Raw genomic sequence first — 110,177 nt, 5'->3', positions numbered from 1 at the left:
TGAGTCCAGTAAATTACCGAAAACATGCCAGCCAATTAGCTGCATAAAAACTCTAACTTTAAGGGGTCACTACCGGAAAGTGCCCGAATGCTGTTTGATGTTAGGTTGATTTTACGAATTATTCTCTGTAGGGGTCCATTTACAATCAATTATCAGAATGGTTTTCATTTAACCTGAGTAGCCTCAATATTATATAAACGATTGGAATAGCGAGTAAAATCGCGTATAGTCCATTCAGTCCATTTGGCTCACCAAACATCATGTAAAGCAGTTGATCCAAACTTGGTATGCCAAGCCACCTTAAAACTCCCGACAACAAAAATACCCATGTACAGATTCCTAGAATAAATATTGCTTGTTTACTCATTTGATTCCCCCGATTTCTAATTTTTTTTTATGCTTTTATTTATCTTATTATATCCTGAGAAATCCAAAATAGTAAGATACTCCTATAATTTACTCCTTCAGACATTCAAAATTTGTTGATTCGTTACAAATTACAACATTCTGCTAAACTTAGCCAGCCTTTTCATATTCTTAATAAAATGTTAACTCTACTGTATTTGTGGAAGTTAAAATTTATCCTTAGGAATCCAATTAGTATCTTTCCAATAGATGAGCAATTTTTCATTTTCCACAGAGACATTTCTTTGAACCCACAACTGTCAAAACTTTCCCCTGACACGGTGCTGCAATCTCTTTAAGCCTGTTTGTCATGTAACAGAATATATAGTGACTTATAGTATTTCTATGCGGCCAACCAAAGATGTTCTATGAAAAATTATAAAAACCCCGAATAATGCACTTAATGAAAAGTGACATTATTCAGGGTTCAGATACGAGTAGTTGCATACTACTCACTCAATAACCGATTAGAAGACGAAATTAACGGTTATTATTGTTGTTATTGCTACGATTGTTGTTGTTATTGTTGTTGCGGTTGTTATTGTTGTTGCGGTCAAAGTTTAAATCTTCAGCAAACTCCTCACGGTTGTTGCGGTTGTTTGCATCGTTGTTTTGACGATTATTACGTTCGTTATTGTTGTTTCGTGCCATGATCATCTCACCTCCACAATAAATATATTGTGAAGATAGTGGCTTTTTCATTCGCCTAAATTTCTTAGTAGAAAATCGAATAAATGGAAATTTTCATGACGTATCAATTCTACTCTAAAAAGAAATGATGTAATGACCAACAGTAATTTTTTGCGTCTTTATTAGATATGCAATTTAGCGCGTGTACTGGCTTACTCTCCAACCATTCCGTCCTTATCCGCATCATGCATATAGGGATATAACCAATGATCGCTCGTTATTGGCATTTTGTAACCTGCCGCTTTTGCTTCTTTAATCGTCACCTGACCATTACCGTTTGTATCAACAGTGGAAATTTCACCGGTTGTTGTGTTTGACTTAGTTGAACCGTAAGACTCGCTGCCTGTTAAACCAAGTGATGCATTTACTTCATCAGGGTTCACATTGTCAAATGCATCAACGATTTCTTTCCCCATTAAAGTATAGGTATACTGATAACTTGAAGGAATCTGCGTTTCGGTATTTGGATAGGAGATAATTGCTACAAAATTAGAAGCTCCACCTGCCTTACGGATTGCATCCTCCAAATAAGCTTGATCACCATGTCGGTTGAGCGTACTATTTTGAGGAGTAATATTATATGCATTCGATACCCCTCCGAGAGAGTCAGCAATGATATGCCCTTCATCTAATACGTCACTTTCGACACCAGGGACTTTTGCCTCATCCGCATAGTATCTGCCAGAAGACAATACTGGTTCGGTACGGTCATCTTGCAGAATAATTTTGTCGGCAATGACACGTACCAATTGTCCGTATTCATTTGTAAATGCCCAATATTCACGATCTCCGTAACCAATGTTGACGACGACATTAGGTTCACGGTTACCAGACAAATCACCACCATCTACTTCAATAAGTTTGTATCCTTGGAACAATTCGTTATTTTGTTGGGTTGGTGTTTCCTCTATTTGCGGTTCTTCAACAACACTAGTGATTGTTTCTTCTTTTTCACTATTTTTATTTTCTTCCGTTGTGCTTGCTTCTTGTGAATCTCGTTCTATACCAGTTTGAGATTCATCTTCCATTTCTGTACAACCAATCATAAAGATGGCTGTTAAAAGTAAGATTAAATAATTCATTTTCTTTTTCATTTAGGACTCTCCTATATTAGTTTCACACTGTTCATTCAAAAATCTAGGAAAGTCTACATAGAATAACATGGTTAACCTATTTTTAATCGTATACTCCAATACTAAATTTTTTTCACGAATCAACTTGTATTCATTTCTTATTTTAACATAGAAACTTCTATAGCCCAATCACGGTTTAGCGCTATCCAACAATATGTGGCTATTACTAAAAAAGCCCCAATTCCACTCATGTATTATAAGATTGTTTTTGGAATCAGGGCATTTTACTGAATATAAGTATCTGCATAGTATTCTAACACTGTACATATAATCAATTGATCAATGACAATTAAAATAATTTTACGGGGGTACTAACTTATCGAAGCGATAGCTATCATCCCATTACTACTTATGATGATTATTTATCTAGCTATTATGGGTTTTACGATCTGGTTTGCCATTAGCCTTATTAAAGCTCAGAATGAACGAAATACGGTACTTAAAGAGATTTCAAACAAACTCAAAAGTATAGAGTTCAGTAAAAAAGAAGTGTGAGACTCTTCTTTTTTACTGAACAGTTGAGTCGATTATGCACTAAGCACAGCTTTATATGATGTGACACATTTCTGAAAAAAGAAAGGCGTCCGGTAGTTGAATTGCTTCTGAGTTGTATTTTTCGATCAAAATATGCTGAGTACATAGTTATGAAATGCATGCAGTATGATGACTGTCCATAATGAGCCCGTTTTCTTAAAAATAAATCCAAAAAACTATGCCCACAAGAAAAACATAAATATGAGAACCAACCGGAGGAAATGTACCGTTATATATCCAAATTGGATAATGTATGACTAAAAATAAAAATGACGTAAGCACATTCGCCTTCCAAAAAGTCCATTTTTTTTCTGAACTCCTGTAAAATGAACCCTCTAAATACAATTTCCTCAGCTAGGCTATGATTACAGTATTTAGATAGTCATCGAAGGATAATGAGAAATGTAGCGAAACACCATCAAAGAAATAAGCCTCCATAATTAATCCCGCTCCTAAGAGCAGCGACAGAAGAATGCCCCAAAGTACTCCGGACATCACATTGACGTTCATTTTTAGATAACTCATTGGATCTGCCTTTAAATGAATTTTTACATAAATCCATACCGGAACAATCCATATGACACTTTTAACCAAGCTCTCCAGCAGGGGCGACAGAATTTCTCCAAAAGCATATATGTATTCAATTAACCACAATTCTTTGATGGACCACGCGAAGTAAAAAAAGACTAGATAGCCCACCATCACACTGCCATCATCTTTTTTCACTTTATATGCAAGACTCAAGTATCCTCACCTCTTTTTATATTTATGTTAAGTGGGTTTTAAGTTGAACAACGACTTTGAATAAGTACATTACTGGATATCCCTCTATCAATTTCCATTCACTCGACACCACTTTCTAGAATGGCAAACGTACCATTTTCACAATTGATTTCTGCCATTGCGCCATATGGCAGTATAAATTTGGGTTCAGTATGACCGAAATTCAAGTTATAAAGAATCGGCAAATCCTCCAAATCATTTTCCTTCATTACTGTTCGAATTATTTCTTTATAATCATCATAAAATTTTTCATCTTGTGGCTTTCCGAAAATAATACCATTTGTTTTATGCAGAATTCCTTGTGCCGCGTAATTTCGCAACCAATATTTCATAAGATTTGGTTGTGGTTTTTCTTCGGAAGTCTCAAAGAAAAGTATGCTGTTCTCCCAATATTTTTCCTCAGGCCAAACTTCTGTTCCTTTAGCAAACTCCAATACTTCAATACAACCACCTATCAAATGCCCTTTTGCTGTCCCTGAACCTTGGATTACTTCGTAACCAAAGTTTTTTTGGGTTATTCGGCGACGGTTTTTATTCTCTTCTATCCATTCCAACCGTTCACTCGTCCAATGATTAGCCGGTTGAATTTCTCCAATAACTTCATTTGAGAAAAGCGTTCGATTTACCATCTCAATCGTATATGGATCCATTGCTACATTTTCGGCAAAATCAGTCAAAATTGCCGGACCATAAAATGAAGTAATGCCTGCTTTATGGCAAAATAAATGCGAAATCGTCACATCGGAGTATCCCATAAATATTTTAGGATTTTTACGTATTATTTCAAAATCGATATAAGGAAGTAAGCGAATACTGTCTTCTCCACCAATATTTGCAATGATCCCCTTGATACGCTCATCTTTGAATGCCGTCATTAAATCTTCAGCACGGGCCTGTGGATTGTTATAAAGATAGTCCCCACCTTTCAAACTATTCGGCATTGGTATAACCTGTAGTCCAAACACTTCCTCTAAACGTTTTACCCCTTGTTCATATCGCCATCTGAGTGCTGGTTCACCTGCTCCGCCCCAGGAAGGACTTACTGTTGCTATGCGGTCTCCCGGCTTCAATTTTGTTGGCTTAATTAACACATTAATTCCCCCCAATTTTATATGGATTCAAAAATCATCTGCTTTTCATGGATATGGTCCCGAGCGGAAATAAACTATATCCTTTGATTGCACTTTAAAAATAATAAGCAAAATAGTTGATTCAGAGTTATCTATAATTAGATTTTCATGACCATACGCACGGTTTTTAATGTATGTCCATCGAATAGATCATCAAACTCTTCAACTATTTTGAATCCTTTTGCTTCATAAAAGGCCTTCCCGATATGATTCTCTTTTTCAACGTTTATATAAATCTCCTTGATTCCCTCTAAATCAATGATAGCTTGTTGCAATAAAGCGGTGCCAATCCCCAGACCTTGGAGTTGTGGATAAAGATAAATCGCCGCCAATTCAACTTTCCCACCGTCTCTTATTGGAGAATAATTTGCAAAACCGACAACTTTCCCTTCTACTTCAGCAACATAAAGAAAAGAACGTTCTAGGCGTCGTTTCATATTTTCATCACTATAAGCAGTTTTTAAAAAGTTATTTTGCACCTCTACGGGAATTATGCCTTTATAGGTTGCATACCATGTGGTTTTCGCTATATCCTGGACTTGTTTTATGTCTTCGTCTTGCATCGGGCGAATGTTCATTTCCATATAAAGCCCCCTAAATATTTTCATATAAACTGATTGTTTCTCTCTCTACAACTTTGCTCATATCATCCCGTTTGATTAGGTTCCAGTCTCACATAATTTTGTAAAATGTATATTTTATAGTTTTCTTAATAATACAAATATTTTTTTATCATTTCAATTATCGTAAGGGAAATATTTACAGTATCTTCTTTATTTAAATACTCTCATATAATAAGTTGTATCCTGTCTTACGCTGGAAATAGTATACCCAGATAAGAAAAAAGCAAGCTGACTTTTAAAGCAGCTTGCTTTTTCGCAAGTAGAAAGTTTATCTTATAGAGGATATCAACAAAAGCATTATGTACGATTCCTGTAAGATGCCAATATTTTATTTTCCCTCTGGATTATTGCACAACCTCTATAGATAAACCATCTTTTCGCTTCTAGTTTCACACATAGTGTTGGTGAAGGAATGCTATTCCGTTTTTTTCGAAAACATCTTTAGATTAAGCGGATGAATCATTTGATTTTCTAGCATTTCACGATTCTTTTCTATTATTTCTTTATTTTTAGCTATTGTTTCTTTTATATCTAAATGGATTTCATTTTCGTTCGTTTTAGGATTATTATTTAAGTTTGTATCTACTTGAGGTACTGTTGTCTTATTCTTATCCATATTAATTTATCCCTCCTGTATGCCTTACTCTTGTATAATCGTTCGAATACGATATATATGATAAAATTAGGTAGCAATCTTTCATAATTAATAATAGATTTTTATACCGTTCTTATCACAGAAGTTAAAGAAACATGGTTACCTTGTTTCCAATTTATTTATAGATAAAAAGACTATCTCATATGAGATGAATACCTCTAATCATTTTTCAGGGAAAGCGCTGACTTTTAATGAGTATAAAAACACCCTGTTAGTATAAGCTGCTGTATCCATTTAAACTCTTATTACAGAAGTGCTCACAGTTCTTTGTTATAATAGTCTACTCTGCAAATCCTCTGAGAGCTTAAAGACCATGACGCGTTCCCCGGTAACTGTACTTATATCTGTATAAAAACTCAGCACTTCCAACCCCGTCAAGTTTGTGATGGCTTCTTTCAATTCATCTATCCCTGATTCCACCAAGGTATTTCGCATTTCTTTTATGGATAATAGACCCTCTTTATCTTTGCATACTGAATATTCAGCTGGTGTCAAGATCCCTCTCAACACTACCACCACCATATCTCGTAAGATATCTGATTTTACCGACACGGAACCGCGTCCTAAGTAATTTTTCTCCCAATGAGTTAACACCTTACTGATTTCGGCTTCAAGAACACCTTTTGTTTTTTCCATGTACTTCACTTTCCTCTCATTACACATTTAGTGCAATACATTTATTACTTTAAAATGTTGCTAACGTCTGTATCCTCTAGCTATTAACTATAAGCTAAAAACATATCTCTTCCAATATGGCACAAGTCTCGATTTTTGAACAGAGAAATAGCTTACGTCTTCTACCACTGTCCATGAATCCAATAAGTCCACAAGCACCCAAGTATCTGGGTGCGAAGAAGATTAAGTTGCAGCAAACGTTTGATCTGCCCTGTTTTGGCATTAATGGCTATCAACAATCCTATTTGGTCGTCATAGGCCGTTTAAGCAGATCGCAAAGAGGGTAAAACATTCTAGCATACCTTTAAATGTAGAGGTGGTTTAGGAAAATAGATGCCATCGAAATTTGTATCAAACTAGTAATCTCGAATATACGAATAACTCAGTTAGTATAATCTAATTTCCTACCACAGAAATAAATGTGTACAAGAAGCAAGGAATTATATCTAAATTTTCATTCTGGACACTATTTTGTGAACCTCCTTTCTATCAGTTAATGGCGCATTTATTTGTAAAAGATAAAAAACCGACAATTAAAAAGATAATGGTTTTAATACAAACCATTAAACTTTGATAATTGTCGGTTTACTTTTAACTAACCTAATCTAGGTTTTTTAAATAGTCTACCTAATATTTACAATTGTTAATCAAATGTCCATTTTACTCTTTGTCCAATAATCAATACTCTAAATATTGATAATCAAACTAAAGGTAATAGGATCATATAGATCTCTCTATTTATATATTAGATTTTATTATTAATATAACACTCTGTCAAGAGATAACAAACTTTATTTATTCTTCTCCTATCACGATTATACTGCTTGAAACAATGATTCCCACATTTTTTCCATTTTTACTCCGTAAGTCTACTTTCAATTTCAGCTTCTGAACCCATTCTTACTCGGCAATCCTACATAATTAAGGAAGAAACTGTATTAGATAAACTTTTGTCTATGGAATAAAAGCATTCATTGTACTGAAAAGTATTCTTGTATAAGGGTGGGTAAGTTGTTCATCTTCCCAATTAGCCAGGTATTCCACAATTTCACCTTGGTACATTACCGCTACAAAATCACACAATTCTTTTGTGAATTCCAGGTCGTGTGTAATAAATAGATAAGTTAGACCATCCTGCCTTTGAACCATTTTCAAAACTTCTATTATACCCTTTTTTGATTCGCCATCCAGACTAGCAATCGATTCATCAAAAATGATTAGTTCAGGTTTAACAGCCAATGCTTTTGCAATACATAAACGCTGCTTTTGCCCACCACTTAATTGATTAGAATAATGCTCCAGAAATGAAGCATCCAAACCAACCAAATGCAACAGTTTCATGCATTGTTCTTGCCAATTCTTTTCATCTGGGAAAAAATTCCGAATGGGCTCTGCAAGTATTTCTTTAACTTTCATATTAGGATGCAAAGATGATGAAGAATCTTGCAATACCAATTGGATATTTTTAAAGAATGAATAATCGCTCACTTTTTTTGAATGGATGTTTTGACCTTTCCATAAAATCAGACCTGAAGTAAGTTTTTCCGTTCGCATAATTAATTTGGCTATGGTACTTTTTCCGCTGCCACTCTCACCTACCAGTGCAACGCTCTCTCCTTTTGAAATTGCAAGGCTGACATTGTGAACAGCCACTTTTTTCTTGGTCTTTCCCCTTCTTAGCTTTAGAGGATATTCTTTCGTAACTTGCTTTAATTCTATCAAAGTCATAAAATTACCCCGCCAACCTCTATATGGACGACTCGATCTGCATATTTTTTCAAACTGCCTTCATCATGCGAAATGAGAAGTATCGTCATCCCTAAATTATTTTTCATTTTTTTTAATAACTCCAGCACTTTATCACGATTCACTGCATCAAGGGCTGTTGTCGGTTCATCGGCAATTAATACTCTCGGCTGCAAACTCAGCATCATTGCTAATAATACTCGTTGCCTCATTCCCCCGCTTAACTCGAATGGGTAGGATTGAAAAATTTGATCAGGTTCATTGAAGCCTACTTCATTTAGTAGATGCAGTAGAAAATGTTCCACTTTTCTATTTGAACCAAGCTTTCTATGGCGAACTGTTTCCAACATCTGTTTCTTAACTAACCTAATGGGATCCAAGCTGTTTAAAGAATGTTGTAGCATCAGCGCAATGTGATCTCTTCTTAATTTTTCAAACTGTTTCTCGTTAAAGTGAACAATATTTTTACCTTCAAATAGTATCTGCCCATTTGTCACACTTAACTCTTTATCAAGCAATCCAACAATTGCTTGTGATACAATGCTTTTTCCTGCACCACTTTTTCCAGTCATCGCAACCATTTCACCCGGGTATAACTCAAATGACACATCTTGCAAAATGGTTTTTTGCTGTTGGCGGTGCCTATATGAAACTTCTATATGATGAACCTTCAATAATGGGCTTTTTTCCAGCATATTATATCTCCCTGCCTACAGCTGACTCATATTTCTCAAGTTTTTCACTTACTAACTGGCAAGCTGAAACAAACAATACAATCGCAAGTCCCGGGAAAATCATGACGTACGGTGAAATTTGAAAGTAATCTTTTGCATCGTTTAACATTGCACCCCATTCCGGTGTTGGCGGCTGGGATCCTAAACCCAAAAAAGATAGACCGGCAATATTTAATACAATTTTACCTAAATCTAGGGCACTGTAAATGAGAATGGGCATAGCTATCTGAGGAAGTACATAACGGATCAATATACGATAATGCGAGTTTCCAGCCATTCTTGCAGAGAATATGTAATCTTCCTGGCATATTTTCACGACCAAACTCCGAATAAAGCGAACACTGTTGGCCCAACGAACCACTACAATCGCGAAAATCATATTGATTAAACCAGGGCCTAATAATCCTACAATCCCAATCGTCAATACAATATCCGGAATTGCTAATGTACTATCGATAATCCTCCTCATCATATGATCTGAACGCCCCCGAATATAGCCTGATAGTAATGCGATTGGAATACTAATCAACAACGTGAGAAACATAATGATAAAAGCCGACGTCGCACTGATCCGGATTCCATGGATTATACGGGATAGGATACAACGGCCGAGATGATCTGTTCCAAACGGATAAGTCCAACTTGGAGAGTGTAATCTAGCGGCCAAATTAACAGCTAATGGATCATGAGGCGCAATCCAAGGTGCAAAAAGTCCCAATAAGAAAATACTGAACAGGATACCCATGCCTATAAGTAAGCTTAAATTTACTTGCTTCAATTTCAGCAGCATTCTTTACACACCTCCTATTCAGCATTTAATCGAGGATCAATTAAGATAGAAATACCATCCACCAACATATGGATTACTAGGAATAAAAGTGAAGCAAAAATGACGTACCCTTGAATGACAGGATAATCGCGCATATTAATGGATTCAATTACGTATTGCCCTAATCCCGGCCAAGAAAAAATGGTTTCTACTATAATGCTGCCGCCCAGCATAAATGCAAAGCTTGTACCCGTCATCGTTACAATGGGCAGCAAAGCATGCTTCAGTAGTTGAAATACAAATATTCTATTCTTCGAAATCCCCCTCGCTTTAGAGGCCTTCACAAATGGTTGCTGCAGCATATCCAGCAAATTTGCACGTAATACTCGTGCATGGATCGCCCCTAAGCCTAATCCAAGAGTTGACGCGGGCAATATTACGTTTTTCCAATTCTCCCTTCCCATGGAAGGCAACCATCCAAGAGTAACAGAGCACACATAGATTGATAAGAAACCTAGCCAAAAAGTGGGTATTGCCGAACCTAGAAGCGCTAATACACGTCCTATTTTATCCAATGTTCTATTTTGATAGATAACTGAAGAGATACCTAAAAACAATGTGATTGCCAACATAATGGCAAGCCCTGCAATTGCTAACTCCAATGTAGCTGGCAGTCTGGCTATTAGCTCGTTTATAACAGGCTTTTGGGAAACGAAAGACGTCCCCCAATTTCCTGAAAAAATTTGCTTTATCCATTCAATGTATTGTCCTCCAACGGAATTGGTCAAGCCAAGTTCACTACGCAACGCATCGATTGATTCATCGGAAACAGGAACATTATTGGCTTTCAACATAATTGTTGCGGGATCTCCGGGTGAAATTCTAACCAGGAAAAACGTTATCGTCGCAACAAAAAAAACAACAAGAAACAGTTGCAGGAGCCGTTCTAATACGAATTTACCCATAGTGTTCAATAAGTTCTATTAATATTTGCATTATTATAATAGTATTCGATTGGCAGTGCCTTGAAGCCTTCCAATTCCTTGTTTACAGCAAAAACAGTGTCTGGGTATACAACATAGGAATGAGGAACTGCTTTTTCAATTTCCTCTTGAATTTGAATGGCTAATTCCGTGCTTTTCTCTGTATCTGTTATCTGATGCAACTCATTAATCATTGAATCCACCTTTTGAGAAGCAAAATGGTTCATATTTGAGGAGCTGTTTGATTTATAGAAAATCTCCAAGAAAAAATACGGACTACCGGTATGAGCTGTCAGCATACTGTACATCGCTAAATCCCATTCTTCATTTACGAGTGCATCGTCAATATTTTCCACCTGGCGAATATTTACTTTCATCCCCTGTTCAAGCAATTTGCTTTGTATAACCTCAGCCATCACAGTCAACTCAGGGCGTTGGGGGAATGTTAAGAAAGTGGCTTCAAAGACAGTTCCATCCTTTTCCCACATGGCATCGGTGTTTTTTCTCCACCCATCTTGCTGCATTAATTGTTCAATAGATAGCTCTTCTTGTTCTTTATTTACTTGTCCAAAAGGTACCACCGGTGAAAATGGGCCAACTGCTGAAGTCCCTTTGCCCTTCATAACAGAGTCAACAATTTCTTGACGTGGAATCAATGCGTCCACAGCTTTTCTTACAGCTAATTGCTTAAATAGTGGGGATTCCATATTGTACATGACCATATGTGTTCGCAATGACTTAGCAGTTAAAACATCAAATCGATCACCCTTTTCCAATACTTCGATATTGTCCACCGAGATATCTGTTGCACCATCTACATCCCCGGACTGTAAAGCCATCAAACGGGTAATGCCGTCTGGAATAAACTTAATCGTAACTTCATCTAGTTTTGTTTTTTCTCCCCAATAGCCTTCGTATTGTTTTACAATGAGCGATTCATCTAGGTTAAATTCTTTTATGGCATAAGCACCTGTGAACGCTGGATAGCTAACTTCATTGTCCAGGGATTCCACATCCACGATGATCGTTCCTGGATTTGCTAAATTTGAAATCAATGCCGCATTAATTTCCGTTGTTTCAATTTTCAGCTCATTTTCAGATACAACTTCCATTGCTCTAATTTTCAGTAAGTTCTTTGTCCCTTGGTTCTTGTCAATGGCACGCTGTAAAGAATTCATTACGGCAGCTGCATCAAGCGCTTTGCCGTTATGAAAGGTGACATTTTCCTGGAGCTGGAATAACCAAGTTGTATCATTTACTTGCTTCCATGATTTCGCCAGCCACGGGCCCGGTGTTAAGTCTTCATTTAATTTAATCAATGTTTCCGCAGTTCCTGACCGCATAATTTCCCAGCTATCCCCACTATGAGGATCTAAACCAGATGGACTCCAAGGAAACGCTAGAGTCGCTGTTTTTGCACTTGTATCTTTATTTTCTGAGTTAGATTGTCCATCTTTATTCGTGGAGCACCCAACTAATGCAATGATGCATAATGCCATGCAAAACCAGTTAATCAAATGTTTGTACGATTTCTTCATTTCTTCTCCTCCTAAGGTAATCGTTTGAAGCAAAACGGTACAGTAAAACTCCAATATAAAAAGCACTTCCGACAACTTATGAGGTCAGAGGTGCCTTGGTAGGATAGAAAGAAATGTTTAAAAAGCGACAAAATATCACCAGCAAACTAACCACCTCCCTATCTCCCGTAGGTCTCTTTAGTGATGTTTAAATAGGCAGGTCTCCTGACTTATCTTCTTCATAAACTACGCCTTCCCGCTTTGGTAAAAAACAGTGGCATCATGCAGGTTACTCTGAATTACAGTGGCGGGAACCGTGTTGGATTTACACCAAGCTTCCCTTTTAAGCTATAATAAAATATATATAGCACCTATTTAAAAAATTCTGAAGTTGAGTTTATACTACCATAAAATACAACCATTATGTCTATTTATTTACTAATTTTGTATTTTAAATTTTCATTAATAATGACGTGTACTAGCTATTTCTTACTTATACGAACCTCCTTCTTTTGTTTGATAATATCCTTAAATAAAAAAAGTATATTTCAAGGGAAGCGTAGGATTACAATTCAATTAAATCTTTATTCATTAATTTCGAATACCAATATATCGAATAATTTTTCATCAGTATAAAGCAACATTGCCCATTCTCCCGGTTTTGGGATGCTGACGTTTGAAGGTATGTGTGCATCCGCTCCATTATTTTCTCCTCCAAGATGTATCGACCAACCTGTTGTAAGGATTTGATGGATACTCCCCGTTTCTTTGTGGAGACCAACAACCGTTAGTTCCACTTCTCCCAGAGTTTCAATCCCCCACAAATGCCACATCCACTTTTGATTGTTGTTTAAGCTTGGCATATCTGCACCAATCACACCCGATTTATTTTCATTACCCATCATATTACCATTGAACATCGATGCTTTTTTACTCCAGTCAACGTCTTCAAAATCACTCTCTTCGACAAAACTAGGTATATCGTCAGGTAGAACCAACTTTTTTTCATCTGCTTCATTTTTGGAACAACCAACAACCATAAAAAGCATGCAAACTAAAATTATACATACTGTTTTCAGCTTCAAACTATACCCCATAACGTATATTTTTAGTAATTTTACCACTTACAACTTTATTTTCGTTTTAAAAAGTGTGATTTTTAAAAACTATTATTCTTTAAAAATGATCCATTTTGTATTAACTTTAAATATACAAGTCCAAACCACCTTATTTCAAATAATTACCCGGAAAAGGCAAGTTATCTGGGGGGATTTTTTAAGTATTTATATTATCCCCTTTTTTCTATATGAGAAAAATATAAGGACCAACCCCCAAATTGCACAAATACTATACATAAATGAATAGGACGAGGCATCGGCAATTGGTCCCATCAGTACACTGCCAAGTGATACACCCAAGTCAGCCATTGCAATAAATAACCCTAATAAAACATTGCGATTATCTTCCTCCAATACAAAGCTAAGATAGGTAGTTAGTGTAGGGTAAATTAGTGCTTGTGCAACCCCCATTAAAATAGCACCAAAGTAGAAAAACGTGAATCCAGCTACACTAGCATAACTAACAGAATAGGAGGCAATAGTCAAAATCAACATGGCAGACACTATAAATCCATTATGCCATTTGCCGTCGGATGGAATTCGCTTCATGAAGGTTAATCGTGTTAAGACAACAACAGCTGCTTGAAGCATAAGATAAATTCCTGCACTTCCATTGTCGATTTGTTTTGCATAAAGAGGAATAAATGTTGTAATTGCCCCAAATATAACGGAAGAAACCAACATTAGGATGCTGCACCTAAAAAGAATAGGGTTTTTGACTAGTTGGTGAAAGGACCAAAAGATGTTGGTACTTTGAGGTGCTTTTTTAGAGTAAGCAACTTTTGCAGATTCTATTTTTGTACTGTACCCGACTACCCCCGTAAGAATTGCAATTGTTACCATGACTATAGTAAATAGGTTCATTCCATGTTGCCAAACACCCAACGCTAAAAGTGGACCAATGATTCCAGGTATATAAGAAAATAACGAATATAATGATATTCCTTGTGATCTCTCTTCTTCAGGAAGAGCATCAATGATACCGATTTGCAAGGCCATTGAAAAGAACGCTGTTGATATCCCTTGCATCATTCGAGCAAAAAAGAAGCCACTTAGACCAGTAATCGAATATAAAATTAAAGCTATTCCATTTATTATGAGAATAATATGCAGCACTTTCATGGGGCCGTACTTATGTATAATATGTCCTGCCCATGGGCGGAAAAACATTGTTGTAAATAGGTAAGCCCCCATAATCAAGCCTATCATTGCATTTGTAGCCCCAAGTTCCTCACCTTGTAGAGGGATAATCACATTTAGTATCGAGTTAGCGCTAAAATAAAGAAGCACTAGTATATATAAACGAATAAACGTCCAGGATAATGCTCCTTTCAAGATATATTCTCCTTTCATTACTAGCGGCTCTTATTTATTCAATTAGAATAGAATAAGATTTTTGAGTAATTTTTTTGCATATGGGGATTCTACTAGATGTAAATCTTTTGTAGGAATCGTTTCTTGAACTCGACCGTCCTTAAAAATAAGTAGTCGATCACAAATATAAGTCGCTGCTTGAATATCGTGCGTAATAAATATATATCCCATCTTATAACTATTTTTTAATTCTTTAAGTAAATCCAGAATTTGCAACTGAATAGACACATCAAGTGAGCTGATCGCCTCATCGAACAATATATAGGAAGGTTCTGTTGAAATTGCTCTTGCGATGCATACTCTCTGGGCTTCCCCCCCTGATAATTCATGAGGATATTTATGCTTATAGGATGGGGATAAACCAACTTGTATAAGCAGCTTATCAATTATAACTGCCAAGTTTTCTTCAATGTTGATTGCTCTTAAAGGTTCAAGGATAGCGTCTTCGACAGTAAAAAATGGATTAATGGAAGAACGATAATCTTGAAAGACGACGCTTATCTTGCTCTTACGGTTTTTCCTTTTAAAAATACTTTCACCATTAATCATGATTGAACCCCTTTCTGGGCGTTCAATACCGATTAATAATCTTCCAAGAGTTGATTTGCCACTACCACTTTCACCTATAATTCCAAGACATTCTCCCTGACTACACTCAAAACTTACATCTTCCAATATTTTTCGCGAGCTGCTTTTAAAAAATCCATTGTTGTTATACGACTTATCGACATGATCAACTTTTAACAAGATTAGATCGCTCCATTAATTTAATAAAATTGTCACTTATTGTGCTTCTTGTTTTAATTAAATATTTTGTATAATCATGTGCAGGGTTTGCAAAAACAGATGGTGTGTCACCCTTCTCTAAAACTTTCCCTTCTTTCATGACTAGTACCTCATCGGCTATATTCCGCACAACCCCTAAATCGTGTGAAACGAGTATGATTGCGCAATTCATATTTAAACGAATTTTACGAAGTTGTTCCATTACTTCACATTGTGAAATCGTATCCAAGGCTGTAGTAGGTTCATCGGCAATAATGATATCGGGCTCCAATGCGAGCGCAAGTGCGATCATAATACGTTGCAGCATCCCACCGGAAAGTTGGTGAGGATATTTGTTCATGATTTCTTTTGCGTTTTTCAAATTCACACTTTCCATCGCCTGAATCATTTTTCGTTCACTTCTTTTCTTTTCCCAATTAAGATGCGTTTTTAGTGTTTCAAATAAATGAACCTTGATTTTGCAAGATGGATCAAAAGCAGTCATGCCATTTTGAAGAATCATGCAAAAGTTTTTCCCTCTTTTCTTTCGCATCTGCTTCTCGGAAAGAATTTGTAATCGCTCGTTTCTGAAATGAATTTCACCATCTTGACATAGAGATTTTTTATTTAGCTGGGCAAGAGCTCGACAAGTAACGGATTTGCCACTACCACTCTCTCCTACAATTGCAAGGCACTTCCCTTCTTCCAATGTGAATGAAGTATTGTGTACGATGACACGCTTTGTATGTGCATCCCATACTCTTAAGTTATTTACTTCCAGCAAAGCCATACCTTCAGCCACTCCTTTAACAATTATTCTATAATTTTACTCGGTTGCCTAAGCTCTGGATTCAATGCTACTTGTAATGAATCGGATAAAAAGTTGAATCCTATCACGACGCTGATAATTGCAACACCAGGAGCAATCATCAGCTCAGGTCTGGTGAACATCACTTCTCTCGCTTCACTGAGCATCATTCCCCACTCAGCATTAGGTGCTTTTATACCTAATCCTAAAAACGATAGACCTGAAATTTGTAAAATCATAGAACTCATTGAACTGCTTGCAACAACGGCGATATCTGAAAAAGTCAAAGGCAGGATGTGTCTCAGAATGATGCTTCGATGGGACAAACCAATAGTCCGTGCGTATTTCACATACTCCATTTCAATATACTGCAAAACGGATGTCCTAATAATTCGGGCAAACCATGCCCATTTCATTAAAACAAAAGCGAATAAAATATTTTCCAAACCAACACCCAATATCCCGACAATTGCAATGGTAATAACATACACAGGGAACGAAAGCATGACATCACAAATTCTCATGATGATTGAATCGACAATTCCTCTGTAATATCCTGCTATAAAGCCCATTACAGTGCCTATACAAACCGATATGATTAAGGCAAGGAAAATCCATAAAACACTTGCGCGAATACCATAAAGGATTCGCGAAAGCACGTCTCTGCCTAAATGATCGTTTCCTAATAAATGTTCCCAAGACGGGGATGCATACCGCAATGGCATATTGATCGCTAAAGGATCATGAGGTGCAATAATTGGTGCAAATACACCCATCAACATGACCAATACAAGGAATAAAAGAGACGTAATTCCAAGTTTATCCCTAACAAGATTTCTTATTAATCTCATTAACTATCATTCCTTATCCGAGGATTTAACATAGCATTTAAAATATCCGATATCATATTAAAAATTACGAACGCAACCGCCACGATTAAAACGTAGGCTTGAATAATCGGAAAGTCCCGATTTAATATAGCTCCTATACTCAAACTGCCGAGACCAGGCCATGCAAAGACATTTTCAATCACCACTGTACCACCTAGAATTAGAGGGATGGCCATGCAGAATATTGAAACAGCTACTTGGAGAGAATTCCTCAAAATATGCCATGTAATTGTATATTCAGATAAACCAGATGCCCGACCATACAGAACATAATCTTCATTCAAGTTATTGATCATCGCACTTCGTATATTTCGGAAATAGATCCCGATATACCCTAGAGATGTGACTAAGACAGGTAAAATATAACTTTCCACACCTTCCATCCCGCTTGTTGGCAATAAATCTAGCTTGACGGAAAACAAATAAATACAAACAGCACCAAGCAAGTAGGATGGAGTGGCTGTAAACACAAACAGTATCGTGCGCATCCACCGGTCTACCATTTTTCTTTCATTCACTGCACAAATAACACCGATTAGGACAGAAAAAATAATGATGACAATCGTAGATGCAACAGTCAGCTTGAATGTGTTGATAAAAGCCGGACCAACCAAGTTCCATACCGGTTCATTTTTGACATATGAATTGCCGAAGTCTAGTTGCAAACTCGAAATGAGCCAATGAAAATATTGAATGATAAACGGCTTATCCAAACCTAGCTCTTCATTTGTTCGTTCTATTAACTCATCAGTAATCAAAGGAACTTCCTGAGCACGTAAAATGACCTCAGCTGGTTCGACTGGGGAAAAGCTAATTAATAGAAAGGTTAAAAAAGATACCGCCAGTAACAGTGGCAAGGTAATCAGTATCCTTCGTGCTATATAGGCTCCCATTAAATTCTCCTTCCTGCCTAACTAACGGGCCCTTAGTAAGACTAGTAGTTAGGCAAAATCAGTTTGCTATTCAAAATACATCTTTTCGAATGGTAGTTCATATTGTGTTTGCTTAAATGAAATGCCTTTTAAATTTTTGGGTGCCACTACTGTCACATTGCCATTTGTAATCGGAATAAAAATGGCTTCATCATGAACCGTTTTTAAAATATCTTCGTACAAAAGTTTGCGCTTTTCTTCATCGATGGTTGTTAAAGTCTCCTCTATTTTTTTATAAAATTGCTCTGCATCAGGAATTCCTTTTGTAGCGTGTAGATAGGACGCCTCTGAAGTAAAGGCTGCTACCGTGCTTTGTGGATCATAGGCCAATCCCCAAGTTTGATTGAATAATAAATCATAATCACCTGTTGCTCTTCTATTTGCAATTGAAGTTGATTCCTCACCGTTTAGTTCCAGATTTATCCCAACTTCCTTTAATGATCCTTGAATGAATTCTGCTTGAGCCTTTTGTGAAGGTGAATTACTGTCATAATAAAGTTTCATTTCCAGTTTTTTGCCGCCCTTTTCTCTAACTGAATCTTGGCTGCTAATGGTCCATCCCGCATTTTCCAAAATTTCTTTCGCCCTGGCAATATCATAGTTTCTCTCTTTAAGAGAAACATCTGCATAGTTAACATTTATTGAGAAAAGTGAGTTTGCTACTGTTTCAGCGCCTTCAAATATATCCCGACTTATTGTTTCTCGATCTATTGCATACCAAATTGCCTCGCGGACATTTTTTTCACTGGCAGGGCTCTCACTTTTGCCACTATTTGCAACAATCATCTTAGTGTTCATTTGTTTGCTCCTAGTCAGTTGATAATCCCCTGCTTGTACGAGTTGGTTAATTCCTTCAATATTGATGCTGTCCGCACCACGATCATCAGTGAATGCAAAATTGACTTCACCTTTTTGCATTGCCAATAATGTTGTTTCCCCGGCTGGAAGTACTTTAGCTGTAATTTTTTTTATTTTAGGAACACCAGCCCAGTAATCTTCGTTCGCTTCAAAAACGGCATATTGATCGACTTTATGTTCTGTTAATTTAAAAGGTCCTGTGCCATGGAATCCGTTGACGCCATCTTTTGTTTCGCCATTTTTGAAATCATTCGGTGAAAGAAAAACATAGGGGCGTGTCATTGACAATTCAACTAACGTTGGATAATACACTTCAAAAAGAGTTAATTTAACTGTATATTCATCTACCTCCTCTATACTTTTGATCTTATCGGATAACTTAATCCAAGCATGCTTTTCTTTATTGTTTTGGACAGCTTCAAAGTTTTGTTTTACTGCTTTTGCATTGAAATGTTCGCCATCATGAAAAGTAACATCTTTTCTTAAATGGAATGTATATTCCGTCCCGTCCTCCGAAATTTCCCAGGATTCTGCGAGCAATGGCTTGATCCCCTCCTCCGTATTTTCAACTAAAGATTCATAGACCATCCCTTGAGCCGACATCGAACCCGGGTACAGATGCGGATTCATGTCATTAATATCCTTTACTGTGGCATACACTAATTCATCGGTATTTTTATTGTCTTCTACTTTTGTCGATGTACAGCCTGCCAGAATTGTTATGGCCGCTAACATAAAAAACATTGTTTTCAGTTTTATAAACAAAATTCTCTCCCCTTATCTCAATTCTCATTGGTTATTTTTTTCGTGAAATGATTACTACGATTCAAATCTATTTTAAATAGTAATCATTACGATTTACGAACACAATTATTAATATAACAGATATACAGTTTATGTCAATACAGTAATTAATAAGAAATCGGTATAATTATTTACTGCTGTCTGAGTATAATTAAATGCCATGGCAGAACTGCTTTTCTTTCAGGTTGAAATGATATGTATGAAGTTATTAAGAGGATATTTTCGAAGGGTGTGACAAGCAAATTTGTTTCCCTATGCACGCATACTGAATAGCGCGCAGCAATTTTTTTCAGTTCCTAAAAGAAGTTTTGTTTTGTGAAGAAGCATTAATAGAGCTTCATTCTGTACCTTCAACCGTTCTATTGGGACATATACTCGTCCCCTGTCGCTATGGGGTCACATTCACATCTCTATCGTGACAAATCATGAACTCCCTTTCTTTCTTCTGTCCAATTAACCGTTTTATTGGGACAATATACCCGTCTCCCGTCGCCATGGTGTCACATTCCCATCTCTATCGTGACAAATCATGAACTCCCTTTCTTTCTTCTGTCCAATTAACCGTTCTATTAAGACAAAACACTCGAGCTCCGTCCTCCTTGTGTCACATTCACATCTCTATCGTGACATATCATGAGCTTCCATTCTTCCTTCTGTCCAATTAACCATTTTATTGGGACAATATACTCGTCCCCCGTCGCCATGGTGTCACATTCAACTCTCTATCGTGACAAATCATGAACTCCCATTCTCCCTTCTGTCCCATAAACCGTTCTATTAAGACAAAACACTCGAGCTCCGTCCTCCTTGTGTCACATTCACATCTCTATCGTGACAAATCATGAACTTTCATTCTTTCTTTTGTCCCATTAACCATTCTATTGGGACAATATACTCCTCCCCCGTCGCCATGGCGTCACATTCAACTCTCTATCGTGACAAATCATGAGCTTCCATTCTTCCTTCTGTCCCATTAACCATTCTATTGGGACAAAACACTCGATCCCCGCCGCTATTGAGTCACATTCACATCTCTATCGTGACAAATCATGAGCTCCCATTCTTCCTTCTGGCCCATTAACCATTCTATTGGGACAAAACACTCGTCCCCCGTCGCCATGATGTCACATTCAATTCAGACTATGGATAAAATATTATGTTATAATAAACCTAAAATTGGAAGGGGAGGATAAATTTGAGTAGCGAAGCCTTTACTGGTTCTGATGTGTTAGTTACATTGATAATGTTTTCTTTGATCATTCTTGTATTTTTCTTTGTCTTTGTTATAGTTAGCAGGCGGCTTACTAAGCAAAAGCCCTCGAACAAACATCAAAATATCGAGCAAAAGCTTGATAGAATAATTGAATTACTTGAACAGGGTAAGAAATAGTGATTTTTATCCTGTTTACTTCATTACTTGGCTGCATAATCTAGTATTCAATTAAAAATTAGAGCTTCAATAAAAAAAAGACACAATTCTTTTACAAGAATCGCGCCTCGATTTTTTGATTACCAAACTTTTACTTACCTTTCTAAAGCACCCTCTACACTTACTAACTAGCCTGCTCACCCTTTTATTGAATCCAAGAAAAATATTTACCATGACCATCAACTTCATTTATAATCTTTATTTTCTCAGTACTGGATTGCGTTATATAATCGATATGCAAATGCCGATCATACATATTGTTGTATACATGATAGATAGGATGCTGTTCACTGATGTTATGAATCATTGTTAATAGTTTGATTTTCAAAGATTCATCAAATTGATTGGCCACATGTGTGTGGAAAATTACCGTTTGAGTACCGTTATCAATATTTTGTAAGAAAGACGGGATAACTTGTAAGAAGTCTCCTGCGTATAGTTTTTTGGGAATATTCTTATTGAGTGTGCGCACCTTTCTTAATAACTCTTTACGACTTTTTTGTTCAGGCCAAATAAGTGCCTGCATCCATTCGTAGTCTTCTTCTTCATTGAGGTCTACTATGTTCAAATCTACACCAACCCGCTCACTTACTTGAAAAGGTCTAATAGCGGTCAAAGGCTCGCCATTGTTTTCAGCATGCACCACCACATCACTTTTGAAGTTACCGAACTGTAGAACTTGATTAGTTTCTTTAATCTCATATTGATAGTTGTCTAAATTTAATAATAATCCCGCACTTGTTCCAATTTCAATTAATGTTAAAGGTTTTCCGGTTTTATATGCTATTTCACTCATAATCGGATATAAATACGAGCTACGATTCAATTCATTTGTTTGGACAAGTTTTGTAAGGAAACAATTGATTAATGCTTCCTCATTAAGACGAACAAATTCTTTCAAACATTTAAAACTTTCTTCTAGATAGTTCTCTGACTGGTCAAATATGGAGTAATAGGTTTTTAGAGGATGGTTTTGTTTTAATGCCAAATATTGGACACTTGCGAAAAACATATTGGGCTTAGGTTGAGAATCTGGAATAAACTGAATCAATGTAAGCAATTCTCTATCTTCTGAAATTTTCTTGCTCCAATAGGCATAAAGCGGGATACTTTTTTGTGCCTCAACTTCGCTGAATCGAATAAAAATCTTTGCTAATCTTTCCATCGAATACACCGCTTTAACTATAAAAATATTATGTGAAGGTTTGTTCCAATATTTTAAGTGGCTATATCACCAATAAATCAATGATGAACATATTACTAAAAAACTAGATAACTATATACATTGTATAATTCCATAAAAAATATCTGCGAACTGATTTCGGAAATTACTTGAACCGATTTTTACGGAATTCGATCCCATTCTAATAAACCTGCGAGTTAATTGAATATTAAATAACGAGGATTATTGTTGGTTATCCCTCTATTTTTTTTCTATCTCCTTCTGATTTCATCGCACTCACAACCAAATAAAGCCTTCTAAAAAAGACAAAGTAGTTAAGCAATAAAAGTATCAACACTCCATAGGTCTGTTTAGGAAAACTTTGCAATATAAAATCTTTTTGTAAAGCTAGAAAAGAATGTATCATCACCAATAAAATGAAATAATAAATTACATATATCAAGTCCTTTTTCTTCTTAAACAAGAAGGAAAATAGTAATGTTGCTATCGATACAATAATAAAGATATACATAAAACTTAAAACATAGTTAGCGAATTCCAAATTCACCCTCCTAGTAGTATTGCCTTATAATAATAGAAGACTTCTTCGACTTAGCAGCGGGGAAAGGCCATCTCCACTTAAAGGATTTATGGTTGCAAGCCATATATTTTTTAAACAATCGCCATTTCAAAATAACTTTTTTTCTATAAATTTATTGGTTTATGCTAAATTTTACTTGATCATTTATGAGTTATATTTTACCATATTTTGTTATATAGTAAATCAGTTATTGTAAAAAGGCGTATTCCTTTAATGAAGAAATACGCCACGGCAATGATAAGTATTCGGTTATAAATTTTATTACAAAGGGAATCGGAATGGTAAGTAACAGACGTTGGGATTTAATCAGGTGCAAAAGCTGTTCTCCCCATTAATAACTTGTATTAAGCATGTTGTGACAATTTCCCGTTTTATCACGTAACATTTAGAAATCCCTAACTAAGCATTAATGATATAATTTCCCGCCCGATTCAGTAAACTCCTCGCTTTTTTCTTTCATGCCTTTCTCAATCGCTTCTTCCAGATCCAGTTTATTTTCTTTAGCATAATTCCGGATATCTTGGGAAATCCTCATACTGCAAAATTTCGGTCCACACATTGAACAGAAATGAGCTGTTTTTGCCCCTTCGGCAGGCAATGTTTCATCATGATATTCCAAGGCGCGTTCAGGATCCAATGATAAATTAAACTGATCCCTCCAACGGAATTCAAAACGAGCTTTTGACAAGGCATCATCTCTTTTGCGTGCTCCTGGGTGCCCTTTTGCTAGATCTGCAGCATGTGCAGCTATTTTATAAGTGATCACTCCTTCCCTTACATCATCGCGATTCGGTAAACCAAGATGTTCTTTTGGTGTTACATAACAAAGCATCGCAGTTCCATACCAGCCGATCATCGCTGCACCAATGGCGGATGTTATATGGTCATAACCAGGCGCGATGTCAGTAGTAAGGGGACCCAAAGTATAGAATGGCGCTTCTTTACATACCTCCAGTTGTTTGTCCATATTTTCCTTTATGAGGTGCATCGGTACATGTCCCGGGCCTTCAACCATAACCTGTACGTCATGCTCCCAAGCAATTTGTGTCAATTCCCCAAGTGTTTCTAATTCCGCAAATTGCGCTTCGTCATTTGCATCCGCAATGGACCCGGGACGCAATCCATCTCCTAAAGAGAAGGCAACATCATAAGTTTTCATGATCTCGCAAATTTCTTCAAAGTGAGTATATAAAAAGTTTTCTTTGTGGTGGTGAAGACACCACTGTGCCATAATTGAACCGCCACGGGATACAATGCCTGTTAAACGTTTTGCAGTTAGAGGTACATATCGTAACAACACCCCTGCATGAATGGTAAAATAATCGACACCTTGTTCAGCTTGTTCAATCAGGGTATCACGATAAATTTCCCAAGTCAGGTCTTCCGCGACTCCCTTCACTTTTTCAAGCGCTTGATAAATCGGTACGGTCCCGACAGGAACAGCGGAATTTCGAATAATCCACTCCCTTGTCGTATGGATGTTTTTACCTGTCGACAAATCCATGATCGTATCCGCACCCCACCGTGTTGCCCATGTCATTTTTTCAACCTCTTCTTCGATGGAAGAGGAAACAGCCGAATTTCCGATATTGGCATTAATTTTCACGTGGAAATGACGCCCTATTATCATTGGCTCTGATTCTGGATGATTGATATTTGATGGAATAATTGCACGTCCTCTTGCAATTTCATCGCGAATAAATTCAGGTTTCATATTTTCCCTTAATGCGACAAATTCCATTTCAGGCGTAATGATGCCTTTTCGTGCGTAATGAAGCTGTGTTACATTTCTCCCTTTTTTTGCACGCAACGGTTTATGCTTTAAACCGGGGAACCTATTATGATTGGCACGAGGATCATTTTCATCTTTGAATCCATTGTCTTCAGCTTTCATTGCTCTCCCTTCATATTCTTCAACATCCCCTCGTTCATGTATCCATGTACTTCGAAGACTCGGAAGACCTTTTGTAATATCAACCGAATAATTGGCGTCCGTATAAGGACCACTTGTATCGTAGACACGGACTGGCGGATTTTCTTCTTCACCAAAGCTGCCGGACGTCGGTGTTAGTTTTATTTCACGCATCGGCACTTTAATATCAGGTCTCGACCCTTCAACATATACTTTCTTACTACCTGAAAAACTGGACATGATGGAAATACTTTGTTCGTTTAATAAGTTGGATGACATAACGTAAATCTCTCCTTTGATTTTCATTTAACGGACGAAATCTAGAACAAACGAAGTCGATAGCATATGGAGTATATAAAAAAGCCGGTTACCTCAAAAGGGAGGACCGGCTTTTTCAATGCAGAAGTTAATCAATAAACTTGATTTTCCTAACTTCCCCACGCTAGCATTATCTAGATCGGGTCCAAAGGGTCAAGAAACCTCACTGCGTTTCCCTCTCAGCCCAACTCATTGGACTCCCCTAGTTATTTCTATTAAATTAGTTTTTCTAAAAAAGAATCAAAAAAATTAAAGATAACTATAATTTGATATTTCAACTATGAACATGATCTCTGTTAAAATTTTAAACTGTTATCGTTACCAGTTCTGTAAGGTTAAAGGGAAAGCATCATCAAATGATATTCGAAATCATCACTAAAAATGCATATTAGAATACTCTACTATTTTTTAAACATTTAACAGAATTACAAAACTTCTGTTCCCAAAAAGTAGCTTAATTCATTCACGCTAATAAAATTGAATCAACCGATTATAAATCTCCCGAGCCTTTTTCGCTTCATTTGTACCGTGAATAATCGCGCGCCCATCATTAAAGAATACGATTCGATAATCATCAATGTTACATGAAAGCAAATATCGGTTTAACACAGGATTGGTAACGTAGTTCTCCACTCTTTTTAATAAGCGAGGGAGGGAGAACGTATCCGATCTCAGCCCCGGTCGAAGCTGGACAGCATCTCTTCCGCATAACACGTCCGTTTTCAACTGGTTTTCAATTAGTAAAAAAGGATAGGTGGGCTGTTCGCCACAGGTAGGACAATTTTGTTTTCTTAGCTGAGTGACATTAATTTCCGCTTTTTCATTTTCCCAAATATCCATTGATTGAAGCATCGGGGATAGCTTTTTACCAGACAGGATTTTCAGCACATGAGTAACTTGTTGTGCCGCGATTATTTGAACGATTGGACTTATAACACCGACGCGATCGCATGTCATCCCATCCATTGGCAAATGGTCCAATAAACAATTTAAACATGGAGTATCTGTTGGAATAATTGGATAAGTAAGCCCATAACTTCCCACACATGCACCAAACAGATAAGGTATCCCATGTTTTACAGCTGCATCATTCACTACTAGACTGGTTTCAAAATTATCGGTAGCATCCACTATTACTGAATGATTTTTTATCAATTCCTCAACATTCTGTCCATTCACATCTTCTATGAAGCTATTAATGATGATATCGCTATTGATCTGCCTGAGTCGTGTTTTGGCGGCGATGGCTTTCGGCATTTGATTTCTTGCGTCTTCTTCGGTGTATAATTGCTGCCTTTGTAAATTACTTAACTCTACATAATCCCGATCGACTATAGTGACGCGACCGATTCCAGCTCTTGCCAACATTTCAGAACTTGCAGATCCAAGAGCCCCCGCACCAATGATGATGACACTAGCCTTATTTATTTCGGCTTGTGCCTCACTTCCCAGAAATAACTCATGTCTTGAATACCGCGTCGTCAAGATGGCACCATCCCACTTATAGGACTGCTAGCTACCGCATAATCTTTCTCTTCTATTCTTCCAGCTTCATACCCTAATCTCCCTGCTTTTATTGCAAGCTTCATTGCTTCAGCCATTTTAACCGGATCACTTGCTCCAGAAACCGCACTATTCAGCAACACGCCATCTGCACCTAGCTCCATTGCATATGCAGCATCTTTAGGAGAACCAATTCCAGCATCAATGATGACCGGAATCGAGGACTGTTCTATAATAAACTTTAAGTTAAGTGGATTGATGATCCCCTTGCCAGATCCTATCGGGGAGGCACCAGGCATAATGGCGTGCACTCCAAGTTCTTCAAGACGTCTTGCCAACACAACATCATCGGATGTATACGGCAACACAATAAATCCTTCTTCCAATAGCATTTCAGAAGCTTTCAACGTCTCAATTGGATCAGGTAATAGCGTGCGATTATCTCCAATCACTTCTACTTTTACCATGTCGCATAACCCCGAAGCTTTGGCGAGTTTTGCGATCCGTACAGCCTCCTCTGCGTTCTTTGCACCCGCCGTATTGGGAAGAAGCGTATGTTTGGATAAATCCAGTTGTTCCAATAAATTGGGTTGCTCGTGTGAAAAAATGTTCATTCTTCTGACGGCAAAGGTCAAAATTTCGGCTTCCGATACTTCTACTGCCTTTTTTTGGGCTTCGAATGACGGATACTTGCCGGTTCCTAATAAAAGTCTTGATTGAAACGTACGATCAGCAATTTTTAACATACTTATCCCCCTCCTACAAAATGAATAATTTCCACGACATCCCCGTGTGAGAGGCTCGTTGTTTTATAATTTTCTTTCAAAATAATAACCTTGTTGACCTCAATTATGACAATACGGTTTTCTAATTGGTAGTGGGAAAGCAATTTGTCAACGGTGTCGACTCCACTTTGAAGACTGACATCTTTCCCATTTAATGTAATTGACATTGTATCACCTACTTTATTGCAAATGGCTGATGACGGTCGATTTTGAAGGCCTCCACCCATTCGTTATTAACTTGCCTTTTAAGTATCAAATCTCGAATCATTTGCCCCGTTGCCGGTGCAAGGAGAATCCCATTCCTATAGTGTCCTGTAGCAAATAAAATCCCTTCTTCCTCTGGATGATGACCGATGAAAGGTTTCCGATCAAAAGTTTGTGGACGCAATCCAGCCCAAAATGAATCAATTTTCAAATGGGCAATATTGGGAAGCATTGTTTTTGCTTTTGCAATGATCGTTTCAATCCCATCTAGACTCACTTTTTCATTCCAATCATTTTCAATCGATGTTGCCCCAATTACTAACCTTCCGTTGCTTCTTGGCACGATATAACAATGATCATGAAAAATAGTATGTTTTAAAGTCATCTTTTCATCAATGACCGAAAGGCATTCCCCCTTAACCGGCATTAATTGACGGTCCAGCCCAAGCTGTTTAAAAAATGTCGTACTCCAAACCCCATTGGCAACCACAACATACTCAGCTTCGACTTGACCGGTTGTTGTTTCAATCAAGAAACCATTCTCTTTCTTATGAATATTGTGTACAGGGGAATATTCGTTTATCGTGGCCCCTAGTATTTGGGCACTTTTGGCAAATGCCTGGCAAACAGCCATTGGCAGAACATTCACATCTTCTTCAATATAGGCAGCTCCTAGTAGTTTGTTAGAAATATGAGGCTCCATTTCACTTAACGTCTCTTTATCAAGCCATTTTACCGTTGGTTGAGATAAGATGGACTGGAGTTCATTTCTATCTGATTCATTAAAGGCAAGCTTTAATATACCGCCTTTTCTGTATCCGATATCCAAGCCGCACAGATGATTCAATTGTTCTTTAAGCTCGGAATAGGCAAATTGACTGCTTCTTGCAAAAGGGAAAAAAGCATCGAAATCCCCGTCACATTCAGAGTGAGCCCCAAGCATGCCACCTGCTGCACTTGTTGTTTTCATCCCTATTTGGTTGCCTTCGAAAACTGCAACATTCATTTTTTCCTTCGCTAAGTAATAAGCAATGGAACAACCGATTATTCCGCCGCCAATTATCGCTACTTCAAATTTATCAATCATATTTTATCGCCTCGAAATACTGTTTTGTTGAAAAGTATGGATTTTCTGCGGAAAAGATCCCTGACATCACGGCGATGCCATCCACGTTTACTTTTTGTAATGCGTGGATTTTATTTAAAGTAATGCCACCTATTGCATAAACAGGTATCTTTAAGTGTTCTTTCATTTCAATAATCGGTTTCATGCCATTCGGCTTCTTTCTTAGTTTGCTATTTGTTTCAAAACAATGACCATATAAAACATAATCGGCACCGTCTCTCTCCGCATTCAGCGCTCCTTCAAATGAATGAACAGAGCGCCCAACCTTAATATGGGGAAAGTGTTGTTTGACCATTTTTATAGTTAGCCCTTTTTCCGGCAAATGAACAGTAGGAATATTCATTAACAAAGCAATATCCAAACGATCATTTAGAATAATTTTTTCTTTTCTTACTCCACCATCCTCCAAGTATTGAATCAAGGTGATGATTTCCTGAGCTGTTTTTGTTTTTTCACGTATTTGGACCATATCGATTTGATCTTTTATTCCGATTATTGTGAATGCCAATTCACACACTGATCGCTGGTCATCTGTTACAGCCATTAGCTTCACGCTTTTCTCTCCTTCAATCCTATTAAAAAGCTGTTGGACCACCTACTTCCAAAATCATATCGAACTCAACTTTCTTCACTATTTTTCACATAAAAAAACCACTTTCCTATATAGAAAAGTGGTTTGGCTTGAAATTTGTCCATATGGAAACAAACAAATACAAACATTCGCTACTTTCCTACGCAGGTTCTAACCTGTTCAGGTTTTGAGGGTTTAAAAAGTAACTACTTTATTCTCAGCCCTTATCAAGGGATCCCCTAGTAATCTAATCTTATATTCAGTTTATTGACTATTCTGAGTACAATTGCAATTCTAATACAATAATTGGTAGATTTCAAGTGAATTCAAATCTTTTAATCCAATTTTATTTTTCCTTGATTTTTAAGCGTTCGTAATTCGACATTCGATTCAAAAAGATTGATATAGATTATTAAAAGAGAAAGTATCTATTCTGTTGGGTAGTTCATTCGTAATCGACATAAAACATAGGGAAGATTTGTCCGATGGTTGAATGCAAAAAGGCCCCGTGTAAATTTCAAAAAAAGAAGACCCACACTCAAATGTAGGTCTTTATCCTTCGAACTTTTACTTTGTGCTAGTGAATCCACCATCGATCCTTATCACTTCCCCATTGATATATTCAGCTTTGGAGGTCAATAGGAAAGTTACTAGTTCTGCTACTTCTTCCGGTGTACCTAAACGTTTTTGCGGTATTCCGCCTGTAGCATTTTCCTTCATTTCGGGGTTGGCTTCGTAAAATGCCCTTACCATCGGTGTTTCTGTTGGACCTGGTGCAATGGCGTTGACACGCAAACCATCTTTTGCGTACTCAGCAACCATACTTCTTGTTAAACCGATGATACCATGTTTTGTAGCCGAATATGTGACGACTGAATCTTGACCAATCACACCGGCACTTGATGCGGTATTGACGATTGAACCACCGCCATTTTTCAACATCACCTCGGCTACATACCGAACACCGTATAATGCACCTAAAAGGTTGATGTCTACAATTTGGTTAATTTCATCAATCGTTGTATCTAAATAAAATTTACCGCTGCCTGAAATTCCAGCATTATTAAAGAAATAATCAATGGAACCAAAATGTTCCACTGTTTTATCGACATAACTTTTCACTTCTTCGGCTTTTGATACATCCGCTTTAATGAAGATTGCATCAACCCCTACAGCTTTTACTCTTTCGACAGTTTCATTTCCTCCCTTGTCACTTACATCCACAACCGCAATATTGATTCCTTCTTGAGCCATGCGGATGGCTGTTGCTTGCCCAAGCCCGCTGCCCCCGCCTGTAATAATCGCCACTTTACTCAAATAAATTCCTCCCAACAAGATAAAAGATGATAAGCAATCGTGAAATTTCATATTCCATTAAAAATTCACACGAACAATATATTATCAATTCCCTATATTTCCGAAAAATAAAACGTTAAAAACAATAATATTTATTATTTTTGATTGTTTTGCAACATTTAGTCACCCTTCTAATTCTGCATCCATCCCATTTTTTAAGAATGAATATGCGGGAAGGTGTGAGTATAAATACAGGTTTACAGTGACCATTCTCCTAAATCAAACTAGAGCTAATCCTTGTTCAAGGATAGCGCGATTGTTGAAAAGTGCTATTTTATTGTCCTGTAAAATTTAATTATTTTCTTTCGATAACCGCTGTTGAGCGAACATTTTGTGCCAATGATAGGCTTCTGAAACTAATAAAGAGGCCGGGACGGAAGTAAAAATTTCTTAAAATTATGGACAAATCTATATTAAGAAATTGATATTATATAAATTGATTGGAGGGGAGGGGCGACTCCTGGGGGAACAGCATGAGGTTGAGACTACAGGCTCGAGCCGTGCCGTTGGATGCTCGTCCTTCGCAACGGAAATCAATTTAGGTTACATCAAAAAAACATCATTTTCCTTCTTTCGGAAAAATGGTGTTTTCGGCTTATGTCCCAGCCTCTTTTGGTGACTGCCAATCTATTGATCTGTAAGATGTTTTATTACTGCCATTTCCTTGCCGAACCTATTACCTTCATCGATGAATCCCAAGGATCTATATAAATGATGTGCTTCGAGGTTTTCAGGATGATACCCGACAATAATTTTTGTCGCATTCGGTAATTTGGCCATTTCTGATATCATTAATTGTGTAGCAACCTTACCTATACCCTTGCCTTGGAGGTTCTTATCAACCATTATTCTATATACCCAGTAACCATCGAGCTCTTCCTGGACGGAATTGTACATCAAAAAGCCAACTACTTTTTTTCCAGCATAAATAGCGTATGGCTTTAAGCTAGGTTCGAACTTTGATTGTGCTATGGAAATGGCATTAGATTCAATAAATCCTTTTTGCTCCGTTGCAACTTCCAATAGACAACAGTCATACCAGTTATCCGCATTTAATTCCATGATTTCCACATTCTCTATAGACATATTTTTTCCCCTTTCAATATTCGGGGATACGTATAATACTTTAGTTATTCGTTGTCCCCATATGGTAATTGTTCATATAATTAAATTTTGCTATCATATTGAACGCCTCCTTTAACTACGATTACTTGAAGAGATTATCTAATATTTTAGACTTTTCAATCATACCATTTTTTCCACTTTATTACTTATCTAGTTTTTCTCAACTATCCCTCTCTTATCTGATTAAATTATCATACTAGAAAAACCAGATTGATTGCCAAGCTTTTAAAGCTTTCACGCACTCAATCTGGTTTATTTGTTCATTAGCCTGGATTTACTTATTTACCAAAGTTCTGCCACCGGCAATACCTGGGTGTGTCATTTCATAAGGATCTAATATTTTGTCCAATTGTTCTGCCGTCAAAGCACCTGACTTAATGCAAAGTTCACGGACAGATGCCCCTGTGGCAATTGCCTCTTTTGCAATTTGCGCAGCAAGTTCATAGCCAATATGCGGGTTTACAGCAGTGATGATTCCTACACTTTGTTCCACATATTCTTTCAGGTGCTCTTCATTTGCTTTAATGCCCTGTACACAGTTCTCTGTAAATACAGTAAATACATTATTCATAATCGAGATCGATTGAATTAAATTGTAGAATAAAACTGGTTCCATGACATTCAATTCAAATTGCCCTGCTTCAGATGCTTGTGAAATCGTTAAATCGTTCCCCATCACTTGGAAAGCGACTTGGTTTACTACTTCCGCCATTACCGGATTTACTTTACCAGGCATAATCGATGAACCAGGTTGACGGGCTGGTAATATGATTTCGAATAAACCGTCACGAGGTCCGGAAGCCATTAAACGTAAATCGTTGGCGATTTTTGACATATTGATCATGCAAACTTTCAGCATTGCAGATACTTCTGTATAACAATCCGTATTTTGAGTCGCATCCACTAAGTGTTCCGCGCGATTTAACGGCAATCCGCTTAGTTCACTAAGATTGCGAACTACTGCATCAATATATAAAGGGTCTGCATTTAGTCCTGTACCAACTGCCGTTGCGCCCATATTTACTTCAAATAGATGTTGAATTGAAAGTGACATACGCTCGATGTCACGAGAAATTACTCTGGCATACGCCTCAAACTCTTGTCCCAATAAAATCGGTACAGCGTCTTGAAGGTGCGTACGGCCCATTTTTATAACACCTGCAAATTCATTCGCTTTAGAAACAAATGCATTTTGCATCGTTTTAGATGACTTCAGTAATTGGCTCATTAAGCTTAAAACCGCAATATGAGTAGCAGTCGGAAAAGCATCATTTGTTGATTGCGACATATTGATATGACTATTTGGGCTAATTTTTGTATAGTTCCCTTTTTCTTCCCCCATCAGCTCAAGTGCACGGTTAGCAATCACTTCGTTTGCATTCATATTGATGGAAGTCCCCGCACCGCCTTGTATCGGATCAACAATAAATTGGTCATTCCATTTCCCAGCAATCACTTCATCACATGCCTGCAGGATGAATTCACCAATCTCTTTCTTTAGCATACCAACTTCCATATTTGCCAGGGCTGCAGCTTTTTTAACGATTCCCAAAGATTTAATAAGTTCCGGATGAATTCGGTATCCAGTGATCGGGAAGTTTTCTACCGCCCGCACAGTTTGTACACCATAGTATGCGTCCTTTGGTATTTCCTTTTCGCCTAAAAAATCTTTTTCAATACGAAGTTCTGTAATTCCCATATTACTAATCTCCAATTCTACATGTAATCAAATAAATGTAGGTTACACGTATAAGTTATTTAAGTTACGAATCTATCTCTAGATTAGCACAATATCATCTCATTTTGAGATAAAAAAAGAAAAAATTAAATTCACGTAATCATCTTAAAATTCTAATAATTGAACATCGGCAGCGACCAAAATAAAAAGAAAAGAAATCAAACAAGAATCGTTTGTTTTCTTTTCCTTTTGTATAAGATGTTTTTATAATCTATGCCTAAACTAGTTCTAATTTCTCACTTAATTATCACCATACATTTTTTGATGAAGTATCTTTAAATTACCACTTATCAACTCTTTCAAATGCCAATTATCGTTTTTAAATCCAATAGTGAAATATAGCGATTCGGCCGAAAAAATGCTTCACTTAAACTATAAATTGCGTAAACCAGGCGATATATTTGGCACCTGGAATGAATAGTAACTGTGCTAAAAGCGTTCCCATCAACCTTGATGTCACCATCATAATGGAGGCGTTTTTCAAACCAACATAGCTTCCTTTTTCGTTGATTACTTCATCGGCTAGAATCGATATTTTGGGGTCAATAAAAACGATCAGCAAAATTGTGGCGATACCGTTTATTAATCCGGATGCCATTACAGCGGTTGTACCTCGGTCCGGTACAATCAGGGCTGCGTATAATGCCGATAGAACACCAATTGTATAAATTGCCGTAATCAACATATTGATGCAAAATAATTTAATTGGTATATCACGCCAGTTCATATCCCTTATATAAGCAACTCTAGGTAGATGAATATGTTTTTTCGCCCGCATGATATAAGTAGTTGTAAACCCTTTTTTCATTAATGCGGGAATCGATCCACGTTCCTCCGCTAAATGAACGATAGCCCTTGAAAAAATCGCAATAAATGTCGGCAATAACAGTAAACCGATTATTGTGCCCAAGGTAGCTGATCCAATGAGAAATCGATACTGATTTTCTACCAATTCCAATGCATTATCTTTCGGAGCGTTATCTACCAAGCTTCCCGTAAAAGGTTGTTGCATCATGTTGGCTAACCTTGAGATCATTACCATCACATTAAATAATGAAAGTGCGGAAGCCAATAGTCTCACTCTTGCCCCAGATAAACGAACTGAATAGGCTAATGTTTCAATTGAATGGATGATCAAAGTAAATAATGCTATCATCACTAATTGTGTCGTAAAAAATTCCAAAATCCACCCTACTTTACTATTATTTTTTAAAGAAGAAGCGAGGAAACACTTGGGACTCTATAAAAACCAAGACGATTTCAAAGAAGAACTAGTTTCCATTAATTACTATTATTTTATAGCAACAGCCATGTTCCTTTATAGGATAGGATAAAATTTAGAGTTAGATATAATCTTTATTTTCGAGCCAATTGAGGATATAGTTTCATATATGAAAAGTGCATATTTCTTGAATGAATCATTTTACAACAGTTTTTTCGAATTAATGTCAATTGGTCAGTAGACGTTACATCTAGAAAGATTTTCAACAAGAACAAGGTGAAGTGTTATGAAACAAAATATAGACGATACGGAAGTGATCCTGCTTTCGGATTCACCTCGGCACTTAATACATCCGTTTTGTGATAAAAGGATCGTGTTTACAGGGGCTCTTTCCAGCATGACAAGGATGGAAGCAGCCAAGAAAGTGCGCGATTTTGGGGGAATTTTGCAAGGGGCTGTCACAAAAGATACGGACTTTTTAATTCTTGGAAATAAACGGCGCGGTATCTCTTCGAAACAATTGAAGGCAGAGCATTTGTTGAGCCTTGGCTTTAACATACAGATCATGCTGGAGGATGATTTTTTGTGGGTTTTGTCAATACCGAAAGACACTCTTCCCACATTTTAAGAACCATTTCTAAAATAACGATTGCTCGACGAGGTACGAAATTTCACATAAAAAAGCCTATTTCACTAAAATAGGCTTTTTTACATTCCAACAATACAAGCATTCTCTTTTTTTATGGATCACTAACTAGATAAAACGGTATTTGCTGGATAATTGTGAGATAACCAGAATAACCGTTAAGCCAATGATCATATTCCAGATTATCATAAAGGGTGCCACAAATATTATAGCGCTGAATAAAACCGCTGCAGATGAACTGATAAAAGTTGCTTGTCTGTCCGTAAATTTATTTCGAACGAAAAGATATAGAACTATAGGCAACGCTAAAGTAAATATTGGCACATAAATCATGACAAAAGAAACTTTCAATAAAGAAAGTGAAAGCATCGCTATAACAAAACCGATAGAGGTAGTAAGAGTTTTCCCCATTATTCCTCTACCTGAAAAATGACCGTACAGCAATATCGACATTACTGATAGAGCAGCAATTATTGCTATCATCGATACAGATTTATCACCCATGATTTGGCCTGCTATGAAAAAACAAAAGAACGCAATGCATGGCAACAACAAAATTAAAGGACTTTGCTCTTTTCTTGTATTCATTACATTAGTAATGCCTAGAAGGAATAACAAAGAAAATGGGATCGTTAAATACCCTAATTCCATATGATTAATGTGGCTTAACTCTAGATTGCCGAAAAACATCAATATAAAGGACGCCATCATTTGACCGAGCAACAACCAAATGCTCGATAGTTGGAATTTCCCAGTTAGCTTAATGGTAATAACGATTACAGCCAAACCTATTAATAGAGATACATATAACAAACTTTCCCCTCCCGCTGAATCTTATATATTGCCCTTTACTCTAAGTAACTTTTATTTTCTTGTAATAGTTTAACATAAATATCCAATTCCATTCATTAGTCTTCCTCTGAAATTTCTCAACCTAATGCAAAAAGACGCATTCCTAGTAAATGCGTCCACCATTAAGTAACTTAAATCAAAATCATTCACCCTAAGTAAAAAAGCTATATTTTACCATATACTTGCATTGGTATTAAAAACACTATCGAGGAACTAATTATTTTTTAATAAAAATTGTATTTTGAAAAATCTTCTAGCTGACCTTGACTGAAATAGCATTCTACTACCAGATTACTATTTTTATTCAGCAAGGTATAGTTGTTCGATGTAAAGTGAGTAATCCCTATCAAAATTTTCTCTATTTTCATCGGTAATTTTACCCTCATACAATGTTTTTCCATTGAGTAAATCACCGATAAAGAGCAAATGCCCATCACTAACCCGGCTCACTGCATAGAGTTTACCATTTATAAGTTGTAAAAAAGGGTGTTCTTTATCATTCGTAGTGCTTGAATAATTAAAGTTTAATGGCTCCTCCCACTGTTTGCTTTCAATATTATATCGGTTTAATTTTAAGCCATGAGCTAGAGGAACAGGAATAAATATATCTTTTCCTTCAAGAGTCATATAGTTCATATGTGGTTCTAATTCTTCAGGAAGCTTTAATTCTTCTACCTCATTTGTGGTGTTATTATAAAGAAATAGTTGGCTAGTAATACCTTTAGAGTTCCCATATCCTGAGTCATTGTCGTTTTTTTCTAAATAGAGGTAATAGTTCTCATTTTTGAAGTTATTAAAATTATTAAAAATACGAATACCAGAAACGATTCTCTCTTCAGGGTTCGATTTAGCAATGATCCTGTCACCTTCTATTTGTTTGGTATCTTCATCAAAAGTGTAGACGTGCAACTCCTCTCCCCCATGCAAGAGAAAGTTTGTTGATAATATCTTTATTTTGCCATTATCCACACGGAGGTCATTCACATTAATCCACTCAATACTTTCCAGGGCTGGCGTATTGATTTCAAATGATGAATGGTCATTCGTATCTTTATCGAGTATCTCAATTTGGAATGTTAAAGGCTCTCCTTTGATGATTTTTTTATTTTTATTTGCAATAGTTCCGTAAATCAAGCGTGATTCGTCTTCATAGTAATTACTTGGGACTAATTCTTTTCCACGCATAAAGTTTCGGTGTTCTTGTATATATTTTTGGAAGCTGCGCGGTATCGACGATAAAGGAAGAATCTCGTTTACGATAGAATCGCTCATCCTATTTGTTGAACCATCCTTTGATATGTACAATTGACGGTGAATATTCCCACTTAAGTAACTAGCTTCAATAATATGGTTTTCAATCTCTTTCTTATTTCCGCTAATTGTTTCAATGTTAAATGAAATAGCGTTTTTAGAAGCTATTGGTGCTTGAATATAGTAAGTACCGATTGTTGTGATGATGACTAAACTAATTAATAGCGTTTTCCAATACTTTTTCATTGTGTACCCTCCCATTAGACCCTGATTTTATATTTTAGCAATTGATTCGCTATCCAAATGGTACTTACTAGAACAATAATGCTTGTTACTACTACCATGCCAAAGATTTCAAGTGGATAAAAAAAGTCTGTATAAAGGGCATCCATTAACAATGGTGAAATAAAGATACCGAACGAAAGTATCACATATACAATAGCGAAGAAAATACCTATTAAACGATAACTCCTCTCTAATAAAATGGCAGTGAATAGAACAGCTACTAAGATTAGCCCTAAACCATAAATCAGTATAAAATCAGTAAATGTGTTAGGATACAGATAAGATAATATTTGCAATTTAAAAATTTCATTAAATGACAAATACGTTTGGAATTCCGTTGGTACAATACTATTAATAATTTGAATTTCGAATGCCATTAGTATTATTTGTATAGAAATCAAACCAAGGACCATGAGTAAAATTGCCGTCAATTTTGCGAAATAGATTGTAATTCTTTCGGTCGGCAACATTAATAACCTGTATATGAACGTATTTTTCCCAAACCAATCCCGATACCAAATAAAGAAAACATAAATCATCAACATCGCGATACAAAAAAAGATAGGCATCGTAAACCATACAGAATTAATATAATTTTGAAAAAGAAAAGTTCCGTATTGTTCAATATATTGACTAACTGGAATTTGCTCTTCGTAAATAACCTTATTTGAAAAAGAAACATATTCTTTTGACATAATAATTGCTCCAATTAGCTGGAAGACAATTGTCAATCCTATTAGAATAAGGTAAAATTTTAAAAATCGGCTGATTTCGAAGTTAACAAGTTTCGAATAGTTTTTCATTTAGAATACACCTCATCTACTACGGACTTCCCTTCATTCTCACGAACTTCTTCTACGTTAAATTCCTTCACTACTTTACCGTTCTCAATAAGCACTGCTTTATCAATCAAGTGTTCAATGTCATTAATTTCATGAGTGGTGATAATCACTCCACGATCTTCAATCAAATGGCTAGTGAATACTTCCGCAATTTGTTCACGGGAGAAAATATCTATTCCTGAAAATGGTTCATCCATTAGTAAGTATTCTACATCCAATGCCAAGCCTAATAGTAGATTGACTTTAGCCATATTTCCTTTCGATAAATCGGCTATCCGTTCATTAGGGTCTAGCTTAAAAAAATGCAGTAGTTCTTCACCTCTTTGTGTATTCCAATTTTTATAAAAATCTGCCATAAATTCAAAAGCATCACTAATTTTCATTTGCGGCAACATCGTGATCGTATCCGGAATAAAGGTAATTTTTTCGAAGCTTTCTTTCCTGATTTTTTCCCCATCAATCAATATTTCCCCACTATTAATTGGAGTAAGTGCCATAATAGTTTTCATGATTGTCGTTTTCCCTACTCCGTTTATTCCGATTAAACATGTAATCTCACCTTTTGCTGCAGTGAAGGAAAGATTATCTAAGACTAGTTTTTTACCATATTTCTTTTTGACATTTTTCACTTCAATCATTTTTATTCCTCCGTTTCTCGGCTGTTTGCATCATACTTTTTCTTTACTACCTCCAATACTTCAGATAAGGGGACGTTAATGGATTTTATGGAATTCAGAAATAATTCAACCGATTCAGTAATCATCTCCTCACGGACACTTTTAAGGACTGCTTTATCTTTCGTGATGCAACTTGGCATATTTCCCTCAGTAAAAATCAAACCTAGTTCCTCCATTTCCTTATATGCCCGCTGTGCGGTATTGGGATTAATCTTCAATTGATTTGCCAGTTCCCTTCTTGATGGAATTACCTGACCTGGTTCAAAATATCCCTTGGCAATTTGCTCTTTAAAATGCTGGATAACCTGCACATAAAGCGGATCGCGATTATTAAACTTTATATTCAATAGACCAACTCCCACATCCTATTTCGGTGTATTAACAAGTTAATACAGTTTGCGCATAAGACTGGATTAATTATAGAATCCTGACGAATCACTGCGCTTTTCCACTATGATTGTGTATTAAACACTTAATACACAATCTTCAAAAAAATATTGAATGTATAGCAGATATCTACGGTGTATTATACGCTTAATACAGATAATGTGTCAACCAGATTATGGCAAAAGTTAAAAAGGGTTGAAAAATGGCTAATCTCGTAAAACGTGGTCTATGAATTGATTCCCCGTAAAAAATCGTCGAAGCTGTAATAATATACAAAACCTATATTAAGATCACCCTGTTGTTTTAGAGTCTAAAAAAAGCATTAATTCAAGACCCTGAAATATGGCCAAATATAATTATCCCATTAGTGCGCCCCCACTGTTTTTACCTAATTATACAATTCACATCACGGCTTGCAGTTATTTCATTAATTTAAACGGATTCGTATTGGTCACTATCTTATTTTCTATTGACATATATAGTGTCGCCCCTAATCTTCTATTCCTAAAAGATAAAAAGCACATTCTAAAAGAATGCACCCAACGTGTAGACAAAGTCGGGTTGCAACTTTGTCTACACGTTATTTTTAGATTATTTCCTTAAATGAAGGACTACCTAGACTGTCTTTGAAAACGCTTGGCAGACAAGACGGGCAGTCGAGTGAAGAAACAAATAGAACATAACGTTCATGAGGGGACCAACGAGACAACCAACGCAAAATGAAAGTGTTGTTCAATAGTCTGAACGCATTCTAAAAAATGCGCCTCCTAACTAAGTACTCAGTTTGATAATCAGCTATGATCTATTAGACTTAGGGTTAATAAGATTCTCCTTCTGAACTTTTTTCCTGATAATAGCTTGTTTTCGATCTATCCAACACGACCAAATTCATAATAAATCCCAGTATCAAGAAAGCAAAAGAACCTATAATATATATGATTCGAATCCCAGTCAATTCAGCTAGAATCCCCACAATCAAAGTGAATAGTATGATTAGCAATGCTTCCAGCAACCCAAATATGCTTGAAAATCTTCCCATAATTTCGACAGGTACATTATTTTGATAAAACGTTAGAAAACCAGTATTGGCAAATGACAGGGCAAAGGTTAAGGTGAAAAATCCGATAGATGCTCCAATAAAATTCTGTGAGAAGGCAAAAATCAAATAGCCAATCGGTACAAAAATTGCACCAAAACCAAGAAGTAAATTTGTTCTAAAGCGACTGGCAAATAGTGCATTTGTCAACGATCCTATAATGATTCCTATCCCCGCAATGCTTACAAGAAAACCATAAGAACTTTCAGTTAAGAAAAGAATATGTGTCGCAAACGCAGCTTCCAAGGAGTCTAACGCGGTCATAAACACTATAACCCCACTGAAAAGCATATAGACCAATGCAATATGCCCCTTCGATTTACTAAACTTAACAATCTGGTACCAATCATTTCTGATCACTCCTAGGCTTACTTTTGCAGGCATCGCATCCACTCCTTCGAAATCCAGATTGGGGAGCAGAATCATGGTTAATGCCGATATACACAATGCTAGGGAATTTAATTGAATAGCTAGATGCGGCGTACCCAGGATAAACAGAAAGCCGGCAATCGAAGGGCCCAATATAAAGCCGCTGGAATTAATGAAATTTCTAAGGGCATTAAATTGTTGTCGATTTGTTTTAGGAACAAGCTTTGTCATATACGCCATAGACGCAGGCTCGAAAATTGAACCCGCCATATTGATAACAAATACCCAAAAATAAATGAACGTCAATGATTCCATAAAAGGAAGAAAAAATATTAACAATGCTCTTATTAAGTTTAAGAAAATCATCAAATTTCTTTTATTTAATCTATCGATAAAACTTCCTGACCATAAATTGGTGCATAATGTCGCAACTGGTATCAGAATATAAAGCAAAGATACAGCCAACGGGGATTCTGTCTGTTCCAGAATGATAAGGTTTAGTGCAATTAAATAAATCCAGGCACCTAGATTTGAAACACCAATTCCAAATAATAGCAAGAATGGATTCTTCCACTTCTTAAACTTCAACATCCTATTCACTCCTAAATTCACAATTTGTTAATACAAAAAAGGAATCCCACCCCCAAGTCATTTAGACTTGAGGACGAGACTCCCTGAATTTAGAAGTTCGCGGTGCCACCCCAGTTTGTTCTTATGTCGCCATAAAAACCTTTTCGAGTACTACCTAAAATCCATAGGGTATACCCTATCCCTATAACGGGAGAAACCCGGCACATCATCAATGCCACAAAGACAATATCCTATGTGCAGCTCCGAGACTTGTTTCTATATGATTGTACATCCTCCTTCGCAGCTGCCGGAGTTCTCTGAAATGCTTAAACATATATACTCTTCTCTTCATCGCTTTTAATTTATATTATTCTACTACAATTCAATCATTTTCTGAATAGAATTCATAAATATTTTTGGATGCGTTGTTAAAAAGTCATATTGCCTATGGTTTGTATTTGCGTAGGACTTCGCTACAAAATACTAGATCCCATCTTCAAATACACTTGTTTTACCGATTGTCTCCACTTGACCGTATAAACTCATTCACTTCCTTGCCCATTTCTTTATACTGCGTCCAATGTAGATAGTGATGCCCCTCAAGAGTAATAACTTTGCTGCCAGGAGAATGCGTTAACTGGGTTTCATAAAAAGTCACCTTGTTTTTGTCATTATCTGTTTTATTATTTTCTTTGGTAGTGAAGATTAAAATCGGCATATCTGCAGGGAATTTCATTTCCTCTGTTACTTCAATATTACTCTCAATTTCATTGGCCTCATTTACTATAGTTTTGTTATAGCCATTCCAAGCGGATAGACGTTTTGTCATTTTTAAATTACTTTCAGTGTATATTCCATCTTCCGCTATAGGTAAAATACTTTCAGGATTCATATAGACGGCTAATCTGGCAATTCCAGTGGGTGCCAAATAGCTCAAATATTCAGGCATGGTAGGAGCAGATTCACCATAATACTCCAATACCCCAGGCAACGTTGGGTCGATTCCTACAATTGCTTTAACTTCTTCAGGATATTTATTGGCAAAGTACATGCTATAAATTCCTGAAAGCGAATGGGGCATTAAAATAAATGGACCTTCTATGTCGGCCTTTTTTAAGGCCATTCTAATTTCTTCTACAATATTTTCTACTGTCCGTTCCTTTTTCGTAATATCGCTCCATCCATAACCAAATGGTTCAACCACTACTACCTTATTTTTTTCTGCCATTTCATTTATCAAAGGTTCATAGTCCAGTGTGGGAGCTGCAGTTCCAAGACCAGGTAATAAAACTATCGTATTTTTGCCCTCACCCTTTGTATATACATGTATTTTTTCTCCTTCCACATCTACTAATTCCCCACCCGCTTCGTACTTTTCCTGTTCATACGCAGTCAAAAACTGATTTGAAATGAATAGAACCAAAACTATTGCCAATAAAGTTAGTAAAGTATTCCTAATAATAATCCAAAATTTAAATTTCTTTTTAGTTTTCATCTCTTCACTGCTTTCCTATAGGTTTTAAATACATTGTACCGTGTGAATGAATACCGCGGTAATGATCCTTAGGATTATTTTCAGCTAGGGCTTGAGATGTACTAAACACCTTTTCTAATAAACATAAGTCTTAAATGAACAGATCAAGTTATTGCGTACATCACTTCCTTTGAAACGTTCTTCCGGATAATACACAATCTTGTTCTATAAGGTTCATTAATTTAAATTGAATTGACTTCAAGAGCAAAAACAGGCAGAATTTTAAGAGGTTCATGCCTGTACTGTCTTCATTTTCATATTCTATTTATTGATCTTGAAGAAGGTCAATTTATTTCTCATCTCATCTGTCATCTCACCCAAGCTAACAGCCGAAGCAGTGACTTCTACTATCGAAGAGGACATCTCCTTTGCTGAAACCGAAATTTCTTCTGCTGTTGCAGCTACATTCTCTGCTATTGCTCCTGTTTGATCAAGTTCATCAAGTATTAAGTCTTTTTCTTTCTGAATCATCAACGAGGATTCTTTGGTATCTTTTATTTCAGGAGAAATAATTTCAACAGCCTTAATGATTTCCTGGAAAGAGTTAATTGCCGCGTTTAACTGCTGTCTTTGTAATAAAAGTTCTTTACTCACATCTTCTGTTGATGCAACCATTTCCTTTGTATCTTGTGAAACGCCATTAATGATCATTTCTATTTTTCCGGAAGATTCTTTGCTCTTTTCTGCCAAGTTCCTTATTTCTTTTGCTACAACAGCAAAACCTTTTCCTGCTGTTCCAGCTCTTGCAGCTTCAATGGCAGCATTTAATGCCAACAAATTTGTCTGATCAGAAATTGAGTTAATGATTTCTGTCATTTCGTTAACATTTCGTATATTTACTTCAACCGATTTCACCCGCTCGATTAATTCCATAAAGCTTATGTTTAATGACTCGAAGGATTGGGTCATCCTCGTCATTTCCTCACTACTTTCATTAGCCATCTTTAGTATGGAATTAGCAGAAGAATCGACCTCATTGATGGATTGATTCATAAAATCCAAGCTCGCTCCAAATTGTGTTATTCTTCTATTTATTCTTTTTAATTTCTCATGTTGTTCTGTTGCTCCTCCAGCAACACTAGTAACAGAAGCTGCAACTTTTTCCGAAGCATCACTCATTTGCCGGGAATAAGAAGAGAGATTTTGGGCATGATCATCAATGCTCAAGGCATTTTCCTGAAAATTCTTTATTACATCTATTAAATTATTTTGCATCCTGTAAAGAGACCTTCCTATCCCACCAAGCTCGTCTCCTCTTTCCAAGTCCGATTCCTTAAATTCATTCGCTAAACCGCCATTTGCCACAACTTCAGCAATACCGCTATATTTCCTAATTGTTCTGCCAATACGGTTTGAGAAAACAACTATGGCTGTAGTGACAATGACAATTGACAAGGTGCTGGATACAACAAAAATACTTAACAATTTATTTAAACTATCATATAAATTCGATTCACTTACATTTATACCTATTTTCCAATTAGTATTAGGTATTGTGGAGAAGTAAAAGAAATACTTCTCATCATCTTTAGTAAATTCTGTTTCCCCAACTTCATTGGCTAACATAAATTCTGACGCTTTCACCAATGAGGAATTGCTATCGTCTAGTATGTTTTCCTTCGTTAAACGCTCTTCATCCACACCACCTAGAAGGATTCCATCATCTTGAACCAATATAGCTTTTCCATCGTAATCAATTATGGTATCAGTAATCAATTTTTGAATACTACTAATATCAACATCAACTGTAACAACACCCATTAAATCGCCGTTTTGATCCATAAAAGGGTAAGTGGCTGTAACCATCGAAACTTTGGTAGAAGGATCGGAATAAGCTTTCGTCCACCCTCCGTCCGGCTGAGAACCTTTTTTATACCATTCTGTATTCCATATATCTAGATTCCCTGTCGTATATGAGTTATCAATCACTATATTTTCCCCATTCTTGTAAGCAAAAGGTGCATACTTATCTTTTCCTTTGAAAGCAGATGGCTCAAACCAAATTCCCATACCAAATGTTTCATTGTACAGAGGAATATATTTTTTTAACAAAGCATTATAGTCTTCATCAGATAGCAAATCGGAATTTACTTCAATTGTTTTTGCCAAACTTTGTGCCATCCCTTTTTCCTTTTCCAATATCGTTGCAATAACTTGTGCAGTTTCTTGAAGCTTGGTATTCATTGCATAATCCAATTGGTTTGTAATAATTTGTTTTGAAAAGGTGTATCCAATGGCAGAGATAACTATCAATGCGGTGATAATGATAGGAATAAGAAACGAAATCAACGATGATGCGATACTTCTCCTACGATGCTTTAATTTCATACACTCCTCCTACGGACAATTATTATTAAAATTCCTATATAGCTATTATCTTCAATATTGATTATTTAATTAACTAATTGTTCAAAAAGGAGCTTCTATCATCATTCTTCGAACAATCTACGAATGCACATAAACGGGGGTACCCGATTTATATAAAAAATAAAGATACTATAAGCTGCAAAAACTAGCCAATAGTATCTTTCATCAGGGAATTGCAATGAAGTTCAAAACACCAAAATTATTCGGTCCGCAAATTGCACCCCGTCACAAATTGCAACCATGCGTACACCCCGGTTTTAACCGTTTCGGCAACGACCGAATCTTTGCTTGGATCCAGACAAACGAAATCAACATGCTTGACTTTTGGGTGTTTGCCGATTTCTAGCAGACTATCAAACAATTCGACCGAAGTCATACCACCCGGAGTGGAAGCCGGTACTCCAGGTGCAACTGATATATCAAGTACGTCCATATCAACTGTTACATAAATACGGTCAACTTTTGCCGTTAGTTGCTCAAGCGCACCTTGGATTGTCTTGATAAGCCCTCTCTTGCGTGCTTGCTTTAATGTCACCATTTGGATGTTGTGTTCGTTTGCATAGTCAATGAGAGGCTTTGCATTATAGTAGCCATGTAAACCGATATTGAATACATTCCCACCCTCGACAATCTGCCCATCAATTAATTGTCTGATGGGCGTGCCGTTTGCAGGCCCCAATTCATTGGGATCTCTCACATCAAGATGAGTATCGAGCTGTAAAATCCCTATCGTTTCATCTTGAAAAGCTTCTTTAATCCCCCGAACCGCACACGCAGTTGTGGAATGGTCACCGCCAATCATGCAAGTAGTTGAACTTGGAAAGTGTTTTGCTACATACGTTGTTGCCTCTTGAATCCGTCGATGTGATAAAAGAATATCTGTCGTATGCATTTCCACATCACCGGCATCTGCCACTTTATAGTGGATTAAGTCAACATCTTCATCCAGATTATATGTCGCAAAACCTTTCCACGCCCGCCGGAACTCGGACGGATAAAGGGAAGCCCCCGACACACTGATGGACGATCTCGAAATGGGCGCTCCATAAACAATCATATCGGGTGTAGATGTTATATTGTTCAGTTGTTGAACCCATTGATGAACATAAGTCGGTTGCATTTCTTCCGCAATATTCCATGTCCATTCAGGGTATTGAAGCCAATGCCCGCTCATATTAAACCACCTTTACCCCGTTTTTCCAAACCGTTTTCACATGATTGACGCCAAATAAATATTGCAATTCTTGGTAACTCTTTACATTCCATAATACGATATCTGCCTGTTTGCCGACTTCAAGTGACCCTACTTGCTCCTGCCGGTTGATTGCACAAGCCGCATTATAAGTTGCTGCGGTCAAGCTTTCAGCAGGCGTTAGACGCATCGAAATACAGGCCAAATTCATCACAAGCGGCATGGATGTTGTTGGTGAGGACCCTGGATTGCAATCCGTCGAAATCGCCACAGGCACTCCACAGTCGATCATTTTCCTGCCTGCTGCCGCTTCTTCTCGCAAATATAAGGCAGTAGCTGGAAGAAGACACGCAATTGTACCGGAGTTTGCCATCGCTTTTATACCGGCTTCGGACGCCTTTAACAAATGCTCTGCGGAAATGGCCCCAATTCTGGCGGCCAATTCAGCTCCTCCGTATGGCTCAATTTCATCTGCGTGGATTTTCGGAATCAACCCAAAACGTTTTCCCGCCTCCAAAATCCGCTCCGATTGCTCGGGTGTATAAACGCCTTTTTCACAAAACACATCATTAAATTCAGCCAGTTTTTCCTCGGCTACTACCGGTAACATTTCTCGAATCAAGTATTCGATAAATTCATCTTCACGTCCCTTATATTCAGGTGGCACGGCATGGGCACCCATAAAGGTCGGAACGATATCTATCATATGCTGCTCCTGCAGTTTTTTCATGACCCGCAATTGCTTCAGCTCTGTCTCAACATTCATGCCATAGCCGCTTTTTCCCTCAATCGTTGTGACACCATGGGCTAAAAACGAATCGAGCCGGCGTGTCGTTTGCTCAATCAGTTCCCCTTCGGTTGCTTCCCTTGTCATTCGGGTTGTCGCATGAATCCCCCCGCCGGTATTCATAATATCCATATAGGTTGCACCTTGAAGGCGCATTTCAAATTCCTGTTCACGGCTTCCCCCATAAACAACATGTGTGTGAGGGTCCACCAATCCCGGCGTGATTAGATGTCCCGCCGCATTTACAACTTCTGCTTCATGAAGCTTTCCTGAATAGAGTTTTTCCAGATCTTTCGTACTGCCTACAGCTTGTATGATCCCATCTTCAACCCACATGCTGCCGTCTTCGATGATGCCCAGATCGGACATCGCTTCTTTTGTGCGTGGACCATTGATATTTGAAGCAAGTGTTGCAAGTTGTGACGCATGCTTAATCCAGATAGGTTTTGTCATTACTGGTCATCCCCTTCATCAAGCATCGGCATCTTGATTCCTTTTTCACGTGCCGTTTTCTTGGCAAGTTCATAACCCGCATCGGCGTGACGTACGACTCCCATACCCGGGTCTGTTGTCAATACTCGCTCAAGACGTGCTGCTGCTTCTTTCGTACCATCCGCGACAATCACTACGCCTGCGTGTAATGAGTATCCCATTCCAACTCCTCCACCGTGATGCACGGAAACCCAAGTAGCACCTCCAACTGCGTTGAGCATTGCATTTAAAATTGGCCAATCTGCTACAACATCCGATCCGTCTTTCATCGCTTCTGTTTCGCGATTTGGCGAGGCTACTGAGCCAGAATCCAAATGATCGCGTCCGATTACAACAGGTGCTTTTAGCTCGCCACTAGCAACCATATCGTTGATGATTTTCCCGAATCGGGCACGCTCGCCGTAACCCAACCAGCAAATTCGGGAAGGAAGGCCTTGGAACTGTATTTTTTCTTGCGCCATACGAATCCAATTGCATAAATGTTCGTTCTCACTAAATTCCCGTAAAATTGCTTTGTCTGTTTTATAAATATCTTCAGGATCCCCCGATAATGCGACCCAACGGAATGGTCCCTTTCCTTCACAAAACTGTGGACGAATATATGCTGGAACGAATCCAGGGAAGTCGAATGCATTGGCAACCCCTTCATCTTTGGCAACTTGACGAATGTTGTTCCCATAGTCGAAAGTAATGGCTCCTTTTTCCATCATGTCAAGCATTGCTTTTACATGCGTTGCCATCGATGCTTTTGAAAACTTTACATATTGCTCTGGATTCGAGCTTCTTAGAAGTGCTGCTTCTTCCAGTGACATCCCGCTAGGAATATAACCGTTTAGCGGATCGTGGGCGGATGTTTGATCTGTTAGAACATCCGGGATGAAGTTTCTTGCAATCATTTCAGGTAGTATTTCCGATGCATTCCCCAACAACCCAATCGATAAAGCTTTGCTTTCGCTCTTTGCTTCTTCAGCCAATCGAATCGCTTCATCTAATGTATAGGCCTTTACATCTGTATAGCGAGTTTCAATGCGGCGATCTATTCTAGTTTCATCCACCTCAATTGCGATGCATACACCACCATTCATCGTTACAGCGAGCGGCTGTGCACCACCCATCCCACCCAAACCTGCCGTAACCGTGATGGTACCTGCAAGCGTATTGTTGAAATGCTGTTTTGCCAACTCGGCAAAAGTCTCATATGTTCCTTGGACGATCCCTTGAGAGCCAATATAGATCCAGCTGCCAGCAGTCATTTGACCATACATCATCAGCCCTTTTTTATCTAGCTCATGGAACGTTTCCCAATTTGCATAGGCTGGGACAATGTTGGAATTTGCAAGTAGCACACGTGGTGCATCGGTGTGTGTTCTAAAAATGGCAACAGGCTTTCCTGATTGAACAAGCAATGTTTCATCACTTTCTAGCTCTTTTATCGAGTGGACAATTTTGTCGAAAGACTCCCAGTTGCGCGCAGCCTTTCCGATTCCACCATACACCACCAAATCTTCAGGTCTTTCCGCCACATCCGGATCCAGATTATTCATTAACATACGAAGCACAGCTTCCTGTTGCCAACCTTTCGTATTGAGTTTTGACCCTCTATAACGGATCACTTTCTTGTTTGTTGTCTCTTTCATATTCATTTCCCTCCAAGTGTTTGTTTAAAGAAGCGTTTATAAAACCATCTACCTTACTAAGTTATTTAGGCATCAATGCTTCGCATCTTGAGAATTGAAAACTTCCATTCTTTAACCATTCATTCATTGCCTCGATATCTTGAGAAAACGCTCGGTCGGCGTCAATCGAGGAAACAATTTTTCTGGCACTGTCAAAAAATTCGCGTGTTGCTGAAGCCATTTTGCCTTTCCCTCGTATTTCGGCAGCCTGCAGACCACAAATGGCTTCTATCGCCAATACTCGACGAGTATTGGTAATAACTTGATAGGCATGTCTGGACCCGATCGTCCCCATACTTACATGATCTTCCTGGTTCGCTGATGATGGGATTGAATCGACACTTGCCGGGTGTGCCAAGGTTTTGTTTTCCGATACTAGCGATGCCGCAACATATTGCATAATCATTGCACCTGATTGCAGGCCGGGTTCAGGACTTAGAAACGGTGGCAAGTCATTCAGTTGCGGATTTACGAGTCGTTCGATGCGGCGTTCCGATATGTTGGCGAGTTCCGCTACGGCGATTGCCAGAAAATCCATCGCAAATGCGATCGGTTGACCGTGGAAATTACCACCGGATAGAACTTTTTCGCCGTTGTTAAAAATTAAAGGATTATCCGTTGCTGCATTCATTTCAATTTCCAATTTCTCTTTCACATAATTTAATGTCTGCCACGTGGCACCATGCACTTGAGGAATACAACGTATGGAGTAAGCATCTTGCACACGAAGTTCCCCCTGTCTTGTCGTCAAAGAACTATCGGCCAAATACTTACGTATCCGTTCTGCCACTTCCACTTGCTCTTTATAGCCACGAGCAAAATGAATATCCTCATCAAAAGCATCAATAATGCCCCGTAACCCCTCGATTGTAACGGATGCAATGAGTTCTGTTTGATGGGCCAACTTTTCTGCTTCCAAGTAAGCAATAACCCCCATTGCAGTCATCGCTTGTGTGCCATTTATCAAGGCCAAGCCTTCTTTGGCCGTTAAGGTAAGCGGGAGGATTGATTCTTTCTTTAATGCGGAAATTGCGGACATTTTTTCTCCTTTATAGAAAACTTCCCCTTCCCCAATCAGCACCAAGGCCAAATGTGACAGCGGCGCCAAGTCCCCGCTCGCACCCAGTGATCCTTGCTGGGGAATTACCGGATGAACCCCAGCATTCAATAACTCCAACAGTCTTTCAATAACTACGGGACGCACACCTGAAAAGCCCTTCAATAAAGCATTTGCCCGAAGGAGGATCATCGCGCGCGACACCACCTCCGGAAACGGCTCACCTACCCCGCATGCATGCGAACGAATCAAATTAAGCTGTAATGCTTCTACATCCTCCTTCTCTATAAGTACGTCACTAAATTTTCCGAACCCTGTTGTAATCCCGTAAACAATTCTCTCTTCAGAAACGATTTTTTCAACTGCTCTTCGGCTTTCCTGCACCTTTTTCATGCTCTCGTCGGAATAAACAACTTTTTCTCCTTCGTATAACACTTTTTTTACATCTGAAAATGTAAGTGTTTGACCGTTTAATGTAACCATCATTTGTCTCCCTTCCAGTCCTTTTGTAAAATAACCCAATAGAAAAGGGGGCTATATCAAAGAAATCACCAAAAATGATTCCTTGATATAGCCCCCTATTAACTAAAATACTATGGGCGATTCATATGTGATTAATGCCTAAACCGATTGTTTCGTGCTCAGATCCTTTAACAGGTGCACCAATTGTCCCGTATAAGGAAACAGCAACCCAATCTCCCTCATGCTCGTTTTCATATGGGTTTCCACGTAAAACGGCAAAAGATAAACCTACTGTCCTCAAGACGGATCCTATTTGCACTTGACCTCTAGTTATCCCATTCAATGCTTCGATGATCGCATGATATAGTGCATGTGATTCACGATATAAATCCGGGTTAATAACGCCAGTTTTTTTTGCCGCCGTTTCAATTGCAGCAACAACTTTATGTGCATCCATCGATCCAACTTTTCCTGTACAACTTTTCCAATTCAATTGCTTGAGCCACTCAAGATGTTCATCCGAGTCGTCAGAAAGCAAAAGCAGGATGGCGTGTTTACCAATACGGCGATCATTACTTAAAGCCATGTGAACATCTCATTTCGTTTTCTAAGTAAATATACAATTTGCTGAATAATCTAATATCTATTAACTAATTTAATTGTAAACGCTTCAAAAAACTGTGTCAACGGAAGTTTTGAAAACTTGGGAAAAATTAGAGTAGTATACGTCGAGTGGAATGCCAAATATCATTTTGAACACCCTTAGGGAGTATTTCTAGTGTTTGGGGTGCAGGGTTATTAAGAATTCAGACGAGAAAAAGCGTATCCCAAAATTTGGTGGATACGCTTATTTTTATACTATTAATCTGTCAACATTTTGCGTTGTTCGAACATTCGTTTGAACTTCTCCAATTTATTCGTATCTTGTTCCCGCATTTCACTGGTATCCGAATAAATCTTTTTCACATCCTCAATCCCCTGCATGATTGTACTCCATGTTTTTTCGAGAGTCTCCAGTTGAAGTGAGTTCCCGGTTCTTAAGTGCGCCATCGCTTTTTCTTGTAACTGAGCATTATTTGAATTACGCACAAGCACCTCACTTGTTCTTTCATCCAATGCTTGCTGCGCTTTTTCTCTCACCTGCTGTCGTTTCAATGCGACCGATTGTATTAAAGCCTGTTTGAATAATGGGAGCGTCACAATGAATGAAGCATTGATTTTCCGAACCAATTCATCATTGCCCATCTGGTTGATTTTGATCATTGGGAGACTTTGCAACGCGACATTTTCTGCCAACTGTAAATCGTAAATTCGCTGTTCGAGCATTTGTTTTGCTTGATGCAAATTTTGCAGCTTCAATTGGTCCAGTTGATTGCCGGAGTATTTGACCTTCTCTTCCCATTCGGGGATCAACTTGCGTGAAATTTCCTGAACGGCCATTTCGCCTGCCGCTATATATTTTTGGAGCTCTTCATAATAAGCTAAGTTATGTTGGAATAGTGTTTCCAGTTGGTCATTTTCCTTTAAAATATCCGCTTCAAATTTTTTTAGCGTAATGCCTACCTTTTCAACATCTGTCTGCATAGTTTCATATTTTTTATGGATCGTTTCCAAGGAATCTTTCGCCTTTTTGAAAAGCTTCTGAAAAAATGTTGGTTTTTTTTCTTGTTCAAAATCATTCAAATTAAAAACTTCCATGATTTTACCAAGGCGCAAAGTCAAGTCTTTGGCCTCCTCCATCTTCGTCCTTCTGATTGAACTTAAGAACATGTCTGAAAAATTTGAGATTTCGACTGCGGATTGGCTTCCAAATGATACGATTGAGTTAAGATTCTCAATATCAAGCTGGCGGATGATCACTTGCACTTCCGGTGCGTATTGTACTTTTTTTTTAATCTCCTCTGTTTTTTGTTGCAATTCATTCGGTAATTGAACTATATCATTTGCTATTTCCATCTTACTTCCTCCTTTTAGTTAGAAGTGATTTATCGTTTAAACAGTTTTTTGAAAAAGCTTGTTTTTGACTTAGGCAACTCTTTTGGGATTTCCAAATCAAATTGTACGGATGGTAATTGGTGGACATCAAAGTAATTGTGATTTATCCACGCCTCAATATTATTATAATTGGTTGGCGTATATATAAGTATATCGGCCCCCACCAAATTAAAAAAGCAAAGCAGAATAATGTCCGTTTCGGTAAAGTTATCAGGTTTATTATTGTATACCACGATTTTGGGAACCTTTCCCGTAAAATCAAAAGATTCAATTAATCTTAAAAATTCTTTTTCCATCGTAATGATGGTCATGAGGATTTTGACCCTTAAATCGGTAGTCATTTCCTGCATGAACATATCCGATCTGATCAGTTCGTTTATTTTGCTCACAATGAAATCCTGAACTGTTTGATTTAAATACGATAGTTTATATAAAGGGTGCTTAAACAACTTTTCCTTATCTATTAATTCCTTTTCATCCAAAATAAATGAAGTGGAGTACATTTCTTGCCTGCTGTAAGTTATCGGTGTGAAGTCGACTTTTTCTTTAAACACCGTATTGACAGTACCTTTGAGCTCAAATAATTCATTCCAATATTCATCAAGAACTGGATAAGTGCCACTTACTTTCACAAACAAATTTGGGACAAACACGGTATCATTCTCCACTTCAAATTCCGGTCTGATTTTTGCATCTTCATGCCATAGAATTTTCATTTCATCATGAGTCGTTCTTAACGTGATCGGTTTTGTTAATCCCTCTTCATACTGTCTTGTTTTGAACAATCCAACATCTTCCCCATATAAGAAGCTTTCGATTTCTTCTTTCGCTTCATATGTCACCGTTTTCTTCCTAACCCTTCTCTCTTCAGATGGGAAAGGTTCAAGTGGGAAGCTGTTTGGGTATTCCATCTTTTTGGAGAATGTGTCAGATGGATCGATTTGCGAGAACCTCTGTTCTTTAACCTTATCTGTATGAATATAAAGCACATCCATTCCAATTAAAGAAAGGAAAATCAGGAAATATACTTCATGGGCTTTAATATCCCCATAGAAGAATATTTTTGGTATATCATTTGGAATTTGACTCGATGGAAAAAGATTTGGCATAATACGCTGCAGCCAAATCAACATCTTTACAACAAATGTCTCCATTTTTGACGTATTGACAAAAGACTCGTTTTTAAGAAAAAGATCGAGAACTTGTTGTAACGCTAAATGTATGGCGCGATAAAGACTGTGGCCATAAAAGATTCTGGAGTTGAAGAATAAGGATATACCTTGCTTTCTCAAGGCGACTTTATCCTGTGTTAAGTTTGAGCCGATAAAATTTTTAAAATAGCTCATTTCATTGTTTTGCGGAGTAAGTATCGGCCCATCAAACCGCACATAACGCCCCTTTTGAGTCAACTGTTCGTTTAGTCGAAATAATTCATTTCTATATATGTTTAAATCGTTCTCTTCGTCACCCTCCACACCAAGTAAACGATAAAAATAAATAGGTATCACAGGAGTTTGCCCTTCGATGTAACCGATTCTTTTATCAACAGGAACCACGATATCCTCCAGTGGGTTCCTTGTTTCCTTCAATGACACAACATAATTTGAACGCATAAACTCACCATCTTTTAATTAAATTCAATATTTATCGATAAATTCAATTATACATCTTTTAACAGTATGTAGAGAGTGTTAATCCATATTTTCTCATTAACTTTTGTTTGCAAATCATTTTGAGGCACATCGAATAACTCGCCGTTAATGCATTTCTGTTTTTCTGCATAAAATAATAAATTTAGTTCTAAATTACATGGATTCGCAATAAGTTAGTAAAGTGGACAAACTCTGCGTTAAAAATTCCAGCATTTTTATGGAAGAATTCATACTCTCACAACACTTTTTACTATTGTTTCTTTCTCCAAAGAAATATAATAGAAATAATGGAGGTACAGTATGCTTAAAATTAAACATATTGAATTTATAAAAACTGTCTATGATGAATCACTTTCACATAATATTTTTTCAATAGCTAATATTCAATTTTCAAACTATCCCCCAGTTAACGGGGCTCTTTTGTATTGGAAAAAAAATACTTCTCGCTCGGATTTTACTCCTGAGGGTGATTTTAAATTTTTCTATGATATGTCTAATATTACATATTACGCCTCAGTAAAATTCCCTAAAAATATAAAGCTGACTAGGGATCAAAGACAGGAACTGGCTTATATTTTATTGGATGAGCGCGGATTTATTGGTACCTATAGCCTGAAAACACATTCTAGCCGAAGAAGAAAATTCAAACCTCAAAAAGGTTTGGACAGGTTAAACTTCCCTGAAGAATTTGATGTAAAATCAATTCCTTCATATGTAGGTCCGATCATCGATGAAATTGACATGAACCAAATGCTTGAAGCCAATCCCAATATGTCAAAAAAGTTTATTCATGATTATTGTTTTTGGAGATACAATCTAGTAAAACTCCACCCTACAGAGTTTGAAAAGTACTTAGATTACGTTGATTTTTCTTATATATGCTATGCATGCGACCAGTTAACTGAACAGTATTTAATTGAACATCTAGACCAAGTGGATGTTTCTTCTCTGCAGTATAATTATCCGGTTTTATCCCGATTGTCTGCATCTTTTAAAAACTATATTGTGAATGAACTACAGCGAAAAAAGTTAAAAATAAATGACCATTTTGAACAGGAAATCGATGTTTTTATAGAGGATGAAACTTATTTCAGCGAATATAGTACAATCCACTTACTGGATGAAGATGAATTGGAGCAAGAGGAAGAAAAAATGGAATACCATTTCTTCGAGTTTGAACGCGGCCAGTATAGATGGCAGGGCAGCGAACATATGATTAAAGGCATACCATCGCTGGCTAGTCAGATCTACGATGATATGGGATACAAAAAACGATCAAATAAAGAAATGGATACGTTGTTTGCCCAATATTCGAAACGACAAATCAGTTTAATTAGTGCTGTCCTGGAGCCTCATTGGCTGCACCGTTACAGGGACAAAATCGATTGGCAATCAGCCTGTCACTATAACGAACATCTAACTGAGGATTTCCTATCTGCCCACATTCAATATATTGAATTTGAAGCTTTAGGGAACAATTTATGGTGTGAACTATCAGAAGGCTTTATAAAAAAATATTTAAAGCACTTTAACCATAATCAACCTGTCCCGATTATTATTAGGCATTTAACAGAGGAACTGTATATAAATTTTAAAGATATGATCAAAGTTGATTCGGATTTGTTATTCCAATATTATGATGCTGTAGGAAATGAAGAATACGAGAGACTGCAAGAGCTTTTGAGCGAATAAAAGGGTATGAAGGAATTGCACACCCTACATACCCCTACATAAGTCAGGAACAATGCAAGATGTTCCTGACTTTTATTTCATTGATTTTTGTATTTTTAGCGTTATATCCTCTACATTCAACGGCCTACTGAAGTAATATCCCTGTACATACTCGCAGTTGTATTGTTTCAGGATTTCGATTTGCTCCTTAGTTTCCACACCCTCGGCCACTACTTTTAATTTTAGGGCTTGTGCCAAAGCGATAATAGCAGCAACCATAGCAACCCCTGATTCACCTTCAGTAATACTGACGATGAAGCTCCGATCGATTTTCAGCGTATCGACAGGAAATTGTTTTAAATAGCCCAACGAACTGTAGCCTGTTCCAAAGTCATCGATTGCCACAGTTAAGCCGAGCCTTTTTACTTCCTGAATTTTGTTGATTAGGTCCTTGTTATAATCCATCATGCTCATTTCAGTAAGTTCGATTTCCAGATGCTCCGGCCTTACTTTTGTCTCTTCGAAAATAGCGTTAAGCTTGTCCACAAAATCAGGCTCTTTAAAATGTAATGGTGAAATATTGACTGCCACTCGCAAATCATATAGAAAATGTTTTTCCCATTCTTTAATTTGGAGCGCTGTCTTTTTCAAGACCCATTCACCAATATCACTGATTAACCCACACTCTTCAGCGAATGGAATGAATTCATTTGGCGGGATTTGCCCTAATTCTTCATCATTCCATCGCAAAAGCGCTTCCATCCCAACCAGTTTACCGGTTTTCAAGTCCATTTTTGGTTGATAGTGGAGTTCTAGCAAATTTTGTTTTAAGGCATGACGTAGCTTGGTCTCAAGAACAAGTATATGATCGTTTTTACCTACCAACTTATGTTTGAAAAGCTCAAATTGATTACCCTTTCTACTTTTTGAAACATACATTGCCAACTCTGCATTCACCATTAGATTATCCAAGTTGGTGCCATGTTGAGGGAATTGGCTAATACCAACACTCACCGTTGAATAAAACTCGTGATTATTGAAAGTAAAAGGCTTTTCGAAAATCCCCATGAGTTTTGCAGCCATTTCTGGTAGTAATCTCATATCCTCAAGTAAAAATACAAATTCATCACCATTCAAACGGTAAAAGGAGCTGCCAGAAGGCTCAATAAATTGGAATCTTTTTGCCACTTCAACTAAATAGAGATCCCCGATTTTGTGGCCCAGTGCATCATTAATGTGTCTAAATCGATTAATATCTATGAGGAATACTGCAAATTCTAATTGCTTCACTTTATTTTTTTCGATCAGGAGATTTAGCCTCTGCGCCAGTAATCTACGGTTAGGCAGCCCAGTCAATCGATCATGGTTTTCGTAATGCTTAATGACCTGGGTATTTTTTTGATCGGTGATATCTGTTCGGATCGATATACACTGGTATAGTGTTCCGTTTTCATTTGAAAAAGGGACGATTGTAGTGTGCACCCAATATATTGAGCCGTCTTTAGCAAGATTGCATATTTCACCGCTCCACGGCCGGCCATTCTCGATTGTTGTCCTCATTGTATTGAAAAATTGTTCTGGATGAAGCCTGGAATTTAAAATGCTGTGATCTTTTCCTATCAACTCTGCCCTGCTATATTTCGAAATTTCGCAGAAACGATCATTTACAGCGGTTATTATGCCTTTAGAATCTGTCACCGCCAGTATAACAGCTTCAAGAATAGCCGCTTTTATATCTTTTAATTCTTCATAAGTATGCTCCATGAGTGAGGCATCTGTTGGCTGAATTTGATTAATGACCATGAAGTTCCCCCGTTTGCAAATTGACTGAAATGCCTCAATATAAATATTTTTTAGTATTATAAAAATATTATACATATAAAGCTAGCAAGTGAATAGAGTATATGTCGAATAATGTATAATTTTCATTACATTTTGTTTATACGTAATAATCCAAAAGTCCCTTTTATAATAAAAAACAACCTTCCATTTGTGAAATCATGAAAGGTTGTAATGAATTGTTAGTTTTCAGAGTCATGAACAAGAGTATCTCCCTTTTTTAGTTCCGCTTTTTCATTGAAAGCATCCAATTGTTCTTTCGATAATCTCAATAAATAAAAGGCAAAATTAATTGGCTCCAATCCGTACTGTTCACATGCTTGTTTATAGTAGTCATAACCCTCACGATAAATTAACATAGTTATCATCCTCCTTCATTGTTATATAACAGCGTATTTATATTTATACTAATGTATAACACGATATATATCTAGTCAACTATTGTCCAAAAATAGTGTTAAATCCTCTTGTCACTAAACAACTCCCTATTTTGTCTTTAATATAAAAAAACCCACGAGTTCTCGTAGGTCCAATTTCGTTTATGAAATTAAATTTTTTACTATTTTCGAGATTGTAGCCCCGTCCGCTTTTCCTGCGAGCAACGGTTTAGCAATCTTCATTGCATCCCCCATGTTCACTCCTTGGCCAATTCCTGCATCCGTCAGTATTGCAGCGATTTCTTCTTCAGATAGTTGTTTTGGCAAGAAGCCTTTTAATAATGTAAGCTTTGCTTCTTCCTTTTCAATTAAATCTTCTCGATCGGCTTGTTTGGCACCATCCAGAGATTGGTTAGTTTGTTTGATTTCGCGATTAACAATAGCTATTTCTTCTTCATTTGTAAGGGGTGCACCTTTTTCTTTTTCTGCTGTATCTAAAGCAGATTTTAAAAGTGTTAATACACCTTTCGCCAAAACATCCTTTTCCTTCATGGCTGTTTTTAATCTCTCAAAAACTGTTTCTTTTAACATATCTCATCTTCCTTTCAGTATAACCTGATTCACTTTAACTATATTGTAAATGTCCAATTTTCGCCAATTTTTAAGCAGAATGGGAAATTTCCAAGTTTTCATTCAAGAAATTACGAGTTGCTGAAATTTATCTTTGAACTTATTTATTAAACGATTTTCTCTAAAATAACGTTTCCATTCTCTATGTGGGCAATATCCTATCTGATTCATTAAATTTCAGAAAATTTAGTATTGAAATACTTTTCTAAAGAAATATAATTATCTATACATTAAAGCGTGATGTTAAGTCTTGGACATCTTAGAAAGGATTTGTTGCACAATGAAAGATTTTATTAGTAAACTATTAACCGGTATGAGTTTGGGAATTGTAGTTTGTTTAATTCCCAATGCTCTTGTCGGAGAAATATTGAAATTAGTTATTCCGTACATACCCTTTTTCGAAACGGTGCTGAATGCCTCGGTCATTGTAATGAGTTTACTGCCCGTTGTTATCGGCGTGATGGCAGGAATACAATTTAAACTAACGCCGATTCAGACGTGTTCTGTAGGATTGGCTGCCTTTATCGGGAGTGGTGTCACTACTGTAATGGAAGATGGTTCGATAACAATGGCCGGAATCGGGACCGTGATAAATATCGGCTTAACATCCGCCCTTGCGATTTTATTTGTTCAGTTTTTAGGTTCAAAATTAAAAGAATGGACACTTCTTGCAATGCCGGCGTTGACAATATTTGTCCCGGGTTTAATTGGTCTATCCATTCTTCCATATATTAAAGATAGTTCATTATTGATCGGTAATGGAATTATGTACTTAACAGATCTTCAACCAATCATAATGGGCGCGCTCATTGCCATGATTTTCTCCTTACTAATTATTTCACCAATCTCGACAATTGGTGTTGCGACCGTAATTATGCTGTCAGGGATTGGCGCGGGAGCAGCAAACCTTGGTGTGTGTGCGTCAGGTGTCGGAATGTGTATCGCAAGTTTAAGGGCCAACAACTTCGGTACCGCCCTTGCACATGTTGCATCTGCCAAAATCCAAATGCGCAACTTCCTTATGAAACCGAAAATTGCCCTGCCAATGGTCATGACAGCTGCCATACTTGGCGCCCTTGCTGGTGCATTTCAAATAGAGGGTACTCCTTATAGTGCTGGATTTGGATTGGCTGGGTTTGTCGGCCCTCTAAAGTATCTGGATATTGAAGGATGGCATTCCGGAAGCATAATCATTTCTTTAATTTTGTTCATTGTCCTTCCGATACTACTCAATCTTGTCTTTTTAAAATTGTTTGAAGCAAAGTTAAAATTGGTGAAATCGGATGACTATAAGGTAAATTATGAATAATCCATAAGACGGGGAAATAGCCCGAAAAAACCATTTTCCTAAGAAGGAAAATGGTTTTTTCTTACGTAGCCTAAATTGATATCCGTTGCGAAAGCGCACATCCAACGGCACGGCACAAGCCTGTACTCTCCTGCTCTACACACAGGGTGGGCCCTTCACGCAATCAATTTATATATTGTCAATTTCTAAAATAGACTTGCACTATTATTTCTGTACCGGTCTGAAATTTTGTAGTATCCTCTCTTGGACAAGTTATCAATAATTAAAACGGCTGACCCTTTCAAGTAAAACGCTCTTGCGTGAGTATCCGTATCGCTTATATAGTTCGGAGAGCTGTACCTCTTGGTTATTTTTCACTTCATGTTCAATGAGTGTATACCTGATTACAGTGGCGGTAATTTTAAATCCTAGTTGTTGTGACATGGATTGGAAAATTCGTTCAACCGTCTTCACCGTTATTGGAGCATTTTGCTTATTGCCAAGACCTAGCCATACAAATTCTCCTTTATTACTTAAAGGCAGCAATTCCGCTGTTTCATAACGAAATAGCTCGAGCCAGTTGTAAATAATTTGTGATAGCAGTAACTTTCTACTTTTTTTATTTTGAACGATCGTCACTTCCCTGCCTTTTATAGAAGACCACTTCAATGCTGTGATTTCTGATGGTTTCAACCCTAATTCCAGCAGCATATTCACTAGGCAAAAGTTCCTCAAAGCAATCCACCTATTTTCTGTATTCAGTGCAGTTTGATATACTTCAAACCAATAATTCGTTACCTTTTTCAATTGCTCGATCGTTAAAGTCTGGATCGGTTTGCTATCCAACCGAGTTGGCTTCAATAATCTTACCGGGATGCCGGATACAATTTTCCGTTGTTCCAGAAAAGTTAAAAGCTGAAGAAGAGATGCCCTTTTCCGGTTAATGCTTGCGGCTGATGAATACACTTCTTCCAAGTAGCTGTTATAAGTACCGACTATATTATGAAGATGATCATCAAAGGATAGATGATGATCCTGCATAAATCTTAAGAATTGTTCAGTATCAATACCGTATTGTTTGATAGTATGCCGGGATTTCCCCAAACTTTCCATATATCCTTTAAAGTGCGATGCCAGTTCTTCCATGAGTAAAAACTCCTTATTTGCCCTGCGTAATATGATTATATTTTTCGTTAGTATAGGTGCGTGCGTTCTTTATATTTATTATAAAAATAGTGTCGGATAATATGCAAGTGATTAAAACCTTAAACAGAACATAGGTTCCTATTATATCAAAGTCGACACTTATTTTCATAAAAATTGTCGGACTACTAGCAGCAACAATGATTCCTGCCCACTATATGGATTTTCAAAATTTATCGAGAGTGGAAGTTATTGTATAATGGCTATAACAAAGTAAAGGGGCTGTTCAAATGCAAGTACGCACTACAAGACTGCAGGAAGAGGATGCAAAAATTATTTATCAAGAAACCGCCGGACTCGCCATTATTACGATTCATCGACCACAGTTGAAGAATGCTTTGACGGCAAACATGTGGCACCAATTAGCTAAAATAGCACTACAAACTCTTGATAACCCCAAAAATAAAGTATTGATCCTGCGTGGATCTGGCGATAATTTCACAGCTGGTTCGGATATTAAAGAGTTCCATACAATATCTTTGGAAGAGGCTGAAGAAGCTTTTGTTCATATGGAAAAGACGATTTCAACCATTGAAAGATTACCGATTCCCGTTATTGGAGTTATTAATGGACCTGCCATGGGAGCCGGGCTCGAATTGGCGCTTGCCTGTGATATTCGGATCGGTTCAGAGAAAGCAAGAATGGGAATTCCAGTCGGCAAGCTTGGCATTACGCTTAATAATAAATTTGCTAAACGACTCGTAGATTTGATAGGTCCGTCTGCTACAAAAGATTTTGTTTTTACCGGACGAATGTATAAGGCTGATGAAGCATACAAAGCCGGATTGTTGAATTATCTTGTCGCGGAAAAAGATTTGAATAAATTTGCTTTTCGTATGGGGAAGCTTGTTGCAGGCATGTCTCCTTCCTCGTTACTAGCCGTAAAGCGTTCCGTGCAGGAATGTCTTGATTCTGCACCTGTTCTTTGGAAATCATCCGCACCTTTTGTAGATCACAACGATTTTCCTGAAGGTGTCCGAGCATTTGTCGAAAAACGCCAACCTCGCTTCAATCGCAAGTAATTAAAATAAGGCTGCCAAATCGATTTGTTTGGCAGCCTCTTTGCTAAACTATTTTTCTAAAATCCCTTTAATGTTAATTTCTATTGCCGAGGGTTCAAATTCAAAATGCCTTAAAAATTGCTCACAAATTAATTGCTGCAATCCCCACATTTTATCCATCACATTATAATTCACTGGTGAAGTGAGATAAACGGCTAAATAGAGCACTTGTCTATAATCTTTCATTACGAAGTGAATGGCGTCTATTTTTGCAATTACCTTATATTGACTTATGATATATTTAATTAAATCCACATAGACATTTTTTGAAATGTCGATGACTTGTTGATGAAAATCTGGCTGAACAATTGTCGTTTCCCCCAACTTCACCTTATTTTTCGAGAAAATATCAAAACCTCTGGAAATAAATCTCTTGAAAAAATTCTGTTCAACCTGCTTATAAGGAATCGGCATCAGATGTTTCCCTTGAGTTGTTCTGATGAATTTTGCCATTAAGATTTCTCTTGTCGATCGAATCTCCTCGATATGATGGAAATATTGAATGGGTCCTAGCTCAAGACGTTTTGCAATTTTATTCGTCATTTTATCGGAAGTTCCTATAATTAGTATCGCTTTCACATCGTACTCGATTAAGGCTTCCATAACTTGTTGTTTATGTTGTTCTTCTTGGAAAATTGCCCGGCGCACCGCTGTAATGGTGTTTTTTTCGAATTTGGCTGAAGTTCCCGCTACCTTTTGTCCCTTTATGATCAATAATCCATCATCTATAATTGCTTCGATTTGGTTTTCGTATGCAAATTGAATGGCACTCGTACTTTTACCCGTCCCACTTGGCCCACTTAGCGAATGTATTTTCATAAACTCTCTCCCAACCGTTGTTTAATACAACATCAGATTTTAATGGTGCTGCACTCTTCAATTAACTACAGGAATATGGACTTTAAATAAACAAATAATGCTCTATATTTTCTATTTATTTCATCTTTTCTGATTTAATAGCGAATTTTTATAGGCTCTATGATAAAATGTGTTTTATATTTTTATAGAGAATAAGGAGTGTTCCACCTTGAATGTGATCGCATCAAAGAAAATGTCTTTATTTGAGCCCGCTATTTTTAGCAGTTTAAAAAACTATGCCAAGCAACAAGAAGAAATGTTCGGCGTTAACTTAATTGATTTAAGTCTGGGAAGTCCTGATATCCCTCCTCACGATATGTTGCTTAAATCCATGTCCGATTTAAGTGGAAAGCCCTCTTCATATGGCTATACTTTAACCGGTTCAAATGAATTTTACACCGCTGTGGCTAGATACTACTTACGTGTAAACAAAGTTGCTTTGGATCCAGAAACTGAAATCGTCCAAACAATTGGGTCACAGGAAGGGTTAGTGCACTTACCTCTTGCGTTTTGCAATCCGGGCGATTATGTATTAACAACAAACCCAGGTTATGTTGCATATGCAGCAGGAATCACCCTGGCAGGTGCTACACCTTACTACATACCACTGGATGAGAGCAAGGGATATTTGCCGAATTTAATGGCAATTCCGGATGAAATCGCACATAAAGCAAAACTTTTGATATTAAATATGCCAGGGAATCCGGTTCCTATGTCACCTTCAATCGAATATTTTACGGAAGTAGTTGCATTTGCCAAGAAATATAATATTATTGTACTGCATGATGCGGCCTACTCCGAATTTTACTTTACAGGCGATGCACCAATCAGCTTCCTGGCTGTTCCAGAGGCAAAAGAAGTTGGGCTAGAAATCAACTCCCTATCAAAAAGCTTCAGTCTTGCTGGGGCACGGGTTGCTTACATTGCCGGTAATGCAGAAATGGTTTCCATTATTAAGCAATTGAAATCCAATTTAGACTTCGGCATCTTCAATCCAATCCAATCGACAGCAGCACTGGCATTGGATCATGCTGAAGAAATAACTGCTCCATTGCGACGTACCTTTGCCAAACGCCATTCCACGCTTATGACAGGTCTGCAGGAACTAAGGTGGGACGTGGCGCCTTCAAGTGGGGGGATGTTTGTGTGGGCGAAGTACCCGTATCAATTAGATAGTGTCTCCTTTGCCTATAAAACGATTGAACAAACAGGTGTTCTGATGGTGCCTGGAACAACCTTCGGCACGGAAGGTGAAGGGTTTGTACGTTTGGCACTTGTACAAGACAATGAACGATTAAAAGAAGCAGTACATCGTCTCAGTTCCTTATCTCTCTAATTTGATAAACGTAATTATTTTTAAGCTCGTCAAATTTATCATATACAGTAATAAAGGATGTCTCATTTATGAGACATCCTTTATTGTTGTTGACAAACGCTTTCATCCTGAGTTGGATGTCTCGTTTTTCCCCTCGTGAACCTCATGTTGTACTCGAGTCTTCACTAATGTGTCCAAACTTGTCTGCCTAGCTTTTTCAATACAGTCTGGATAATACTTCATTTTTAAGGAAATAACGTAATTAATCTGTAGACAAAGCGGAATATTCACTTTATCTACACTCTGAAAGGATGCCTCCTTTTTGAGACAACCTTTTATCTTTTGTAATTTTTAAATATCATACTTATTGTCGTTATCACGTTCAAAACGGTTGTATCGTCGTTTCACAAGGCCGAACAAATGACTGACCAATACCTTTAGCAACGCATAACCTGGTATACCTAAAATTACCCCGGCTACACCGAATAGCGACCCAAATGTAAGCAATACAAAAATAATTGTTATCGGATGGACAGAAAGGGATTTCCCCATAATATTCGGAGTAATGAACTTCCCTTCAACCAATTGTACAATCGTCCAAACGATAATTAATTGCAAAAGCATAAATGGAGAGTCAACAATGGCGATCACCAATGCTGGAGTAATGGCGATGACCGGACCTAAATAAGGAACGACACTCGTTACCATTGCCAGTATCCCTAATAAGAAGGCGTAATCCAAACCGATTATTAAAAATCCGATTGTCATCATCACACCGATGCATATCGACACTAAAATCTGCCCAAGTATGTAAGAACTTACTTGTTTATCCATTTCTTTCATCACTTGTCCCACTTCATTTCTTGCACGTGGAGGGAAGATGCGTAAAATAAATTTCGGCAATTTTTCGCCTTCTAAAAGTAAATAAAATAGAATGAAAGGCACTGTTACAAGGGAGAGTAATATACCAGTAAGTGTGGAGACAAAACCGGTAATCCCAGATGCTACAGAGGAAGCAATATTTGTGACGGTATCACGCATTGTTGTGACTAAATCTCCAGTAACGTCCGATAAGAATTTCTCATAATCAAAGTTGAATTTTGTTAGCAACTCATTGAAACTTGAGTTATTCAAAAATGTTACCGTAGTTTGGATGAACTGCATGAAGTAATTCGGAAATTCTTCCACCAGGTTTGTAAATTGATCCCGTAAAAATGGATAAACAAGCAGTGAAAGTAATGTCATGAGCGCTGCTACAATGACATAGAGGATTAAAATTACTAGGCTACGAGGAACTTTTCCCTTCCCGCTTTTATCCGCTAAACGTACAAATGGTCTTAATAAGTAGTAGCCGATAATTGCCAAAACACCTGGCAGTATGACTACTTCAAATAAAACTTGCAGAGGATAAAAGATAAAATCGACTTTGTCGAATATAAAAATAATGCATCCTGCTAATAACAATGTAATCAGTAAAAATAACAGATTTTTCCCGCCTAAAAATCGGATAAATCTTGTTTGGAAAAATGATGATTTTTCCCTTGTCAATCGTTCCTCATAACCCTTTTCTCTTTCCAAAAAACCACCTCGTCAAACTTTGAATTTATACTTGTTTTATTTTACCATGTACCATGTTTTCTTATAAAGTGCAACAACTCCCAACGGTTGGAATTTATAGAAGATAGTTTTCTACTATGATTCGAGGAAGCATTGTGCTTTTTATTCCTACTTCAGCTGTAAAAAATCATGTAAATACTGTCTATTGGCATCTACATCGATTTCGATCACTTCCCCGGCATGGCTGTATGATTGATAATCGTAACTGCCCTCGACAGGGATTGTTAATTTTTCTATTTCCACTTTTCCACCAAGTGCAAGAGACAGCACGCTTTTTATCTCCTCGGATGTAGTCAAATCCGTCGTAATGTACCCTTGTGCTGCACCGATGAATTTAGGAAGATTATCCATATTAGAAGGCGATAACAGTTCATCCTTCAGAGCATCAATCACTTTTTGCTGACGTTCGACGCGGCCAAAATCACCCTCGGCATCGTGCCTGAACCGTGCATAACCCAGAAGCTCTTGACCGTTCAACCGCTGTTGACCTTTTGAAAGCGTCACACCGATAAAGGCAGACATATCTTTCTCGACATCCATTTCAATGCCATTAGGTGCTAATATGTCTATAAGTGATTCAAAACTTTTAAAATCGATTAAAGCGTAATGGTGTATCGGAACTTCAAACATCGAATTCAATGTTTCTTTAAGCAGTTGCACGCCCCCTAAATAATAGGCGGTATTTAATTTGTAAGATTTATATCCCGGTATATCTGCATAAATGTCCCGCATAAAGGATACCAGCTTCAAATCGTTAGTATCTTGATTCCAAGATAACAGCATCATTGTATCCGATCGTGATTCCTCTTCCCCCCTACTATCCACTCCAATAATTAAGTAGTTTTTTATCTTCCCGTCTGATTTATCTGCAACAAATTCCGCCTCCGGTAATTTTGTTTTTGATGCAAGATTAAGCCCGCTCCGATATTGGAAGTAAGAGAAAATACCGATGCCGATTAGTAATAGGATAAGCAAAGTAAAAAAAAGTCTTCCTTTTCGCAATTTCCTTTTTTTGCGGCGAGTCTGTCGTTTTTCTTCCAGTGGTTGTTCTTCCATCTTTTTTCTCCCCTTTTGAAATTCAATTACCAGACGACTGGAACGATAGAAAGGTTCATTTTCCCATTATTATACTACGCATATAGACAAGTTGCTTGAAATAACCAATAAATAATTCTAATAATTTGTTTCGTCAACTATATCATGTTACAATACTATTTATTTTAAGCATTGGAGGCGTAAAAATATGGAAAAAGCAACATTTGCAGGTGGATGTTTCTGGTGTATGGTAAAACCTTTTGTTGAATGGGATGGTATACATAAAGTGACTTCCGGCTACATGGGTGGAAACGTAGAGAACCCTACATACGAGCAAGTAAAAGAAGGAAATACCGGACATTTGGAAGTTGTTCAAATTGAGTTCGATCCGATTGTATTCCCTTATGAAAAACTATTGGACATCTATTGGATGCAGATTGATCCAACGGATGATGGAGGGCAGTTCCACGACCGCGGTGAATCCTATAAAACAGCCATTTTCTATCACAATGAGGAACAGCATCATATTGCAGAAAACTCAAAACAGCAATTGGCGAACAGCGGACGCTTTAAAAAACCGATTGTGACACAAATTAGAGAAGCAAATACTTTCTATGAAGCAGAAGGTTACCATCAAGATTATTACAAAAAAGAGGAAGCTCATTATAAAGAAGACCGTGAAAAATCAGGTCGGGACGAGTTTATCGACTCGCACTGGAAATAAATTAATCCAAATCATTTCATGGGCAATAAGATAATAGTACAAAAGACGACAAATCCTTGGCTGGATTTTGTCGCCTTTTATATTTTGATGGCAATATGGGGGAAATGTCGTTATTGAATGGAGCTAAATTCTTTTATTGCCTTTAGGAATATAGTACCGTATCGTTCCAGCTTATTTTGCCCCACTCCACTAACCGAGAGGAACATTTCTTCATCAGTAGGTTTTTTATCGCACATATCTTTTAAAGTCTTATCGGAAAAGACAACAAAAGGAGGAACGCCTTCTTTTTCAGCCAACTCTTTTCGAACTGCACGCAAATGTTCGAATAAAGGATCATCCTGTTTGACGGCACTCACTTCTATTTTCGTACGGCGCAGAACCTTTTTATTTCCTAAAAGAACAGCCTTTCCTTCATCGGAAATATAAATGGTAGGAAATTGCCCAGGTTGAACCAATAACACTTTTTCAGATATTAAAAATTCGATGAAACTTGAAATTTCTTTTGCAGACATCGGTTTCAAGATCCCGAATGTTGAGAGATGCCTGAACCCTTCAATTTTTTTATTGCGGGAACCTGCCAATACTTGGGCGGTAATCGTCTTGCCAAATTTTTGCCCCATACGGACAACACATGATAGTACTTTCTGAGCGTCTTCGGTCACATCCAGTTTAGGGCGACTGTCGATACAATTACTGCATTGTCCACACTCGGAAATTCGAGTCTCGCCAAAATACTGGACAATGTAGGACTGTAGGCAATTTTCGGTATGGCAGTAGTCGACCATACTTTGCAGTTTTTCGAGTTCCATTGGAATGCGGGTGCGGTCTTGAGCTTGATCAATAAGGAATCGCTGTGTCTGCTCATCTGAGGAGCTATAGAGCAGGATGCATTCACTTGGCAATCCATCACGCCCCGCCCTTCCCGCTTCCTGGTAATAGCTCTCCATATTTCTCGGCATCTGATAGTGTATAACAAAACGAACGTTCGTTTTATTTATTCCCATTCCAAAGGCATTTGTGGCTACCATCACTTGCACTTCATCTTGCAAGAAGCGGTTTTGCTCTTCGGTTCTTTCAGCTTCCCCCATACCACCATGGTACTTTGCAACCCGTACGCCATTTTTTAGTAGCAACTCGTAGACGGATTCCACCGATTTTCTGGTAGCTGCATAGATGATTCCCACTTCATTTTCATTATTTTTTACATATTTTTTAATGTACTGCTCCCTGTTCTCACCAATCAGCACTTTAAATGAAAGATTATCTCTCGAAAAACCCGTAATAAAACTATCTTCTACTTTTATATTCAACAGCGAACAAATATCTTCGCTGACTGTGGGTGTTGCCGTTGCGGTCAAGGCGATCACTGTAGGCTTTTTTTTCCAAAGAGTTACGAGTGAGGAAATCGTGCGATAACTCGGTCTGAAATCGTGCCCCCATTGAGAAATACAATGGGCTTCATCGATTGCAATTAAAGGGACATGAAGCTTTGAGAGTTCCTGACGAAAAATTTCATTTTCCAGTCGCTCAGGTGCAATATATAAAAGCTTTACAGTTCCATTTTTCACATTTTCCATCGTTTCATTGATTTGGCCAAAAGTTAATGAACTGTTGATATATGCGGCTTGTACCCCATTTGAATGAAGAAGATCCACCTGATCCTTCATCAGAGAAATAAGCGGCGAAATAACGATCGTTGTACCCTCCACATATAGTGCGGGTACTTGATAGCAAAGTGATTTGCCACCTCCAGTCGGCATAACACATAAAGTATCGCGTCCATTTAGTACATTTTCGATTACTTGCTGTTGTCCTGAACGGAAACTATCGTAACCAAAGTATTGTTTCAAAATTTGTTGTGCTTGTTGTATCATAATCTACCTCTCTATTTAAGTAGTTCCTTTATTATACTAGAAAGAACACAAAAGAAAAAATCGGGGAATGGATTGTTTTTTTTACTTGCAGTAAAGATGGGTATCCCGGTGATTTGTAGCTTTTGTTCCATCTCCATGCTATAATAGAAACATTGTGTACAAAAGAGATTTTTGAAGCAATTTAGCTGAATATAAAAAGGAGGAGCTTACATGATTCAAGTTAGCAATGTAGGTCTTCGTTATGGCGATCGCAAACTATTTGAAGACGTAAATATTAAATTCACACCGGGGAACTGTTATGGACTAATCGGTGCGAATGGTGCCGGAAAATCCACTTTCCTTAAGATCCTATCCGGGGATATTGAACCTCAGGAAGGTCATGTATCGATGGGGAAAGATGAACGTTTATCCGTTTTAAAACAAAACCACTTTGAATACGATGAGTTCAACGTACTTGATACGGTAGTAATGGGTAATAAACGCCTTTGGGAAGTAAAAGCCGAAAAAGATGCTATTTATATGAAAGAAGAATTCTCCGATGAAGACGGTATGCGTGCCGCAGAACTGGAGGGTGAATTTGCAGATTTAAACGGTTGGGAAGCAGAATCCGAAGCTGCAACCTTATTAAATGGATTAGGTATCGGTGACGAATTACACTATGTGCAAATGGCAGACTTGGAAGGTTCGGATAAAGTCAAAGTTCTATTAGCTCAAGCTTTATTTGGTAAACCTGACGTGCTATTACTTGACGAGCCTACCAACCACCTTGATTTGCAAGCCATTAAATGGTTGGAAGAGTTTTTAATCAACTTCGAAAATACTGTTATTGTAGTATCCCATGACCGACACTTCTTAAACAAAGTGTGTACGCATATTGCGGACTTAGATTTCTCGAAAATCCAGATCTACGTTGGGAACTACGATTTTTGGTATGAATCAAGCCAGTTAGCCCTTAAAATGGCACAAGACCAAAACAAGAAAAAGGAAGAAAAAATTAAAGAGTTACAAGCATTCGTTGCCCGTTTCTCTGCAAATGCTTCCAAATCAAGCCAAGCAACTTCACGTAAAAAAATGCTGGATAAAATCGAATTGGACGATATCAAACCTTCAAGTCGTAAGTATCCTTTCATCAATTTCCAAGTTGGCCGAGAAATCGGAAATGATGTATTAACTGTTGAAGGCTTGTCTGCATCTCAAGAAGGTGAAGTGTTATTTAAAGATATCCGCTTTATGATGAATAAAGAGGACAAAATCGTATTACTTGGAAGCCCAATTGCCAAAACAGCCCTAATGGATATTTTGACGGAGCAACGCCAAGCAGATAGTGGTTCATTTAAATGGGGTGTCACAACTTCCCAAAGCTACTTTGAAAATGACCATGATAAATACTTCACAGGTTCAGAAAAATCATTGGTTGAATGGCTGCGCCAATATTCACCTGAAGATGAAACAGAAAGCTTCTTGCGAGGATTCCTGGGACGTATGTTATTCTCCGGAGAAGAAGTGAAAAAGTCCCCTTCTGTTTTATCGGGTGGAGAAAAAGTTCGATGCATGCTGTCCAAAATGATGCTTTCAAACTCCAACGTATTATTATTGGATGAACCTACTAACCATTTAGACTTGGAATCAATTCAAGCACTTAATGAAGGATTGATTCGTTTCAAAGGTGCCATGATTTTCACATCACATGACCACCAATTTATCCAAACAATCGCAAATCGTGTTATTGAGATTCAAGAAGATGGTTCGATTCTGGATAAACAATTGACATACGACGAGTTCTTAGAATGGAAAGAAACACAAGGAAATAAATAAGCAAATCTGTACTAATCCGTAAGCTCTTAAAGTTTACGGATTTTTTATATCCTTCTTTAGTTTACATAATAATATTATGAGATGAACAAACTATGATGCAAAGCACTTCTCGTAAATAAGGCTGAACTACTTTCCAACCGTCGCCCTCCCCTGCCCATTCTGGAATGGACCGGTATAATCTAAAAATGAACACAAAATAAAAGAGACACCCCTCTTCGTAGGGATGCCTCTAAATAACGTTTTTAGTTTAGTTAGTACTAATTAAAGTTTTACAACGTTAGCAGCTTGTGGTCCGCGGTTTCCATCAACAACCTCGAATTCCACTTTTTGACCTTCGTCAAGTGTTTTAAATCCTTCACCTTGAATAGCTGAGAAGTGTACGAATACGTCGTTTTCTCCTTCAACCTCGATGAAACCAAAACCTTTTTCTGAGTTAAACCATTTTACTGTACCTTGTTTCATTTAAGAAAACCTCCAAAAATAAAAATATTAACAATATGTGATTGTTTACCGTAATAAAAATTCACATATTACAAAGAGTACCGACTTTACACCGATCACTCTTTGTAATATGTGAATCAATTTGTACCCGGCCATGCAATTTTATTGTTATTTATATTGTACCATCTTATGACAATTTGTCAAATGCAATATTCAATTTTTTTCTAATTTTTAATCATTTCTGTTAATTGATATGTTCATATCTTATTATCCAACAATTGATTGATAATTATCCCATGAAATATCTGGATATCATCCTCACATGCTTCACAATATTCCCGCTCCTCTTCCGTCCAAAAGGCATAATATTTATCCTCTTTTGATGCTTCATGTTCAAATTTTTGACGAAAATCCATAAATGTTGCTTGAAGTCCTTCTTGAAACTCCTTTTCCGTTTCAAATAAAGTTGTACTAACAATCGTTGATTCCCATCCTTCAAATTGCCACCACGGTTCGTAATCTGCTTTCATATATATAATTTGGTACACACTAATTTCGATCCTTTCCTTCTGCTAATAAGTATTTTAATGGAAACGGCAGTAGTATGTCTATTCTCAGAGCTTGCGTTGCGATGACGAAAATAGCAATGTATGTTATTTAATATGGTTTACAGAATATTACCCCGGGGGAAAAAATTATAAACACTCTATACGAATAGTTGCTAAATATATATCAAGATGCTTGTTTTCTTTTATATATTTATTTAAAGTAAAACTATAGGATAATTTAGCGTAAAAGTTCGAAACGTATTGAAACTTTTTTATCTTTCTTTTCGTATTACAAGTATAGAAATTAAGGAGGTACGAATATGCTTGGCGCTGCAAACTTTTTTATAAGACATGCACTCAACTTTTTAATAGGCTTTACAGTGTTTATTTTATCAATATTTAATTTTGATTTTGATTTAATTTTCGTGCCGATTTTATCATTTATTGCCTATTTAATCAGCAATAAAGCGATTAAAGCAATACAAAAATCGAGACGAAGCAAAGAGCTTGGGTTATCCCGCTCTGAATTTAAGCATATCGAAGCACAAATCAAACAAGCGAAGGGTCATATCAATTCTCTTTCTCAACAATATATTCGTGTTCGTTCAGTTCGTTCTTTCAAATTATTGAATGAAATGATGAAATTGTCCAAAAGAATCGTCAATATTGTCCAGAGTAACCCGCAAAAATTTTATTCTGTACAGGATTTCTTTTATTCACACTTGCCATCTGCAGTTCAGTTAACACAAACATATACAATGCTCAGTCAAACTCAAGTGAAAGATACGGAAATTCATTTGGCGTTGGAAGATACCCGCAAGACCTTGAAAGGACTACATGGTACAATGGAAAATGATTTAAAATGTGCGATTGAATCTGACTTAGAAAGCCTTAGAATCGAATTGGATTTTGTTAAACTTGAAAACGCTAAAAAACTACAGCAAATTGAACTTCGGGGTGGAAAATAATGACAAATAAAAAGAGCCTAGATCATCCATTTGAAGAGTTTTCAAATAATGAAGGCTCTTTTTTACATTCGTTTGAAAAGGCCATCTACAATTCTGATACACCTGTATTCACCACTCTAAACGAAGAAGATCGGGCACGTGCATTACTAATAGCAAGCAAATTGGATGCTTCCCAATATGAGAATGTCCTGCAATTTGGCTCGGAAATACAACATTCATTAAAAAACTTTACTCATAATATGCTTATTCGAGTACAGCGCAATGATACATCCCCTATTCGGGAAATTTTACATAAGCTGATGGAGCATCTCGATAAAATCAATCCTGATGATCTCATAGAAAGGGACAAAAGTTTCCTTCAAAAACTATTTAATCGCTCGAAATCATCCATTCAGGAAATGATGAGCCAATACAACCGTTTAAGTAAACAAGTAGACCGTTTAAGCATCCAGTTGCAACACTCGCAAAAGGGATTACTGGCCGATATGAAGATGTTGAATGAATTATATCAATTAAATGAAGAATACTATCATAATCTGAATGTGTATATTGCTGCTGCAGAGATGAAGAAAAAGGATCTATGCGATAATCATTTGCCTAAACTGGAACAGTCTATTCGGTTATCCAATAATCCATTGGATAAACAACGGTTAAATGATTTGCAAAATTCCATCGAATGGGTTGATAAACGGCTATATGACCTCCAAATGTCCAGGGAAATTGCGATTCAAACCGCACCACAGATCCGTATGATTCAACAAACAAACCAAATGCTTGTTGAAAAAATACAGCAATCTGTCATGACAACGATTCCATTATGGCAAACCCAAATCTCGATGCTTATGAATATGAATAATCAGAGAAGAGCGGATCAAACAACACGTCGTTTAATTGATACTTCTGAACAAATGCTGCAAAAAAATGCAAAAATGATTCAAACAACCGCCAAAGATCGAAATAAATTCACTTCGATTTCTCACAGCGAAATTAACTTATTTAAACAAACACAGCTAGAGCTAATCCATTCCATCGAAGAAGCGCTGAGAGTTCAAGCGATGAGCAACGAACAACAAGCGTCGCTTGAAGCAAAAGTCATTAAGAATGATTAAAGGAAAGCACAAATAAAATTAAAACCATGAAATGAAATGCACCATAGTTCCCCACTTAAGAGGAACTATGGTGCATTTCGTTTTTCCATCATTCAAAGTAATCTTTGTAGTAGCCGCCAACATTGCCTGTATTATCAACAACAAAGATGAATTCTTCTGTTTCATTTTTCACTTCATATTCTTTGCCGACCGTTAACACATTTGATACCAAATATTTTTCGGCATTCGTATGAGTACAAGTCACCTTTCGTATTGTCGGTGCATCTTTCCATTTTAAGTTCAACATCTTTTTAACCTCACTTTAAAACTTATCTATATATTTTTCTATTCTAGCCCTAATTGTATCTCATTTCCACTCATTTGTGGAAAGTTTTCTAACTTATTGAGGATTACTGATATGAATGGTACATTAATGATGAGGTGATTTGATTGCACTTTGGGGGTTTCAGTGGGGTTCCGATGTGGTTTTTCGTTATAGCAATTATCTTTACCATAATTTTCATCATCATTTCCGAATGGAATTCAAGAAGCTAACTTCAGTTTAAGGAAGCAATATGAGAATCATGTTCCAGTTGAATCTTAAAAACTAAAAAAAGATAAATTCATGACATGCCCATGAATTTATCTTTTTTGTTTATTGCTTCAATGTTCGTTTTAGAAACTCTTTCGTTCTTTCTTGTTTCGGATTAACGAGTACTTGCTCTGGTGAACCTTCTTCCACAATTACTCCCTTATCCATAAAGACAACACGGTCTGAAACTTCCCGCGCGAATTCCATTTCGTGGGTAACAATTAGCATCGTATGCCCTTCATCAGCCAGTTGGCGCATAACTTTTAATACTTCCCCCACCATTTCCGGGTCCAGGGCTGATGTCGGTTCATCGAATAACATTACCTCAGGATCCATTGCAAGTGCACGCGCAATGGCCACGCGTTGCTTTTGTCCACCCGATAACTGGCGTGGTTTTGCATTTATATATTGATCCATTCCGACGATTTGCAAGTATTTTAGTGCATTTGTTTTGGCTTCTTCTTTTGAACGTTTTAACACTTTTTGTTGACCCACAATACAATTTTTCAGTACGTTATGGTTATTAAATAAGTTGAATTGTTGGAAAACCATTCCTAAATGTGTACGATATTGTTTGATATCATGCTTATCATCTAGTATATTCTCGCCATTATATATAATTTCCCCGCCACTTGGAGTTTCAAGAAGGTTGATACAACGAAGCAAAGTTGACTTTCCTGAACCTGAAGAACCGATTAAGCAAACTACCTCACCTTTATTTACAGTGAAGTTTACATCTCTTAAAACTTCATGGCTGCCAAATGATTTATTTAGATGTTTTATATCAATTACTTTTTCCATCACTTTATCTCCTTACGCCATTAAAGATTTGGTTCTTCTTTTTTAGTTTGAACTTGATATGCATCTTGCCCATCCATTTTCTTCTCGACGATACGCAAAATCCGTGAAGCGATGAAAGTCATGATCAGGTAGATGAAACATGTGATAATGAAGGATTCAGCAAACCGGAAGTTTGCTCCTGCAATCGATTTTGTCGTAAAGAATAGTTCCGTTACACTTATTACACTTAATACAGCCGAGTCCTTGATATTCATGATTAACTGGTTCCCTGTAGCAGGTAAAATATTACGGAATACTTGTGGTAAAATGACATGGACCATCGTTTGGAAGTGTCCCATCCCGATTGCAGCTGCCGCTTCATACTGCCCTTTATCGATGGAAACAATCCCACCACGAACATATTCAGCCATGTAGGCCCCTGTATTTAGCCCAACCACTACAACAGCTGCCACAAATCGATCCATTTCGATCCCATATGCATACAATCCATAGAACACAACCATTGCTTGTACAATCATTGGTGTACCACGGAAGATTTCAACATAAACTGTCAGTATGAAATTTATAACCTTTAAAATAACAGCTTTAATAGATTTCTTTCGAAGAGGAATCGTGTGCACAACACCGATTAATAATCCGATAAGAGCACCAATAATTGTACTGAAAACTGCAATTAGTAATGTTATGTATGCACCATGTAAATAACTTGGCCAATTCTCTTTTAGAATTGAGAGTATTATATCTAAACTCATAAATATCCCCCTAAATAATTTGGAAAACCGAAAACCACTACAGGATTCTTACTACGCTATACTCCAATAGATAGATAAGAAGGATAAACTGGCCACAAGCATGTGACCAGTACTTTTCCTGCCCTATTGTGCGGCTGGTTGGTTTGCAATTGCATCGTCCATAATTTGTTGACGTTCTTCTTCAGAAATCGCATTTAATGTTTCGTTGATTACATCAATGTTTTCATCGCCTTTTTTAAGACCTATAGCCACTGATGTATCCGCTTCTTCCGTTTTAAAACCATCTTCCAACTCGATGTAAGTAAAGTTTTCGTTTGCTGCAGAAGCTGAAATCGCCTCTGGTCGTTCAGCGACATATCCATCAATTGCTCCTGACTCCAATGCAACACGCATATGTGAAAAACTTTCCATCGCTACTTCTTTTTTAACATCTGGAATTTGATCGATAACGGCATAGTTTGTTGTGTTTAACTGGGAAGTAATTTTTGCACCGGCAAAGTCTTCAAGCGTTTTTGCTTCCGCATATTGACCACCTGTTTTTGTTACAATAACAAATTGGCTAGTATAATAGTTATCTGAGAAATCGATAACTTCTTTACGCTCATCTGTCGGGCTCATTCCCGCAATGATTGCGTCAATTACACCTGATTGCAATGCTGGAAGCAGTCCGTCCCATTCCGTTTTAACAATCACTAATTCTTTCCCTAGAGCATCTGCAACACGTTTTGCGATTTCGACATCATAACCGCCTGCATACTCTTGTGAACCTTCAATTTTTACAGCACCATTCGAATCATCCTGTTGAGTCCAGTTAAACGGCGCATAACCAGCTTCCAAACCAACTTTGAATACATCCTTTTCTTTCGTTTCAGAGCTAGGTGTTGAAGCACTTTCATCGGAAGTACCGCAAGCTGCAAGTAACAAAACCGCAAGCAATGTAGTCATTAATATTGTTAATTTTTTCGACATTTTTCTCTCTCCTTCTTTATTCTTTGGACCATTTAATGAAAAAAGCGACCTAAGATGAACTTAGGTCGCTAAAGTTTTAGCCCAAATCCTCTTACGTTCCCTTCCTGAGATAGCTCACCTCAGATGGTTGGGATCTCCATCTGAGACAGTCCTGCAATTATTCACTGCAGACCCAGCATGATGTAGAGAGCCTACATTCACACTTCGGCGACATTTCCTCATTTTTCATATCATCGTTTTGCTCTTAACTCCATGAAAAACTATTAAGTATCGCGCCTCTACCTCACAAGTAACGTGAGGTTTAAATATTAAATTACTAATCAAATACTACTATATTAATAATATCATGTCAATAATCATTATTCTGTTAATTTAAAATTGCTACTTTGAACAGCAACAAAAGACCTAGCGGATATTTCGCTAGGTTCAGACTTTTGACAAACGTTTTCACTCTGCGTTGGTTGTCTCATTCGCCCCCTCGTGAACGTCATGGTCTACTCGGGTCTTCACTCGACTGCCCGCCTTGCCTGCCAAGCGTTTTCAAGACAGTCTGGATAATCCTTCATTTTTAAGGAAATAACCTAAAAAAACGTGTAGACAAAGTCATATATCGACTTTGCCTACACTCTGGACCTATCGAATGTTTCGCCAGGTTTTTTTGTATTATGAATTTAATAGTAAATCTTCTGGATTTTCGATTAATTCTTTAACTGTTTTTAAGAATCCAACTGAATCTTTTCCATCGATGATACGGTGGTCATATGATAAAGCAACATACATCATTGGACGGATTTCAATTTCCCCATTTACAGCAATAGGACGTTGAACAATTGAGTGCATTCCTAAAATACCAGCTTGTGTCCCGTTCATGATTGGTGTAGACATCAATGATCCGAATACTCCACCGTTAGTGATTGTGAAAGAACCACCGGCCATATCATTCAGACCTAGCTTTTTATCACGTGCTTTTTTCGCTAAGTCCGCAATGTCTTTCTCGATTTCAGCAAAGTTTTTAGCATTTGCGTCGCGAACAACCGGCACTACCAGACCCTCTTCTGTTGATACGGCAATACCGATATCGAAGAAGTTATTTAAGTGAATTTCATCACCATTGATTTGTGCGTTTACGTAAGGATACTTTTTAAGAGCAGCAACAACTGCTTTAGTGAAGAAGGACATGAAACCAAGTTTAATGTCGTTTGCCTTCACAAACTCTTCTTGCTTGCGTTTACGTAAAGCCATAATATTCGTCATATCAATTTCATTGAATGTCGTTAACATTGCTGTTGACTGTTTCACTTCAAGCAAACGTTTTGCAATTGTTTGACGACGACGTGACATTTTTTCGATCGTAATACGGTCAGTTTCTGATGCTGGAGCAAATACTACCGGACCGTTTGATGTAGTGATCGGTGCCGCGGAAGCCTGCGCTACTGGAGCAGAGCCATGTGCAGCCACGTCTTGAACGCGTACACGACCTTGTGGATCTACCGGTGAAATTGCACTTAAGTCAATTCCCTTTTCTCGAGCTAGTTTACGTGCAGCTGGAGATGCAACTACGCGTTCATTGTTAGTTTCTTGAGCAACAGGTGCTGGTGCTGCAGGAACTGTTGCTGGTGCTGGTGCCGAAGTTTGCGCACTTTCAGCTTTTGGTTCTTCTACAGCAGCAGCAGGTGCTGGTGCTGCTCCTTCTCCAGCTTCAACGATGGCAATTACTTGCCCCACTAAAACTGTGTCGCCTTCTTCAGCCAACACTTGAGTTAGAACGCCAGCTTCCTCTGAGATAATTTCAGCATTTACTTTATCTGTTTCCAATTCGACGATGAATTCGCCCTTTTCAACACGATCTCCAACTTTTTTCACCCATTGTGCAATGGTACCTTCTGTAATTGATTCTGCCAATTCAGGAACTTTAATTTCAGCCACTTTAAATATCCTCCTTTAAATATCATGTGCACCTTAAAAGGTACACATGGTATCGCCACTGCTATCATAGCGCAGCTAATTCATAATTAAAATAAATAGTTAATTATTTTGCAAGAGCCTCATCAATGACTTTTGCCTGTGCAATTTTATGTGAATCCATATCTCCTTCAGAAGTTGAAGACATTTCTGGACGTCCTACATATTTTACCTTTTTACCATCTGCTAGGTCTAGTAAATATTCCAATGCATATTTCCATGGACCTTGGTTTTTAGGTTCTTCTTGCACCCATACGATTTCTTTCGCATTAGGATACTTTGCAATGATGTCCGCAATTTTTTGTGACGGGAATGGGTAAAGTTGTTCTACACGAACGATATGGAGATTGTCATATCCTTTTCCATCTTGTACACGATCCGCTAGATCAATTGTTACTTTACCTGAAGCAAGAATAATACGTTCTATTTTTTTAGCATTGCCCCCTAAACCAGGTTGTTCAATTACTTCTTGGAAACCACCTTTAGATAGCTGATCAAGAGTAGCAGCTGCCAGTGGGTGGCGAAGCAATGATTTTGGTGAAGGAATGATTAATGGGCGAATTGCCTCAGTTCCCAACATTTTTGCTTGTCGGCGCAGTAAGTGGAAGTAGTTACCTGCATTCGAGCAGTTTGCTACAATCCAGTTGTTTTCAGCCGATAACTGTAGATATCTTTCAATACGTGCTGATGAGTGCTCCGGACCTTGACCTTCCATACCATTTGGTAATAAGAAGACTAAACCGGATTTTTCACCCCATTTAGAACGTGAAGAAGAAATGAAATTATCGAACATAACTTGAGCCATATTCGCAAAGTCGCCGAATTGGGCTTCCCAAATTGTTAAAGCATTTTCATTTTCCAAATTGTAACCATATTCAAAACCGACAATTGCTGTTTCAGTCAGTGGTGAATTGTATACAGCAAATGAAGCTTTCGAGTCAGACACATTGTGCAATGGCACTAATTCCGCCCCAGTATTTTTATCATGCAATACTAAGTGACGTTGTGAGAAAGTACCACGCTGTGCATCTTGTCCAGTAATTCGGATAGGGTTTCCATCGCGTAAAATAGCGGCGAAAGCCAATGTTTCGGCGTGTCCCCAATCAATTTTATCAGTTTCAAGAGCTTCGATGCGTTTATTCAGGATTTTGGCAAGCTTGTTTTGAGGTTCAAACCCTTCCGGCCAAGATAATAAGTCTTCGTTGATTTGTTTTAGGCTCTCTTTTGGTACACTTGTATCCACTTCTGGGTACTCATTTTTAACCGCTTCAGGCATATCAATTTCGAAATGGCCTTTCTCCGCACCAACCGCTTTTACATGGTCATAAGAAGTTTGCATTTCTGCATAAATTTCTTCATCAAGCTTTTTCACTTGATCTTGAGTCAGAATACCTTCAGAAGTTAATTTTTCTCCATAAAGCGCACGTACAGTTGGGTGCTTTGTCACGATATGGTATGTTAATGGATTCGTTACAGTTGGATCGTCTGTTTCATTATGACCAAAGCGACGGTATCCGATTAAGTCTACTAAAATATCTTTGCCGAAAGTCTGGCGATATTGGAATGCTAAACCTGCTACTTGCAATACAGCTTCCGGATCATCGGCATTGACGTGAATTACAGGAATTCCATAACCCTTCGCCACATCGGATGAATAATGAGTGGAGCGTGAATCGTAGTGCTCCGTTGTGAATCCAATCATATTGTTCGAAATGATATGGATTGAACCGCCTGTTGAGAAGCCTGATGTATTTGCATAGTTAAATACCTCTTGAACAATGCCTTCTCCTGCAAATGCTGCATCTCCATGTACAAGAACAGCTACGGCCTTGCTTGGATCGTGGCCAGGAGTTCCAGCTTTAGTTGTTACTTCCTGTGCCGCACGTGTTGAACCTGTAATAACCGGGCTTACTACTTCTAAGTGTGATGGATTATATGCCAACTTCACTTTCATCCCGGATTTTTTGGAATGAGTAGCTCCCATATGATACTTCACATCACCAGTCCAACCTTTAGTGATTTCCAAAGAACCATCCTCTGGGAAGAAATAATCATTCGGTACGTGTGCAAAATCAGCAAACATCATATCGTATGGTTTGTTGACAACGTGAGTTAAAACATTCAAACGTCCACGGTGTGCCATCCCGATTTGTAAATATTTCATTTTTTCTTCGTCGGCTTTTCTTACGATTTCATCAAGCAATACAACCAAAGTATCAAGACCTTCGATTGAAAAACGTTTTTGGCCGACAAAAGTTTTATGAATAAATTTTTCGAAATCTTCTACACGAGTTAATCTTTCCAATAAAGCTTTTTTGTCTTCGGCAGATAGATTGAAGATTGAGCTGCCTGATTCAATTTTATCTTGAATCCATTGACGTTCTGCTTCTTCTACATGTGCATACTCATAAGCGATTTTACCAGTATATTGTGAACGCAAAAAGTCGATTGCTTGTTTGCCGTTGTTAACGCTTCCAGGAACATTATTAAAGAATAATGAAGCCGGCATTTCAACTAGATCAGCTTCTGTTATGCCATAAGAACCTAATTCAATGCGAGATGAATCCAATTCACGGTCCTTAAGTGGGTAAATATCAGCAGCTAAATGTCCGTAAGATCGAATTGCATCGGCTAATTGTACTGCTGCAAAGATTTTCTTGATATTGCCAGGTTGAGTTGTCACACTCTCAGCTACACCTTGCTCATTTGCAATGACAGGTGATCCGAATTGTTGGAAAAGTGCAACAAGTTCTGGTTCAACTTGTTCAGGGGATTGCAAGAATAAATCATATTGCTCCATTACGTACCCTAAGTTTGGACCAGAGAATGCTGACCAAGGGGAACCAGCAAATAATACATTGTTCGACATGAGATAACCTCCAAATTTCGCCCTAAGGCAGTTCCATTGTTATAACTAAAATATTATTTCATATTTTACCATTCTTCAACAATAGAAATTATCTATTGAATTAATTATGAATATTTATTAATTAAAATGAAGAACGTATTTTTTCCATTTCAATCTTACTACTCTTCACAAAAAATACAACTATTTTTCACAAATTAAGCATATTTTTTTGACTAATCAACTATTTTTAGTATCCAACTATCAAATTCTTCTACGATACTTTCATTTTCAAAGTGAAAGTTGTCCCTTTCCCGATCATGCTCGTGACGTCGATTTCGGTTTGATACTTTTCTGTCAGCATCTTGGTGATGCTAAGTCCGAGACCTGTACCTCCTCCGTTATTCTCTCGTGATGGATCCACTCGATAAAAACGGTCAAAGATATATGGAAGATGTTCTTTTGGAATTCCGATCCCATTGTCCCTTATTGTTAAAAAGATACTTTCAGATAAGTAATGGACTTCCATCTCTATTATGGGCACTACACTGTCGTTATAGCGTATACCATTTTCAATGATATTGCGCGCAATTTGAGCAAGGGCATTCTCTGTAATTTTTGCTTGTTTGGACTCGCCCTTCTCAACAATGCCGATACTCGCATTTGGATAGATGATCAAAAGCTCTTCCCTGACTGATGATAAAACTTTTTTCACATTGGCAGCCGCATCTTCATCCCGTTCTTCCTTTCTGGCCAAGTCCAGCAACTCTTCAATCATCTTTTTCATCTTTGTCACTTCTTCCAGGGAGGTATTCAGTGATTCCTCCAATACGTCCGGATCATTTTTGCCCCAGCGTTGCAACAATGATAAGTGACCTTCAATCGCTTGAATCGGTGTTCGTAATTCATGCGAAGCATCTGATACAAATTGTTGTTGCTTTGCAAAAGAACTTTCCAAGTCTTCCATCATGGAAACGTAGAGTTTTAGTAAATCTCCAATTTCATCGTCTGCATCATAGGTAAAGTTTATTTTCTCCTCAAACCCTTTTTTCTGTATCGATAGCATGGAATCTCTTAGATCCTGCAATGGTCTTATTAATACATTTGCTAGATAATAGCCGATAAAGCCTGCGAGTAATATGGCCCCGATTCCTGCGATCAACATCGTTGTAATAATATATTGCATCATTGATTGGAAAGTAGACAATGGGTGAATGAGCTGCAGAATGCCCGTGAAGTTTCCAATCGTCACTAGTTTATTCACAACAAAAACATCCTCATTATCAACGTTGACTTTTGCAACGATTGGTTTTTCCAATTGATCATAGGATAGATCCAGAGCGACGGCCGAATTGACATTATTGATTTGCAATACTTCATAACCATCAAAGTTAAAAATCCGAGCGGTCTGATTTTGATTCACGATTGCTTTTGATAAACCCGTATTTCTTTGAAATTCTTGAATGGAGATGGAGTTGTCCTGAGAACTAAAAAAGGAAGTTAGATCGTCCGCTGTTCTTATTGCATTATTCTCTTCATTTTGGATTAACCAAGAATAAAATGCTAAATAAATAACACTGCAGATTACAGCATAACTTATAAAAATGACAACAGCCGTTGAAATCGTCCATTTCTTTTTTAACGACTGATTTTTTGGAAGAAGCTCGCGCAGCTTATTCATCCTCTCACCACATAACCTACACCACGTACCGTTTCAATATAAGGCTCAAGTTCAGTTTTTAACTTTGCACGCAGGTGTCGAATGTACACATCCACTACATTTGTTTCCACTTCCGTGGAATAACCCCAAACAGATTGCAGAATTAGCTCTCTATCACAGACTCGATTTTTGTTTTCACACAACAACTTCAATAAATCGTACTCCGTTTTCGTTAATTCAAGTTTTCTATTTTCAAAGATTACCTCATAGGATTTTGGATTAATAACGATATCCCGGACTCTGATTAAATCATTTCCACCATCCTCTGCATTTGTTCGCACCCTCCTTAGTACCGAGCGGATTCTGGCAAGTAATTCTTCAATCGCAAAGGGCTTTACAACATAATCATCCGCACCTGCATCCAAACCAGCTACACGGTCCATCACCGCGTCGCGAGCAGTGATTAATAGAATGGGTACATCGGATTGAGCCCGGACCCTGCGGCAAATTTCTATACCGTTTAAACCGGGAAGCATGACATCAATCAATAGACAATCAAATGTTTGTTTTGTTGCTATATTTAATCCTTCCCTTCCATCATGCGATACAGTCACATCAAATTTTTCATATTTCAATTCAAGTTCGATAAAACGAGCTATATTTTTTTCATCTTCGATAAGCAAGACTCGTTTCTGCATCCTATCACCTTCTAATCCAATAAATAAAAAAACCTCTTCTTAAGTTTATCTTAAAAAGAGGCTTTAACAAACTATAATAGTTCTGGATTATAAATCGTATAATTATTTTTTGAAGTCGATTTGACGTTATATAAGGCTTTATCGGAACTGGATAATAATTTATCCAGGCTAACCCCATGATCAGGGTAAAATGCAACGCCGATGGAGGCTGTAGGTGCGAAAGTTTGCTTGGAAATCAACCAGCCCTGCTGCAAATTCTCATTAATTCTCTCAATGATCTGTTCTACCTGATGTTTCCTCTTGGTTTTATCGCGAAGGAGCCCGGTTAAAACAATGGCAAACTCATCACCACCCATTCGGACAACCAAATCATTGGCCCGTACACTTCTCATCAACGCATTACCAAATTGAATGATAAATTCATCGCCTACATCATGGCCATATTGGTCATTAACTTTTTTGAAATTATCGCCGTCGACATAAAGAACAGCTAGCGATTCCGAACTAATATCCGAAATTTCCACTATACGAGGAAACTCTTTATTAAGATATCGGCGATTCGGCAGCTGAGTGAGCGAGTCGTGGAAAGCAAGGAATGACAGTTGATTTTCTTTCTCTTTTCTTTCGTTAATTTCGCGGGCAACCATGATAATCTGGATTCCGCGATTTCGTATATAATCTTGTACAACTGTGTAATTGCACTCAGTCCAAAATTGCTCCCCATTTTTTGATTGATGTATGAGGTCGATTTTTGAGTTTTTGCGCTCCGGCATGCCAATCAATTCATCGTTCCAGTTTTCTCTACTCTCAGGTGTTAGAACATTTGTATAAAATTGACCGAGCAAATCCTTTCGTTCATGACCCAGTTTGCTCGTATAAGCATTCGATACATATAATATAATGCCATCTTCATTCGTCACGACAATCATATCATTTGTATTTTCCGTGATCAGTTTAAACATATGTTCAATATTTTGAAGTTCCGTCAACATTCTTTTTTTCTCGGAAATATCATAATAAACATTAATATATTGTTTTATATTCCCTTCCTCATCAAAAAACGGGATAATCGTTGTATCCGCCCAATATGGGGCACCATATTTTTTTCGATTGCAAATTTCGCCTCGCCAAACTTCCCCTTTTTGGACTAAAGCATAAATATTATCAAAAAACTCCTTGGAATGTGTGCGTGAATCAATCATTTCCAATGAATTGCCGATTAATTCTTCACGAGTGAAACCCATTTGCTGTACAAAGCGGTCATTTACATCCAACACTTCGCAATTTTCGTTCATGATGATAATTTCTGCAACACTATTGATAGCATGTTGGAAATTAGAGAGTCCTAAAGAAGTAGTACGCAATTTTTTTTCTTGCTCAATAAGCTGCGTCACATCCTGTAAAATGATGAAAACCGCTACAACGATGTTGTCTTGCAAAAGCGGGGAAAAAGTTGCAGTAAAACTTCTTACATTTCCATCCCTATGTGTGAAGGTCAACAGTTTGGATGTCACCCCATTGCCTCTATAGGCCTCATCTAAATAATCTTTAAGTTGATCAGCATTTCCAATGAAGGGCAATCCAAAGAAATCCGACAACCGAACCTCTTCGATATTCAATGCAAAGTCTTCGAGAAATTGGGGATTAGCTTCCAGGAGCTTCCCCTCATTCGATACAAGCACTGTCGACAAACAAGTGTTAAAAAATATGGAACGCATGAAAAGGTATTTATCTTCCAGGTCACGATCAAAAGCGATCTCTTTCGTCAACCCAAGAACATACGTACAATCCCCATCAAATATAGGAATGAGCGTCGTTTCATACTTTTTCACTTCGGATAGCACATAGTTATAATCCTGATAACTTACTTGTTCCGCTTCTTTCACCGCTTTGTCATAATTACTGATAATCGATTTATAATCACACGCTTTCATCACCTCGGTAATCGTTTTGCCAATTACCTGATCTGAAAGCAGATCCATAGCTGATTTATTCAAATGGATATAACGGTATTCACCGCCAGTTTTTTCCATTAAATAAACAAAATCTTTGCTATTACCAAAAAGTAAATCAAATTGATTTTTTGAAAAGTTCTGTAAAGACACTGAGCACCCCTCCTACTTATCATCAAGAAGCAAAAGAAGCGGCCTCCTTCTTAACAAGTTCAAGACATTTTTCATATTGTTTTTGTTCTTCCGTTTCATTAAAGCTTACAAATTTGTATTTATTGTCAGTAATATCCAAAATAGAGAATGCGGTAACCGTGGCATTCCCGATTAATGTTAATTTATATTCTTCTTCAAAAATCTTCACTTCGCATTTCACAAAACCGCCAGGGTTGAATACAGTAGTTACATCGCAGTCTACAATTCCATTAAGCCTAGAGACAAGTGCTGAAGCGGTCATAGCTGTTCCGCAGGCATTTGTAAATCCGACGCCCCGTTCAAAAGTGCGTACAAAGATGGCATCTGATTTCATTGGATACACATAGCTTACGTTGACGCCATCTGTACAATATTCATTTTCACTATTCAAGTATTGCGCTAATTTTTTTTGATGATCATTGTTTTCTATATCGTGCTGTTCAACGATTCCGATTAAATGCGGATTAGGGACTGAAACCGCCGTGAAAGGAATTGTACTCGAGAATTCCGGTATGACTTGATGACGAATTTCACTTTGGTCTTTATAATTCATTGGTAAGCTCGTTAATGAAAATAACACGGGAGAAATTTCCACAGCATATGTTGGGATGTCCTCAAATAATGATGATTCTTTTTTTACAAATAGATTTGCTTTCATTGTTTCAATAAGTGCTTCTTCTTTTCCAAGATCTTCACACACAAACCTTGCCACACATCGGAGGCCGTTCCCGCACATTGAAGCTTCAGAACCGTCTGCGTTGATTACTCTCATTTTTGCATCCGCCGATTTTGAAGGTAAAACTAGCAGCAAACCGTCTGCACCGTTATGGTTATCGGATTGGCAAAGCCACTTGGTCAAATCTGCCCAATTATATTCATCTTCGTTCTCAGTACTATATAAGTAAAATGTATTGCCAGAACCATGGACTTTTAGAAATGATTTTTCCACTTATCGATCGCTCCCTATTAATCTTTACTTCTATCATAATTGTAAATGAACCCTGAATCAACTTAATATATTTAATAAATAATTTATAATTTGTTCACAATTTTTAATGAGAAAAAAATGTAATATTAGATTAAAATTGTTGTATAAAATCGAAATTCTATAATATGATATTAACAGAAAATATTTATTAAAATAGTATTTTTGTCATTAAATCCGGGAAACTTAATTTCTAGAAAAATATTGTTTGACGTCTAGTTCCTTTAGGTATATTATTTCAAATGTTGCCTTGTAACAAAGTTAATTTTAGATTTGCAACTATCCTAAAAAAGGAGGCGTTTCATTTGTTAAAGTATAGAGACCTTTCAGAAACAAATGAGTTATACCAATTAATGATTCACCCTACAGTTTTCCCTTATGTTCGTCATAAAGCAAACTCACAAGAAGAGTATCTATTTATAACGAAACAATTATTAGAAGAAGAACAACTAGGAAAGACTATTTCAAGAACGATAACCGATGACTGGGGTCAACCAATTGGGACTATCACTTTATACGATATTCAAGATGGAGCTGGCTTCCTTGGAACATGGATAGGTGTACCGTTTCAAGGTAAAGGTTATAATCAAGCGGCAAAACACGATTTTCTCATGGAACTTTTTTTCGAAAAGGACGTTCATACTGTATTTTTGCGCATCCGCAAAGAGAATGAAAAATCGAAACGCGCAGCACTAAAACTGCCATATGTAATCGAAGCGGCAGAAACTAACCCGGCACTATACGAAGAGATCAATACTGGTGAAACTAAATTTGATTTATACAAGATCCCAAGGGACTTATTCTATATTGTTTCTGCAAACGAACAATCGAACGAAGAAGAACAAGCAATGTAATCCATTTTTCACATAAATAAAAGCTGACCGGCAATGCAAGATTGCGGTCAGCTTTTTCTATCTTCAACCTATATTTACTAAATTGATTTTGATCATTATTAGCTTTTTTCATAACGAAGAATCAAATTAACCATTTCGTCCGGCGTTTTTGGACTCTCCGCTTTTCCCATCGCTTCCAAATAGTCACTTCTTTTATTTGATAATGTATTTATCGCCTTCATAAAGGTGCTTTTTGAAAGCATTTCCTCTTCCAACACATGGGCAAAGCCTTGACGCTCAAAAATATTCGCATTCAATATTTGATCTCCACGACTTTTGGAAGCCGAAAGAGGGATGAGCAACATCGGTTTTTTCAAAGCCAAAAATTCAAAGATAGAATTTGAGCCTGCACGAGACACAACGAAATCAGCGGCTTGGAGTATATCAGGAAGCTCCGTTGTCACATAATCGAATTGCTTATATCCTTTCAGACTCTCTAAAGAAGTATCCACATTTCCTTTTCCACAAAGATGGATCACATTGTAGGTTGCTAGAAGTTCAGGCAAGTTGCTTCTCAATGAATCGTTTAAGACAACGGAGCCCAAACTTCCCCCCATTACCAAAAGGATCTTTTTTTCATCCGTAAACCCGCATAGTTTTTTACCTCTTGCTCCTTTCCCTTTCAATAACTGTTCGCGAACGATGGAACCCGTACAGGTCGCTTTATCGATTGGCAAGTATTTTAATGTATCTTGAAAGATGGTGAAAACATGGGATGCAAAGGGTAAAGCAATTTTATTGGCAAGACCAGGCGTAACATCCGATTCGTGAATCACGACCGGTATTTTGGCTATCTTGGCAGCAATGACGACCGGTACAGATACAAAACCTCCCTTGGAAAAAATCATTGTCGGTTTCACTTTTCTCATGACAGAAAAAGCCTGCCCGACGCCAGCCAACACCTTAAATGGATCGGTAAAGTTTTTCATAGAGAAGTAACGGCGCAATTTTCCACTTGAAATGCTATGATAGGGTACCTCTGGAAAGCTTTGAGTGATTAACTCTTGTTCAATCCCGTCATTCGAGCCGATATAATGGACCTTATACCCCTCGTTCACCAATGATGGGATGATGGCCTGGTTCAAGGATACATGGCCCGCTGTTCCGCCACCCGTTAAAATAATTGATTTTTGCTTCACTAAAAAATCTCCTATCCAAATACCTTTTGTATTTCATTTAAAGTTATATGTTTAGAAAAAAAAGACATGAACACTTGGCAACAGTTTTTCTTTTCCTATTGTGACATTTAGTCAATATTGTATCATATTTCTTCATTCTAACAATCCTACCAACAGATTTAATCCTTCCGAAATTCATTTTCAACATAAGATACATTACATTCCCCTACTCAAACTATCAGCCATTACAATCTTCACGCTGTCCCATAGACTTCATCATACACATTTAGGGGGCAAGGAGCCGCTATTTATTGTCCTTCGCCCTTTTATTCACTTATTAGTAAATGACGTCGCTTATGCACGTCCACTACTTCTGAAAGCAACAAAAACCGGGCCAATGGATAATCTTGGCCCGGTCCTACGGGGGAAATAATTTTTATCGTTGTATAAATTGTTGAGTCCAATAGTTGCCATCTTCAACATAGCCAACACCAATATGTGTGTAGCTTGTGTTCAAGATGTTCGCTCGGTGACCTTCCGAGTTCATCCAAGCTTGAACGACTTCTTCTGGCGTTCTTTGACCTTGTGCAATATTTTCGCCTGCGGCACGGTATGTGATGCCCGATGCTTTTATTTGATCAAATGGACTACCATAAGTAGGACTAGTATGTGAAAAGTAGTTATTCGCCGCCATATCTTGAGATTTGGCACCCGCAACCTTCATCAAAGGTTCATATGCTTGAAGCGGTGCAAGTCCATTTTTAGCACGTTCAGCATTCGTTAATTCCACTACTTCCGTTTCAAATGCTGAAACAGTACCCTCTTTTACAACCGGCTTTGAAGTTGCATTCGCTGATTTTTGTACTTCTTCACTTGGAACCGAAGGAGCTGTGGGCGAAGTAGGAGGTTTCACAACCGGTGCCTCAACTTGTCCTTTGCCCGAATTCGAGGTAGAAGGAATAACCGCCTCTGTTGTTTCTTCAGTTTTTTTATCTTTGACTAGCAATTCATTAGTAGTTTCATTTTCTGAAGGTGCTAATGGTGCAGTCTTTTCCACTTGAGTGTTGTTATTATATCCTTTTAAATGCGCTGTAATGAATTTTTCCAATTCTTCTTTTGAGCTCGGCAGCTTAGTCGATAACTCTTTCAAACTATGAATATTTGCTTGAGAAATTTCGTCTTTAAAATCTGCTAGTAAATCACCATAGTGGTTTGCGTTGACGACTTTCACTTCATATTCTATATTTTTATACTGCGAGTCCTCCTGATAAGATGCAGCGTCTGCTGCCTGGGCTTGTGTCGAGATTAAACCAAGTGCACAAAATGTAATAAACCATTTTTTCATTTTGTATTCCTCCTCTCGCAACTAATCATATACGAGAATAATTGAAAAAAATGGCCCATAACTTGGCAATAATCCCAACACAATCTTTGAACCTTGTATCATAGTATGTTAAAAACAAAAGGAAAAGGCAGGTTTTCCCTTTAAAAGCAACAGTTACAACTGAAAAGCTATTGACAAATTTTCAGGATTACTAGATATAGCAAATACTTAACTTATATGACGACTACATTACATTTATTTATCTCCTATTACCTCGATTTCTTGAATGTTCTCACCTATCATGACAATTTTAGGCGGCATGTTGATATATTCAGGAATCCATTGAACCAACCCATATGCGTATTGGAATACAAAAGGATTGCGAATCCCTTCAATCGCTACATAACCTTTTATTCGGTAGACAGATGACGGGAGCGAACGAACCCATTCTTCAAACTCTTCCTGTGTGTAGCTCTGATGGAGCTCGATCAATCGGGAACTTAAGTGCAAATTCTTGCCGATTTTAGCAGATTGGACCTCTTTGTTTGATGACGGTGCTGTTGCCTGCAAGTTTTCCAGTAAGTTGATCGGCACCTTTCCATTAGTCGTCTGCAGGATGAAGGCATTCGGGTTAACACCTTGCATTTCAAAAACAACTTTTGCCTGTTCCGCTTCTGTAAGCAAGTCCATTTTGTTTGCTAACAAAAGATGAGCGTGACGAATTTGTTCCATAAATAAACTTCTGACTTGCGGAGTCAGTGCAGCACGCTCAAGCCATCGTTTACTGTCTGCAACCGTTACTATCCCCTTGATATTTAAACTTTCAGCAAATAACGGCGAGTATACGGCATCCAATGCTTCTACTGGGTGGGCCGCGCCGGTTGTTTCAATTATCAATACATCAAATTCGTTGTCTGCCAGAAGGGATTGGATTTGAGCTTCTGTTTTTTCTGCACCTGAACAACAAATGCAACCCTCCAGCATTTCTTTTAAGGGGATATCTTCGTCAAGTGCTTGGGAGTCGAATGGAAGCTTTCCTAGTTCATTCATGATTACAGCAGGTTTTAATCCCTTTTCTTTAAATTGTTTCAAAACATGAGTGAGCATCGACGTCTTTCCGCTGCCTAAAAAACCGCTGAATAAAAATACATCCTTCATATATACACATCCTTATAAACTTTTTTTCGTACTAGCCTTTTTGCAGATAAAAAGGAAGGGCTGTCGATTGTTCAAATACGAACAAAACAGCCCTCCATTTGTAAATTATTACAAAAACTATTCGTTTGAAGTACCTAATATTTCTTTTGCCTTCAGTATATGGGGATCCTCATTCTTGATTTTCTCCCGAATCGCATCCATTAATGCATAAGTAGTTTCACCAGCAAGCACTCCGTTTTGTTCCAATTGTTCTTTAGCTTGGAATGACTTCACAGCATTTTGAGTCGTTTGATCAAATGTTTCGTCGACTGTACCGACTTCATAACCTAGTGCACTTAATATTAGTTCAGCGGAGCGAACCGATGGTGAAACATTCCCAATAGCGAACTTCGTCTCCGGATTAATATAGCTGGCCGATGCATATTCTGGATATTCGAGGACCTCATCTGGTTTGATTCCTTTTTCATTTATCCAATTACCATTTGGCGTTAGCCATTTACCCGTTGTATATTTTAGATTTGCACCATCTTGCAAATAGCTTACCGTTTGCACAGTGCCTTTACCAAATGAAGTTAAACCTACAAGTTTTGCGCCAGCAGATTCACTAAGCGCACCTGCCAAAATTTCAGAGGCAGAAGCACTACCATTATCAATTAATACCACGACCGGTTGATGATACTTTTTGCCGCCTTCAGCAAGCATCACTTCTGCATCACCTTCCCGTCCTTGCAATTGAACAATCGGTTTCCCTTCATCGACGAAAAGGTTTGCTATGTCGATGGCAGAAGTTAAAAAGCCTCCTGGATTTTGACGAACATCTAATATAATACTTTTCATACCATCCGCATTGAATTCTTCCAAGAATTTCACTAATTCATCGAAGGTTTGTTCACTAAAGGATGTAATTTGGATGTGGGCGACTTTGTCTTCCCCCATTTCACCGTAAACCGTTTCGATTGGAATATCATCACGAATAACGGTCATTTCGATAATTTCTTCCGTTTCCCCCCGCTGGATTGTTAACTCAACAGGTGTCCCTTTCTCCCCACGGATCAATAAGACAGCTTCCGACGCACTCATTCCTTGGATACTTTGCCCATCTACCGTGAGAATCATATCCTCCGGCAAGATCCCGGCTTTTTCAGCAGGCGAGTTTTTAATAGGCGATACAACGACAATGTTGCCATTCCGTTCCTGGATTTCTGCACCAATACCTTGGAAACTAGAGGAAAGATCCGTATTAAATTGTTCGGCTTGAAGTACGTCCATGTAGTCCGAATAAGGGTCATCCAAAGCATCGAACATTCCATTGATGGCACCAGTAATGACAGCCTCTTCATCAATTTCAACGTAATATTTACTTTTTAGTTCATCGAATGCATCGTAGAGCTCGGAAAATTCGGCTCTTTCCACAGGCACCGAAACTTCCACTACTTTTTTCTCACCAAAAGTCAGCGCAAAAATGGTTAAACCAGCTGTAAGTATAATCGTCAAAAATATTAGCATGATGAAGGTAAACGGTTTAATATGAATCGCCTTTTTTGCAGGCTTTATTTGTTCTTCTTGTTGTTCATTTTGTTCGGTATTCTCAAATCCTTGTTGGTTTTGATCATCCATCTAATCACCACTCTCATTTTTACACAAACGTAAAAGAATCTGCTTTAATGTCCCCCATAAACTAAGACAATAATGCCTTGAAAAAACTTCATTATCGCATTTACGAAAAGAAAGACTGTCAATTTACAGACAGCCTTACGATAACAATTATGCAAAGCATTTAGATATTACTTTACTCTTGAATTGCAGCCTCTAATGCCACAACGATCATATCGTTGAAAGTTGTTTGTCGTTCTTCGGAAGAAGTAGCCTCTCCAGTAATAATGTGGTCAGAAACTGTTAATACAGAAAGCGCTTTACGACCAAATTTGGCAGCCAGTGTATAAAGAGCAGCAGATTCCATTTCGACAGCCAATACACCGTAACGAGCCAATTTTTCGTTTTGATTTTCTTCAGAGTAGAACATATCGGCAGTAAATATATTCCCTACTTTTAAATTCAAACCAGCTTCTACACCAGCATTATACGCTTTAAGCAGTAAATCAAAATCAGCTGTTGGCGCGAAATCCAGGCCATTGAAAATAATCTCATTCATTTTGGAATCTGTCGAAGCAGATTGCGCAATAATGACGTCACGAACTTTCACATCTTTTTGGATTGCTCCGCAAGTACCTACACGGATTAACTTTTGTACCCCGTAATCTTGCATTAACTCTGTTGCATAAATTGAAATTGATGGTACACCCATACCTGTACCTTGTACAGAAACACGTTTTCCTTTATATGTACCAGTATATCCAAACATATTACGCACTTCGTTATAGCATGTTACATCTTCTAAGAATGTTTCAGCAATATATTTTGCACGCAATGGATCTCCAGGCAATAAAATTGTTTCTGCGATGTCACCTTGTTTAGCATTAATATGGATACTCATTAGCAATCCCTCTTTCCAAAATTATCTCATCTTAAAATATACTTGCTTTTTTAGCTTTGTGCAATGATTTACCTTTTATTTAACATTTTACATCAATGGAATTTTTAATGATTCCAGTCCTTATCGATATTTCAGTTCATACAAATCCCACAACTCATCAAATACCTGCGATGACATTTGCTCATCCGCCAGCGTTTCTATATAACTGGACAGTTCCTCAAAAGAAGTACTCACTTTAGGAAAACTATGATCCAAAAATGCCCTCTCTGCAAACTGTGACTTTAGATCGCTGGAATCCCCACCTCTATAAGAAAGAATAAACAAATAAAAACTTTCAACCATTCGAACACTCCTTACTTTCAACCTAAATGTTATTCGTTAAATTAGGACTTTATACTTTTTTATGTAGTAAATATTCTGAATTTAATGTAAAATTTAAAAAATACTAATAATTAGAAAAGCTGGTGAATTTAATGAAAAAAGGAAAAGCTAGATTTTACCATTTGATCCGTGGCCGGGTATTACTTCTATTCAGCATTTTACTTGCTATTATCATAGGAATGCAAACTTTATCCTATATTAATATTTCCAATTTGCAAGATAGCTTATCTAGCTTTGCCGATGAAAATCTTAAAGAACAAATGCAGATTAACAAGCTTGCAAGTGATATTTCACAGTTGTCCAACTACGAGCAAGCTTATATTATCAACGCACAGGATTCTCATATACAAGATTATCAGGACTTGAAAAATTCAATCGATGAACGAATGACTGAATTCCATTCGGTTTTTGAAAACCGTCCAGAAGAAAAAGAAATGCTCGCTCTCATTGATCAATACTATGTTGTCTATAATAATTATTCCTCCAAAGTGATCGATGCAAGGAGGGGTCATGGTTTCGAAAGCGCTCAAAAAGTGATGGCACTTAATGATGCGGACAACCTTAAATCCTACATTAATGAGTATACTGAACAATTAATTGCCTTGTTGGAAACAAAAAACATGGAAAAGATTTCCGAGCTGCATGCATTTACAAAGTTTACCCGCACTACTTCAATCGTGTTGACGTCTTTAGCGGTAATTTTGACGATATCATTCGGTTACCTTCTTTTTAAAAGCATTCGTCAAAATACTTATAAGATCAATCAGTCGATTTTGGAAATTGCTAAAGCGGGTGGAGATTTAACTCGTAGGGTAAACATTAAAACAAGGGATGAGTTTTCCCTCATAGCCAACTCAACAAATTCCCTTATTGAATCGATTTCAAACTTAGTGAAAAGAGTGTCAAACCTCGCAGAAAACGTTTCTGCTAGTTCTCAAGAATTAATGGCTCTTTCTGAGGAAAATTCAAAAACCATCATGGATATTGCCAGTAGTTCACAAGAAATAGCGGCAGATAGTGATGATACACAATCCCGCACTCATGCTTCCATCATTAAAATGCAGCAGCTCGAACAACTAATGCATGATTTAGATAGCGAAGCAAACCGGGTAAAGCGATCAGCGGAGGAAATGGGCAGCGCGGCCAAACTAGGCAGCGAATCCGTGCAGCAATCCTCGGAAGTAATGCTATCAATAGAAGAAATTATGGCAAATACCTCCAGCACTGTAGAAGCTTTAGGTAAAAAATCCAGGGATATTACTTCCATCATTGGTACAATTACAGCAATTGCAGAGCAAACAAATCTACTATCGTTGAATGCGGCCATTGAGGCGGCAAGGGCTGGAGAGCACGGCAAGGGATTTGCTGTTGTTGCCGATGAAGTAAGAAAACTGGCAGATCAATCTCAAAATGCTGCATACGAGGTGAAAGGAATCGTAACTTCTATAAACAACGAAGTAGAATCAATCATTTCTCAGAATCATCAAGGTGTGCACACCGTAATTCGTGGAGTGGAAGTGACGAATGAAACAAATAAAGTATTACACGACATTTTAAACCATACTTTGGCTACAAATGAAATCATCACTTCGATGGTCAATAATATATCCATTACTTTGAATACTAGCAATGAAGTTGCCGTTTCATTTGTTGAAGTAAATAATATCGCTGAAAATACGGCGATGAATACAGAGAAATCGGCTTCAGCAGCAGCCCAAGGATCCGCTTCGATGCAAGAAATTACGGCATCTACCGCCGAATTGGCAAAACAGGCTGATGAATTGCGCACAATTGTAAATGAGTTTAAGATTTAGTATTAGTTCGTGAGGAAACGATTGATTCCTCACGATTTTTTTGTTGATTGCTAACCCGGGTCGCTCTTATATTTCTTTCAATCCATGTCTATACTTTTAAGAAAAAGTTAGAGGGTAAAATAATGCATAAAATCGGTCAAATCGGCATTTTACATGTGATATTTATAGTGATGACTTTTATCGGGTTAAAAAACCATGTAACCATCCTGCCGCCAATCCTCGAACATGTAAAAAGGGATGGCTGGATGTCCGTGATTCTAGCAGCTCTCTTTATGTTTCCATGGTTATTTTTAATACTATTCATCCATAATAAAACAAACCAAAAATCATTAAAAAAATGGTTACATGAAAGAATCGGAAAAGTTGGCTCGTCCATTATCGTATTTAGTACAGCTGGTTTCATTTTTTTACTTGCCGCATTTTCATTACGTGAAACCATTCTTTGGATTTCATCAACATTTTTAATTTCAACACCAAAAATCCTATTATTATTTGTCTATATTCTACTATGTGCAAGCCTGATTTCTACAAATATGCTAACCATCGTTATTGTGAATACTTTGGTTCTCTTTTTCGTAGTTGTTTTCGGTTTTTATGTTGCAATTGCCAATTCCCATTTAAAAGATTTTAGCCTCTTGCTTCCCGTACTGGAACATGGCTTTAGTCCAGTTCTAAAAGGGATTGTTTACCCTGCTTCCGGTTTTATCGAACTATTCTTGCTTCTATTTATCCAGCAACATTTTAAAAGTAAATTAAAATGGTACCATTTAGCCATCATGTTATTCATTTTGACAGGCTTAACATTAGGTCCACTAATCGGTGCAATTGTAGAGTTTGGTCCTGAAGAAGCTGCTAGGCAAAGATATCCTGCTTTTGAAGAGTGGGGGCTCGTTACAATCGGACGATTTATTGAACATATGGATTTTCTTTCAATCTATCAGTGGCTGACAGGCACATTTATTCGGGTCGGATTATTATTATTTATTGCTGCTGAACTATTGGATTTAACTGGCAAGAGGAAAAAAATTTGGGCTTACATGATCCCTCCCTTCTTCTTCGTCTGTTTAATTTTATTATCGTTGGACGATAGTTTGTTTTTACAGCTAAATAGCAATGAAATGCTAATCGCCACTTTCCTTTTCTTCTTCGTATTATCTTTGCTGCTCGGCATGATTGCAGCTTTTAGTGGCAATGGTCACAAAAACAAAATACGGACGTCCACGACAAAATCAAAAAACAGAAAGTAGTGAATCTTGAATGGAGATAAGTGGGCATTCAATCGATAATTTTTCTACATCTACATTAAAAAAACTGTTCGAAAAATCAGCAGATGTTGTTTTTCATGAATTCAATTTTGAACAAAACAAAGTGCTTATGTTTAAATGTGATGGTATGGTTGATCAACAAATGCTTTATACCGTTGTATTGCCCAATATCGAGAGTCTTTATAAAGACAAAGAGCAGCTGCAGAAAAAGAAAATGGAAACAATAACAGCAAAACAAATTGAAGAGTTGCCTCTCCCCGAATTAACTAAAGTTACTGAGACCGAGCAGGCAACAACAGAAGTTTATAGCGGCAATGTATTGATGTATTTCGAAGAATCAGCCCTTCTTTACTCATGTAATATCTCACGTAAACCAAACCGAAATCCGGAAGAAACAAATATGGAAGTTTTGGTGAAAGGACCTAGGGATAATTTTATAGAAGATCTGTCGATTAATATCGCCCTCATCCGCAAACGTCTGCCAACAAATTCCCTTTGTGTAGAAAAATTGCAGATTGGCAGGCGTTCAAAGACCCAAGTAGCCGTAATGTATATAGGAGATATAGCTAACAAAGATATTCTTGCTGAACTAATCGAGCAATTCCAAAAAATTGATATTGATATTGCAACCAATGCCACGGCACTAATGGAATTTGTCAATAAAAAAAATTGGATTCTCCCCTCTTCCAATACAACAGGCCGCCCTGATTTTGCGATTGAATCCCTTATCCGTGGGAGATTTGTGATTCTTGTGGATGGAACGCCATATGCAACGATAACACCTATTAATTTTTTCTATTTGTTAAAAACTTCCGAGGATAACGAGAATCCGATTCTCTTTAGTTCTTTTGAACGAATGTTGCGGTTAATCTGTGTCATTATCGGTATCACCCTCCCTGCCTTTTGGTTAGCGTTGACATTATTCCACCAGGATCAATTACCACTCCAATTACTTGCAACCGTTGTCATCATGAACCGCGGGTTACCCTTTCCTGCAGTACTTGAAATGCTGATTTTGCTTTTCCTGTTTGAGATGTTCCGTGAAGCAGGATTACGCCTACCTACAAAAATTGGGACGACGGTGGGAGTTGTAGGAGGTTTGATTATTGGGGATGCGGCAATTCGGGCAGGAATCACTAGTCCCGCCATGGTTGTAATCATTGCGGTCTCTACCATTGCTTCCTATACCATTGTCAATCAGTCGCTTTCGACCATTATCAGTATTCTTCGCTTCGGCTTTATCATGATCACTTCCATTTTGGGCTTGTTTGGATTTTTCGTCTGTTTATTTTTCCTTATCCTATACGTAGCGAATATTCGTATATTTGGCACGCCTTATTTGGATATTACCTCTGATTTGAGTTGGGCGAACATCAAAAAAGCTCTATTCAGACGTTCTCAATCTCATTATAATAAACGACCCAAAATGCTGGATCCTGAAGATCAGTCAAGAAATCGTGAGGGAAATTCATGACAAGATTGAAAAGACTATTTTTATTGCTTGCCGGAACTTTAATTTTATCCGGATGTTGGGATATCAATGAAAATGAACGAATGTATTACGTTCAAGGTATGGGTGTGGATTATAAGGATGGGGAATACGAAGTTTTTATCCAAATAATTAGTTTTTCCAATGTGGCCAAAACAGAATCAGTCAATCAGGATGTTATCCAATCGGAGGTAAATTCATTTAAGGGAAAGACACTTGGCGAGGCATTTGATCATTTGTACAATGCCATTGATGAAAAACTTTATTGGGGTCATTTCTCATTTATCATTTTAAAGGATGCAGCCATGGAGGAAAACAGGCTAAATAGCGTCATCAATGTGCTGACAAGATTTCCTGATACAAGGTATCTTACATGGGTATATTCCACAGACGAGCCTTTAAGCGAATTTTTAACAGTAACGCCCTTGCTTAGACGCTCAATTACACTTACAAGGGTGGCAGACCCATTGAATTCATTTGAAAGGGAATCATTTATTGAACCAATTGATATAAGAAAGCTGCTCATTGCATTGAATGAACCAGGCTATGAAGTAAACATTCCTTATATCCGTTTAAAAGAAGGATGGGAGTCGCAAAAAGAACCCAGTAAATCAATTGAGACGGCCGGAATCGGGATTTTAACCCCCTCCAATTTCAAAGGCTATATAAAAGACGAAAAAGCGCTCGGGTTAAAATGGCTCACCAATGAAACGAAGCAGTCGCGAATCACAACAAAAATAGACAATAATCAATACATTTCCGTATTTATAAAAAATTTAAAGACGAAAATAGATCCCGTTATAAAAGGTAATAAGTTACAGTTTGACATCAATATTGCATTAACAGCCTCCCTTGGGAGTTTTACGGGGAAACTGGAGGCAAAAGACATTGAGCAAGCGGTCACTAAACAGATAACAAAAGAAGTAAAAGAAACATACAAGGCCGGATTAGAAAAAAATATTGATATATATCGCTTTTCAGAAGTTCTTTATAGACAAAAGGTAGATGTTTGGCAGGAGAAACAAACAGATGGGAAAATAAAATTAACAGAAGAGTCAATCCGTGACATTAATATAAGTGTTCAACAAGTAGAGTCCGGAAGAAAATCATTTAAAGAGTCCATTGAATAACCGGATAATACGATAGGCTCCCCAAAGCAATTTCTGGGGAGCCTAATTAAGTACCTTTTCCTTATATATCGGAAACCCAATAAAAAGATGGCACTTCCACTTATTATTTATTACTCAAATAGCTGCAGGTATTCGCCATAGCCTTGTTCTTCCATTTTTTCTTTCGGGATAAAGCGAAGTGCCGCTGAGTTTATGCAATAGCGCAAACCGCCTAATTCACTTGGTCCGTCCGGGAAAACATGCCCTAAATGTGAATCGGCAGTTTTACTGCGGACTTCCACTCTTCGCATTCCATGGGAAGTATCAAAATGCTCTGTAACTTCTTGCGATTCAACCGGTTTGGCAAAGCTTGGCCACCCACAACCAGCATCAAACTTATCTTTTGAACTGAAAAGTGGTTTACCGGAAACGATATCCACGTAGATCCCCTCTTCAAAATGCTGGTCATATTCGTTTTGATAAGGCGGTTCTGTCCCTTGTTTTTGAGTTACATAGTACTGCATCTCCGTGAGTTGCTTTAATCTTTCATCCTTATTCATGTCGATTCCCCCAATGTTGTTGAATAAATGCAGCCCGTCCTGAACCAATTTGATAGCGTTCATAATGCATCGGATTTTTTTTATAGTATTGTTGATGGTATTCTTCTGCAGGGTAAAAAGTTTTGGCAGGCAGAATTTTTACAGCAATCGGTTTTTTGAATTTGCCTGATTTCCCAAGTCGCTCTTTTGATTCCTCGGCAATTTTCTTCTGTTCATCATTGTGATAGAAAATAGCGGTTGTATAAGATTCACCGCGATCATAGAATTGACCGCCTGCATCGGTCGGATCGATTAAAGTCCAATATGTTTCAACTAATTTTTCATATGGATAAAGTGTCGGATCGTAAGTAATTTGCACCGCTTCCAGATGTCCCGTTGTTTCGGAACATACCTGCTCGTAAGTGGGATTTTCAACAGAACCGCCCGTATAGCCTGAAATAACTTCCTCTATCCCTGATTGTTCATCAAATGGCTTTACCATACACCAAAAACAACCGCCAGCAAATGTCGCAATCTCTCTACTCAATCATAAGCCCCCTATTCATTCGGCACGATAACCTCTAACAAAACGCGGTTATTGTCCAAGTCAATTTCCTTTGCCCTCACTTTTGCGCCTGACATGACTTTTATCCCAGACAAATCAACATAGATTTCTTCATCATTCGGTCTGACAATAATCCATTCCGGAAATGAGACAGCATCATTCATTAGTTTCAGGACTGTAAAAGGGTCTATATTTATTTTACCAACATTAACGGAATTTTGCTTTAATTGTATATTCCCCTCTTCCGTTACGATCGGGTCAAATTCCATTGCGAATGGTACCGTTAACCCAAATACCGTCAGCTCGCTTTTCAATTCAATCATGTTATCAACAACGATATCCATTGGGATTGGACTATTGGCAAGTTCTTTGTGCACATATTTCATGGCCATTTTTTCGATATCATCCGCAGTTGCTTCAACCAGCAGTACACTGTCAGACGAATCCACCGCCACACCTTTGCTGGCGATTGGAACATCTTCTGTTGGGGAAGTCGCCCAGTAAATGAATACGGTAAGAAAAAGTATGATGGCACCAGTCAAAATAAAAAAGGCGACTTTCCATTTATTCATTCTCGTTCACTCCCTCCCACTCGCTTTCCCCTCGATATGTACCCTTTTTCTACACTGCGAAATCATCACAGGGAAAAGGTTAATCTTATTAGGACCTTAAAGCACTTAAGATTAACCCTGTGACATCTTATCAACTTGACAAGATTTTATCATCGACATTATACGTTCCGTCATAATTGTATATCCATATCCGTTTGGATGAAAGAAATCTGTATGATAGACCAAGTTTGCATTTTCATCAAATAAATCTTGTATGTCCACAAAACATGCATTGTCATACTGTTTAGAAGTAGTTTCAATTGATTCGTTCCATTCGGTAATAATCGACTCAAATTCGGTAATCTCATCCGTAATGACTGAAAATGGGTTATATAATCCAATGACGACGATCGGTACATGAGGGTTTTTCAATCGAATCTCTTTTAAGATTTGGTCGTAACGATCTTCAAAATCGGCTAATTCCTCTTCGAAATATTGTCGTTTCAGTTCGAAGAGATCTTTTTTAACTACTTTCATAATATCATTACCACCAATCGTAATGGTAATAAGTTCGGCATTTTTGATTTCATCGTCATAGTGACCTCTTTTTAGCAGCCCTAACAGTTGGTCGCTTCTTCGTCCGCGTTTCCCTCTATTATCCAGCACTACTTCTTTTTCTTCTGGCCATTGCTCAAGCTTCTCCACTAATCTTTTAGTATACCCACTTTTTAATTCTTCATCCCCCACTCCTTTTGTTAATGAGTCTCCCAATGCCAAATAATAGTATTTTGTTGTATCTAACCTTATATCATTTGCGGGATCAGGTTGTGCTTCATTCGTTGATGGCACTTGGACTTTTTCTTGCAACGCAGTGCTTACCAAAGGCTCTTCCAAGCCATCTACCGGGTGTATTGCTATTTCGTTGTTATTTTGTGCCGGTTCAGCTATATGGGTTGCTTCCGTTATTTCTCTTTTTGACCCTGCACTCTCTTGCCAGCTTTCTATCATTATTTTTTGGCAACCGACAAGTAAAATGGAACAGCATATAATAGGGATCATTATTCGTTTCAGCATGGTAACTCCTTTCACAAACATATTCGAAAACATAACTTAGCGTATTTTTTTAGTTGTATTTGTATTTTTTAATTTGAGCAATTGTACGGTTTTATATGTGAAAACTATTTCGAATTTGAAAAAGCTATCGTCTACTCCTATATTGTGTATAGATGGATGCACCACTGTTTGGTACGCCGGTCACAACTTGCCTCAACCCTTGCCCGGCATGAGTTTTCTTCATTTTATCTTATGTAAAAAAACAGGAATGAACAACTTAGTTCGCCCGTAAAACCCGAAGCTTCCTATTTCCCCTATATTTTCCTGAACTGAAATAACTAGAAACAAACTAGTTGTTACGGCATTTCAATCAAAAAAGTACAATAAATTTTAACTCTTGGATAAAATACAGGAATGAAGCAGGAGTAACGAATAAAATATAATTAAGAGGCAAGACCAAAGGCAAGATAGGGAAAATGTATGAAAATAAAGCTTTCTTCATATTTTTAATGCTCATACGGAGCACTTAGTTGGTGCACTGTCGAATTTAGTTATTTATGAAACTACTATTTGCATTTGGATTAACGCAAGATCCGTTTTGTTTATTATCCCATTTTAACACCAAATTATGATGGCATATAGAATTTCATTAAGATATTCTTATTATTTTCTTCTAAAATTCAAAAAAATTTAACTACTTGTGTCTTGAAATATACACCAATATTCTCAAATGCTCTATTGTTTTCACTTTCTTGATTACTTCAGATTCTAAACTGAACAACTTGTTGACATATTAGGCAAAAAAGAAGGCACCTTCTGTTCGATTTAAACAGAAAGCCCCTTCTTTACTTGTTTTTGGATTATTGTTACTCAAGTTTCATCCGTTTTAGTTCTTCGCTAAATTCGCGGCTGTAGCTTGGAGTAAATCGCCAAACTGTTTTTATGTTTTAAACCATGGCCGCTCTTTAATTTGCTATTTTTCGCTTCAATTTTTTCACATCTTTTGGGAGGGTCTTGAATACATTTCAGTGTCATACGTTTCCTATAGACAAATACAATTACTTTATTTCCAGGAAAAATAAGGGCCACAATAACCCGTTTCGTGTGTTCTCACATAAGTCCAATTGAATTCCTTATCAACGACAAATATATCTTCTTCATCGCGGAAATCACTTACATTTAAAGCCGAAGCATTTTCAAGAATGACAGCGTCATCCAAATGCTGATAAAATATGTAGCACGATTCTTTCCTTTCTTTATTGAACGCTAAATCAGCCTGCTCCTCCTTTAGGCACTTCCTTCTCTCATAACTAAACACATGCCATAAGTAACCACTAAAGCCATCTTCGTCAAGAAGGTAAATAGATTTCTTTTCCTTATTACTGAGATGATTGGCGAAGTTTTCTTCCCATTGCTTTCGCAAATACACTCCCCACTTATGTATTTCGATTACTTTCACTTTTTTACTTCTTAGAGAATCTACCAATTCCATCGTATAATCCAAACTAACACCCACCTGTTATGATAATAACCTCAATATACAACTGTCAAAACCACTAATTGACAATAAATGGATAAACTACCATACCGATTAGCAATTTCGAACGTGGTTCCTCTTTTCATCTGTTATCCCATGTTTATTAATTTTTCAAATAGGGAGAATGGTAGTCCTCGATAAATAACCCTGAACGATGAACAATCTCCCTAGCTTTTTCACAACTCTCACTCGCCCCAATATACATATAATAATAGTACCCAATGTGAACAAAGAACTGCTTCTTAAAGCCTAGTTTACACCAAATCGCATTCCGTAATGTCAATTTCGCCAACTCTCGGACTTCCTGTGCAGTTACAGCTTTTCCTTTCCAGATTTTTGAGAGGAATTCCTGAGCATGTTGATTCTTCACCTCGTGAGACTCTTGTTCCGAAGCATTGACATAAACATTACTTAAACCGATTCCAGCCATAAACGTAGTGACAGCATTCATATATTTTTCTTCGGTTTTTTCATAATCTTCCATACTTACCTTTGTACCAACCTCTGAAAAACAAATCCATTCTTCAAGATCGACATAACTCCCATCAGCATTCCTATGCAATGGATTATATTTCGTAATTCTCCAAGACCTCAATGATTCCCCCCCAATCTAGATAAAATTCTTTCCATTCGAAGCGGGAGTATGTTTGGTAAACTTCCATTTATAAGGCACATTTGACCAATTGCAAAAATACCGTAATGAGAAACTTTACAAGATTTTACTCTATGTTATCAATCCATCAAACTGGTTTACCCTTTTACAATCTTGATATTAAAAAAGAAAAAGTGACTACAATGATTACTAAAGCAAATAGTATCGCCATTACAAGGCCAATGAGAATCGACTTCCAAGTGTAGCCTCTTATCTCCAACTCTGATGTGGAACGATCCACTTTTCTGATGTGAATAAGCAAATTAGCATTTACTATTATTAAGAGAAAAAGACGATAATCGACATAAAAACAAAATCTATTAGAAAAACAGGATCTGTTGAGTTTTGATTCCAGTAAAATTGCAAGAACATTAAGCCACTTAAAATTAAGTTCCAAATAAACCCCACTTTTCGTTGTTTGTACCATTCACTACCCATTTTTTGTTTTTCGTAGATTGCTACTTGTTCAATAATAGGGATAATTGATTTCGTTGAATCACCCTTTATGAACCCAAAAACTCCCTGAATGAACATCAAAACTCCAAGAACTAAGAAAAAATGAGCAAATGTTATTGTAAAGACTTTAATGATAATGAATAAGGTGATCATGGCAATAAGTATAAGCCCATTCGTCAAAGCAACTTGCTTCCTTCTCATGATTCTTAACTCATTTGGTTGCATATTCCCGCCCCCTCCCTATCATCCAGTATTATTGGTTCTTAGAAAGTATTAATTCCCTAAGTTGATTTGTAGACTTTTCTGATGTCAGGTAAGTTTGGCCTTCTCCTACCATATACATCAGGGTACTTTTTTCATTCTCTTCCCCTAACCATAAATGAATGGCATGAGTAGGAAACTCCCCTTCATATTCAACCACTACATCATAATCGGGTTTTGTTTCATTAATGTCTGCTTGCTGTTTAAGTGCGGTTTTTATCGCCTGTTCAATCACTTGAATTGCTTGTTCATCATTATAGGAAAAAATAATTTCTGAATTATTCATGTCACCAACACCATTAGATTTCGAGATATGGATTTCTTTGATCTTTTCATCTAAAAGAACCATCGTATTTTCTTGTTCATTCTGACAACCCACAATAAAAGCTAAACTCCCAAGTAGAAGTAAAGAATGTAATATTTTCATTGTTGCTTCTCCTTAAAATATTTAACTACTTATATATACGAATCATCGGATATATTGGTCTCACTTTTTTGACTGAAAGCAAAAAAGCGTCTCCACTCTCGGTAGAAACGCCATGCTTTAATAACAAGTTTAAATTAATTTACTGATCTTCGGTATTACTCTAACGAAAAAAGTTAATAGGTCGAGGTTGAATTTAGTTGTACTATGCTTAGGCGCCTGAAGCAATTGATAGCAGGCTGCCCTTCTTACTCGGCAAAATAGATAAACCCGATGGCACCCGGTCCTGTATGCGTGCTAATGATCGGGGAAGTAAATTTAATCTCTACATTCTTGAATCCTGTAGATTGGATCATTTCAATCAACGGTGTTCCCATTGTTTTTAAACCGTCCGCATGGGAAATACCGACCGCTTTAACAGTCTTGCCTTCTACATCTTCTTGAAACTGCTTAAAAAGATAGCTAACCACCTGTTTATGGCTTCTTGCTTTTGCCACTGGAGTGTAGGAGCCATCATCTAATGTCGCAATCGGTTTAATATTTAACAGGGAGCCGATCATCCCAGTCCCCTTGCCGATTCGTCCACCCTTAATGAGATTATCCAATTTATCCACTACGACGAACAATCTTGTATTTTTTCTAACTTCATCCAAGCGGGCAACAATTTGTTCCACTGTCGCTCCAGCATCGCGCAGCTTGATTGCTTCACGAAGTTGTATAGCAAGTCCGATGGCAATATAACGGGAATCGACTACTGTTACATCCGAATCGCTCATCTGTGCCGCCTGCCTAGCTGAATCGACAGTTCCACTCATCGATCCAGTCATATGAATCGAGATTATTTGGTCACCATTGCTCCCAAGCTCATCATAAAGTTCCTTAAATTTTCCCGGGGCGGGCTGTGAGCTTTTAGGCAATTCCTTTGAGTTGTTCATTAAATCCAAAAACGGTGCAGGTTCTACATCCTGTCCATCTGTATATGTTTTTCCATCAATTTGAATTGTTAAAGGTACGACTTTAATGTCATGTTCCATAAGTTCTTCTTTAGTTAAATCACAAGTTGAGTCTGTAACAATATGAATTCGTCCCAAAAATGACACATCCTTTAATAGATTAGAATTATTATAATACAAATCATCTTTCTGGAATAATGACAAATGTAATCGATTTCAAAAATGACTATAAATTGTGTATGAATTGTTCACATTTATAATAGCAACAATATGACAAATGATAGTATCCCCTCATTTGCTATTTAAGTATAGTGAATTCACAAGGAGTGAATTGCATGAATAACAACGAAGCTTTTGATTATAAAAATTGGAAAGAAGAATTATGGAATGCCATCACCCACGGCATTGGTTTATTTATTAGTATACCCACCTGCGTGATTTTAATTGTTCTGGCCGCCCAAACAGGAAGCGCGGTCCAAATCGTCTCTAATTCGGTTTTCGGGGGATCGCTAGTCCTTTTATTTTTAATGTCCACCTTATTACATAGCATGCCTGAAAAATATAAAAGGGTTTTTTCTATATTGGATCACTCATCCATTTACATTTTGATTGCCGGAAGTTATACACCACTCTTGCTGATTGCGATTGATGGCGCGCTGGGAATTGTACTACTCTGCATCATTTGGTCCATTGCCATATTTGGCGTAGTATTTAAATGTCTGTTCATCCATAAGTTCGAAACTTTTTCCTTGATTCTTTATATCGCCATGGGATGGCTGATTATTTTTGCCATTAAACCACTCTATCAGTTTTTACAATTTGATGGATTTACAGTATTACTTGGCGGAGGGTTATTATTTACATTTGGGTCAATCTTTTATGCTTGGAGAAAACTACCCTATAATCACGCAATCTGGCATTTATTCGTCATCGGGGGATGTGCTTGTTTAGTGGTGTGCGTGGCATTCTATTTATAGCCTTTCAATCTTTTAGGAAGACTTGGATAAATCGGAAGTTTTGGCACGTGATCTGTTTCAATAGAAACGCGATTTTACCATTCCGTGCTTTATTGGTTCGCGATTTGTCCTAATATAACCGTTATGGTGACATTTCGAGTTCAGCGAGACTATAATTTGTCTTTATACAACCGTTTTTGTGACATTCCCTGTTCAGCGAATCCCTGATTTGTCCTAATAGAACCCTTATTGTGACAT

General features: G+C 37.6%; 99 protein-coding genes, 4 riboswitches and 1 other annotated feature. Of the genes, 16 read left to right on the top strand and 83 right to left on the bottom strand.

Going from position 1 to position 110,177, the window contains the following annotated elements:
• Positions 1–145: 145 nt before the first annotated feature.
• The 21 genes from CD33_RS04550 to cntA form a co-directional block, all read right to left on the bottom strand.
• Complete coding sequence (locus CD33_RS04550) at positions 146–367, bottom strand: hypothetical protein (protein ID WP_036198590.1); 222 nt, start codon at positions 365–367, stop codon at positions 146–148.
• A 518-nt stretch (positions 368–885) separates the two neighbouring features.
• Positions 886–1,056, bottom strand: coding sequence for a hypothetical protein (locus CD33_RS20445; RefSeq protein ID WP_176400125.1), 171 nt, complete (start codon positions 1,054–1,056; stop codon positions 886–888).
• Positions 1,057–1,247: 191 nt separating this feature from the next.
• A complete protein-coding gene (locus CD33_RS04545; protein WP_036198588.1) occupies positions 1,248–2,189 on the bottom strand; it encodes a DNA/RNA non-specific endonuclease in 942 nt (313 codons plus the stop codon).
• Positions 2,190–2,848: 659 nt separating this feature from the next.
• Positions 2,849–2,926, bottom strand: coding sequence for a hypothetical protein (locus tag CD33_RS20930; protein WP_084591258.1), 78 nt, complete (start codon positions 2,924–2,926; stop codon positions 2,849–2,851).
• A 190-nt stretch (positions 2,927–3,116) separates the two neighbouring features.
• Positions 3,117–3,506: a hypothetical protein gene (locus CD33_RS04540; protein WP_036198587.1), complete on the bottom strand. Its 390-nt coding sequence runs from the start codon at positions 3,504–3,506 to the stop codon at positions 3,117–3,119.
• A gap of 98 nt (positions 3,507–3,604) precedes the next feature.
• Entirely contained in the window at positions 3,605–4,636 is a 1,032-nt protein-coding gene (locus tag CD33_RS04535; protein WP_036198585.1) for a S66 family peptidase, read from the bottom strand.
• A 137-nt stretch (positions 4,637–4,773) separates the two neighbouring features.
• On the bottom strand, positions 4,774–5,259 hold the full coding sequence (locus CD33_RS04530; protein ID WP_036198584.1) for a GNAT family N-acetyltransferase: 486 nt from the start codon (positions 5,257–5,259) through the stop codon (positions 4,774–4,776).
• Between the two features lie 454 nt (positions 5,260–5,713).
• Positions 5,714–5,914 carry a hypothetical protein gene (locus CD33_RS04525; RefSeq protein WP_036198582.1) on the bottom strand — a complete coding sequence of 67 codons (201 nt, stop codon included), beginning with the start codon at positions 5,912–5,914 and terminating at the stop codon, positions 5,714–5,716.
• A gap of 309 nt (positions 5,915–6,223) precedes the next feature.
• Positions 6,224–6,589 (bottom strand): Na-translocating system protein MpsC family protein, encoded by a 366-nt coding sequence (locus CD33_RS04520; RefSeq protein ID WP_036198580.1) that lies wholly within the window; start codon positions 6,587–6,589, stop codon positions 6,224–6,226.
• A gap of 993 nt (positions 6,590–7,582) precedes the next feature.
• Positions 7,583–8,356, bottom strand: a complete 774-nt coding sequence (locus tag CD33_RS04515) for an ABC transporter ATP-binding protein (RefSeq protein ID WP_036198579.1) — start codon at positions 8,354–8,356, stop codon at positions 7,583–7,585.
• Positions 8,353–9,069: an ATP-binding cassette domain-containing protein gene (locus tag CD33_RS04510; RefSeq protein ID WP_176400123.1), complete on the bottom strand. Its 717-nt coding sequence runs from the start codon at positions 9,067–9,069 to the stop codon at positions 8,353–8,355. The genes CD33_RS04515 and CD33_RS04510 overlap by 4 nt, the downstream gene beginning before the upstream one ends.
• 1 nt (position 9,070) lies before the next feature.
• Positions 9,071–9,898, bottom strand: a complete 828-nt coding sequence (locus CD33_RS04505) for an ABC transporter permease (RefSeq protein WP_235863388.1) — start codon at positions 9,896–9,898, stop codon at positions 9,071–9,073.
• 14 nt (positions 9,899–9,912) lie between these two features.
• Complete coding sequence (gene nikB, locus CD33_RS04500) at positions 9,913–10,842, bottom strand: nickel ABC transporter permease (protein ID WP_036198604.1); 930 nt, start codon at positions 10,840–10,842, stop codon at positions 9,913–9,915.
• Positions 10,843–10,847: 5 nt separating this feature from the next.
• Positions 10,848–12,398, bottom strand: coding sequence for an ABC transporter substrate-binding protein (locus CD33_RS04495; protein WP_036198577.1), 1,551 nt, complete (start codon positions 12,396–12,398; stop codon positions 10,848–10,850).
• 177 nt (positions 12,399–12,575) lie between these two features.
• A riboswitch (cobalamin riboswitch) is annotated at positions 12,576–12,767 on the bottom strand.
• A gap of 194 nt (positions 12,768–12,961) precedes the next feature.
• On the bottom strand, positions 12,962–13,462 hold the full coding sequence (locus CD33_RS04490; protein WP_309299186.1) for a DUF4871 domain-containing protein: 501 nt from the start codon (positions 13,460–13,462) through the stop codon (positions 12,962–12,964).
• Positions 13,463–13,660: 198 nt separating this feature from the next.
• Complete coding sequence (cntE, locus tag CD33_RS04485; protein ID WP_036198575.1) at positions 13,661–14,830, bottom strand: staphylopine family metallophore export MFS transporter CntE; 1,170 nt, start codon at positions 14,828–14,830, stop codon at positions 13,661–13,663.
• Positions 14,831–14,872: 42 nt separating this feature from the next.
• Positions 14,873–15,616 carry an ABC transporter ATP-binding protein gene (locus CD33_RS04480; RefSeq protein WP_036198574.1) on the bottom strand — a complete coding sequence of 248 codons (744 nt, stop codon included), beginning with the start codon at positions 15,614–15,616 and terminating at the stop codon, positions 14,873–14,875.
• Positions 15,603–16,424 carry a staphylopine uptake ABC transporter ATP-binding protein CntD gene (gene cntD, locus CD33_RS04475; protein ID WP_036198573.1) on the bottom strand — a complete coding sequence of 274 codons (822 nt, stop codon included), beginning with the start codon at positions 16,422–16,424 and terminating at the stop codon, positions 15,603–15,605. The genes CD33_RS04480 and cntD overlap by 14 nt, the downstream gene beginning before the upstream one ends.
• Positions 16,425–16,447: 23 nt before the next feature.
• Positions 16,448–17,293 carry a staphylopine uptake ABC transporter permease subunit CntC gene (gene cntC / locus CD33_RS04470; RefSeq protein ID WP_036198572.1) on the bottom strand — a complete coding sequence of 282 codons (846 nt, stop codon included), beginning with the start codon at positions 17,291–17,293 and terminating at the stop codon, positions 16,448–16,450.
• On the bottom strand, positions 17,293–18,225 hold the full coding sequence (gene opp1B, locus CD33_RS04465) for a nickel/cobalt ABC transporter permease (protein ID WP_036198570.1): 933 nt from the start codon (positions 18,223–18,225) through the stop codon (positions 17,293–17,295). Before opp1B ends, cntC begins: the two co-directional genes overlap by 1 nt.
• A gap of 66 nt (positions 18,226–18,291) precedes the next feature.
• The gene (gene cntA, locus CD33_RS04460; protein ID WP_036198602.1) at positions 18,292–19,866 is read right to left on the bottom strand and encodes a staphylopine-dependent metal ABC transporter substrate-binding lipoprotein; all 1,575 of its coding nucleotides are present in this window, start codon (positions 19,864–19,866) and stop codon (positions 18,292–18,294) included.
• A 1,285-nt stretch (positions 19,867–21,151) separates the two neighbouring features.
• Here cntA and CD33_RS20925 point away from each other — a divergent pair.
• Complete coding sequence (locus CD33_RS20925) at positions 21,152–21,316, top strand: DUF4083 family protein (RefSeq protein ID WP_373906681.1); 165 nt, start codon at positions 21,152–21,154, stop codon at positions 21,314–21,316.
• A gap of 184 nt (positions 21,317–21,500) precedes the next feature.
• Here CD33_RS20925 and CD33_RS04450 read toward each other — a convergent pair whose 3' ends face one another.
• The 12 genes from CD33_RS04450 to CD33_RS04395 form a co-directional block, all read right to left on the bottom strand.
• On the bottom strand, positions 21,501–22,520 hold the full coding sequence (locus CD33_RS04450; protein WP_036198568.1) for a DUF2332 domain-containing protein: 1,020 nt from the start codon (positions 22,518–22,520) through the stop codon (positions 21,501–21,503).
• 250 nt (positions 22,521–22,770) lie between these two features.
• Positions 22,771–23,079 carry a hypothetical protein gene (locus CD33_RS04445; RefSeq protein ID WP_036198567.1) on the bottom strand — a complete coding sequence of 103 codons (309 nt, stop codon included), beginning with the start codon at positions 23,077–23,079 and terminating at the stop codon, positions 22,771–22,773.
• 445 nt (positions 23,080–23,524) lie between these two features.
• Positions 23,525–25,309 carry a phosphomethylpyrimidine synthase ThiC gene (gene thiC / locus CD33_RS04440; protein WP_036198566.1) on the bottom strand — a complete coding sequence of 595 codons (1,785 nt, stop codon included), beginning with the start codon at positions 25,307–25,309 and terminating at the stop codon, positions 23,525–23,527.
• Positions 25,310–25,447: 138 nt separating this feature from the next.
• A riboswitch (TPP riboswitch) is annotated at positions 25,448–25,562 on the bottom strand.
• A gap of 254 nt (positions 25,563–25,816) precedes the next feature.
• Positions 25,817–26,833, bottom strand: a complete 1,017-nt coding sequence (locus CD33_RS04435) for a ThiF family adenylyltransferase (RefSeq protein WP_036198565.1) — start codon at positions 26,831–26,833, stop codon at positions 25,817–25,819.
• Entirely contained in the window at positions 26,830–27,597 is a 768-nt protein-coding gene (locus CD33_RS04430; protein ID WP_036198564.1) for a thiazole synthase, read from the bottom strand. Before CD33_RS04430 ends, CD33_RS04435 begins: the two co-directional genes overlap by 4 nt.
• 2 nt (positions 27,598–27,599) lie before the next feature.
• Complete coding sequence (gene thiS / locus CD33_RS04425; protein ID WP_036198563.1) at positions 27,600–27,803, bottom strand: sulfur carrier protein ThiS; 204 nt, start codon at positions 27,801–27,803, stop codon at positions 27,600–27,602.
• An 8-nt stretch (positions 27,804–27,811) separates the two neighbouring features.
• The gene (gene thiO / locus CD33_RS04420) at positions 27,812–28,927 is read right to left on the bottom strand and encodes a glycine oxidase ThiO (RefSeq protein WP_036198562.1); all 1,116 of its coding nucleotides are present in this window, start codon (positions 28,925–28,927) and stop codon (positions 27,812–27,814) included.
• Positions 28,920–29,510 carry a thiamine phosphate synthase gene (locus CD33_RS04415; RefSeq protein WP_235863389.1) on the bottom strand — a complete coding sequence of 197 codons (591 nt, stop codon included), beginning with the start codon at positions 29,508–29,510 and terminating at the stop codon, positions 28,920–28,922. The genes thiO and CD33_RS04415 overlap by 8 nt, the downstream gene beginning before the upstream one ends.
• Before the next feature lie 167 nt (positions 29,511–29,677).
• Positions 29,678–29,788, bottom strand: a riboswitch (TPP riboswitch).
• A 316-nt stretch (positions 29,789–30,104) separates the two neighbouring features.
• Positions 30,105–30,854 carry an SDR family NAD(P)-dependent oxidoreductase gene (locus CD33_RS04410; protein ID WP_036198559.1) on the bottom strand — a complete coding sequence of 250 codons (750 nt, stop codon included), beginning with the start codon at positions 30,852–30,854 and terminating at the stop codon, positions 30,105–30,107.
• 666 nt (positions 30,855–31,520) lie between these two features.
• Positions 31,521–31,979 (bottom strand): GNAT family N-acetyltransferase, encoded by a 459-nt coding sequence (locus CD33_RS04405; protein WP_036198558.1) that lies wholly within the window; start codon positions 31,977–31,979, stop codon positions 31,521–31,523.
• A gap of 313 nt (positions 31,980–32,292) precedes the next feature.
• Complete coding sequence (gene aspA, locus CD33_RS04400) at positions 32,293–33,717, bottom strand: aspartate ammonia-lyase (RefSeq protein ID WP_036198557.1); 1,425 nt, start codon at positions 33,715–33,717, stop codon at positions 32,293–32,295.
• 406 nt (positions 33,718–34,123) lie between these two features.
• Positions 34,124–34,912: a lipid II flippase Amj family protein gene (locus tag CD33_RS04395; protein WP_036198601.1), complete on the bottom strand. Its 789-nt coding sequence runs from the start codon at positions 34,910–34,912 to the stop codon at positions 34,124–34,126.
• Positions 34,913–35,264: 352 nt separating this feature from the next.
• Here CD33_RS04395 and CD33_RS04390 point away from each other — a divergent pair, with 352 nt between their 5' ends.
• Positions 35,265–35,606, top strand: a complete 342-nt coding sequence (locus CD33_RS04390; protein ID WP_036198556.1) for a BRCT domain-containing protein — start codon at positions 35,265–35,267, stop codon at positions 35,604–35,606.
• A 126-nt stretch (positions 35,607–35,732) separates the two neighbouring features.
• Here the strand turns inward: CD33_RS04390 and CD33_RS04385 are convergent, their stop codons facing one another.
• The 15 genes from CD33_RS04385 to CD33_RS04315 all read right to left on the bottom strand — a co-directional run bounded on the left by CD33_RS04385 (position 35,733) and on the right by CD33_RS04315 (position 55,128).
• Positions 35,733–36,437 carry an MraY family glycosyltransferase gene (locus CD33_RS04385; RefSeq protein WP_036198555.1) on the bottom strand — a complete coding sequence of 235 codons (705 nt, stop codon included), beginning with the start codon at positions 36,435–36,437 and terminating at the stop codon, positions 35,733–35,735.
• 339 nt (positions 36,438–36,776) lie between these two features.
• Entirely contained in the window at positions 36,777–37,973 is a 1,197-nt protein-coding gene (locus tag CD33_RS04380; RefSeq protein WP_036198554.1) for a hypothetical protein, read from the bottom strand.
• Positions 37,974–37,987: 14 nt separating this feature from the next.
• On the bottom strand, positions 37,988–38,815 hold the full coding sequence (locus CD33_RS04375; RefSeq protein WP_036198553.1) for a hypothetical protein: 828 nt from the start codon (positions 38,813–38,815) through the stop codon (positions 37,988–37,990).
• Positions 38,812–39,492, bottom strand: coding sequence for an ATP-binding cassette domain-containing protein (locus CD33_RS04370; RefSeq protein WP_036198552.1), 681 nt, complete (start codon positions 39,490–39,492; stop codon positions 38,812–38,814). Before CD33_RS04370 ends, CD33_RS04375 begins: the two co-directional genes overlap by 4 nt.
• A 2-nt stretch (positions 39,493–39,494) precedes the next feature.
• Positions 39,495–39,878, bottom strand: a complete 384-nt coding sequence (locus CD33_RS04365; RefSeq protein WP_036198550.1) for a GntR family transcriptional regulator — start codon at positions 39,876–39,878, stop codon at positions 39,495–39,497.
• An 857-nt stretch (positions 39,879–40,735) separates the two neighbouring features.
• Positions 40,736–41,974, bottom strand: coding sequence for an MFS transporter (locus CD33_RS04360; RefSeq protein ID WP_036198549.1), 1,239 nt, complete (start codon positions 41,972–41,974; stop codon positions 40,736–40,738).
• Positions 41,975–42,040: 66 nt separating this feature from the next.
• Positions 42,041–42,314 (bottom strand) — a binding site (T-box leader).
• Between the two features lie 150 nt (positions 42,315–42,464).
• Positions 42,465–43,448, bottom strand: coding sequence for an alpha/beta fold hydrolase (locus tag CD33_RS04355; RefSeq protein WP_036198548.1), 984 nt, complete (start codon positions 43,446–43,448; stop codon positions 42,465–42,467).
• A 300-nt stretch (positions 43,449–43,748) separates the two neighbouring features.
• Positions 43,749–45,815, bottom strand: a complete 2,067-nt coding sequence (locus tag CD33_RS04350) for a methyl-accepting chemotaxis protein (protein ID WP_036198547.1) — start codon at positions 45,813–45,815, stop codon at positions 43,749–43,751.
• 238 nt (positions 45,816–46,053) lie between these two features.
• Positions 46,054–47,028: an agmatinase family protein gene (locus CD33_RS04345; protein ID WP_036198546.1), complete on the bottom strand. Its 975-nt coding sequence runs from the start codon at positions 47,026–47,028 to the stop codon at positions 46,054–46,056.
• A 1-nt stretch (position 47,029) separates the two neighbouring features.
• Complete coding sequence (gene hutI, locus CD33_RS04340) at positions 47,030–48,286, bottom strand: imidazolonepropionase (RefSeq protein ID WP_036198545.1); 1,257 nt, start codon at positions 48,284–48,286, stop codon at positions 47,030–47,032.
• A complete protein-coding gene (gene hutU, locus CD33_RS04335) occupies positions 48,286–49,962 on the bottom strand; it encodes a urocanate hydratase (protein WP_036198544.1) in 1,677 nt (558 codons plus the stop codon). The genes hutI and hutU overlap by 1 nt, the downstream gene beginning before the upstream one ends.
• 61 nt (positions 49,963–50,023) lie before the next feature.
• Complete coding sequence (hutH, locus tag CD33_RS04330; protein ID WP_036198542.1) at positions 50,024–51,541, bottom strand: histidine ammonia-lyase; 1,518 nt, start codon at positions 51,539–51,541, stop codon at positions 50,024–50,026.
• 121 nt (positions 51,542–51,662) lie between these two features.
• Positions 51,663–52,106 (bottom strand): histidine utilization transcription antiterminator HutP, encoded by a 444-nt coding sequence (gene hutP, locus CD33_RS04325; protein ID WP_036198540.1) that lies wholly within the window; start codon positions 52,104–52,106, stop codon positions 51,663–51,665.
• Positions 52,107–52,381: 275 nt separating this feature from the next.
• Positions 52,382–53,476: a toxic anion resistance protein gene (locus tag CD33_RS04320; protein ID WP_036198539.1), complete on the bottom strand. Its 1,095-nt coding sequence runs from the start codon at positions 53,474–53,476 to the stop codon at positions 52,382–52,384.
• Positions 53,477–53,505: 29 nt separating this feature from the next.
• On the bottom strand, positions 53,506–55,128 hold the full coding sequence (locus tag CD33_RS04315; protein ID WP_052129992.1) for a YceG family protein: 1,623 nt from the start codon (positions 55,126–55,128) through the stop codon (positions 53,506–53,508).
• 339 nt (positions 55,129–55,467) lie between these two features.
• On the opposite strand from CD33_RS04315, the gene CD33_RS04310 reads away from it, so the two are divergent.
• The gene (locus CD33_RS04310) at positions 55,468–56,859 is read left to right on the top strand and encodes a hypothetical protein (protein WP_036198537.1); all 1,392 of its coding nucleotides are present in this window, start codon (positions 55,468–55,470) and stop codon (positions 56,857–56,859) included.
• 72 nt (positions 56,860–56,931) lie between these two features.
• Here CD33_RS04310 and CD33_RS04305 read toward each other — a convergent pair whose 3' ends face one another.
• The 3 genes from CD33_RS04305 to CD33_RS04295 all read right to left on the bottom strand — a co-directional run bounded on the left by CD33_RS04305 (position 56,932) and on the right by CD33_RS04295 (position 59,645).
• Complete coding sequence (locus tag CD33_RS04305; protein ID WP_176400120.1) at positions 56,932–58,641, bottom strand: putative bifunctional diguanylate cyclase/phosphodiesterase; 1,710 nt, start codon at positions 58,639–58,641, stop codon at positions 56,932–56,934.
• Between the two features lie 218 nt (positions 58,642–58,859).
• On the bottom strand, positions 58,860–59,036 hold the full coding sequence (locus CD33_RS04300) for a hypothetical protein (protein ID WP_036198536.1): 177 nt from the start codon (positions 59,034–59,036) through the stop codon (positions 58,860–58,862).
• A gap of 180 nt (positions 59,037–59,216) precedes the next feature.
• A complete protein-coding gene (locus CD33_RS04295; protein ID WP_036198535.1) occupies positions 59,217–59,645 on the bottom strand; it encodes a GatB/YqeY domain-containing protein in 429 nt (142 codons plus the stop codon).
• Between the two features lie 319 nt (positions 59,646–59,964).
• On the opposite strand from CD33_RS04295, the gene CD33_RS04290 reads away from it, so the two are divergent.
• Positions 59,965–60,993 carry a PTS sugar transporter subunit IIC gene (locus tag CD33_RS04290; protein ID WP_036198534.1) on the top strand — a complete coding sequence of 343 codons (1,029 nt, stop codon included), beginning with the start codon at positions 59,965–59,967 and terminating at the stop codon, positions 60,991–60,993.
• A gap of 255 nt (positions 60,994–61,248) precedes the next feature.
• On the opposite strand, the gene CD33_RS04285 is transcribed toward CD33_RS04290, so the two are convergent.
• Positions 61,249–62,118: a tyrosine-type recombinase/integrase gene (locus CD33_RS04285; protein WP_036198532.1), complete on the bottom strand. Its 870-nt coding sequence runs from the start codon at positions 62,116–62,118 to the stop codon at positions 61,249–61,251.
• Positions 62,119–62,405: 287 nt separating this feature from the next.
• Between CD33_RS04285 and CD33_RS04280 the strand changes: the two genes are divergently transcribed.
• Positions 62,406–63,197, top strand: coding sequence for an enoyl-CoA hydratase/isomerase family protein (locus CD33_RS04280; protein WP_036198531.1), 792 nt, complete (start codon positions 62,406–62,408; stop codon positions 63,195–63,197).
• Positions 63,198–63,245: 48 nt separating this feature from the next.
• On the opposite strand, the gene CD33_RS04275 is transcribed toward CD33_RS04280, so the two are convergent.
• Complete coding sequence (locus CD33_RS04275; protein WP_036198530.1) at positions 63,246–64,055, bottom strand: ATP-binding protein; 810 nt, start codon at positions 64,053–64,055, stop codon at positions 63,246–63,248.
• A gap of 208 nt (positions 64,056–64,263) precedes the next feature.
• Between CD33_RS04275 and CD33_RS04270 the strand changes: the two genes are divergently transcribed.
• Positions 64,264–65,430 (top strand): aminotransferase class I/II-fold pyridoxal phosphate-dependent enzyme, encoded by a 1,167-nt coding sequence (locus CD33_RS04270; RefSeq protein ID WP_036198528.1) that lies wholly within the window; start codon positions 64,264–64,266, stop codon positions 65,428–65,430.
• Between the two features lie 330 nt (positions 65,431–65,760).
• On the opposite strand, the gene CD33_RS04265 is transcribed toward CD33_RS04270, so the two are convergent.
• A complete protein-coding gene (locus CD33_RS04265) occupies positions 65,761–66,987 on the bottom strand; it encodes an AI-2E family transporter (protein ID WP_036198526.1) in 1,227 nt (408 codons plus the stop codon).
• Between the two features lie 147 nt (positions 66,988–67,134).
• On the bottom strand, positions 67,135–68,082 hold the full coding sequence (locus CD33_RS04260) for an LCP family protein (RefSeq protein ID WP_036198524.1): 948 nt from the start codon (positions 68,080–68,082) through the stop codon (positions 67,135–67,137).
• Positions 68,083–68,269: 187 nt separating this feature from the next.
• Here CD33_RS04260 and msrA (CD33_RS04255) point away from each other — a divergent pair, with 187 nt between their 5' ends.
• Positions 68,270–68,785: a peptide-methionine (S)-S-oxide reductase MsrA gene (gene msrA / locus CD33_RS04255; RefSeq protein ID WP_036198522.1), complete on the top strand. Its 516-nt coding sequence runs from the start codon at positions 68,270–68,272 to the stop codon at positions 68,783–68,785.
• A 110-nt stretch (positions 68,786–68,895) separates the two neighbouring features.
• Here the strand turns inward: msrA (CD33_RS04255) and recQ are convergent, their stop codons facing one another.
• Entirely contained in the window at positions 68,896–70,659 is a 1,764-nt protein-coding gene (gene recQ / locus CD33_RS04250; RefSeq protein WP_036198520.1) for a DNA helicase RecQ, read from the bottom strand.
• A gap of 210 nt (positions 70,660–70,869) precedes the next feature.
• On the opposite strand from recQ, the gene CD33_RS04245 reads away from it, so the two are divergent.
• Positions 70,870–72,474 (top strand): ABC-F family ATP-binding cassette domain-containing protein, encoded by a 1,605-nt coding sequence (locus CD33_RS04245; protein WP_036198519.1) that lies wholly within the window; start codon positions 70,870–70,872, stop codon positions 72,472–72,474.
• Positions 72,475–72,735: 261 nt separating this feature from the next.
• On the opposite strand, the gene CD33_RS04240 is transcribed toward CD33_RS04245, so the two are convergent.
• Positions 72,736–72,936 carry a cold-shock protein gene (locus tag CD33_RS04240; RefSeq protein WP_036179813.1) on the bottom strand — a complete coding sequence of 67 codons (201 nt, stop codon included), beginning with the start codon at positions 72,934–72,936 and terminating at the stop codon, positions 72,736–72,738.
• A gap of 236 nt (positions 72,937–73,172) precedes the next feature.
• A complete protein-coding gene (locus CD33_RS04235; protein ID WP_036198518.1) occupies positions 73,173–73,463 on the bottom strand; it encodes a DUF1033 family protein in 291 nt (96 codons plus the stop codon).
• A gap of 320 nt (positions 73,464–73,783) precedes the next feature.
• Between CD33_RS04235 and CD33_RS04230 the strand changes: the two genes are divergently transcribed.
• Together CD33_RS04230 and CD33_RS04225 are read left to right on the top strand one after the other, a co-directional pair.
• The gene (locus tag CD33_RS04230) at positions 73,784–74,431 is read left to right on the top strand and encodes a 5-bromo-4-chloroindolyl phosphate hydrolysis family protein (RefSeq protein ID WP_036198516.1); all 648 of its coding nucleotides are present in this window, start codon (positions 73,784–73,786) and stop codon (positions 74,429–74,431) included.
• The gene (locus CD33_RS04225; RefSeq protein ID WP_036198515.1) at positions 74,431–75,540 is read left to right on the top strand and encodes a toxic anion resistance protein; all 1,110 of its coding nucleotides are present in this window, start codon (positions 74,431–74,433) and stop codon (positions 75,538–75,540) included. The genes CD33_RS04230 and CD33_RS04225 overlap by 1 nt, the downstream gene beginning before the upstream one ends.
• 88 nt (positions 75,541–75,628) lie before the next feature.
• On the opposite strand, the gene CD33_RS04220 is transcribed toward CD33_RS04225, so the two are convergent.
• The 10 genes from CD33_RS04220 to dapF form a co-directional block, all read right to left on the bottom strand.
• Positions 75,629–75,826 carry a DUF6501 family protein gene (locus tag CD33_RS04220; protein ID WP_036198514.1) on the bottom strand — a complete coding sequence of 66 codons (198 nt, stop codon included), beginning with the start codon at positions 75,824–75,826 and terminating at the stop codon, positions 75,629–75,631.
• A gap of 348 nt (positions 75,827–76,174) precedes the next feature.
• On the bottom strand, positions 76,175–76,912 hold the full coding sequence (locus tag CD33_RS04215; RefSeq protein ID WP_036198512.1) for an amino acid ABC transporter ATP-binding protein: 738 nt from the start codon (positions 76,910–76,912) through the stop codon (positions 76,175–76,177).
• A 20-nt stretch (positions 76,913–76,932) separates the two neighbouring features.
• On the bottom strand, positions 76,933–77,664 hold the full coding sequence (locus tag CD33_RS04210) for an amino acid ABC transporter permease (protein WP_036198511.1): 732 nt from the start codon (positions 77,662–77,664) through the stop codon (positions 76,933–76,935).
• A 123-nt stretch (positions 77,665–77,787) separates the two neighbouring features.
• Positions 77,788–78,633 carry a transporter substrate-binding domain-containing protein gene (locus CD33_RS04205; protein WP_036198510.1) on the bottom strand — a complete coding sequence of 282 codons (846 nt, stop codon included), beginning with the start codon at positions 78,631–78,633 and terminating at the stop codon, positions 77,788–77,790.
• Positions 78,634–78,735: 102 nt separating this feature from the next.
• Positions 78,736–78,922, bottom strand: a riboswitch (Lysine riboswitch).
• 374 nt (positions 78,923–79,296) lie between these two features.
• Positions 79,297–80,559, bottom strand: coding sequence for a 2-oxoglutarate dehydrogenase complex dihydrolipoyllysine-residue succinyltransferase (gene odhB, locus CD33_RS04200; RefSeq protein ID WP_036198509.1), 1,263 nt, complete (start codon positions 80,557–80,559; stop codon positions 79,297–79,299).
• 103 nt (positions 80,560–80,662) lie between these two features.
• The gene (locus tag CD33_RS04195; protein WP_036198508.1) at positions 80,663–83,464 is read right to left on the bottom strand and encodes a 2-oxoglutarate dehydrogenase E1 component; all 2,802 of its coding nucleotides are present in this window, start codon (positions 83,462–83,464) and stop codon (positions 80,663–80,665) included.
• A 250-nt stretch (positions 83,465–83,714) separates the two neighbouring features.
• Positions 83,715–85,121, bottom strand: a complete 1,407-nt coding sequence (locus CD33_RS04190; protein WP_036198507.1) for a HAMP domain-containing sensor histidine kinase — start codon at positions 85,119–85,121, stop codon at positions 83,715–83,717.
• Complete coding sequence (locus CD33_RS04185) at positions 85,118–85,798, bottom strand: response regulator transcription factor (protein WP_036198506.1); 681 nt, start codon at positions 85,796–85,798, stop codon at positions 85,118–85,120. Before CD33_RS04185 ends, CD33_RS04190 begins: the two co-directional genes overlap by 4 nt.
• A gap of 71 nt (positions 85,799–85,869) precedes the next feature.
• On the bottom strand, positions 85,870–87,903 hold the full coding sequence (locus CD33_RS04180; protein WP_036198505.1) for a diguanylate cyclase domain-containing protein: 2,034 nt from the start codon (positions 87,901–87,903) through the stop codon (positions 85,870–85,872).
• A gap of 22 nt (positions 87,904–87,925) precedes the next feature.
• Positions 87,926–88,891, bottom strand: a complete 966-nt coding sequence (dapF, locus tag CD33_RS04175) for a diaminopimelate epimerase (protein WP_036198504.1) — start codon at positions 88,889–88,891, stop codon at positions 87,926–87,928.
• Positions 88,892–89,232: 341 nt separating this feature from the next.
• Between dapF and CD33_RS04170 the strand changes: the two genes are divergently transcribed.
• Entirely contained in the window at positions 89,233–89,781 is a 549-nt protein-coding gene (locus CD33_RS04170; protein WP_036198503.1) for a GNAT family N-acetyltransferase, read from the top strand.
• Between the two features lie 98 nt (positions 89,782–89,879).
• Here the strand turns inward: CD33_RS04170 and murG are convergent, their stop codons facing one another.
• From murG to CD33_RS04140, 6 genes are all read right to left on the bottom strand, one after another.
• Positions 89,880–90,959: an undecaprenyldiphospho-muramoylpentapeptide beta-N-acetylglucosaminyltransferase gene (gene murG, locus CD33_RS04165; RefSeq protein WP_036198501.1), complete on the bottom strand. Its 1,080-nt coding sequence runs from the start codon at positions 90,957–90,959 to the stop codon at positions 89,880–89,882.
• 415 nt (positions 90,960–91,374) lie between these two features.
• Complete coding sequence (locus CD33_RS19770; protein ID WP_036198499.1) at positions 91,375–92,283, bottom strand: CAP domain-containing protein; 909 nt, start codon at positions 92,281–92,283, stop codon at positions 91,375–91,377.
• Positions 92,284–92,517: 234 nt separating this feature from the next.
• Positions 92,518–93,420 carry a CobW family GTP-binding protein gene (locus CD33_RS04155; protein WP_036198498.1) on the bottom strand — a complete coding sequence of 301 codons (903 nt, stop codon included), beginning with the start codon at positions 93,418–93,420 and terminating at the stop codon, positions 92,518–92,520.
• A 117-nt stretch (positions 93,421–93,537) separates the two neighbouring features.
• Positions 93,538–95,037, bottom strand: coding sequence for a lmo1851 family serine protease (locus CD33_RS04150; protein ID WP_036198496.1), 1,500 nt, complete (start codon positions 95,035–95,037; stop codon positions 93,538–93,540).
• Between the two features lie 172 nt (positions 95,038–95,209).
• On the bottom strand, positions 95,210–95,914 hold the full coding sequence (gene deoD, locus CD33_RS04145; protein WP_036198495.1) for a purine-nucleoside phosphorylase: 705 nt from the start codon (positions 95,912–95,914) through the stop codon (positions 95,210–95,212).
• Between the two features lie 120 nt (positions 95,915–96,034).
• Positions 96,035–96,256, bottom strand: a complete 222-nt coding sequence (locus CD33_RS04140; protein ID WP_036198494.1) for a YozE family protein — start codon at positions 96,254–96,256, stop codon at positions 96,035–96,037.
• Positions 96,257–96,387: 131 nt separating this feature from the next.
• Between CD33_RS04140 and CD33_RS04135 the strand changes: the two genes are divergently transcribed.
• From CD33_RS04135 to CD33_RS04120, 4 genes are all read left to right on the top strand, one after another.
• The gene (locus CD33_RS04135) at positions 96,388–98,109 is read left to right on the top strand and encodes a methyl-accepting chemotaxis protein (RefSeq protein WP_052129990.1); all 1,722 of its coding nucleotides are present in this window, start codon (positions 96,388–96,390) and stop codon (positions 98,107–98,109) included.
• A gap of 122 nt (positions 98,110–98,231) precedes the next feature.
• Positions 98,232–99,356 carry a GerAB/ArcD/ProY family transporter gene (locus CD33_RS04130; protein ID WP_036198492.1) on the top strand — a complete coding sequence of 375 codons (1,125 nt, stop codon included), beginning with the start codon at positions 98,232–98,234 and terminating at the stop codon, positions 99,354–99,356.
• A 10-nt stretch (positions 99,357–99,366) separates the two neighbouring features.
• On the top strand, positions 99,367–100,848 hold the full coding sequence (locus CD33_RS04125; RefSeq protein ID WP_052129989.1) for a spore germination protein: 1,482 nt from the start codon (positions 99,367–99,369) through the stop codon (positions 100,846–100,848).
• A complete protein-coding gene (locus tag CD33_RS04120) occupies positions 100,845–101,993 on the top strand; it encodes a Ger(x)C family spore germination protein (RefSeq protein WP_036198491.1) in 1,149 nt (382 codons plus the stop codon). Before CD33_RS04125 ends, CD33_RS04120 begins: the two co-directional genes overlap by 4 nt.
• A 110-nt stretch (positions 101,994–102,103) precedes the next feature.
• Here the strand turns inward: CD33_RS04120 and msrB are convergent, their stop codons facing one another.
• The 9 genes from msrB to fakB form a co-directional block, all read right to left on the bottom strand.
• Entirely contained in the window at positions 102,104–102,532 is a 429-nt protein-coding gene (gene msrB, locus CD33_RS04115) for a peptide-methionine (R)-S-oxide reductase MsrB (protein ID WP_036198490.1), read from the bottom strand.
• Positions 102,525–103,013 carry a peptide-methionine (S)-S-oxide reductase MsrA gene (gene msrA / locus CD33_RS04110; protein ID WP_373906680.1) on the bottom strand — a complete coding sequence of 163 codons (489 nt, stop codon included), beginning with the start codon at positions 103,011–103,013 and terminating at the stop codon, positions 102,525–102,527. The genes msrB and msrA (CD33_RS04110) overlap by 8 nt, the downstream gene beginning before the upstream one ends.
• A 56-nt stretch (positions 103,014–103,069) precedes the next feature.
• Complete coding sequence (locus CD33_RS04105; RefSeq protein WP_036198488.1) at positions 103,070–103,648, bottom strand: YpmS family protein; 579 nt, start codon at positions 103,646–103,648, stop codon at positions 103,070–103,072.
• A gap of 111 nt (positions 103,649–103,759) precedes the next feature.
• Positions 103,760–104,701 (bottom strand): GDSL-type esterase/lipase family protein, encoded by a 942-nt coding sequence (locus tag CD33_RS04100; RefSeq protein ID WP_052129988.1) that lies wholly within the window; start codon positions 104,699–104,701, stop codon positions 103,760–103,762.
• Between the two features lie 1,042 nt (positions 104,702–105,743).
• Positions 105,744–106,172 carry a DUF4275 family protein gene (locus CD33_RS04095; RefSeq protein WP_036198592.1) on the bottom strand — a complete coding sequence of 143 codons (429 nt, stop codon included), beginning with the start codon at positions 106,170–106,172 and terminating at the stop codon, positions 105,744–105,746.
• A gap of 148 nt (positions 106,173–106,320) precedes the next feature.
• Entirely contained in the window at positions 106,321–106,812 is a 492-nt protein-coding gene (locus CD33_RS04090; protein WP_036198487.1) for a hypothetical protein, read from the bottom strand.
• 336 nt (positions 106,813–107,148) lie between these two features.
• Complete coding sequence (locus CD33_RS04085) at positions 107,149–107,550, bottom strand: hypothetical protein (RefSeq protein WP_052129986.1); 402 nt, start codon at positions 107,548–107,550, stop codon at positions 107,149–107,151.
• Between the two features lie 28 nt (positions 107,551–107,578).
• Positions 107,579–108,013, bottom strand: coding sequence for a YhfM domain-containing protein (locus tag CD33_RS04080; RefSeq protein ID WP_036198486.1), 435 nt, complete (start codon positions 108,011–108,013; stop codon positions 107,579–107,581).
• 245 nt (positions 108,014–108,258) lie between these two features.
• On the bottom strand, positions 108,259–109,101 hold the full coding sequence (gene fakB, locus CD33_RS04075) for a DegV family protein (protein ID WP_036198485.1): 843 nt from the start codon (positions 109,099–109,101) through the stop codon (positions 108,259–108,261).
• Between the two features lie 197 nt (positions 109,102–109,298).
• On the opposite strand from fakB, the gene trhA reads away from it, so the two are divergent.
• Positions 109,299–109,940, top strand: coding sequence for a PAQR family membrane homeostasis protein TrhA (trhA, locus tag CD33_RS04070; RefSeq protein ID WP_036198484.1), 642 nt, complete (start codon positions 109,299–109,301; stop codon positions 109,938–109,940).
• Positions 109,941–110,177 lie beyond the last annotated feature (237 nt).

This window comes from Ureibacillus sinduriensis BLB-1 = JCM 15800, from assembly GCF_000772955.1.
GTDB classification, from domain to species: Bacteria; Bacillota; Bacilli; order Bacillales_A; family Planococcaceae; genus Ureibacillus; species Ureibacillus sinduriensis.
Note: the sequence above shows the minus strand (reverse complement) of the source record. Positions and strands in the feature narration are given on the sequence as shown.

Bases quoted from the DNA above. Each gene is read 5' to 3' on its own strand.
- CD33_RS04550 (WP_036198590.1), bottom strand. From the start codon at position 367: ATGAGTAAACAAGCAATATTTATTCTAGGAATCTGTACATGGGTATTT.
- CD33_RS20445 (WP_176400125.1), bottom strand. From the start codon at position 1,056: ATGGCACGAAACAACAATAACGAACGTAATAATCGTCAAAACAACGAT.
- CD33_RS04545 (WP_036198588.1), bottom strand. From the start codon at position 2,189: ATGAAAAAGAAAATGAATTATTTAATCTTACTTTTAACAGCCATCTTT.
- CD33_RS04530 (WP_036198584.1), bottom strand. From the start codon at position 5,259: ATGGAAATGAACATTCGCCCGATGCAAGACGAAGACATAAAACAAGTC.
- CD33_RS04525 (WP_036198582.1), bottom strand. From the start codon at position 5,914: ATGGATAAGAATAAGACAACAGTACCTCAAGTAGATACAAACTTAAAT.
- CD33_RS04520 (WP_036198580.1), bottom strand. From the start codon at position 6,589: ATGGAAAAAACAAAAGGTGTTCTTGAAGCCGAAATCAGTAAGGTGTTA.
- CD33_RS04515 (WP_036198579.1), bottom strand. From the start codon at position 8,356: ATGACTTTGATAGAATTAAAGCAAGTTACGAAAGAATATCCTCTAAAG.
- CD33_RS04510 (WP_176400123.1), bottom strand. From the start codon at position 9,069: ATGCTGGAAAAAAGCCCATTATTGAAGGTTCATCATATAGAAGTTTCA.
- CD33_RS04505 (WP_235863388.1), bottom strand. From the start codon at position 9,898: ATGCTGCTGAAATTGAAGCAAGTAAATTTAAGCTTACTTATAGGCATG.
- nikB (WP_036198604.1), bottom strand. From the start codon at position 10,842: ATGGGTAAATTCGTATTAGAACGGCTCCTGCAACTGTTTCTTGTTGTT.
- CD33_RS04495 (WP_036198577.1), bottom strand. From the start codon at position 12,398: ATGAAGAAATCGTACAAACATTTGATTAACTGGTTTTGCATGGCATTA.
- cntD (WP_036198573.1), bottom strand. From the start codon at position 16,424: ATGGCTTTGCTGGAAGTAAATAACTTAAGAGTATGGGATGCACATACA.
- cntC (WP_036198572.1), bottom strand. From the start codon at position 17,293: ATGAGATTAATAAGAAATCTTGTTAGGGATAAACTTGGAATTACGTCT.
- opp1B (WP_036198570.1), bottom strand. From the start codon at position 18,225: ATGGGAGCCTATATAGCACGAAGGATACTGATTACCTTGCCACTGTTA.
- cntA (WP_036198602.1), bottom strand. From the start codon at position 19,866: ATGTTTTTTATGTTAGCGGCCATAACAATTCTGGCAGGCTGTACATCG.
- CD33_RS04450 (WP_036198568.1), bottom strand. From the start codon at position 22,520: ATGGAAAGATTAGCAAAGATTTTTATTCGATTCAGCGAAGTTGAGGCA.
- thiC (WP_036198566.1), bottom strand. From the start codon at position 25,309: ATGTCATCCAACTTATTAAACGAACAAAGTATTTCCATCATGTCCAGT.
- CD33_RS04430 (WP_036198564.1), bottom strand. From the start codon at position 27,597: ATGTTAAAAATTGCTGATCGTACGTTTCAATCAAGACTTTTATTAGGA.
- thiS (WP_036198563.1), bottom strand. From the start codon at position 27,803: ATGTCAATTACATTAAATGGGAAAGATGTCAGTCTTCAAAGTGGAGTC.
- thiO (WP_036198562.1), bottom strand. From the start codon at position 28,927: ATGATTGATAAATTTGAAGTAGCGATAATTGGCGGCGGAATAATCGGT.
- CD33_RS04415 (WP_235863389.1), bottom strand. From the start codon at position 29,510: ATGGCTGTAACAGATGACCAGCGATCAGTGTGTGAATTGGCATTCACA.
- CD33_RS04405 (WP_036198558.1), bottom strand. From the start codon at position 31,979: ATGTCTATAGAGAATGTGGAAATCATGGAATTAAATGCGGATAACTGG.
- aspA (WP_036198557.1), bottom strand. From the start codon at position 33,717: ATGGGAATTACAGAACTTCGTATTGAAAAAGATTTTTTAGGCGAAAAG.
- CD33_RS04395 (WP_036198601.1), bottom strand. From the start codon at position 34,912: ATGATAGCATTATTTACTTTGATCATCCATTCAATTGAAACATTAGCC.
- CD33_RS04390 (WP_036198556.1), top strand. From the start codon at position 35,265: ATGAAACAAAATATAGACGATACGGAAGTGATCCTGCTTTCGGATTCA.
- CD33_RS04380 (WP_036198554.1), bottom strand. From the start codon at position 37,973: ATGAAAAAGTATTGGAAAACGCTATTAATTAGTTTAGTCATCATCACA.
- CD33_RS04375 (WP_036198553.1), bottom strand. From the start codon at position 38,815: ATGAAAAACTATTCGAAACTTGTTAACTTCGAAATCAGCCGATTTTTA.
- CD33_RS04370 (WP_036198552.1), bottom strand. From the start codon at position 39,492: ATGATTGAAGTGAAAAATGTCAAAAAGAAATATGGTAAAAAACTAGTC.
- CD33_RS04360 (WP_036198549.1), bottom strand. From the start codon at position 41,974: ATGTTGAAGTTTAAGAAGTGGAAGAATCCATTCTTGCTATTATTTGGA.
- CD33_RS04355 (WP_036198548.1), bottom strand. From the start codon at position 43,448: ATGAAAACTAAAAAGAAATTTAAATTTTGGATTATTATTAGGAATACT.
- CD33_RS04350 (WP_036198547.1), bottom strand. From the start codon at position 45,815: ATGAAATTAAAGCATCGTAGGAGAAGTATCGCATCATCGTTGATTTCG.
- CD33_RS04345 (WP_036198546.1), bottom strand. From the start codon at position 47,028: ATGAGCGGGCATTGGCTTCAATACCCTGAATGGACATGGAATATTGCG.
- hutI (WP_036198545.1), bottom strand. From the start codon at position 48,286: ATGACAAAACCTATCTGGATTAAGCATGCGTCACAACTTGCAACACTT.
- hutU (WP_036198544.1), bottom strand. From the start codon at position 49,962: ATGAAAGAGACAACAAACAAGAAAGTGATCCGTTATAGAGGGTCAAAA.
- hutH (WP_036198542.1), bottom strand. From the start codon at position 51,541: ATGGTTACATTAAACGGTCAAACACTTACATTTTCAGATGTAAAAAAA.
- hutP (WP_036198540.1), bottom strand. From the start codon at position 52,106: ATGGCTTTAAGTAATGATCGCCGTATTGGTAAACACGCCATCCTGCTT.
- CD33_RS04320 (WP_036198539.1), bottom strand. From the start codon at position 53,476: ATGGAAATAGCAAATGATATAGTTCAATTACCGAATGAATTGCAACAA.
- CD33_RS04315 (WP_052129992.1), bottom strand. From the start codon at position 55,128: ATGCGTTCAAATTATGTTGTGTCATTGAAGGAAACAAGGAACCCACTG.
- CD33_RS04310 (WP_036198537.1), top strand. From the start codon at position 55,468: ATGCTTAAAATTAAACATATTGAATTTATAAAAACTGTCTATGATGAA.
- CD33_RS04305 (WP_176400120.1), bottom strand. From the start codon at position 58,641: ATGGTCATTAATCAAATTCAGCCAACAGATGCCTCACTCATGGAGCAT.
- CD33_RS04300 (WP_036198536.1), bottom strand. From the start codon at position 59,036: ATGTTAATTTATCGTGAGGGTTATGACTACTATAAACAAGCATGTGAA.
- CD33_RS04295 (WP_036198535.1), bottom strand. From the start codon at position 59,645: ATGTTAAAAGAAACAGTTTTTGAGAGATTAAAAACAGCCATGAAGGAA.
- CD33_RS04290 (WP_036198534.1), top strand. From the start codon at position 59,965: ATGAAAGATTTTATTAGTAAACTATTAACCGGTATGAGTTTGGGAATT.
- CD33_RS04285 (WP_036198532.1), bottom strand. From the start codon at position 62,118: ATGGAAGAACTGGCATCGCACTTTAAAGGATATATGGAAAGTTTGGGG.
- CD33_RS04280 (WP_036198531.1), top strand. From the start codon at position 62,406: ATGCAAGTACGCACTACAAGACTGCAGGAAGAGGATGCAAAAATTATT.
- CD33_RS04275 (WP_036198530.1), bottom strand. From the start codon at position 64,055: ATGAAAATACATTCGCTAAGTGGGCCAAGTGGGACGGGTAAAAGTACG.
- CD33_RS04260 (WP_036198524.1), bottom strand. From the start codon at position 68,082: ATGGAAGAACAACCACTGGAAGAAAAACGACAGACTCGCCGCAAAAAA.
- msrA (WP_036198522.1), top strand. From the start codon at position 68,270: ATGGAAAAAGCAACATTTGCAGGTGGATGTTTCTGGTGTATGGTAAAA.
- recQ (WP_036198520.1), bottom strand. From the start codon at position 70,659: ATGATACAACAAGCACAACAAATTTTGAAACAATACTTTGGTTACGAT.
- CD33_RS04245 (WP_036198519.1), top strand. From the start codon at position 70,870: ATGATTCAAGTTAGCAATGTAGGTCTTCGTTATGGCGATCGCAAACTA.
- CD33_RS04240 (WP_036179813.1), bottom strand. From the start codon at position 72,936: ATGAAACAAGGTACAGTAAAATGGTTTAACTCAGAAAAAGGTTTTGGT.
- CD33_RS04230 (WP_036198516.1), top strand. From the start codon at position 73,784: ATGCTTGGCGCTGCAAACTTTTTTATAAGACATGCACTCAACTTTTTA.
- CD33_RS04225 (WP_036198515.1), top strand. From the start codon at position 74,431: ATGACAAATAAAAAGAGCCTAGATCATCCATTTGAAGAGTTTTCAAAT.
- CD33_RS04220 (WP_036198514.1), bottom strand. From the start codon at position 75,826: ATGTTGAACTTAAAATGGAAAGATGCACCGACAATACGAAAGGTGACT.
- CD33_RS04215 (WP_036198512.1), bottom strand. From the start codon at position 76,912: ATGGAAAAAGTAATTGATATAAAACATCTAAATAAATCATTTGGCAGC.
- CD33_RS04210 (WP_036198511.1), bottom strand. From the start codon at position 77,664: ATGAGTTTAGATATAATACTCTCAATTCTAAAAGAGAATTGGCCAAGT.
- CD33_RS04205 (WP_036198510.1), bottom strand. From the start codon at position 78,633: ATGTCGAAAAAATTAACAATATTAATGACTACATTGCTTGCGGTTTTG.
- CD33_RS04195 (WP_036198508.1), bottom strand. From the start codon at position 83,464: ATGTCGAACAATGTATTATTTGCTGGTTCCCCTTGGTCAGCATTCTCT.
- CD33_RS04190 (WP_036198507.1), bottom strand. From the start codon at position 85,121: ATGAATAAGCTGCGCGAGCTTCTTCCAAAAAATCAGTCGTTAAAAAAG.
- CD33_RS04185 (WP_036198506.1), bottom strand. From the start codon at position 85,798: ATGCAGAAACGAGTCTTGCTTATCGAAGATGAAAAAAATATAGCTCGT.
- CD33_RS19770 (WP_036198499.1), bottom strand. From the start codon at position 92,283: ATGAAAAAATGGTTTATTACATTTTGTGCACTTGGTTTAATCTCGACA.
- CD33_RS04155 (WP_036198498.1), bottom strand. From the start codon at position 93,420: ATGAAGGATGTATTTTTATTCAGCGGTTTTTTAGGCAGCGGAAAGACG.
- CD33_RS04150 (WP_036198496.1), bottom strand. From the start codon at position 95,037: ATGGATGATCAAAACCAACAAGGATTTGAGAATACCGAACAAAATGAA.
- deoD (WP_036198495.1), bottom strand. From the start codon at position 95,914: ATGAGTATCCATATTAATGCTAAACAAGGTGACATCGCAGAAACAATT.
- CD33_RS04140 (WP_036198494.1), bottom strand. From the start codon at position 96,256: ATGGTTGAAAGTTTTTATTTGTTTATTCTTTCTTATAGAGGTGGGGAT.
- CD33_RS04135 (WP_052129990.1), top strand. From the start codon at position 96,388: ATGAAAAAAGGAAAAGCTAGATTTTACCATTTGATCCGTGGCCGGGTA.
- CD33_RS04130 (WP_036198492.1), top strand. From the start codon at position 98,232: ATGCATAAAATCGGTCAAATCGGCATTTTACATGTGATATTTATAGTG.
- CD33_RS04125 (WP_052129989.1), top strand. From the start codon at position 99,367: ATGGAGATAAGTGGGCATTCAATCGATAATTTTTCTACATCTACATTA.
- CD33_RS04120 (WP_036198491.1), top strand. From the start codon at position 100,845: ATGACAAGATTGAAAAGACTATTTTTATTGCTTGCCGGAACTTTAATT.
- msrB (WP_036198490.1), bottom strand. From the start codon at position 102,532: ATGAATAAGGATGAAAGATTAAAGCAACTCACGGAGATGCAGTACTAT.
- msrA (WP_373906680.1), bottom strand. From the start codon at position 103,013: ATGGTAAAGCCATTTGATGAACAATCAGGGATAGAGGAAGTTATTTCA.
- CD33_RS04105 (WP_036198488.1), bottom strand. From the start codon at position 103,648: ATGAATAAATGGAAAGTCGCCTTTTTTATTTTGACTGGTGCCATCATA.
- CD33_RS04100 (WP_052129988.1), bottom strand. From the start codon at position 104,701: ATGCTGAAACGAATAATGATCCCTATTATATGCTGTTCCATTTTACTT.
- CD33_RS04095 (WP_036198592.1), bottom strand. From the start codon at position 106,172: ATGGAATTGGTAGATTCTCTAAGAAGTAAAAAAGTGAAAGTAATCGAA.
- CD33_RS04085 (WP_052129986.1), bottom strand. From the start codon at position 107,550: ATGCAACCAAATGAGTTAAGAATCATGAGAAGGAAGCAAGTTGCTTTG.
- CD33_RS04080 (WP_036198486.1), bottom strand. From the start codon at position 108,013: ATGAAAATATTACATTCTTTACTTCTACTTGGGAGTTTAGCTTTTATT.
- trhA (WP_036198484.1), top strand. From the start codon at position 109,299: ATGAATAACAACGAAGCTTTTGATTATAAAAATTGGAAAGAAGAATTA.